This is a genomic window from Echinicola arenosa (genome assembly GCF_014841125.1).
In the GTDB taxonomy this organism is placed as follows: Bacteria; Bacteroidota; Bacteroidia; order Cytophagales; family Cyclobacteriaceae; genus Echinicola; species Echinicola arenosa.
Genome location: NZ_JACYTQ010000002.1, coordinates 749,598 through 864,940 on the forward strand (window position 1 = coordinate 749,598; position 115,343 = coordinate 864,940).

The 115,343-nt window shown below is 38.9% G+C and carries 94 protein-coding genes (2 of these 94 cut by a window edge); 41 read left to right on the top strand and 53 right to left on the bottom strand.

What is annotated here, in order from left to right; all coding sequences use genetic code 11:
- From IFO69_RS07885 to IFO69_RS07935, 11 genes are all read right to left on the bottom strand, one after another.
- A protein-coding gene (locus tag IFO69_RS07885; RefSeq protein WP_192009515.1) for an acyltransferase crosses the window boundary here: on the bottom strand, positions 1–41 show its 5' portion. The gene continues 652 nt to the left of window position 1, outside the view; 41 of the gene's 693 nt are visible here — the first part of the coding sequence; its start codon is at positions 39–41; its stop codon lies off the left edge, out of view.
- The gene (locus tag IFO69_RS07890) at positions 41–1,150 is read right to left on the bottom strand and encodes a glycosyltransferase family 4 protein (protein ID WP_192009516.1); all 1,110 of its coding nucleotides are present in this window, start codon (positions 1,148–1,150) and stop codon (positions 41–43) included. Before IFO69_RS07890 ends, IFO69_RS07885 begins: the two co-directional genes overlap by 1 nt.
- Positions 1,143–2,546, bottom strand: coding sequence for an O-antigen ligase family protein (locus tag IFO69_RS07895; protein ID WP_192009517.1), 1,404 nt, complete (start codon positions 2,544–2,546; stop codon positions 1,143–1,145). The genes IFO69_RS07890 and IFO69_RS07895 overlap by 8 nt, the downstream gene beginning before the upstream one ends.
- Positions 2,547–2,561: 15 nt before the next feature.
- Positions 2,562–3,464, bottom strand: a complete 903-nt coding sequence (locus IFO69_RS07900; RefSeq protein WP_192009518.1) for a glycosyltransferase family 2 protein — start codon at positions 3,462–3,464, stop codon at positions 2,562–2,564.
- On the bottom strand, positions 3,430–4,746 hold the full coding sequence (locus IFO69_RS07905) for an oligosaccharide flippase family protein (RefSeq protein ID WP_192009519.1): 1,317 nt from the start codon (positions 4,744–4,746) through the stop codon (positions 3,430–3,432). The genes IFO69_RS07900 and IFO69_RS07905 overlap by 35 nt, the downstream gene beginning before the upstream one ends.
- 10 nt (positions 4,747–4,756) lie before the next feature.
- Complete coding sequence (locus IFO69_RS07910; protein WP_192009520.1) at positions 4,757–5,833, bottom strand: GumC domain-containing protein; 1,077 nt, start codon at positions 5,831–5,833, stop codon at positions 4,757–4,759.
- The gene (locus tag IFO69_RS07915) at positions 5,833–8,442 is read right to left on the bottom strand and encodes an SLBB domain-containing protein (protein WP_192009521.1); all 2,610 of its coding nucleotides are present in this window, start codon (positions 8,440–8,442) and stop codon (positions 5,833–5,835) included. The genes IFO69_RS07910 and IFO69_RS07915 overlap by 1 nt, the downstream gene beginning before the upstream one ends.
- Positions 8,443–9,438: 996 nt before the next feature.
- Positions 9,439–10,941: a RagB/SusD family nutrient uptake outer membrane protein gene (locus IFO69_RS07920; protein WP_192009522.1), complete on the bottom strand. Its 1,503-nt coding sequence runs from the start codon at positions 10,939–10,941 to the stop codon at positions 9,439–9,441.
- Between the two features lie 13 nt (positions 10,942–10,954).
- Positions 10,955–14,122 (bottom strand): SusC/RagA family TonB-linked outer membrane protein, encoded by a 3,168-nt coding sequence (locus tag IFO69_RS07925; RefSeq protein WP_192009523.1) that lies wholly within the window; start codon positions 14,120–14,122, stop codon positions 10,955–10,957.
- A gap of 361 nt (positions 14,123–14,483) precedes the next feature.
- Positions 14,484–15,488 (bottom strand): radical SAM/SPASM domain-containing protein, encoded by a 1,005-nt coding sequence (locus IFO69_RS07930; protein WP_225444046.1) that lies wholly within the window; start codon positions 15,486–15,488, stop codon positions 14,484–14,486.
- Positions 15,489–15,548: 60 nt separating this feature from the next.
- Complete coding sequence (locus IFO69_RS07935) at positions 15,549–16,892, bottom strand: fasciclin domain-containing protein (RefSeq protein ID WP_192009524.1); 1,344 nt, start codon at positions 16,890–16,892, stop codon at positions 15,549–15,551.
- 89 nt (positions 16,893–16,981) lie between these two features.
- Here IFO69_RS07935 and gldB point away from each other — a divergent pair, with 89 nt between their 5' ends.
- A complete protein-coding gene (gldB, locus tag IFO69_RS07940; protein WP_192009525.1) occupies positions 16,982–18,019 on the top strand; it encodes a gliding motility lipoprotein GldB in 1,038 nt (345 codons plus the stop codon).
- Here gldB and IFO69_RS07945 read toward each other — a convergent pair.
- The 5 genes from IFO69_RS07945 to IFO69_RS07965 form a co-directional block, all read right to left on the bottom strand.
- A complete protein-coding gene (locus tag IFO69_RS07945; protein WP_192009526.1) occupies positions 17,988–19,217 on the bottom strand; it encodes a glycosyltransferase family 4 protein in 1,230 nt (409 codons plus the stop codon). The two genes, gldB and IFO69_RS07945, sit on opposite strands and share 32 nt — an antisense overlap.
- Positions 19,208–21,007, bottom strand: a complete 1,800-nt coding sequence (asnB, locus tag IFO69_RS07950) for an asparagine synthase (glutamine-hydrolyzing) (protein WP_192009527.1) — start codon at positions 21,005–21,007, stop codon at positions 19,208–19,210. The genes IFO69_RS07945 and asnB overlap by 10 nt, the downstream gene beginning before the upstream one ends.
- Positions 21,008–21,010: 3 nt before the next feature.
- Positions 21,011–21,697, bottom strand: coding sequence for an endonuclease III (gene nth, locus IFO69_RS07955; protein ID WP_192009528.1), 687 nt, complete (start codon positions 21,695–21,697; stop codon positions 21,011–21,013).
- Positions 21,698–21,819: 122 nt separating this feature from the next.
- Positions 21,820–22,056 carry a hypothetical protein gene (locus IFO69_RS07960; RefSeq protein ID WP_192009529.1) on the bottom strand — a complete coding sequence of 79 codons (237 nt, stop codon included), beginning with the start codon at positions 22,054–22,056 and terminating at the stop codon, positions 21,820–21,822.
- Entirely contained in the window at positions 22,031–22,633 is a 603-nt protein-coding gene (locus tag IFO69_RS07965) for an RNA polymerase sigma factor (RefSeq protein WP_192009530.1), read from the bottom strand. Before IFO69_RS07965 ends, IFO69_RS07960 begins: the two co-directional genes overlap by 26 nt.
- A 398-nt stretch (positions 22,634–23,031) precedes the next feature.
- Here IFO69_RS07965 and IFO69_RS07970 point away from each other — a divergent pair, with 398 nt between their 5' ends.
- The 4 genes from IFO69_RS07970 to IFO69_RS07985 all read left to right on the top strand — a co-directional run bounded on the left by IFO69_RS07970 (position 23,032) and on the right by IFO69_RS07985 (position 28,655).
- A complete protein-coding gene (locus IFO69_RS07970; RefSeq protein ID WP_192009531.1) occupies positions 23,032–23,667 on the top strand; it encodes a hypothetical protein in 636 nt (211 codons plus the stop codon).
- A 90-nt stretch (positions 23,668–23,757) separates the two neighbouring features.
- Complete coding sequence (gene uvrA / locus IFO69_RS07975) at positions 23,758–26,574, top strand: excinuclease ABC subunit UvrA (protein ID WP_192009532.1); 2,817 nt, start codon at positions 23,758–23,760, stop codon at positions 26,572–26,574.
- A 136-nt stretch (positions 26,575–26,710) separates the two neighbouring features.
- Complete coding sequence (locus tag IFO69_RS07980) at positions 26,711–27,757, top strand: WD40/YVTN/BNR-like repeat-containing protein (protein ID WP_192009533.1); 1,047 nt, start codon at positions 26,711–26,713, stop codon at positions 27,755–27,757.
- 163 nt (positions 27,758–27,920) lie between these two features.
- The gene (locus IFO69_RS07985; protein WP_192009534.1) at positions 27,921–28,655 is read left to right on the top strand and encodes a 1-(5-phosphoribosyl)-5-[(5-phosphoribosylamino)methylideneamino]imidazole-4-carboxamide isomerase; all 735 of its coding nucleotides are present in this window, start codon (positions 27,921–27,923) and stop codon (positions 28,653–28,655) included.
- A gap of 64 nt (positions 28,656–28,719) precedes the next feature.
- On the opposite strand, the gene IFO69_RS07990 is transcribed toward IFO69_RS07985, so the two are convergent.
- On the bottom strand, positions 28,720–29,070 hold the full coding sequence (locus tag IFO69_RS07990; RefSeq protein ID WP_192009535.1) for a hypothetical protein: 351 nt from the start codon (positions 29,068–29,070) through the stop codon (positions 28,720–28,722).
- Positions 29,071–29,147: 77 nt separating this feature from the next.
- Between IFO69_RS07990 and IFO69_RS07995 the strand changes: the two genes are divergently transcribed.
- Together IFO69_RS07995 and IFO69_RS08000 are read left to right on the top strand one after the other, a co-directional pair.
- Positions 29,148–29,483 (top strand): tRNA-binding protein, encoded by a 336-nt coding sequence (locus IFO69_RS07995; RefSeq protein WP_192009536.1) that lies wholly within the window; start codon positions 29,148–29,150, stop codon positions 29,481–29,483.
- A gap of 48 nt (positions 29,484–29,531) precedes the next feature.
- On the top strand, positions 29,532–31,994 hold the full coding sequence (locus IFO69_RS08000; protein ID WP_192009537.1) for a bifunctional UDP-N-acetylmuramoyl-tripeptide:D-alanyl-D-alanine ligase/alanine racemase: 2,463 nt from the start codon (positions 29,532–29,534) through the stop codon (positions 31,992–31,994).
- Here the strand turns inward: IFO69_RS08000 and wecB are convergent, their stop codons facing one another.
- The 10 genes from wecB to IFO69_RS08050 form a co-directional block, all read right to left on the bottom strand.
- Complete coding sequence (gene wecB / locus IFO69_RS08005) at positions 31,995–33,092, bottom strand: non-hydrolyzing UDP-N-acetylglucosamine 2-epimerase (RefSeq protein WP_192009538.1); 1,098 nt, start codon at positions 33,090–33,092, stop codon at positions 31,995–31,997.
- Between the two features lie 195 nt (positions 33,093–33,287).
- Positions 33,288–34,460, bottom strand: coding sequence for a BamA/TamA family outer membrane protein (locus IFO69_RS08010; protein ID WP_192009539.1), 1,173 nt, complete (start codon positions 34,458–34,460; stop codon positions 33,288–33,290).
- An 88-nt stretch (positions 34,461–34,548) separates the two neighbouring features.
- Entirely contained in the window at positions 34,549–35,244 is a 696-nt protein-coding gene (locus IFO69_RS08015; protein ID WP_192009540.1) for a fatty acid desaturase, read from the bottom strand.
- Between the two features lie 36 nt (positions 35,245–35,280).
- Positions 35,281–36,126: a 4-hydroxy-3-methylbut-2-enyl diphosphate reductase gene (locus IFO69_RS08020; RefSeq protein ID WP_192009541.1), complete on the bottom strand. Its 846-nt coding sequence runs from the start codon at positions 36,124–36,126 to the stop codon at positions 35,281–35,283.
- Between the two features lie 3 nt (positions 36,127–36,129).
- Positions 36,130–36,840 carry a lycopene cyclase domain-containing protein gene (locus IFO69_RS08025; RefSeq protein ID WP_192009542.1) on the bottom strand — a complete coding sequence of 237 codons (711 nt, stop codon included), beginning with the start codon at positions 36,838–36,840 and terminating at the stop codon, positions 36,130–36,132.
- Between the two features lie 3 nt (positions 36,841–36,843).
- Entirely contained in the window at positions 36,844–37,689 is an 846-nt protein-coding gene (locus IFO69_RS08030; RefSeq protein WP_192009543.1) for a phytoene/squalene synthase family protein, read from the bottom strand.
- A gap of 6 nt (positions 37,690–37,695) precedes the next feature.
- The gene (locus IFO69_RS08035; RefSeq protein WP_192009544.1) at positions 37,696–39,192 is read right to left on the bottom strand and encodes a phytoene desaturase family protein; all 1,497 of its coding nucleotides are present in this window, start codon (positions 39,190–39,192) and stop codon (positions 37,696–37,698) included.
- A 1-nt stretch (position 39,193) separates the two neighbouring features.
- A complete protein-coding gene (locus tag IFO69_RS08040; protein WP_192009545.1) occupies positions 39,194–39,703 on the bottom strand; it encodes an RNA polymerase sigma factor in 510 nt (169 codons plus the stop codon).
- A 186-nt stretch (positions 39,704–39,889) separates the two neighbouring features.
- Positions 39,890–40,786 carry a MerR family transcriptional regulator gene (locus IFO69_RS08045; protein WP_192009546.1) on the bottom strand — a complete coding sequence of 299 codons (897 nt, stop codon included), beginning with the start codon at positions 40,784–40,786 and terminating at the stop codon, positions 39,890–39,892.
- Complete coding sequence (locus IFO69_RS08050) at positions 40,783–41,232, bottom strand: sterol desaturase family protein (RefSeq protein WP_192009547.1); 450 nt, start codon at positions 41,230–41,232, stop codon at positions 40,783–40,785. Before IFO69_RS08050 ends, IFO69_RS08045 begins: the two co-directional genes overlap by 4 nt.
- A gap of 187 nt (positions 41,233–41,419) precedes the next feature.
- Between IFO69_RS08050 and IFO69_RS08055 the strand changes: the two genes are divergently transcribed.
- The gene (locus IFO69_RS08055) at positions 41,420–41,722 is read left to right on the top strand and encodes a DUF4286 family protein (protein WP_192009548.1); all 303 of its coding nucleotides are present in this window, start codon (positions 41,420–41,422) and stop codon (positions 41,720–41,722) included.
- A gap of 61 nt (positions 41,723–41,783) precedes the next feature.
- On the opposite strand, the gene IFO69_RS08060 is transcribed toward IFO69_RS08055, so the two are convergent.
- Positions 41,784–42,260, bottom strand: coding sequence for a GNAT family N-acetyltransferase (locus IFO69_RS08060; protein ID WP_192009549.1), 477 nt, complete (start codon positions 42,258–42,260; stop codon positions 41,784–41,786).
- Positions 42,261–42,371: 111 nt separating this feature from the next.
- Here IFO69_RS08060 and IFO69_RS08065 point away from each other — a divergent pair, with 111 nt between their 5' ends.
- Positions 42,372–43,139, top strand: a complete 768-nt coding sequence (locus tag IFO69_RS08065; protein ID WP_192009550.1) for a type III pantothenate kinase — start codon at positions 42,372–42,374, stop codon at positions 43,137–43,139.
- Between the two features lie 203 nt (positions 43,140–43,342).
- On the opposite strand, the gene IFO69_RS08070 is transcribed toward IFO69_RS08065, so the two are convergent.
- The 3 genes from IFO69_RS08070 to IFO69_RS08080 form a co-directional block, all read right to left on the bottom strand.
- Entirely contained in the window at positions 43,343–44,914 is a 1,572-nt protein-coding gene (locus IFO69_RS08070; RefSeq protein ID WP_192009551.1) for an Rne/Rng family ribonuclease, read from the bottom strand.
- A 185-nt stretch (positions 44,915–45,099) separates the two neighbouring features.
- Positions 45,100–45,918, bottom strand: a complete 819-nt coding sequence (locus tag IFO69_RS08075) for a tetratricopeptide repeat protein (protein ID WP_192009552.1) — start codon at positions 45,916–45,918, stop codon at positions 45,100–45,102.
- Between the two features lie 19 nt (positions 45,919–45,937).
- The gene (locus IFO69_RS08080; RefSeq protein WP_192009553.1) at positions 45,938–46,246 is read right to left on the bottom strand and encodes an HU family DNA-binding protein; all 309 of its coding nucleotides are present in this window, start codon (positions 46,244–46,246) and stop codon (positions 45,938–45,940) included.
- 158 nt (positions 46,247–46,404) lie between these two features.
- Here IFO69_RS08080 and mutY point away from each other — a divergent pair, with 158 nt between their 5' ends.
- The 5 genes from mutY to IFO69_RS08105 all read left to right on the top strand — a co-directional run bounded on the left by mutY (position 46,405) and on the right by IFO69_RS08105 (position 55,831).
- On the top strand, positions 46,405–47,478 hold the full coding sequence (gene mutY, locus IFO69_RS08085) for an A/G-specific adenine glycosylase (RefSeq protein ID WP_192009554.1): 1,074 nt from the start codon (positions 46,405–46,407) through the stop codon (positions 47,476–47,478).
- Positions 47,479–47,532: 54 nt separating this feature from the next.
- Positions 47,533–47,997, top strand: a complete 465-nt coding sequence (locus tag IFO69_RS08090) for a single-stranded DNA-binding protein (RefSeq protein ID WP_192009555.1) — start codon at positions 47,533–47,535, stop codon at positions 47,995–47,997.
- Between the two features lie 66 nt (positions 47,998–48,063).
- Positions 48,064–49,413 (top strand): gliding motility-associated protein GldE, encoded by a 1,350-nt coding sequence (gene gldE / locus IFO69_RS08095; RefSeq protein WP_192009556.1) that lies wholly within the window; start codon positions 48,064–48,066, stop codon positions 49,411–49,413.
- Positions 49,414–49,845: 432 nt separating this feature from the next.
- On the top strand, positions 49,846–54,348 hold the full coding sequence (gene gltB, locus IFO69_RS08100) for a glutamate synthase large subunit (RefSeq protein ID WP_192009557.1): 4,503 nt from the start codon (positions 49,846–49,848) through the stop codon (positions 54,346–54,348).
- Between the two features lies 1 nt (position 54,349).
- Entirely contained in the window at positions 54,350–55,831 is a 1,482-nt protein-coding gene (locus tag IFO69_RS08105) for a glutamate synthase subunit beta (RefSeq protein WP_192009558.1), read from the top strand.
- A gap of 77 nt (positions 55,832–55,908) precedes the next feature.
- Here the strand turns inward: IFO69_RS08105 and IFO69_RS08110 are convergent, their stop codons facing one another.
- Entirely contained in the window at positions 55,909–56,511 is a 603-nt protein-coding gene (locus IFO69_RS08110; RefSeq protein WP_192009559.1) for a TIGR04282 family arsenosugar biosynthesis glycosyltransferase, read from the bottom strand.
- A gap of 154 nt (positions 56,512–56,665) precedes the next feature.
- On the bottom strand, positions 56,666–57,064 hold the full coding sequence (locus IFO69_RS08115) for a DUF4890 domain-containing protein (protein WP_192009560.1): 399 nt from the start codon (positions 57,062–57,064) through the stop codon (positions 56,666–56,668).
- A gap of 89 nt (positions 57,065–57,153) precedes the next feature.
- Between IFO69_RS08115 and IFO69_RS08120 the strand changes: the two genes are divergently transcribed.
- The gene (locus tag IFO69_RS08120; protein ID WP_192009561.1) at positions 57,154–57,603 is read left to right on the top strand and encodes a gamma-glutamylcyclotransferase family protein; all 450 of its coding nucleotides are present in this window, start codon (positions 57,154–57,156) and stop codon (positions 57,601–57,603) included.
- Between the two features lie 50 nt (positions 57,604–57,653).
- Here IFO69_RS08120 and IFO69_RS08125 read toward each other — a convergent pair whose 3' ends face one another.
- Positions 57,654–58,991, bottom strand: a complete 1,338-nt coding sequence (locus tag IFO69_RS08125) for an NAD(P)/FAD-dependent oxidoreductase (protein ID WP_192009562.1) — start codon at positions 58,989–58,991, stop codon at positions 57,654–57,656.
- 156 nt (positions 58,992–59,147) lie between these two features.
- Between IFO69_RS08125 and IFO69_RS08130 the strand changes: the two genes are divergently transcribed.
- The 4 genes from IFO69_RS08130 (at position 59,148) to IFO69_RS08145 (ending at position 61,141) form a co-directional block, all read left to right on the top strand.
- Positions 59,148–59,855, top strand: a complete 708-nt coding sequence (locus IFO69_RS08130) for a YebC/PmpR family DNA-binding transcriptional regulator (RefSeq protein ID WP_192009563.1) — start codon at positions 59,148–59,150, stop codon at positions 59,853–59,855.
- Positions 59,856–59,920: 65 nt separating this feature from the next.
- Positions 59,921–60,493 (top strand): inosine/xanthosine triphosphatase, encoded by a 573-nt coding sequence (gene yjjX / locus IFO69_RS08135; protein ID WP_192009564.1) that lies wholly within the window; start codon positions 59,921–59,923, stop codon positions 60,491–60,493.
- A 95-nt stretch (positions 60,494–60,588) separates the two neighbouring features.
- Positions 60,589–60,903: a thioredoxin family protein gene (locus IFO69_RS08140; RefSeq protein ID WP_192009565.1), complete on the top strand. Its 315-nt coding sequence runs from the start codon at positions 60,589–60,591 to the stop codon at positions 60,901–60,903.
- The gene (locus tag IFO69_RS08145; RefSeq protein ID WP_192009566.1) at positions 60,884–61,141 is read left to right on the top strand and encodes a DUF6952 family protein; all 258 of its coding nucleotides are present in this window, start codon (positions 60,884–60,886) and stop codon (positions 61,139–61,141) included. The genes IFO69_RS08140 and IFO69_RS08145 overlap by 20 nt, the downstream gene beginning before the upstream one ends.
- A gap of 28 nt (positions 61,142–61,169) precedes the next feature.
- On the opposite strand, the gene IFO69_RS08150 is transcribed toward IFO69_RS08145, so the two are convergent.
- The gene (locus tag IFO69_RS08150; protein WP_192009567.1) at positions 61,170–61,772 is read right to left on the bottom strand and encodes a nitroreductase family protein; all 603 of its coding nucleotides are present in this window, start codon (positions 61,770–61,772) and stop codon (positions 61,170–61,172) included.
- 243 nt (positions 61,773–62,015) lie between these two features.
- On the opposite strand from IFO69_RS08150, the gene IFO69_RS08155 reads away from it, so the two are divergent.
- The 7 genes from IFO69_RS08155 (at position 62,016) to IFO69_RS08185 (ending at position 69,525) form a co-directional block, all read left to right on the top strand.
- Positions 62,016–62,450 carry a VOC family protein gene (locus IFO69_RS08155; protein WP_192009568.1) on the top strand — a complete coding sequence of 145 codons (435 nt, stop codon included), beginning with the start codon at positions 62,016–62,018 and terminating at the stop codon, positions 62,448–62,450.
- Between the two features lie 67 nt (positions 62,451–62,517).
- Complete coding sequence (locus IFO69_RS08160) at positions 62,518–63,747, top strand: MliC family protein (RefSeq protein ID WP_192009569.1); 1,230 nt, start codon at positions 62,518–62,520, stop codon at positions 63,745–63,747.
- Between the two features lie 99 nt (positions 63,748–63,846).
- On the top strand, positions 63,847–65,184 hold the full coding sequence (locus tag IFO69_RS08165) for a sulfatase family protein (protein WP_225444047.1): 1,338 nt from the start codon (positions 63,847–63,849) through the stop codon (positions 65,182–65,184).
- A gap of 317 nt (positions 65,185–65,501) precedes the next feature.
- Positions 65,502–65,846, top strand: coding sequence for a TfoX/Sxy family protein (locus IFO69_RS08170; protein ID WP_192009571.1), 345 nt, complete (start codon positions 65,502–65,504; stop codon positions 65,844–65,846).
- A gap of 39 nt (positions 65,847–65,885) precedes the next feature.
- Complete coding sequence (locus IFO69_RS08175) at positions 65,886–67,052, top strand: MFS transporter (RefSeq protein WP_192009572.1); 1,167 nt, start codon at positions 65,886–65,888, stop codon at positions 67,050–67,052.
- 114 nt (positions 67,053–67,166) lie between these two features.
- Positions 67,167–68,474 (top strand): sulfatase-like hydrolase/transferase, encoded by a 1,308-nt coding sequence (locus IFO69_RS08180; RefSeq protein ID WP_192009573.1) that lies wholly within the window; start codon positions 67,167–67,169, stop codon positions 68,472–68,474.
- 391 nt (positions 68,475–68,865) lie between these two features.
- On the top strand, positions 68,866–69,525 hold the full coding sequence (locus IFO69_RS08185) for a TetR/AcrR family transcriptional regulator (protein ID WP_192009574.1): 660 nt from the start codon (positions 68,866–68,868) through the stop codon (positions 69,523–69,525).
- Positions 69,526–69,604: 79 nt separating this feature from the next.
- Here IFO69_RS08185 and IFO69_RS08190 read toward each other — a convergent pair whose 3' ends face one another.
- From IFO69_RS08190 to IFO69_RS08260, 15 genes are all read right to left on the bottom strand, one after another.
- Positions 69,605–70,087, bottom strand: coding sequence for a peptide-methionine (S)-S-oxide reductase (locus IFO69_RS08190; protein ID WP_225444048.1), 483 nt, complete (start codon positions 70,085–70,087; stop codon positions 69,605–69,607).
- Positions 70,088–70,106: 19 nt separating this feature from the next.
- The gene (locus IFO69_RS08195; protein WP_192009575.1) at positions 70,107–70,454 is read right to left on the bottom strand and encodes a glycoside hydrolase family protein; all 348 of its coding nucleotides are present in this window, start codon (positions 70,452–70,454) and stop codon (positions 70,107–70,109) included.
- Positions 70,455–70,704: 250 nt separating this feature from the next.
- A complete protein-coding gene (gene msrB / locus IFO69_RS21630; RefSeq protein WP_225444074.1) occupies positions 70,705–71,148 on the bottom strand; it encodes a peptide-methionine (R)-S-oxide reductase MsrB in 444 nt (147 codons plus the stop codon).
- Between the two features lie 650 nt (positions 71,149–71,798).
- Positions 71,799–72,515 carry a hypothetical protein gene (locus IFO69_RS08205; protein WP_192009577.1) on the bottom strand — a complete coding sequence of 239 codons (717 nt, stop codon included), beginning with the start codon at positions 72,513–72,515 and terminating at the stop codon, positions 71,799–71,801.
- Between the two features lie 123 nt (positions 72,516–72,638).
- Positions 72,639–73,505, bottom strand: a complete 867-nt coding sequence (locus IFO69_RS08210) for a hypothetical protein (RefSeq protein WP_192009578.1) — start codon at positions 73,503–73,505, stop codon at positions 72,639–72,641.
- 146 nt (positions 73,506–73,651) lie between these two features.
- On the bottom strand, positions 73,652–75,355 hold the full coding sequence (locus tag IFO69_RS08215; protein WP_192009579.1) for a SusD/RagB family nutrient-binding outer membrane lipoprotein: 1,704 nt from the start codon (positions 75,353–75,355) through the stop codon (positions 73,652–73,654).
- 20 nt (positions 75,356–75,375) lie between these two features.
- Positions 75,376–78,552 carry a SusC/RagA family TonB-linked outer membrane protein gene (locus IFO69_RS08220; protein WP_192009580.1) on the bottom strand — a complete coding sequence of 1,059 codons (3,177 nt, stop codon included), beginning with the start codon at positions 78,550–78,552 and terminating at the stop codon, positions 75,376–75,378.
- 513 nt (positions 78,553–79,065) lie between these two features.
- On the bottom strand, positions 79,066–79,389 hold the full coding sequence (locus IFO69_RS08225) for a Maf family protein (protein WP_192009581.1): 324 nt from the start codon (positions 79,387–79,389) through the stop codon (positions 79,066–79,068).
- Between the two features lie 254 nt (positions 79,390–79,643).
- On the bottom strand, positions 79,644–81,362 hold the full coding sequence (locus IFO69_RS08230) for a tetratricopeptide repeat protein (protein ID WP_192009582.1): 1,719 nt from the start codon (positions 81,360–81,362) through the stop codon (positions 79,644–79,646).
- 343 nt (positions 81,363–81,705) lie between these two features.
- Complete coding sequence (locus IFO69_RS08235) at positions 81,706–83,352, bottom strand: RagB/SusD family nutrient uptake outer membrane protein (protein WP_192009583.1); 1,647 nt, start codon at positions 83,350–83,352, stop codon at positions 81,706–81,708.
- A 21-nt stretch (positions 83,353–83,373) separates the two neighbouring features.
- Positions 83,374–86,880, bottom strand: coding sequence for a TonB-dependent receptor (locus IFO69_RS08240; protein ID WP_225444049.1), 3,507 nt, complete (start codon positions 86,878–86,880; stop codon positions 83,374–83,376).
- Between the two features lie 127 nt (positions 86,881–87,007).
- Positions 87,008–88,057, bottom strand: coding sequence for a FecR family protein (locus IFO69_RS08245; RefSeq protein ID WP_192009584.1), 1,050 nt, complete (start codon positions 88,055–88,057; stop codon positions 87,008–87,010).
- An 814-nt stretch (positions 88,058–88,871) separates the two neighbouring features.
- Positions 88,872–89,468, bottom strand: coding sequence for an RNA polymerase sigma factor (locus IFO69_RS08250; RefSeq protein WP_192009585.1), 597 nt, complete (start codon positions 89,466–89,468; stop codon positions 88,872–88,874).
- Between the two features lie 226 nt (positions 89,469–89,694).
- A complete protein-coding gene (locus IFO69_RS08255) occupies positions 89,695–91,170 on the bottom strand; it encodes a sulfatase family protein (RefSeq protein ID WP_192009586.1) in 1,476 nt (491 codons plus the stop codon).
- Between the two features lie 105 nt (positions 91,171–91,275).
- The gene (locus IFO69_RS08260) at positions 91,276–92,694 is read right to left on the bottom strand and encodes a sulfatase-like hydrolase/transferase (protein ID WP_225444050.1); all 1,419 of its coding nucleotides are present in this window, start codon (positions 92,692–92,694) and stop codon (positions 91,276–91,278) included.
- A 416-nt stretch (positions 92,695–93,110) separates the two neighbouring features.
- Here IFO69_RS08260 and IFO69_RS08265 point away from each other — a divergent pair, with 416 nt between their 5' ends.
- From IFO69_RS08265 to IFO69_RS08285, 5 genes are all read left to right on the top strand, one after another.
- On the top strand, positions 93,111–94,541 hold the full coding sequence (locus IFO69_RS08265) for an MBOAT family O-acyltransferase (RefSeq protein WP_192009587.1): 1,431 nt from the start codon (positions 93,111–93,113) through the stop codon (positions 94,539–94,541).
- Positions 94,542–94,547: 6 nt separating this feature from the next.
- Entirely contained in the window at positions 94,548–95,519 is a 972-nt protein-coding gene (locus IFO69_RS08270) for a hypothetical protein (RefSeq protein ID WP_192009588.1), read from the top strand.
- Between the two features lie 117 nt (positions 95,520–95,636).
- Positions 95,637–98,096: a TonB-dependent receptor gene (locus IFO69_RS08275; RefSeq protein ID WP_192009589.1), complete on the top strand. Its 2,460-nt coding sequence runs from the start codon at positions 95,637–95,639 to the stop codon at positions 98,094–98,096.
- Between the two features lie 68 nt (positions 98,097–98,164).
- Complete coding sequence (locus tag IFO69_RS08280; RefSeq protein WP_192009590.1) at positions 98,165–99,490, top strand: PepSY-associated TM helix domain-containing protein; 1,326 nt, start codon at positions 98,165–98,167, stop codon at positions 99,488–99,490.
- Positions 99,487–99,756: a hypothetical protein gene (locus IFO69_RS08285; RefSeq protein WP_192009591.1), complete on the top strand. Its 270-nt coding sequence runs from the start codon at positions 99,487–99,489 to the stop codon at positions 99,754–99,756. Before IFO69_RS08280 ends, IFO69_RS08285 begins: the two co-directional genes overlap by 4 nt.
- A gap of 60 nt (positions 99,757–99,816) precedes the next feature.
- On the opposite strand, the gene IFO69_RS08290 is transcribed toward IFO69_RS08285, so the two are convergent.
- The gene (locus IFO69_RS08290) at positions 99,817–101,055 is read right to left on the bottom strand and encodes an enolase C-terminal domain-like protein (protein WP_192009592.1); all 1,239 of its coding nucleotides are present in this window, start codon (positions 101,053–101,055) and stop codon (positions 99,817–99,819) included.
- A gap of 49 nt (positions 101,056–101,104) precedes the next feature.
- Positions 101,105–102,703, bottom strand: a complete 1,599-nt coding sequence (locus IFO69_RS08295; protein WP_192009593.1) for a sodium:solute symporter family transporter — start codon at positions 102,701–102,703, stop codon at positions 101,105–101,107.
- A gap of 415 nt (positions 102,704–103,118) precedes the next feature.
- Here IFO69_RS08295 and IFO69_RS08300 point away from each other — a divergent pair, with 415 nt between their 5' ends.
- From IFO69_RS08300 to IFO69_RS08345, 10 genes are all read left to right on the top strand, one after another.
- Positions 103,119–104,732, top strand: coding sequence for a discoidin domain-containing protein (locus IFO69_RS08300; RefSeq protein ID WP_192009594.1), 1,614 nt, complete (start codon positions 103,119–103,121; stop codon positions 104,730–104,732).
- Positions 104,733–105,008: 276 nt separating this feature from the next.
- Positions 105,009–107,951 carry a S9 family peptidase gene (locus IFO69_RS08305; RefSeq protein ID WP_192009595.1) on the top strand — a complete coding sequence of 981 codons (2,943 nt, stop codon included), beginning with the start codon at positions 105,009–105,011 and terminating at the stop codon, positions 107,949–107,951.
- 238 nt (positions 107,952–108,189) lie between these two features.
- Positions 108,190–108,879, top strand: a complete 690-nt coding sequence (locus IFO69_RS08310) for a DUF4919 domain-containing protein (RefSeq protein WP_192009596.1) — start codon at positions 108,190–108,192, stop codon at positions 108,877–108,879.
- A 145-nt stretch (positions 108,880–109,024) separates the two neighbouring features.
- Positions 109,025–110,614, top strand: a complete 1,590-nt coding sequence (locus IFO69_RS08315; RefSeq protein ID WP_192009597.1) for an arylsulfatase — start codon at positions 109,025–109,027, stop codon at positions 110,612–110,614.
- Between the two features lie 117 nt (positions 110,615–110,731).
- On the top strand, positions 110,732–111,253 hold the full coding sequence (locus IFO69_RS08320) for a hypothetical protein (RefSeq protein ID WP_192009598.1): 522 nt from the start codon (positions 110,732–110,734) through the stop codon (positions 111,251–111,253).
- A gap of 1 nt (position 111,254) precedes the next feature.
- Positions 111,255–111,803 carry a YfiT family bacillithiol transferase gene (locus tag IFO69_RS08325; protein ID WP_192009599.1) on the top strand — a complete coding sequence of 183 codons (549 nt, stop codon included), beginning with the start codon at positions 111,255–111,257 and terminating at the stop codon, positions 111,801–111,803.
- Between the two features lie 220 nt (positions 111,804–112,023).
- Positions 112,024–113,001, top strand: coding sequence for a glycosyltransferase (locus IFO69_RS08330; protein WP_192009600.1), 978 nt, complete (start codon positions 112,024–112,026; stop codon positions 112,999–113,001).
- The gene (locus tag IFO69_RS08335; protein ID WP_192009601.1) at positions 112,998–113,738 is read left to right on the top strand and encodes a sulfotransferase family 2 domain-containing protein; all 741 of its coding nucleotides are present in this window, start codon (positions 112,998–113,000) and stop codon (positions 113,736–113,738) included. Before IFO69_RS08330 ends, IFO69_RS08335 begins: the two co-directional genes overlap by 4 nt.
- A gap of 77 nt (positions 113,739–113,815) precedes the next feature.
- Positions 113,816–114,316: an SRPBCC family protein gene (locus tag IFO69_RS08340; protein ID WP_192009602.1), complete on the top strand. Its 501-nt coding sequence runs from the start codon at positions 113,816–113,818 to the stop codon at positions 114,314–114,316.
- A gap of 21 nt (positions 114,317–114,337) precedes the next feature.
- Positions 114,338–115,012 (top strand): DNA alkylation repair protein, encoded by a 675-nt coding sequence (locus IFO69_RS08345; RefSeq protein WP_192009603.1) that lies wholly within the window; start codon positions 114,338–114,340, stop codon positions 115,010–115,012.
- A gap of 13 nt (positions 115,013–115,025) precedes the next feature.
- On the opposite strand, the gene IFO69_RS08350 is transcribed toward IFO69_RS08345, so the two are convergent.
- A protein-coding gene (locus IFO69_RS08350; protein WP_192009604.1) for a CehA/McbA family metallohydrolase domain-containing protein crosses the window boundary here: on the bottom strand, positions 115,026–115,343 show its 3' end. The gene runs 891 nt beyond the window's last position; 318 of the gene's 1,209 nt are visible here — the last part of the coding sequence; its start codon lies beyond the right edge, outside the window; the stop codon is at positions 115,026–115,028.

The following is a 115,343-nucleotide window of genomic DNA, read 5'->3' on the forward strand; positions in this document are numbered from 1 at the left end:
TCTGGATTTACATTAAATATTTTAAACAGTAATGAAAGCATTAGTCAACTAAAATGATTTTTTTAATTTCCTCAATAGTTTTTTCCCAACGATATTTATCCACCATACTTTTTTGTCTTTCCCTAAATTCCTCTGTTTGCTCAGGAGTAGAATTCAAAATATCTTGAATTTTTTGAGCAATGTCTGATACATTTTCTGGGTCAAACAAGGTACCTCCATCCCCTACCACCTCTGGTAATGCACCTTGATTTGACGCTGCCATAAGCAATTCATAATGAAATGCTTCGATTACAGGAATCCCAAAGCCTTCATAAAGAGATGGAAAAACATACATTTTGGCCTTTGAATAAAAAGTATGTAATTCTTCATCTGAAACATGTCCAGTAAGAATTACGCTATCGGTTAAATTCTTTTTTTTGATTTCGTTGATTACATTGTCAAAATCATCAAGAAAAAGCTTAGGCCCTCTTTGCCCAATCAAAACTAATTTCAAATCCTCATTTTGGATTTTAGAAAAGGCTTCTATTAACCTAACCAGGTTCTTCCTTTTCTCAATAACTCCAACATGAAGTAAATATTCATCTCCCTCGTTGATACCAAACCGATCCAATTCAACTAGTTTTTGAGGTGTTAATAAAGAACGCTTCGGACCAAGAGGGATAACTTTGACTTTATCTACTTCAAACTTAAACAATCCACACAACCTACCTTTAGAAAACTGAGATACCGTGATAATTGACTTAGCTTTTTTTCCAGCCGGTATAGCCATCCAGGTAAACATCCATCGCCAATATTTATTATAATGCTGGGGTATCTCCCAAATATTACACCCATGAAAAATAGGATAGGCATTAGTTCCCTGAGGCATAAAATAGGGAATTACATAATCGTTACAGATCAGCACGTCACAATCAAGTCTTTTTACCTTCAAAGGCAATTGAACTTCTTTCCACCAAAAGAACTTTATATGCTCAATTGCTTTTTGGATTTTGGTTTTCGGAGGAGAAAATGGCTTAGGGCTTATCTCTATTACCTCAATCACAGGATCTTCTTTGAGACCTCTCAATATTTCCTCCAATACAGTTCTTATACCTGTTTTTGCCAAGAAAAGATCCCTAGTATCTATTGCTATTTTGATTTTACTATGCAACAGGTAAAGACGTCTTAGGATTCAACTTAATTTGATTGTATGTTTTGACACTATAGCCAACCATCCACCAAGAAATAAGGGAAACATAAAGGAAATTTTCAGCATTAGAAGTAAAAAGGGGGAGCAATAGACCGAATTTGACAGTACATGCTACAAATGCCACCCTAGCGACCATTACATTATCAACTTCTCTAAAGGTTTTTAAACAGATTCTAATACTATTGAACAGGAGTAATATGTACAATATCATTCCTAAAAAACCCATTTGAACTCCAAAAATCAAATATTGATTTTCGCCGCCCACTCTTAGCTCATCTGTAACACTTGATGTATTTCCGCTCATTGCCAAACCAATTCCTTCAGGATGCTGAAGCATGGAGTCAAGTGCAATCAACCATTCAACAACGTGTCCAATACTTGAGGCATTCTGAAAAGTAATTGTATCATATATGAAATAGTAAAAATCTTTATTAGCAAAAGCCAACACATAAATCACAAAGCACAGAACTATAATAGCTGATATTTTAAACAGCGTATTTAATTTAAAGATAAAAGCTATAAAAAATAACATAAAGAAAAAGGCGGCAAAAGAAGCCCTTGAACTACTGAAAAAAATCCCGCCTGCAGCCACTATCATTACCAAAATATACAAATTAGCTTTCTCTCTTTTTTTAGTCAGATACCAAACAAGTCCAGTTGAGAATGCCAATAAGCTAGATGCTGCTAATTCCAATGGATCAGAAAAAAATGATGCAAATCTTTTAGCTCCTGCTTGAGTTTCAAATGTCCATGACAAATTAAAATGGCCTGAAGGTTCTATATTATAAATTGCTGAATTAAATTCTGAATACCCTGAAAAAGATTGAAAATGGGTATCCAAAACCCTTTCAAAAACATTTACACCAAAAGAAAATAGGGTCACCATCATAATTCCTTTAAATAATAAAGAAATTTCATGTTCTGACATTCTACTGTTCCTCCCAAAAAAGTAAAAGGCAGCTAATAACAAAATATTTTTAAGATAAAGGGCTTTATCTACAAAAGATGCTCCTCCAAGTGGCAGAAACAAATACAAAATACCAATACATAAAAAGATTATTAATACTTTGTCTGTCAGATTAATTCTTAAAGTATAATTAAAAATATTTCTTTCATAAACCAAAAATGAAATAATAGCGATAATAACAACAAATTCCTTAAGAAACTTAAAGAGAGTTACAAGCCAAATCAAATGCGACGCTTGCCACGTTATACTTAAAATAGTTGTATAAAAAGGGAAATAAAAGCATGCAAAGTAAACTACCCATTCCCACTTACCTTCGAAAACAATCTTATTGACTGTTATGGAAAGCAGTAAAACAACTCCTATGATAACAAGTATAAATATAAAAGGCATTAATCTAGAATTCGGTCATTTACAGTCCTGAAAAACACCATCCTTGATACCGTTAAGCAGTGCCAAAAACTTATTTTTCCTTCTTCGTAATAGAAAGTAAATTCCATACATTCCGAATTTCATAAATTGGAAGGGCCATGCATATAAAAAAAAAGGAAATCCCAAATGGTTCCTAAGTTGAAAAATTTGATTTCGAGTATTGAGATAATGAACTTTGGGATTCAACACCCCCTCCTTCCTCATATTTTTTGCCTTCAAAGAAGCTCCTGCCTCATGGTAAATTACAGATTGTGGAACCACTGAAAGACTATGTCCTTTGGATTTCATTCTAAGTGACCAATCAACATCTTCGAAATAAGCAAAATAGTGGTCATTCAAAAGCCCTATTTCTTCGATCACCCTGGATCTGATCAAGATACAGCATCCTGTAATCCAATCGGTAGCATATTGGTCATTGACTTTTTTGATCTGCTTGATGGACTTGGAACTTCCTGTCCATGGATTGTATTTTCCTCCTGCATTCCAAATAGTAGTCTTTTCATGCAGGTAATACATCAAAGGCTGCACAGCACCCAAACCATCATTTATGTTCAAGGCATTTATCAATGGTTCCATAAAATCTTCTTTGACCTCTGTATCATTATTCAGTAACATGATATATTCAAATCCCCTATCCAAGGCATACTGAATTCCAACATTATTTCCCCCTGTGAAACCAAGATTTTCCTCATTTTGGAGATAAATCACCTCCTCAAACTCTTCTTTCAATTGGTTCAAGGATCCATCTGAGGAAGCATTGTCCACTAAAATAATTTTGAAATCTTTGGACGTAGTCCGACTGAGTGAATGGAGACAATTTCGGGTATACGAATATCCATTCCAATTAAGAATGATGATGGCTACCAAACAATCTTCCATAGAATTCACTGAATAGAACAGGCGTATGTTTTTTAATGAGCAAAGAACAAGTAATAAAAATGACAATCTCTGTGGAGACCAGTGCATATGCGAGTCCTTTTCCTCCTAACCAAGCGGTCATTATGATCGCTATCAACAGCATATACAAACAAAATATCCAAGAACTATTGAACAATAACTTTTTTTGGTCGGTAACTAAAATCATAATCATATTGGCGATGTTCAAGGTAGCCATCAAAGGTACAAATGCCAATATCCTTAAAAAAACAACAGAATCTAAGATCAGCTCCTTCGCCAAAAGCTGAATAATGAATGGCGCTAAAACCAATATTATTGCCGTTATAATAACCGCCCCAAGGATCACCATTCTATAAACTTTTAGTAAGAATCGGTAAAATACTACTTTATCCTGCTCATATAATTTACTTGCATTGGGATAGATTGCTGCAATGGTCAAAGAAGGAAACATCCTAAGTACCATAGATACTCTTTCCGCCAAACTATACATCCCCAAAATATTGGCACTGGCAAAAAAACTTAAGATTACCATGCCTCCACTCACTGAAATATGGCTGGCTATATTGGATAAAAAAAGATAGATATTTCTCCGGCAGGACTGTAAGGCTTTACCAAAGCCAGCAAAATATATTCGAATCTGGAAGATAAAATGAACATATACCAGTACCAGTAAGTTTACGGTCAAAGCAGCCCCTCCAAAACAAAAGTTCACCCATTTGGCATCTGCTGGCCCTTGGATAAAAAAAACGATTCCCGTAAGGTAAAGCAGCTTGCTAAAGACGTTTGCCACAGACACCAAACGCATCTTTTCCATCCCCTGAAAAAACCATACCGGTAAGGTCGCTTCTGAAAAGAGCATCAGCAGACTATAGATCAAAATGATCTTATATTCTGGAAAAAAGTCAAAGCCAAAAATGGCCACTAACAAGCATCCAGTGGCCATAACAGCTAATAAGATCTTACTTGATAATATTCTTGAAATAATGGCCGAAAGCTCCCTCTTATTATCTTGGTTGAGGGCCACATCTTTTGGACCACTGAGATTATACCCAAATCCAACAAAAACATTGGCAATCAAAATCACCGATAGGGCCAAGCTCACCAAACCAAACTGATCCACTCCAATGGATTGAATCAATAGTGGCATCACCATTAAAGAAATAAGGATGTTGGAAGATTGAATGAAGAGTAAAAAAATAAAGTTTTGGACAGACTTGTGCCTGATCAGTTGTAAAAATGATAGGGAAGTAAGCTTTTCAAACATAATAAAATCCCTACTCCTGAGCCTCTTTCACATTGGCTTGATAAAGCCGAGAGATATACAAATAAATAATGGCCAATAGAAACGCTACTACTCCACCCAGAAAAACCCCTACATACCATTTTAGCTTTGACTCTGCCAAAGGAAATCTGGGTTTGTCAATTATTTGAATCAAAGGGGTACTGTTTCTATGGTTTATTTTTGCAATTTCCAAGTTCTTAACAATTTCAGCATATGCGCTACTGGAAACCTGAATGTCCACCTGCTTGCTTTTTGACTCTACTGAGGCCCGCTGCATCAATGGATTAGGATTAGGTCGGTCATCCTGCATCCCTGCCAACTCTGCTAAGTCTCGATCTAAAACCCTTCTTACACTATCTGCCTGATTTTGTAGAATGCTTAAATTCTCCGCCGTCTTTTTGGTTTTAGTCTCGAAATAAAACTGATTGACATTCTCAACCAATTTCTCATTATAAGCTTTAGCAAATTGTTCATCTTTGGAAGTTACCGCTACCTTAATGATGCTCAACTTACGGTCCGGCTTGGTAACTCCAAGATCCTTTTCCCTGATCATCTTGGCCAGAACTTTCATCACACTATCTTGCTGCACTGGAAATTCTTCTCGGTTTAAAGTAAAATCCAAAGCATTCAAATCAACTTTATCAACCCATTTTTTATCCAATTGATGATAATGGATATATCTGTCCACCAATAAGCCCTCACCTTCCGAGTTTTCGCTCAATAAAGTTTTGATCAGCATATGATCGGAACGATATAATTCCATGATGTTATCTCCTTTGAAAAGACCACTACTACCACCTAGTGAGCCCAAGTTGATCCCTGCCAAACTGGCCAGACCCGATAAATTACCCATCCCACTGCCGTCTGATTCTTCCAAAACAAAAGTGGTTTCGGCTGTATATTTGGGCTTTTTAATCAAGGAAGCCATCAGTCCAAGAGATACTCCCACAATTATGGCTAGGAGTATAAACTGCCACTTACTTTTAAAAAACTTGATCCAGTCTTCTCCTCTCTGGATCAACTCTTTGAAAGTGATTTTGTCGTCGATGATATGTTGATGATCTGCCATTAGTTTCCGCTATTGTTATTGATTTGAGTAATCACCAATACCAAGGTAGCTAAACCCGAAGTCAGTCCTATGATTTCCCCTACTCTCAATGGTGTTCTTGGCCCCTTGGAAGGAACGATTACTTCAGAACCGGGTTCTACATTTGGAAAAGATTTAAAGAACAAAAACCCCTTTGTACGGGCTACTTCCCCATTGGCGTAAACCACATAAGTCCTCTTCTTCTTTGCCCTATTGTCGAAACCACCTGCCCGGTCAATATAATACTTCATGGATCGGTTATTTTCAAACCTTACCGTGGTCGGATAGATCACATCTCCCCTCATTCTTACGGTCTGCAGTTGCTTGGGAACGCTGATGATATCCCCTTCTTCTAAAATCAAATCATACTTGGAATAGGGATTATCCATGATCGCTTGCAGGTCAATTGCGATGGCCTCTGTTTCTTTGATTTTAATAGAAGTTTGACCTTCTCCTTGGGTAATTTCCTGAAGCGTTTCTTGGCGTGCCTTGGTGATCAAATCACTTTTTTGCTGTTCCAAATTTGCTCTTCCTGATTCTTGCTCCAGCCTTGATTTCTGTCTGGATTGAGCTTCTGAAGGATCTGTAGCCTCTGTTTCCAATCTTTCCAGAAGCTGATCCATATTTTTCTGTCTTCGGATTCTCTCTGATTCTGTGTTGAAATACTCAGTTCTCCGGATCAAGGTAGCCCCCTTAGGATAGGCATATTTGGTCAATCCCCCTGCCCGACTGATAACATCGGAAATCCTTTCTTCCGCCGCCCTCAGGGCAAATTCACCAGGAGCATTCACTTGCCCTTCTATCATCACTACTTTTTCCAGAGCAAAATTCGGCTTTCTTCTGATGATGACATTGTCAAATGGCTTTAAAATCACAGAGCTTTCATTAATGCTCAGGTCCCCCTCCACATTTACCGGAATCAGCTCTGCAATCTCTCCATTTTCTTCATTAGATAATCTTCTTGCCACCTCAATATCAGATGTTGAGGCAGATTCTTTAAACCCTCCCGCATTGACAATCAAGTCTTCAACTGTCATTCCATCCGAAAAGGGATAAATCCCTGGGTCACGAACTTCCCCAGAAATCTTCAAATAGTATTCGTCCTTTAGGTCATATATAGAGGAGATCCTAATAATATCATCCGGTTTAAGCATTACATTGCTTCCACCCGCCATTACCTGATTGAGGTCAACTTGAATCACCGATGTTGTCAAATCTTCATGGGTCCTGATGATACTGGCCCGCTTCAAATAAGCATCTCCTTTAAGTCCTTCCGCTCTTTCAATTAATGTAGATAAAGTCAATCCATCGGTCAAGGCGTAATTACCTTCTCGAAAAACAGCCCCTTTGATTTGTACCCTGTTCTTATATCGATCCAAAATGGTTCCTACGGTATATCGGTCTCCTCCCTTTACCGTAAAGATCCCAAATTGACCTGCATACACGTCAGAAACTGCTTTTTCCTTATCGGTCAATCGAGTAACATTTACCCGTTCTGTGTATGCTTGATCAGCAAAACCTCCAGCATAACTCAAAACATCTTGAAAAGTCTCTCCTTCTTTGACCTCAAAAATAAGTGGTCGCTTCACCGCACCTTCCAATTGCACCCTAGACTCATAAGGTTCGACTAAAATAACATCCTGGTCCATTAGCTGAAAACCCATATTGGCCTTGCCATTGACTAGAAAATCATAAGCATCGACCACTGCCACTTGACGGTTATTTCTCACCACCTTGATGTTTCGCATTGTCCCATTTTGGTTGGGACCTCCCGCAGCGTACAGGGCATTAAATACCGTACTGAAAGCGCTTAAAGTAAAAGTGCCAGGCAGTCTTAATTCTCCCACCATATGTACTTTTATACTTCTTACATTTCCCAATGAAACTTGCAAAAAAGTACTTGGATTAGCACCTTGCATCTCCGCATAGAATTGGGCCAACCTATTCTTAATGACTTTGGTCGCTTCACTAATGGATAAGCCAGAAATAGAAATAGGGCCAATATTATCCAAAATCAATTTCCCTTCAGGGGTAATGGTGGACTCATAGTAATGTTCTGAAGCTCCATATACATCCACATAGACCAGGTCTCCAGGACCTAAAACATAGTTTTGGGGAGTGGCTAGATTGAGGCTAGGCTCAAAAGTAAGCTTACGCTCTTTTTGATAAAAAAGGTCCAAGCCAAAATAAGGTTGCAAGACCTCTTCTTCGTCCATTTCTTCTTGATTGGTGAAAATACCTTGAATTATTTCGTTAAGATTTGCTTGCTCTCTAGGTTCTCTTTTGGAAGCAGTGGTGCTGCTTTTCATGGTGGTGGGCACACTATCCAAGTTTTCCAACCTATCCTGCAGCTTCTCCAATTCTATAGTAGACATTCCACGCATCCTTGCCATTTCCAAAAGCTCCGTTTTACTAAGTCCAGAACTTGTTGCGCGGCTAACCAATTGTCTTAATTGTGCATCCGATAACTCATCCACTTTGATGGAGGAAATATCAGGAATGCTCTGTGCAGATGACTCAGGCGCACTGACAAAAACCAATATCAAACCGAGTAAAAACCCCGGAATTGCCCACTTCAAAAATCTTATCATTATTATTTGATCTTTTTAATCAATTATTCCAAGACACAGCTTCGCCTCCTCACTCCCACAAAAAGGAGATCAATGGTCCAATAAACTGCATATATCCGCATACACGGAAAACCAGTGTAAAGATAATTATTCCGAGGGATTGAGAGACATGTAATGCAAGTATTTCCCCTTTACCACTGCCAAGAACCTGCCTCTCTTACAAAAAGTAGACCAGTAAATACTGTGCTATAAGAAATAGGGTGTCTTATCCATACAATGAAATACGTGGTGATGACGTCATGCTGATTTAACGGAATTATTTAAACAGATCTGTCCTACAGCTAATGATCTTGAATAAAATCTCCCTTTTCAAGATCATTATTTGATAGTACTTATGATCACCATTCGCACTCCATTTGGAATCGTTCTTTGGGCTGCCTGAAGGACGGAATGAGGCCAGGTATTAATGCTCCTAACCTACCACTTCCCTTAAACATCTCAGCAATTCCCCTAAGATAGATCGGTTACTCCGTTTACTTATCTTTGGATCAAACCGGTTACTCGCCCAAATTATCTTCGGATTTCACTCGGTAATATCCGAGCTTGATCCGAAGGAGATCCGAAGGTGATGCCTGAGTGATCCGAAGATTATTCTGTTTTACCCCAAAACAAGTTGAAGTCAGGGTAAGGACACCGTATACCGAAATAGGCAATAAAGCCTGAACTCCACCAAAGGAGCACCACTATCAAATCTGAAAATTTGCAGGCTCTAAACTAAAATTTTACAAGATGAAATTAGTTGCTGTATAAAGTGCATGCAGCAGTGGAGTTTTCTAACACTTTTTGTCCTAAGCAGAAAAAGTTATAAAGGTTATGATTTGTAAACTAAGCGGAATTTGTCCCTCTTTGATAAATTTAGTTACCGAAAGTAAATCAAATAGAACCGTCAAAAATATTGAGGCAAAAAAAATCCCAAGAATTGCTTCTTGGGATTTTTAATATCAATTAATGGAATAATCAATCAGTAGTCGGATTTTGCTCCATAAGTTCGTTGGCGTTCAACTCATCTCTAGGAATCTGCCACTGCCATTCCCATGCACCTGCATCCTCTGTATATTTACCATTAATTACAGACTCAACATGGTTGGCTCCTGATCTATCCAATGGAAGATTCAAACGTTTCAGATCATAAAACCTGAATCCTTCACCCCAAAGTTCAATTCTTCTTTGGATCATGATCTCCTCGACCAAAGCACTTCCAGTATTAGAGCTTCTAGTGTACTCTGGATCTCTGGCTTGCATAAACTCGAACAATAAGTCAGCTGCAGCAGCATCACTTCCAGACCTTGCCAACGCCTCAGCCTCTAATAGATACATTTCTGAAGCCCTCATATAAGGTACATCTCCCACAGAAGAGGCATTACCTTGAGCAATAAACTTACGGTTCATATAATCAATCTTGGCAAAAGATGACAAAGTCATCTCGTCGATATAAGGGTCTCTTAATGCAGGATCAGATGCATTTGGATCCCATAAGCCTTTTCTGTAATCTGAATCAGAAATCATATCGTAAAGTGTACTATTGATTGCTTTCGGATTACCTCGAATGTTTGTAGAACTAAAGTTCAATGACATATAAGCAAAATAGGACGCAAAATAGGTTTGCTGATCATCTACCTGATGACTACCCCAGATCCACTCTCCGTTTTCCACATTGTTAAAGCCTGCATAAAGATCCGCCTCTGACATTAAATCATACCCCTCACGAGCAGTATTCGCAAAAGTTGCAGCTTCAGCATATTTTCCTTGAGTTGCTAACACTCTAGCTTTGATCCCACTGACCACATTAACATCTAAATGTGATTTAGCGTTTCTACCACTAATATCATCCAATAAAGCAATAGCTGCATCCAAATCAGTGTGAACTTGTGCATAGACCTCCTCCACAGTATTTCTAGCAGCTCCTTCTGTAATTGGTTCTAGTACAATAGGAACACCCAATTGAGTGTTACCACCAGCATAATCATATCTTTCTGCAAACATTTGAACCAAGTTAAAGTGAGCCCAAGCCCTATAAGCCAAAGCTTGCCCCTTAATTTCGTCCTTTTCCTCTTGGGATCCCTCAGCAGCATCTATATTGTCAATGATCAGGTTAGCATTACCAATAATTTTGTAGTAAAATCTCCAAACGAATCGCACGTCACCACTATTTTCAGAAATGTGGTTTAACCACCTACAGATGGAAACATACCATCCATTACCAGTAGTAGTCATTACCACATCATCCGCCATCACGTCTCTCATGATCATCACAGCTCCCTCACCTGCTTGGCCCTGACTATCATAGCGAAGCAATAGGGATCTGTGAATACCATTCAAAGCAATCATGGCATTATTGGTCGTCGTAAATACAGACTCAGATGAAACCGCATCTGTTGGCACAGTATCAAGATAGTCCTCTGCACAACTGAAAGTAAACAGAAGTGCAATTGCTAATAAAGGTTTATATATTCTATTCATAATATGTCAGAATTTAGAGGTTGACATTTAAGCCTAAAGTGAACGTTCTAGCAGGAGTATAGGCATTTGATGTAGTTCCGTTGAAACTACCGGAAACATACATACCCTTTCTAGCAGACATCCAGCCTAAGTTCTCACCAGCCAAATAAATTGTGGCGTTTGATACACTGATTCTATTCAGTAATGATTTCGGAAGAGAATAGGACAAGTTAACCGAACGAAGGTTCAAATAAGAACCATCGACTAACCATCGATCCGAGGTACCATTGGTTTGAGCCGAACCTGTCACATCCATTTTTGGTACATCAGTTACCTGACCAGGGCTAGTCCATCTATTCATTGCGTCTACATGAAGGGCATTTCCATCAGGATCTGCATTCATCAAGCTTGCATAAACCCCATCATATACTTTTCCACCTACCGAATAAGAAACCAACACGTTTAAGGTAAAACCTCTGTATGAAAAAGTGTTGGTGATACCACCGAAGAAATCAGGGATAGCTGTTCCTGCAAAATGCTCTCTAGCGTTATTAGCCGTTACAGTTACCGTATCAGCACCCATGATCCTTACGTCATCTCTTACTTCGCCGTCTCCATCAAAGTACTCTTCCGCTCTGTAAAGCCCTTCTCCTGTCTCCGAATCAACACCAATCCAGTCTCTCAACCAGTAATCATAGATAGAGTGTCCTACCTGAAGTTTCTTGGTACCATTGATTTGTTCATCAAATGGAAGTTTCTTAAACTCATTTTTGAAAGTAGATACGTTTAAGTTTGCATTCCAAGTGAAGTCTTGGTTACGGATAACGTCACCACCAATATTAAATTCAACACCAGTGTTGGACATGGTACCTATATTTTGGTATTTGGACTCAAGACCTGTAGTCAAAGAAAGAGGCACTTCAAACAATAAGTTTTCAGATTCTCTTGCATAAAACTCCAAGCTACCTGAAAATCTTCTTGCAAAAGCAAAATCAAGCCCTACATCAATGGTGTTATTAGATTCCCAAGTCAACTGAGGAGCTGCAAGACTGGCTTGAAGGATACCTGGTTCAGACGCGTTATTATAACCTAAGTCATATAAAGCTTGCCATGGGTAATATAAAGTACCTCCATCAGCATTTTGCAAGTTGTCATTACCCACTTCACCATAAGAAGCTCTCAACTTCAACATATCGAAGAAATCAACATTGAAGAATTCTTCCTTATCTATGCTCCATGCACCACCTACAGAGAAAAAAGTTCCCCATCTTACATCACCAGCAAATTTGGAAGAACCGTCTCTTCTAAATGAACCCGAAATAGAGTATTTATCGTCCAACACATAGTTCAATCTAGAGAAGTAAGATTCAATCGTATGACGATCTATTCTGCTATTGGCTGAACTGATAGTTACAAAGTTTCCAAACTCAATGTTTCCATCAAGTATCTGGTCTTGTTTGGCTGTATACTGATAGTTGTATTTAAAATCATAATTCTCGTGACCTGCCAAAACTTCAACAAAGTGTCTGTCATTGATTGTTTTGGTATAAGTCAACAATTGGTTAAAAGTATAAGAATTATACCTTCTATTAGTCCTATTACTTCTACCAGCAGGAGCACCATCACCTACTATTGGGTTATCATATCCCACATTAAGCTGAGAGGTCATATCAGAAGCGATATTGGTTCTCAAAGTAAAGTTTTCTAGAAAACTTACTTCAGCATAAGCCCTGGCAGAAAGTACATCTCTATCAAATGTATCCACATTCAGCAAAGCCTCTTGATAAGCATGACGACCAGGAGAGCCACCTGGACCTCTTCTTGGGAGCCCCAAATTTGTAAGGTCCCCTGTATCATAGATTTTATTTCCTAGATCATCTAACACATATCCTCCTGTCATAGGATTTTGCGCATATAATGGATAAATAGGGCCCATATTTCGGGCAAAGTACATTGGGTTCACATAACTGGTATTACCGTCGGTTCTGGCATTATTGCCCTCACTCATGGTAGTGGAAAGGTTGATACCTGTTTTAAACCATTCTACTGGGTTGGTGTTGATATTTAATCTTCCGGTCCATCTTTTGAAATCAGAATTGACCACAAAGCCTTTTTCGTCCAGGTAGCCCACAGAAGCCAAATAATCTGTTTTATCGTTACCTCCAGAGTAGCTCATATTGTATTCAGAACGGCCACCTCTTTCAGCAATTTTGTCAAACCAGTCCAGGTCCGTAAAATTATTGACAGCATTGGGATTCAAAGTTCCATCAGCTCCAACCACCTCACTGTTAGGTACATTGTAAACATTATACCCTAATACATCATCAATTAGGTTTTCAGAAGCATAAGCAGCTGCAGTGGCTTCATCCGCTCCATTTCCCAATTGGGCATTTCTCAAAGATTCCCATACCAATGGATAATATTGATCAGCATTTACTCTTTCGTACTCTGGCAAAGCCCTAGAAGCGGTACCTTGCTGAACCCTAAATGAAAAATTTGACTTATTTTTCTTTCCTCTTTTGGTAGTGATCATGATCACACCATTGGCAGCTCTAGAACCATACAACGCTGCAGAAGCGGCATCCTTCAGGATGGTCATGTCTTCAATATCATCTGGGTTCAAGTTGGAAATGGCTCCATCATAAGGAACACCATCTACCACATAAAGCGGAGAGCTTGATGAGTTAACAGAACCGATACCTCTAATCCTGATAGCTGGAGTGGAACCTGGCTGACCAGAAGCCGAAGTGGTAATTACACCAGGGGCCTGACCTTCAATAGCATTAGCTACGTTATTGATAGGTCTATTAGCAATTTGATCTGATTTCAAAGCAATTGCAGAACCTACAAAGTTTCCTTTTTCAGCGGTACCATAGGCTACGACAATAACTTCCTCCAGATTTTGGGTATCTGGCATTAAAGTGATATTCACAGTGGTCTGGTTACCGATCTGTATCTCGTCTGTTCTGTAACCTATAAAACTAAATACCAATGTATTCTTTCCGTCAGGAACTTGAATAGAATACATACCATCTAAGTCAGTAATCGCCCCGACTGTAGATCCTTTGACCAGCACATTTACACCAGGCAAACCCATTGGTTCCTCTTCAGAAACCACTTTACCTGTTACGGTTCTGCTTTGCGCCCAAACCGTTGAGAGTGTAAAGACTGCTAAGATGAAACTTAGTAAACTTTTTCTCATAGAGTTAATTTTTTAAAATGGATAATTAGGATTATGAAAATCTTAAAGCCCTTGCCGTGGCTAGAAAATTTACAGTTCGAAAGTAATTCGATTTCGAACATATTTTTCATAATTAAAGATTTTTTTTCCTGATTCTAATCAAATTTTAATACCAACGGTAAAAATCTGAAACAGAACTAAACTATTAGAAGAATGAAAAATTAAAACTATACAGAATAAAATCCCTATACAATCAAAATATAAAGAATATTAAACTAATTTATATTAAAAAACCAAAATATTAAGAAATAAATTTATGAATGAAAATATTACACGGCCGATTTTGAACAAAAACCCTAATCGTACACATTTTTTGAAGAAATCACTCAGAACAGTTCCTACAAATCTCTATTTCACTTCTATTTTGTAATAATTGAGCTCTAAATCGACCATATTTTGGATTATTCCATATTTTGTCAAGGCTTGAGTTTTGGAGATTTCCCATCTTATGATTAGCATCTTTATCAAAACAACAGGGCACTATATCCCCGTCCCAAGTCACTACAGCACCTTGCCACATTCGCCAGCATTTGTTTCGTATTTCCTTTCTTATCTTCCACTTTCCATTACCAACCGGAAGGTACCTAGAGTATTTTAAGTTACTGGGAATTAATTCTGAACCATCTTCATAATTATATATCTGGGCAGTTTTGAACTGGAGTTCATCTACTCCTAGATTTCTTGAAAGAGCTTTAATAGCAGTGATCTCATGCTCATTCTTTCCTGTTACTAAAAATTGAAAAATGACTTGTGGGAATTTTTTCCCAGCTTTATTTCTTGATTCTATCAATAGTTGAACACCAGATTTTACCCGCTCCAAATTTCCACCAATTCTGTAATTTTCATACACCCCCTGAGAAGCCCCATCTACTGAAACAATTAGTTGCTTCAGTCCTGAATCCAATATTCTCGGCACCGTCTTCTCGTTTAAAAAATGGGCATTGGTGGATGTTGCCGTGAAGATTTTATGCTGATCGGCCATCTTGACCAACTCTAAAAACTCAGGATGTAAAAAGGGCTCCCCTTGAAAATACAAATGCAGATAGGAAAGGTGCCCCGCACTTTCTTTGATAATTTTCTTGTACAATTCTTGGTCCAGCATCCCCGTAGGCCTGGTAAAGCTCCTCAGGCCTGATGGACACTCGGGACACCTCAGGTTACATCCAGTAGTTGGCTCTATAGACATGGCCACGGGCAAACCCATTATCCTGGCCTGCTTGGTCCATCTTGAAAAATAAAATGAACCAAAGAGCATCAAAAAATTAGTCACCTTTCTCCATGAAAGGTATTGAATGAAAGCGGCAGCTAAAATAAATTTACTCTTCAACTATATCCCTATTTAATTCCTCCAAAGGTAGAAAAATCTTTAAGACCTGTTCAATCTATGCTATTCTGGAATCAATACTTCTCCAACGCCATGAATCAAGCCATTTGTTCCTAATTGGTTCAAGTAGTTTTCATCTAAAGAAATGCCATTGACCGTGGGCCCTTCTCCATCTAAAAGCAAAGTTTTACCCACCAATTTGGTTTCAAGGACTTTCCCTGTTTGAAAAGATTGGCTGAAAACCCTTCCAATAGCAATATGGTACATCAAAGTTTCAATAAGGACAGTTTCTTCTATTTCATAGTAGCCAGACACACCTAAGGATTCATACCATGCATAAAAAGCCAAATTGTTAGGAACAAAAACGGTGAGCGGTCCTTCCTGCTGTTCTAATTCGCTCAAAAGTCCAGCGTAAATAAGCGCAGCTTTGAATTCTTCATAACCTTGGTTTTGAGAACCTTCTGACACAATAGTTGCCAAGGATCGTTCAGGCACTGTGATCACCTTGTTCTGTTCATGAATAATTCCATTACCTCCTTGAATATCCTTCCTGGTAATCAACGCATTGCCATTCAACCATATTTCATCCTCCTTTTTGCTCACAAACAAACTATCACCTCCATAGGTGATGAGGGCATCTGAGACCAATTCATCACTTTCCAAGCTTCCTTCCACGATACAATACTCCATAAAAGCTTCCAGCTTAGAAGCGGACAACCACTCTTCTTCAATAATTCCATTTGCTTCGAAATAAGCAGCAAAGGCCGCATCTGTAGGGACAAAAAGTGTAAATGGACCTGTCTCGGTAAGAAGTTTATCCATGCCTGTCTGTAGAAGTCCTTTGACAAACAAAGTATAGCCTTGACTTTGGGCCATCGAAACCACATTTAGTTTACTGGCCTCCAACACACTTCCTATACCATGTACCATGCCATTAGAGACATCAATGTCTTTAACCAACAAAGGAACATTACCGTTGATGATGATCTCGTTTTCTTCTTTATTAATCAACCAGTAATAACCTTGCAAAAAAGTTTCTTTTACTTCTCCTATCAAATCTTCACTGTTCAATTTTCCTGACGCCAAGTGATAGTTCATCAAACTGTCCAAATCATCAGAGGATAAGTCAGAAGCCGATGTAATTCCTGCTTCTACAAAAGCCTTATCGGTCGGAGCGAAGACAGTAAATAGGCCCGCCCCATCCAAAGTATCCCCTATTCCTGTTTGGCTCAAAATTTCGGCAAGAATGCTAAAATTGGGATCTTGCTGTATAAAGCCTTGGACTGTCAGCTCCTGAAAGTGGGGAGCGGGTTCATCAGTTCCACAAGAGCTGATCAAAGCAATTCCTAAGAGTAAAAAAAATAGCGATTTAAAAGAATCCCAATAATTTTGTCGCCCTTTGCCCATAAATTCTATATTTAACAATCGGTTCTTTTGGAGAACCGCAAAAGCCGTGCTTAAGTTTACATTGACAAATATACTGCTATAATAAAAACATGGCCAAAAACCTTAGAATTGGAAAAAGCTATTCATGTGGAAGACCAGGGACTCTTCTTGTCTTTTTTCTTTTAATCCTTCTCGGAGCTTGTGGCAAAAGTGACCAAAGCTGTCAGGTCTCCAGTGAAGTCGCTGCAATTCCTGTTGATCTGAAAATCGAGAGGTTGGAAGATTTGTTGTTTGAGGCCAAGAACAATGATGCCATCAACTATTTCTTAGACAGCCATCCAGATTTCACCAACAAGTACCTTCAGGAGGAGCTTTATCCAAGTAGAGAAGCTTTAGTAACAACCCTTAGTGAAATTCCGAGAGACAGTTTAATGGCGGCCTTATACCAAGAAGTGAAATCAAATTTCAAAAACATCCGCCAACTGGAAAAGGATCTTGAAAATGGTTTCAAGCACATTAAATATTATTTTCCGGACTTTAAAATTCCCAAAGTCTACACTTTTGTCAGCGGTTTTACTTCTGACCTCTACATTGATAATGACATGATTGTAATTGGCTTGGATTATTTTTTGCCCCATGACCATAAGTTTCAGCCTCCTGAGATTCCAGAATACCTGGCTGTCAGGTATGATGAGGCCCATCTGGTCCCTATGATAATTACCGCTATTTCCTCTAGATACAACGAAACCAACCTGAAGGATAACACTCTTTTGGCAGAAATGATTTTCTACGGAAAAGCCTATCACTTCACCAAAGCCATGATGCCTTGCACCCCTGAGGAATTGATCATTGGATATACTTCAGATGAACTGGCTGCCTGCTATTCCAATGAGCAATTCATTTGGACGCATTTGATAGAAAAGGAGGCAATTTACGAAACCAATCCTTTTGAAATCAGAAAATACACTGGAGAAGCTCCCTTTACAGATGTGATCAGCACCGATGCCCCTGGCAGAGTGGGAAGATGGGTTGGTTGGAACATCGTAGATGCCTACGCCGAAAGGAATAATGTCGAATTGAAAACATTGATGGAAGAAGAGGACGCCAGAAAAATATTTATGCAGTCAGCATATAAACCTCGTCAATGACAGGTCTTGGAAAGCGTTTTGGATCTAGGGTAAATAATAATTTGCTTATGGCCATTTCTTTGGAAAAGTGAAGCATAGCCAGATTTCTGGAGCGCTGTTTCATGGCTTTTAATACGGTCTCATCCTCCGCCAAAATTTCCAAACGGCAAATGGTTTCTTTAACCTGCTTGACATCATAAAGTATGCCTAGATGGTTGCTCTTGGTCAAATCCCAAACCCAACCTTCATGGTTGATCAAAATACCATTGCCCATGGCCAAAGCATCAAAAAACTTATTGGGACTATTAGTCTGTAAGACAGGCAAGTGGTCAAAAGAAATAAAAGCCAGATCAGTAACCGACAATAAATCCCTTACTGAGCTTTTGTCTCCGAATGGAAGAAACTGCAGGTTCTTCAACTGCAGCTTAGACGCAAGCCCTTTCAGCTCTTGTAACTTCTTCCCTTTACCTTTGATAGCAAATTGCCATTCTTTGCCTTGATTTTGAGCTTCTTTTGCCAAGAATAACAATTCTTGGACTGCGTTTACCTCACCGATGGCCCCAGTATAAGAAATACTAAGATTTTTAGCTTTCCAATTTAGCCCATCCAAGATTTTGCTGCTTTTTGCCTTAGAAGGCTGAAAGAAATTCACATCGGAGAAATTAGGGATCAGGCTCGTCGAAACATTAGGCGAGCAATTCTCCACATAAGTCCTGATTCCCGGGGAAAGTGTTACCACTTTCAAGGCTTGGTCATAGATTCTTTTCTCCAAACCATAAAGCATTCTCTTAAGTAAAGGATTTTTTACCGCCCCAACTTGAATCGGTGCTTCAGGCCAAAGATCCCTTACTTCAAAGACATAAGGTAAAGCCAGTTTTTCCTTTGCCCATAAACCTATCAATCCAGTAGTAAGTGGCGTCGAAGAAATGTAGAGTAAATCTGGCCTTTTGAGCTTCATCAGTAGCTTCTTGGCCATCCTAACAAACTTCAAAAAGGCATAAGTCCGCTTAATAAAACCAAATTTATTATCATAGCTTACCGGTAGATAATGCACCTTGATTCCATCAATCACTTTGTAGTCATATGTATTTTCTGAGTGTGCGGTAACCATTTCTACCTCCATGCCGGCATCCACCATTCCTTTGGCCAAGTGATAAGACCTCACCGCCCCGCCCTCTTCGGGCTTTAAAAAATATTGATGGATATAAATTAATCGCATGATTTATTTTTTTGATACCAGGATGCCAGGACAAATAAATTCCAAATTTGGAGGAAATTGTCTTTTATGAACTTCTCTGACGCTAGGCTCAATTTATGAATTTCTTGTGGTAAATAGTCTCGCTGTTCCTCTACAAAGGGCTTGATGTGTTCCATAAAATAATCTCTAAATTTCTGATCTTTCAGTAACCACTCTTTTAGTGGTAATCCAAATCCAATTTTTTTCCTGTTGGCTATTTTTCCTAAACCGACATCTTCCAAGGACTCTCTAATCCACTGCTTTGACTTAAGTTGGAGATGTTGCTCTTCCGATAGGCTAAGACTTAATTCCACTATCGCTTTGTCCAAATAAGGAGCCCTACCTTCAATACCATGGGCCATTAACGCATTGTCATGAATTTTCAAGACGTCATTTACCAAATAATAATTCCTATCCCATTCCAAAGCAGCTTTGAAAGGTGTTTTTATGGTAGGATAATAATCCAAAAAGTGAGACCTATTTTGTTTGGGCACATTTCTTAGTGAACTAAAATTCAAAAAGGTTGCCTCTTCACTACCCTCTACGGCTAAGAGCATTTTCTTTAACCGCCTTGTCAAAAAAGGAATGCTACCTCCAACTGTTGATGATTTGGTCAATAATTCCTTGAACTTCAAATAAAACTTGAATGCTTCATGGCGGCCATAACCTCCAAAGAGCTCATCCGCACCCGCGCCACTAACCAGTATTTTGACATACTTTTTGGCCTCCTTGGCAATCATCCAGCTGATAAAACCAGCACTATCACCAATGGGTTGATCCAAAGAATCAATATATGCCCCCCAATTTTCAAGGACAAGCTCCTGTGTGATCAAAATTTCATGATGCTCACAATTGTACTTTTGGGAAACCCATTTGGCATATTTAGGATCTTGATATTTCTTTAAATATGCATCCTCAAATGTCACCGTAAAAGTATGCAGAGGTATTCCGGTTTCTTCAAACCAAGTACTCAACAACAAACTGCTGTCTGCTCCCCCACTGAGCAATATTCCAACAGGAACATCGGCTTGAAAGTGATTGAGAACAGCATCTGTCAGTAACATTTTGAAATGCTGTTTATCTGGAAGTCGAACACTTATCCCTTGAAATGAAAGTTTTTTATGCTCCAACAAATTACCTTCAAAATCAATGGACATGATCTCTCCAGGTAAAAGTTGCTTTACATCTCTGTAAAAGCTATCTACTGGCAAGGAATGCCTTGAGTAGAAATAGGGCAGATATTGAGCTGAATCAATTTCAGAAGGCACTATTCCAGACTGGGCAATCGCTTTAGCCTCAGAGGAAAAAATCCACTTATTACTTTGGTGAAAATAGTAAAGTGGCTTTTTCCCAAATTGATCTCTGGCCGCCACTAATATCTTGGATACCTTATCGATGAAAAGAATCGAATACATTCCTTGAAAATCAACTATTCCATCAGCCCCATATTTACTCAACCACTTAATAATTATTTCGCTATCAGACCTACTTTGAAATGCTTCCCCTAATTGCAAAAGTCTATTCCTTAAGTCTTCTGCATTATACAGAGCACCATTCCAACATAGGAAATAGCTGTCTTTTACATTCACCGGTTGATTTGCCCAATCTCCCAAATCAATTGTCTTCAACCTGTTTGCTGCCAGGTATAATTCTTCATTGACTGCAAGCCATTCTGAATGGTCAGGTCCCCTGTGACGGATAGCTTCCATCATTTTGATAATGGCCTTTTCACCCTCCGCTGAAAAGTTGAGAATCAAATTGATCCCGCACATATGCTATTTTTTGGAACTAGAAAACAGGTCATTTTCCATTTCTATCTTGGCTTGGTTCTTTTCAAAATACCTGCAGAAATGAGTGATTTCACATGCTTCACATTTGGGTTTTCTGGCCAAGCAAACATAGCGACCATGCAATATCAACCAGTGGTGCGCAATATGGATATGTTCTTTAGGAATGTGTTTGACCAGTTGTAACTCTACTTCGAGCGGTGTCTTTGCATTTTGTTGAACCAGTCCAAGCCGCTTAGAGACACGAAAGACATGTGTATCCACCGCCATATTGGGCTGATTCCACACAACAGAGGTAATCACATTGGCTGTTTTTCGTCCCACACCTGGGAGTTTGATTAGCTCCTTTACTGAAGAAGGGATTTCACTGTTGAAATCTTCTACTAGCATTTTTCCCAAACCTAGAAGATGTTTGGTTTTATTATTCGGATAGGATACAGTTTTGATATAAGGAAACAGTTCATCAAAATTGGAAGCCGCCAAATGCTCTGGAGTAGGAAAATCCTTAAATAAGGCTGGGGTGACCATGTTGATTCTTTTATCTGTACACTGCGCACTCAATACCACTGCGATCAGAAGCTGAAACGGGTTTTCATAGTTTAACTCTGTTTCTGCAACAGGCATATGAGTCGAAAAATGATCAATAAACGCTTTGTACCGCTCTTTTTTTAGCATATCCTAAGTCCTTAATCCGATCAAATATAAGGCATTTATAACCCAAAAAATAAATGTGGGCAACAAAAAAGCCCACTCTAAATCTTCATCTAGAATGGGCTTTTACCGAATTATCAATTTTTTTAGACCTTTTCGAGTCCGGAAGATTTGGCTTTTCTCTTAATGGCTTTCACCACCACATCAGATGGCTCAAGCATGACTCCGTTGAGCTTATCAACGGTACCTAAAATATCCAAATAATCCTGCATCAAAGCTTCGTTTTCTCGCAGTTTCTGCTCAAAATCAATGTTTTCTGCTTCACTCATTTCCTGATAAACATATCTTATCAGTTGGTCACTTAGGGTAAAATATTTTGTCATAGGCAACATTTATTTGTTTCAATTTTTTACGCATGTTAATCAGCGCGTACCTCATCCTTCCCAGTGCAGTATTGATACTTACGCCGGTCTGGTCAGCAATCTCCTGAAAGCTCAAATCCATATAGTGCCTCATAATCAACACTTGCTTTTGAGCTTCTGGCAACTCATCAATTAAATCCCTCACCAAAGCATGTGTCTCATCCCTAACCTTTTGGTCTTCGACATTGGCTTCGGCAAACTTTAATGTATTGAATAAATTTGATCCATCTTCCATAACAATGGATGGATACCGCTTCATTTTTCTGAAATAATCAATGGCCAAATTATGCGCAATGCGCATTAACCATGGTTGAAATTTACCTTCTTCGTTATATCGGTCAGAGTTGAGGGTTTGGATTACTTTCACAAAAACATCCTGTAACAAATCCTCCGCTACTCCTTGATCTTTTACTATCATATAAATCGTCGTGAAAACACGTGACTTATATTTATCTACCAACACTTCGAAAGCAGCTTCGCTTCCGTTTCTATATTGAGCGATCAACTCACTGTCTTTCGGTCTTAGCCTTTTACTCATAAATTCTGACGTTTAAATAACGTAGAGGTCTATCTCATATTGCGGATTTTAGGGTTGAAACAAATACAGCTAGTCTCAAATGTATATATTTGAAATACACCATGCAATGAAATAACTGATTTTTTTATATCATAAAAGTGTATCAAAGGCGCACACTCCAAATTTATATTCAAAAACCAACAAAATAACCAAATAATATACTTAATCGGTCTTATGAAAAATAATCGTAAAAAAAATCAAATTCTGTACCATTATTTTCACCTAACCTATTAATAATTGTTAAAAGTTTAAAGCACCAAATTTCATACAAAAACCACTTGTCATCATTATATAAATGGCTTACTTATTGCTGTTTAAGATAAAAAGTTGTGGAATTATTCAACAGTAATTATAAGCCCATGAGAAGTTTCATCATCAAATTTATCTTGTTTGCACTTTTATGCACTGCCATTTTCTCTTGCAATGCAACACACAACAGTGAAAATCGCACCATAGAAATGATCGGTTTCAATGAACTCACAATTGATGGGCTAAAACCATGCATCAATGTGAATTTTAACGGAGATAAAGCAACCAGAGATAAATTGATCCAGCTCATGGAAAGTGACGCCTTGAAACCTTACAGAGTAAAAAAGAACTCAGAGAATTTTTACAAAGATGGAGCCGAAACAAGCGCCCAAAGAAGACCTGGTTTCACCTATGGCATTAATTATTTGATTGTATTGACCAATGAATCTGAAAAAGAAAAAATAAGCCAATTGCTGCTCGATAGTAATATTCCTGTATCCATCAATAGCAATGGTTATTACCTTGACCCGCAGCAAAACACTACCCTCCAAGATCAAGCCTTTCAGAACGCGCTCCATAATGCTAAACTAAGGCTTCAGCATTATTCAGATAGCATAAATGCAAACATTGAAATCATATCCATTTCTGAAATAGATGATTATCAACTGTACCCAATGGACGGAATCATTTACAATGACAAGCTGATCAAGAAGGTAAAAGTCAAAGCAAAACTTTCATCGGATTAATTGGTGAGTGAAGCTATGGGGAACTTTTCCTGCCAATTCAGTTTTAAACAAATTACCATTTAAGCTGTTCACTTGGTATCTTTGCAATCTATGAATGAATCGACTCCCTTGAATCCCACTTCCATAGAGGATTTAAATCCCAAAGAATATATTATCATTAAAAACGCACGGGTAAATAACCTGAAAAACCTAAGCGTGGCCATTCCAAGAAACAAATTGGTGGTGGTGACCGGCTTATCAGGATCAGGGAAATCTTCCTTGGCTTTTGATACTTTATTTGCAGAGGGGCAAAGGATGTACGTAGAGAGCCTAAGTTCTTATGCTCGTCAGTTTTTGGGAAGAATGGAAAAACCCGATGTAGAATATATCAAAGGTGTTTCTCCTGCGATTGCCATTCAACAAAAAGTAACTTCAAAAAACCCACGCTCTACCGTGGGCACCACAACAGAAATTTACGATTATCTAAAACTACTTTTTAGTAGAATTGGGCGGACAATTTCACCTATCAGCGGAGAAGAGGTAAAACATCACACGGTAACTGATGTCGTGGATTACATTCATAGTTTTGAGGAAGACGAAAAAGTAATGATCAGCTGCCCTCTTCAGGTGCACGCGGACAGAAGTGTAAAAAAAGAATTGGAAATTCTTCTTCAAAAGGGCTTTACCAGAATTATTATTGAAGGCGAGGTGTATTATGTGGAAGATTTACTTTCCGAAAATAACATCCCTTCTGGAGAAATAGAGATTCTAATTGATAGGGCAGTCATCCAAAAAGAAGATGAGGACAATCAGTTCAGGATTGCAGATAGTGTCCAAACAGCTTTTTTTGAAGGCCATGGAGAGTGCTTTGTGGTCATCCCAAGAAAAGAAAGTAAACAGTTCAGTGATAAGTTTGAATTGGATGGGATGTCTTTCGAACTTCCCTCTGTCAATTTTTTTAGTTTCAACAATCCATACGGAGCCTGTAAAACATGTGAAGGGTTTGGTTCTGTATTAGGAATTGACCCTGACTTGGTAATCCCTGATAAGTCCCTTTCCATATATGAAGGAGCCATTGCTCCATGGAGGGGAGAAACTACTAAAAAGTGGGTTGCCCCTTTGATCAAAAACGGTATTCACTTCGATTTTCCGATTCACAGACCTTACGAAGAACTTGACGAGAAACACAAGGAGTTAATTTGGACAGGCAACAGCTCCTTCAAGGGACTTAACGAATTTTTCCAACACCTTCAAAGCAAGACTCACAAAATCCAATACCGTGTCATGCTGTCTCGATTTCGAGGAAGGACCACTTGTCCTGACTGTAAAGGAACGCGCTTGAGAAAAGACGCTTCTTATGTTAAGGTCAATGGACATTCCATCACAGACATCGTATTGATGCCGATTGAAAAATCGTTGGACTTTTTCCAAAATATCAACCTTACTGCTGCAGAAGAAAAAACAGCTAATAGGCTCTTGAAGGAAATATTAAACCGACTTGAATATATAGATAAAGTCGGTTTGGGCTACCTTACGCTTAACAGACTCACCTCATCATTATCAGGTGGAGAATACCAAAGAATCAAACTGGCAACCTCCTTGGGTAGCGCTTTGGTGGGATCCATGTACATCCTTGATGAACCGAGCATTGGCCTACATCCACGGGATACGGATCGATTGATTTCGGTTCTTGAGACCCTTCGGGATTTGGGAAATACGGTCATCGTGGTAGAGCATGAGGAAAAAATCATGAAAGCGGCTGATGAGATCATAGACATTGGGCCCGATGCCGGGGTAAATGGAGGGGAGTTGGTCTTCCAAGGAGGTTTGGAAGACTTGTTGAGCCAAGGACAAACCTATACCGCCAAATACCTTAAAGGCGAAGAAAAAATCAATATCAAAAAGGGCAACCGAAAGTGGAAAGATAAAATCATCATCAACGGTGCCAGAGAAAACAACCTCAAAAACCTCAATGTGGAGATTCCACTGAATACCCTTACCGTCATTACAGGAGTAAGTGGCTCCGGCAAATCCACCTTAATCAAAAAAGTCCTCTACCCTGCCCTGGGCAAAACCCTGGGGACGGTAATTGATGAGACTGGTAAATTTGATAAACTTAGTGGTGATTACAAGTCAATTTCACAGGTAGAATTTGTAGACCAAAACCCAATCGGCAAATCAAGCCGATCCAATCCAGTTACTTATGTAAAAGCTTATGACGCCATCAGAAGCTTGTTTGCTGAGCAAAGCCTATCCAAGCAAAGAGGCTACAAACCTGCCTTTTTCAGCTTCAATGTAGATGGTGGTCGTTGTGAAGCTTGTCAAGGAGAAGGCACCCAAAAGATAGAAATGCAATTTATGGCGGATATCTTTTTGACTTGTGAATCCTGTAAAGGAAAACGGTTCAAAAACGAAATTCTGGATGTAACCTATAAGGATAAAAATATTGCGGACATTCTGGACATGACCATTGATGAGGCCATGGAATTCTTCAAAGGCAAAAACGCCATTATCCATAGACTTCAGCCACTTCAGGAAGTAGGACTCGGCTATATAGGACTCGGCCAATCATCCAATACCCTCAGTGGTGGAGAAGCCCAACGGGTCAAACTGGCCTCTTTCTTAGGAAAAAGTAGTGGTAAGAACAAAGATCATGTACTTTTCATTTTCGATGAACCCACCACAGGCTTACACTTCCATGACATCAAAAAACTTCTTCATTCTATTAATGCTTTGATCGAGGAAGGCCATTCTGTGATCATCATTGAACACAATACCGAAGTAATCAAGTCTGCTGATTGGGTCATTGACCTTGGTCCTGAAGGTGGTGAAAGAGGAGGAAGTATAACTTTTGAAGGTACACCTGAAGCCTTGCGAGAAGTAGAGGACAATTACACTGCCAAATATTTAAGAGAGTCATTTATGTAAGCCTTAAACAGCCATTCTTATAAGTATGCAGTGAAAAATTAAATATTCATTAAGTCATTATCATGCGGAAACTTTTCCTCATCTAATCAAGTTTTAAAATCTAATAATTATAAAAATTAAGTTTTTACAAATAAGTATGAGAAAGGCATACCATCTCCTATTTTTACTTGTATTATCTGCAATTGCATGGGCAAGTTGCAGTTCCCCACAAGCTGTTGAGGTCAGAACTCCTTTAGGCTGGAAAATTCTGAATACTCCTACCAAGAGTTCTTTGCGTGGTTTATGTCCGTTGACCGAAGAGATTGCTTGGGCCACTGGAAGCAATGGGCTATGGATGCTTACCATTGATGGAGGGCTGTCTTGGGATCATGGGGTCATCGACGGTCTGGACACTGTAGACTTTAGGGATATTGAAGCTTTTAATGCCAGTACAGCCATCGCAGTCTCTGCAGGACAACCTGCTGTAATCTATAAAACTACTGACTCCGGTAAAACGTGGAAAAGAAAATACGAAGGTCCTGAAGAAGCATTTTTGGATGGTTTAGTATTTGAAGATGATAGAAGAGGTTACGCTTATGGTGACCCTGTGAATGGTAAATGGATGATTTTGTTGACCTTGAACGGAGGCGAATCTTGGGAACCACTTACTACGGCCCCTAAAGCCCAAAAGGGAGAAGCTGGCTTTGCTGCCAGTGGTTCAGGAATTTTAGCCAAAGGGCACCGGATATGGATGGCCAGCGGAGGCTTGAAAAGCAACATCTATTATTCTGAGGACGGAGGTGTGGACTGGGATACCATTCCTGCTCCTATCATTCAGGGTGAACCCTCCCAAGGTATTTTTTCTTTATCATTTATCAATGGCAAAAACTTGGTGGCTGTCGGAGGTGATTATCTTAAACCTGACTTCAATCAAAACAATATCAGCCTCTCATTTGATGAAGGAATTACATGGAAAAAGCCAGAAGGAACCCCTCCATCTGGTTACCGATCGGGTGTCACGTATTTTCCAGCATATAGCTGGTTGATCTCTGTAGGAACAAATGGTTCTGATTATTCCATAGATGGAGGGAATAACTGGACCAAGTTTTCAGACATTGGGCTACATGCAGTAAAAAGATCAAAAAATGGAGGGGCAATTTGGGCGTCCGGTGGTGAAGGAAAAGTAGCACTTTTGAATTTCTAGCTTCTTAGCAAACTTCCAAAATATTTACAATACATAATTATTAATTGATTATGTGAAGTGTTATATTAGGAAGTAATACAAAAAGAAACAGTACTTTTCCATCCATGGTTTTGGAAGGCAAAAGCTCAAAACACCAAGCTCACAGATATAATTTAAGCCCAAAATGTTCGAGATTATACCATCCGTATGGCTGATCAACGGTAAATGTGTACGCCTAAAGAGAGGTGATTTTACCACTCAGGAAGTGATTTCTGAAAATCCACTTGAAATTGCGCAGCAATTTGAGGATTGTGGTATTGAGCGCTTACACTTGGTTGACTTAGATGGGGCCCGTCGCGGAGAACCCAAAAACTATCATATACTTAATATTATTGCTGGCTATACTTCCTTGAAAGTCGATTTTACAGGAGGAATCTCCACAGACGGGGCGATCATTAAAGTTTTTGAACATGGAGCCAAAACCATTACCGCCTCCACTGTCGCTGCGAACTCTCCTGATAAATTTGCCCAATGGCTCATTTCCTATGGCAGGGAAAAAATCAATCTTGCTGTTGATACCAGTCCTGAAAACTACAATATCAAAATTAGAGGTTGGTTAAAAAGCACGGATATTAATCTTTTTGACCAAATCCAATATTTTTATGATCGAGGCTTGAAATATCTAAAATGTTCTGACATAACCAGAGATGGAGTAATGGAGGGACCTAATTTTTCCCTATATAAAGAAATCTTAGATAAATTTCCAGACTTACACCTAGTGGCCAGTGGTGGTGTAAGAGATACAGATGATTTCAAGAAATTACGGGATATGGGGCTCCGAGGGGTTGTATTTGGTAAGGCATATTATGAAGGAAAAATTAAGATCGAAGACCTAAAACAATTTGTATTAACCGTATAAAAAACAAGGAGGCCATCAAGCCTCCTCACTTTGGGTTATTGTTAATTGTAAAATGGGTTCTTGTTTAATCTTCTTTGAAACGGTCCACTATATATAAAAACAGATTAAATGATAGAGTAGACATTTCATCTTTCTTGACATCTTTTTCTCCTGAAGCCTTATAGATAGGATTTTCCTTTCTTTCTTTCACAGTGGGTTTACTTACAGGATTTGTCTTTTCTGGTTTATATTCCTCAAAAGAGTTTACATTTCCATTATCCTCCAATACTTCCAAACGGCTTCTTTCTTGTTGCGATGAACGATCACAATCCCTAACTTCTTGTGCATCCGCTTCGGTTGACAAAAATGCTCCGACAATTGCTCCAAACATAATAGCAAGGAAAGATTTAGAAAGAATTTGGTTAGCTTTGAACATCGTAAAATATAATTTTAACAATCTTTTGTTGGCCTTATTACATTCGAAGTTTCCAAATATACAAATAATTGAATAAGATGCAAACGATTCAGTTTTCTGATTTTCAAAAGGTTGAAATCAGAATAGGCACCATTATCCAAGCAGAAATTTTTAGTGAAGCTAAAAAACCCGCCTATAAGCTTCTTGTAGACTTGGGAGAGCTAGGTATTAAAAAGTCTTCTGCACAAATAACAGAAAATTATGTTCCGGAAAATTTAGTTGGAAAGCATGTTATTTGCATTTGCAATTTTCCTCCCAAGCAAATTGCCAACATCATGTCAGAAGTATTGGTAACCGGTTTCCATGATCAAAACGGACATGTTGTTCTGGCTACTTCAGATTTGCCAGTACCCAATGGAACAAAGCTGTATTAATTCTGATGAATTCTTGATTTTAGCTCTTCCAAAACCATTATAGATCTCATGATGAAACCTATCTCCATTGAAGAACTTGCTCCATTGATCCAAGGCAAGATTATTCAGAAGAATTCCCATCATCTTATTGAATTTGTTTCTACAGATTCCCGCAAAATCATCAAAAGCGAAACTACCTTGTTTGTGGCATTGAGGGGATTCAAAGTTGATGGCCATTTTTTCTTAAAAGAAGCCTATCAATTAGGGGTTAAGAATTTCATCATTGAAAGAGAGGTTTCTCATTTCACATTTTCAAATGCCAACATTATCAAAGTAGGCAATGCATTGGATGCAATGCAATCTTTGGCAGCCTGGAACCGGTCAAATTTCTCTGGCCCTGTCATTGGTATCACGGGAAGTAATGGAAAGACAATAGTCAAAGAATGGATTGGTCAACTACTTTCTGTGAAGTTTGACATCGCCAAAAGTCCTAAGAGCTACAACAGTCAAACTGGCGTTCCACTCTCCATATTTGGTATTGAAAGTCACCATCGGGCCGCTATCTTAGAGGCTGGGATATCCAAGCCAGGTGAAATGGAACGGCTTGAGCAAATGATCAAACCGAATGTGGGAATCTTCACCAATATTGGTACTGCTCATGCTGAAGGTTTTGAAAGTCAAGAGCAGAAACTCCATGAAAAGGCTTTACTATTTAAAGATAGCCAATTCATTATCTATCGACAAGACCATCAAGCGATTCATGAATTTTTAATCAAAAACTTCTCATCTGACAGATTAATCTCATGGTCCCAACAGCCTGGGGCTGATTATACCCTCTCCATAAAAAAAGAAGATTCAGAAAGCAAAATCACCTTGATCAAACCGGACTTGGGGCTTTTCACCTTCTCTACCCGATTTACAGATGAAGCGTCTTTGGAAAACCTTCGCCATGCGATAGTCGCAGGACTTACCTTAGGACTCTCTGAGCAGGATATTCGAAAAACCATACCTCAGCTCACTACAATAGAAATGAGGCTAACCCTGAAAGCTGGGGTCAACCAGTCTCTGATTATAGATGACACTTATAATAATGACTTAGCAGGTCTTGATATTGCCTTAGAGTTTTTACAGAACCAAAGACAAAAAAATAGAAAAGTAGTCATTTTATCGGATCTCCTTCAAGCTGGGGATTCTGATTTTGTCTATAATCGTGTCAATGCCCTTATAAAGCATTATCAAATAGATTTATTGATTGGTGTAGGAAATGAAATCAAACAATTAGGGCTAAATCCTCCATGTTCCACGCTCTTTTTTGAAAGTACCGAGCACCTTCTATCCACCATTAATGAAATTCCATTTCAAAATGACCTGATATTAATCAAGGGCGCCAGGGCTTTTGCTTTCGAACAGGTAGTGAATGCCCTTCAAGAAAGAATTCACGGCACAGTGCTAGAAATCAATTTGAACGCGCTAAGAAGGAATTTTACTTTTTATAAACAGCTGTTAGAACCAAAAACAAAAGTCATGGTCATGGTCAAGGCATTTGCTTATGGAGGAGGAGCCACTGAAATAGCACACCATTTAGAACAGTTAAAAGCTGATTACCTAGCTGTGGCCTATACCGATGAGGGAGTGGCACTGCGTATGGATAAAATCAAACTCCCTATTATGGTCCTAAACCCAGCACCTGAATCTTTCCCAAATCTCATCAGGCATAAGCTTGAGCCCGTTGTTTATAGCCCCTCATTTTTCAAGCAACTGGGTGAATATTGTCAGAGTAACCAATCTCATTTGAGCATCCATTTGGACTTGGATACGGGCATGCACCGTTTGGGATTTGGTGAAGAAAATCTTAAAGATTTAGTGGATTTGATTCAAGATTACCCAGAATTACACATCGCCAGCTGCTATACACATTTGGCAGGGGCCGATGAGGCCATACATGAAGAATTCACAAAGAAACAAATAGAATTGTTTTCATCTATGTGTGATGCTATCCAAAACTCACTTGACTATTCCCCCATCAGACATGCACTCAATTCTGCTGGCATAGTAAGGTACCCCCAACATCAATTTGATATGGTTAGATTAGGCATTGGACTATATGGTGTGGAAGTCAATGGGATGCATGGAAGTGCACTACAGCCGGTAAGCACTTTAAAAACAACGGTGTCTCAGATCAAAGCGTTAAAAAAAGGTCAAACAGTAGGCTATAGTAGAAAAGGTTCCATGAAACGTGATGGGAAAATTGCCACCATCGCCATAGGGTATGCAGACGGCTATGACAGGCGCTTCAGCAATGGTAACGGACAAGTCTTAATCAATGGTAAAAAAGCTCCAGTCATTGGAAATGTCTGTATGGATATGACCATGGTGGACATTACAGACATGGAAGTTAGAGAAGGCGATGAAGTTATTATCTACGGAGAAGGGCTTTCCATTATCGAACAGGCAAAGTCCATAGGAACCATTGCTTATGAATTACTAACCAATATCAGTGGACGTGTGAAAAGAGTTTATTATTTGGATTGATCAATTGGCATAAATCTCCAACAAGATCTTAACAATTCTATCAGAAGTATTTCCATCCCAAAGCGGAATTTGTTGATATTGTTTCCATTGGCCTGAAAGCATTCTTTCCAAATAAGGCTTGAGTTTGGAAGGGTCAGTACCAACCAGCTCATTTGTACCCAGCTCTATGGTCTCAGGTCTTTCCGTATTATCCCTAAGGGTCAAACAGGGAACATTCATAACAGAAGCTTCTTCCGTAATTCCGCCGGAGTCGGTAATCACACCTTTCGAATGTTTCACCAAATAATTAAACTCCAAGTAAGAAAGCGGTTCGACATAATGTAGTCTATCGTTTTCAATCCCTAAGTTCTTCAACACCTTCGCGGTCCTTGGGTGAACTGGAAAAACAACGGACAAACTTCCCGTTCCTTCTAAAATAGCTTCCATCATGGCTTTTAGCTTCACTTCCTCGTCCACATTTGCTGGACGATGCAAAGTCAACATAAAGTAGCTCTGGGAATAGAGTTTATCGTAAATATCACCTTCCGGCTTTCGGAACCTAGGCATCTGGCTAAACAAAGTGTCAATCATCGTATTTCCTACAAAATGGATACGATGGCTTTCTACGCCTGAGGTTTTGAGGTTTTCATTCGCTAATTCAGACGTAGTAAAAAAATGATCTGTGATGCTATCAGTTACTATCCGATTGATTTCTTCTGGCATACTCAAATCTCCAGAACGGATTCCTCCCTCCACGTGAACGACTGGAACCATTAATTTTTTAGCAGTAATAGAACAAGCCAAGGTCGAAGTCACATCACCTACCACCAAAACCACATCAGGCTTATTGCTTAGAAGTTCCTTTTCAAAACCAATCATGATGGCAGCAGTTTGCTCTGCTTGAGAGCCTCCACCAGCTTCTAAGTTGGCATTTGGGTTTGGGATATTCAGTTGTTCGAAAAAGTCCCCTGACATCTTGTGATCATAATGCTGACCCGTATGCACCAACCTAAAGTCAATATCAATTCCTAAACCTTTTTGCCTATCAATGGCATGAATAATAGGAGCGATTTTCATAAAGTTTGGGCGGGCACCAGCAACTAAGGTGATATTGAGCATAAGACGATCGAGCTAACAAATTACTATTAAAATGGCCATGTTGACCATGCTGCGAATATACTGATTCTTTTATTGGAACTAAAAATAGGACAATTTTAATCTATGTGGTTACTTTATAAAAAAGTGAGGTACACCTACTTTCCTAGCAATTTCGTTGCCCATATCAGCTTGATGTATGTTTTCGATTAGAGTTAATCAGATGACCTCATTAAGGCCAAAGTAAAAGGCAGTTTGGTCTCCAAAGCCAAAGTCAATGCGAATATTGATGCCTTCATCCATCAATTTATAGCGAACTCCAAATCCTCCGCCATAGTGGAAACGGTCAAATCCATAGGTAGAGATTTTGTCCGCTACTTGCCCTGCATTACTGAAAAGTACCATTCCCAAGTTTCCATAAACAGGCAACCTTAATTCAGCCTGGTAAACCATCGCCATCTTGTCCCGGTAACGCCCTTCAAAATATCCACGCATTCTCCGGCTGCCACCAATCGTTGCCATTTGCTGGAAAGGGGGCTCTCCCTCTATAAAACTCCACCATGCTTGGACAGCCAGTAATTTATTTCTTAAAACAGGCACATATTTTCTCAGGTCTAACTCATAACGATTATATGTGTATATGCTTCCTAAAAATGGCTGAAAAGACATCCATGTAAATTGATGATAAGAACCAGACTGAGGCTGGAATACATCATCTCTGGAGTCATAATTCAACTTTAAGCCCAAGCCTGATACCCGAGGCTTGTCACTGCCTGGAATGGATCCGCTGTCCAAAAGCCCTCCTTCTTGTTTCTCATAAACATTGTCGGCGCGAAACTCTATCCGTGGACCTATATAAACATCAGGCAAAATCCTTCTCATATAATTAAGGTGGAAATAGACACATCTACTGGCATAGTCTTCTTGATTTTCTGAGGGAAGATCATTTCCAACACCATAGAATTTAAAGGGGTATTTGGTCAGCTCTAGCCTTGCATTGACATAGTCTTTATTGTAATTCTTCCATAAATCCAGGTCAAGTTCCAAAATTGCCTGCTTCTTTAGGGTATAAATAAATGTAATTGGCATGGATGAGGGCCGAAGATTCTGCTCAACCATTTTATCTGATTTAAAAACCTTGATAGCTCCTGCCCCTACTCCTAAACTGGTTTCAGGAGAATAGGTAACTGCTGGAATAAAAGACCAAGTGTCCGTGCTCAATACATCCAGCACCTTTTCCACCGTACCAAAAAGACCTCCTTCTGGCCCTTCATATATTGAAGTATCCCTGGAAACCTTGAGAGCGTCATCTTGTGCAAATACCACGGGGACCTTAGTGATAGAAAAAGCAAAGACCAATGAGGTCAGAATTATTAGGCTGTTATTCGACATTGATAGAAAGCTGAACATTGAAATGAAGTTCCGCAAAATTACTGAAATCTATCTACTCAACACGAAAACCTACTAAAAGGATAAGGTTTTAAGCTTTGTATCTCCACAATCTCCACCAAGGAGTTCCAGGAGAATCATGATGTTCATAATGATACCCAAAAAAATAACACGTTAGAAACGCCCAAAAATGATTTTTTTTCATGCTCCCAGACTGATGCTTATTATCATGCTCTCCCTTGTGAGGCAAATAAGTCCCAAAATAAAATAGCTGAAAGGTGGACAAAATAGCAGGTAGCATCCAATAGAACACCAAATTTTCAACAGGATAAACCAGCCTGAGCAATTGAAACGCAACTCCCATCAATACCAATTGACCTAATGAAAGATAGGTTTTTATAAAGCTCCAATACCAAGGCCAAAAATCACCTGATTCATGATAATCCGGGTCACCTGCGGAAGCTACAAAGCGATGGTGATCATGATGTTTTGGAAATAACTTATGGTAAAAATTAAAAGAAAAAAGGATGGCACAAAACCAGCCAATGGCTTTATTTAGCCTTTTATTGGAGGATACGGTTCCATGCATAGCATCATGGGCCGTGATAAAAAGCCCGGTATAAAGATGCATTTGAAGCAGGACTCCCATGTAAGTCAGGGGATTGGAATAATCCATTTCCCAGTTAAGAAAAAATAGAAGAGATAGAAACCATATCAAAATAATTCCCAAAGCAATGATAGTTCCCATTGGATCGACTGGCCGATATTTTTCTTTGACAAAAGACATATTTTCCTCCAAGATACTGTAAGATAAAAATATCTTTTAAAAGTTCAGCAAGCGGTCCCTGACCTCCTCCATCAACCACCTAGGTGTAGAAGTCGCTCCACAGATACCTATCGTTTCATTGGAATTGAACCATGACGGTTTTACTTGATCTGCATTGGAGACAAAATAGGTTTCAGTATTCTGACTTTTACAAACTTCATAAAGGGCCTTACCGTTACTTGATTTGCTTCCACTCACAAAAACGACTTTATCGAATTTTGTCGAAAACTTTCTCAATTCTTTATCTCGGTTGGAGACCTGTCGACAGATGGTATCATTGGTCTGAACCGTAATGCCCTTTTCTTCCAATATCCGGTTGATTTCATAAAACCTATCTGTACTTTTGGTAGTCTGACTGAAAAGGGTAATCCTTTCAGGCATATTGTCCAAGTCCAATTCTTCAATATTTTGAAATACTACCGCCTCATGCTTTGTCTGACCTAATAGGCCTTCTACCTCAGCATGCCCATGTTTACCAAAAATATAGATCCTATCCTTTCGGTCAAAGGCATTCTTAATCCTATTTTGAAGCTTTAGCACAACTGGACAACTTGCATCGACCAAAGTAAGGTCATTTTTCAGTGCTAACTCATAGGTAGTTGGGGGTTCTCCATGGGCCCTGATCAAGACCTTTTCATTTTTTAAATCTTTTAAAAATTCTCGATCTATAATTTTAAGACCCTTGCTTACCAAACGGCTGACTTCCTCATCATTATGTACTATATCCCCCAGGCAATATAGGTGCCCCTCTTCATCAAGGATTTCCTCTGCCATCTCTATGGCATATACTACACCAAAACAAAAACCAGAATTAGGATCGATATGTACTTTGAGATCTAACATATCTTATAAACCCAAAGGGCTTTGGATTGTTTTTCTTTGCTTGATTTTTTCATAAATAGAAATATTCATCAGCATCAGTCCCATAGAATAGATAAAGTCTTCTATAGGGATAGTAAATACGCGTAGCCCCAAATTTTCTGCGTCATCATAAAACACCACAGGTTCAGATGTAAATGCTCCTGTCAAGGTGCCGTTGAACAGTAAAAACGGTATCAAATGCACCAAGTAAAACACATAAAATCTTCCTAAAATTTTATCCCTAAAGAAATAATAATGAATGGCCAGCAGGAGGGCTACCAAAGTAAAGTTCACCCCGGTATACCATTTGTCAAGGTTTAGGATTCCTATAACAACCAAGACTCCTATGAGCAAAAGTGTAATGCCTTTGGTAATCGATACCGTTGGTCTTTGAGGAAAATAAAATTGGAGTACTTCATAAATAAAAATAGTTGAGAAGGGGACAATGATGAAAAAAAGACATTCCTCTAAAGGCAAACTACCCAAGTATATACCTGTTAAATATTTTTCATTGAAGCCCCACACCCCCATCACTGTAAACCACTGATCCCAAGCCAAATATAAAGCAGCAGTAAAAAAAATGGCTGGAAATAACGCAAACCACTTTTTAGCATATCTTACCTTAGACTCAAATGACCAAAGCAAAGGGAACAATAATGTCGCAATGTTTAATATCAAATAGAGATATTTCTCCATGTGCTACTCCTCTAACCCTAATTTTGATCCAAAGTAAATACTTAAAAGCAATGACAGCTTTTTGATATTAGGGATTCGCACCCTTCTTAAAGTAATCGTTTCTGGTTCTAACTTCTTAATCTTACGAAACAGATTCAAATAATATAAATAGGCTATTTTGACCCCAATTTTTGCACCAACAGGCAATCGCTTTATCCCCTCATAGGCATCATCAAAGTCTTTTTGAATATCCTCTTCAATTTCTTTTTTCTTTGTACGATTAAAATTTTTATAATCCACTTCCGGAAAATAAACCCTTCCTCTTTCTTCATAATCACTTTTGATATCCCTCAAGAAATTGACCTTTTGAAATGCCGAGCCTAATTTGCAAGCTGGTAATTTCAGTTGTTCATATTCTTCCTGATTTCCTTCGCAAAACACCTTCAAACACATCAAGCCAACTACCTCTGCAGATCCGTAGATGTATTGTTTGTATTTACTATCATTGTAAAGGCTAAAATCAAGATCCATAGCCATACTATCCAGAAATGCATCAATAAGCTCCTTCTCAATCCCATACTGATGTACCACTATTTGAAAAGCATGTAAGACAGGATTCATACTTATTTTTTGATCTATAGCTTCATAAGTATCTTCCCGGAATTTATCCAAAAGATACTTTTTATCCTTATGGTGAAAAGTATCTACAATCTCATCTGCAAAACGCACAAAACCATAAATACCATATATTGGGCTGTGAAGCTTCTGATCCATCACCCGAATGCCTAAACTAAAAGAAGTACTGTACTTTTGAGTAATCAGTTTGCTACACGCTAGCGTCGTCTGATGGTATAAATTAAGAGCATCCATGGTTTGTTAGTTTTGAGGGGCTATTGAAAATTTCTGTTTGATAATCTCGTGCGCCACTACCTGGCCTGAGATTAAAGAGGGGGGCACTCCTGGACCCGGTACAGTAAGTTGCCCAGTATAATATAAATTTTTGAGTTTTTTGTTCCTCAATTTTGGCTTCAACAGTGCTGTTTGACCTAAAGTATTCGCCAATCCATATGCATTACCTTTAAAAGCATTATAATCCGAAATAAAATCTCGGTGTGCATAAGACCTGCGATAGATCACATGTTCTATGATACTTTGCCCTGTAAGCTTCTCTAATCTATCCATCACCAATTGAAAATACTCTTCTCTCTTGGCATCAGAATCCTCTAAATCTGGGGCAAGGGGAATGAGGATAAAAAGGTTTTCTTTGCCTTCTGGTGCCACGGTAGGATCTGTCTTCGAAGGGCAACACACGTAAAACAATGGCTTCTCTGGCCAGTCCGGGTTTTCATAAATTGCCGCTGCATGAGGTTCCAGAGGTTCATCAAAAAAGAGGTTGTGATGGTCTAGGTTTTTCAGTTTCTTATCAATGCCCAAATAAAAAATAAGGCTGGAAGGAGCTAGGGTTCTTTTGTCCCAATAAGTATCAGAATAATTTCTGCAGTCAGGTGGCAGTAGAACACTATCCACATGGTGATAGTCCGCTCCCGCAATCACAATATCTGCAAGGAAAGACCTATCATCTGTCAAATGAACTGCCTTGGCCTCTCCATTTTGTACTTTAATATGGCTTACATCAGCATTGTAGACAAACTCAACTCCCCTTTCTTCCGCTAATGCGACCATTCCTTTGATGATCTCGTGCATACCTCCCATAGGATACCAAGTACCCAAAACCATATCCGCATAGTTCATCAAGCTGTAAAGCGCTGGTATTTTCTCCGCTGTCTGACCCAGGAAAAGTACAGGGAACTCCATCAGCATTACCAGTTTTTCATTTTTGAAAAACTTGCTCACATGCTTTTTCATGGAATTAAAAATATCCAGCTTGATCAAGTCATTAATTATTCCAGGCTGCGCAAATTCCCATATGGACTGACCTGGCTTGTATACCCAATCCTGAATACCTACTTTATATTTGTGGGCGGCTTGCCCCAGAAATTTCTCCAGCTGTTCTGCAGCTCCTACTTCAATTGATTCAAACAATTCCTTTAATCGACCTAAATCAGCAGGCATATCAATCTGATCACCCTTACCAAAAAAAACCTTATAGGAAGGATCCAGTCTTACAAGCTTATAATAATCGGAAGTTTTTTTTCCGAATTGCGCAAAATAACTATCAAACACATCTGGCATCCAATACCAACTTGGCCCCATATCAAAAGTAAATCCCTCAGCGGTAAATTTTCGAGCGCGACCTCCGGGACTATCGTTTTTCTCCAATAACGTTACCCGATAGCCTTGATTGGCTAACCTAGTGGCTGCTGCAATACCCGCAAAGCCTGCACCTATTACCACTACTTGTTCGTTGGTCATTTTAGTCAAGCTTGTAAACCTTTAGATCATCTTTCAAGATTTTCCTCGCAATATGGATTCTGTTTTTGACCGTTCCGATTGGCAAATCTAAATTCTCAGCTATTTCCTGATATTTCCATCCTTTAAAGTACATCATGAATGGAACCTGATACACATCATCTAATCTATCAATGCATTTATTGATATCTTTTAAGGCAAACTCACCGGGAGCTCCATTTTCCACTGCTGTATCTCCTGAGTTAATATAATGTAAATTATCCGTTGTATCTACAAATGTTGCTCTTCTTACCATTCTTTGGTAATTGGTTATGAAGGTATTTTTCATAATGGTATATAACCAAGCTTTCAGGTTGGTACCATCCGAAAACTTATCTCTATTCGTAAATGCTTTGAGAACTGTGTCCTGCAGCAAATCATTTGCTTCGTCCAGGTCCTTGGTCAGCCTGAGAGCAAAAGGCTTAAGTGACTTAGAATGCTGATTTAGGGTATAACTGAATTCAAGAGTTGTCATAGCTTGATTTTTTTGTTTAATCAAATATAGTTTTTATTAAACAAAATAAAAATATTTGTTTAATTTTTTTTTCATATCATTAAACAAAAATTTATTTAGCATAAAAAAAGGGCTATTGCCCTCGTGATTCTATAAAACATGATTAATATCTTTCTTCCTTATTTAGATCGTAGAACCTTGAAGAAATCAGTTCTTATTAATTACCTTTCTATCCTCTTGTAAATAAAATTTAACCTCTTCTATTTTATTCATTATCATGACATTCTCAGGCACCTCAACTTCGCCTCTAATAACCTGATACCCCGATACGATAATGGTACTCTTCGGAAAAGTTCGGCTAAGCTCACAAAGGTATTTCTCCACAAACTCTACTTCAGGGGAAGTTGTAAGTACCGTGATCAAATAATCTGGTTGATGAAACTTATAAACTTCTAACAAGTCTTCTTGCGGAGTGCTCTGTCCAAGATAAATCACCTTATGCCCTTCCCTTTTGATCAAATAAGCAGCAAAAAGAAGTGAAATTTCATGCAGCTCTCCCTCAGGCAAAAAGAGCATAAACTTCTTCCCCCCGCCTTGATAAACATACCGATCGATCGCCACAATCAGTTTTTGCCTGATCAAATTACTGATAAAATGCTCTTGAGCTGGAGAGATTGCACCTATTTGCCATAAAACACCGATTTTAGACAAAAAGGGATAAATAACACTTAACATAGTTTCATCAAAACCAATACTTCTCGTATTGATTGATAGAATACGATCAAAGCCCTCTTCATCAATTTCTATCATACAAACAGTAAGGGCATAGATCTGATCCTCATAAGCCATTGCACCTTCTGTCAATGCAATGATCTTATCCCGCATCTCCTCAGCACTCATCTTTGCAATCTTGGAGATTTTAAAGCCATTGTTGTTCAGCAAAGAAACATTGAGGATCAATTTCAAATCCGCATCATCATAATACCTTATATTGGTATCTGTTCTTTTTGGTTCTACCAAATTGTAACGTTGCTCCCAAATCCGGATGGTATGTGCCTTGATCCCTGAAAGGTGCTCCAAATCCTTTATCGAATAACTACTCATTTCTTCCCTTCTTTAAAGTATTTTAGTGGAACTAGTAAGAGACCGAAAGCCTCTGTTCCCTTTTTTTTATTATTGGCATGATGGGCTTGATGAGCCTTAAATATACCCCTAAAGAAGCTATTTCTATTTGGCCTTTTCATCCACTTTCCCCTTCTGTGGATCAGAACATCATGCAACACAAAATAACCAGCTCCATAAATGGTAATCCCCAATCCCATCCAGAATCTGTAATCCAGCTGCTCAAAACCAAGAACCATTAAAATGATCGAAACACTCCCAAATAGCAGTGAAAATATGTCATTAAGCTCAAATGCCCCCTTAGAGCGCTGATGGTGCGTCCTGTGAATTCTCCATAGCAATCCATGCATGATATACTTATGGATAAACCAACCAGAAATCTCCATCAGGAAAAAACCTAAAATCACAAATAGTAGTGCAAATAACATGAATTGATAACCTTTTGTAGATTAAAATGTTTGCAGTGTCACAAATAAAACTCCCAATTCTGCTTTAATTTGTTTCAATACAGCTCAAACCATCCAAAATATCTATTTTTGTAACCAGATACATTTAAGCAAAAATAAATATTTTGTTTAACTATAACTATTTGAACAATAAACAAAATCTGATAAAATGATTTTATACAATATTACAGTAAATATTGACCAAGATGTGGAGAAGGAATGGGTACAATGGATGAAGGCTACCCATATTCCCAAAGTAATGGAAACCGGCCTATTCAATGAATTTAAGTTCTACAAGCTTTTGCATGAAATGGAAGGCGGAGGAGTTAATTATTCCGTCCAATATTTTGCGGAAAGCATGGATCATGTCTTGGATTACCAAAACAACCATGATATGAAGATTCATGAAGTCTTCAATAAAAAATACAATAACAAATACGCTCTATTCAGATCTGTTTTAGAACAGGTTTAAAAATAAGGCTGTATCAAATATTTGGTATAGCCTTATTATTGTATCTCATGAAATAAGGCAACTAGTTCAGCATTTCCCTTATCTCTTCAGCTTGCAAGTGGCAGTTGTACCAACCTTCTTCAATATCTGCATTATACTTATTGTAAAAATTGATGGCCGGTTCATTCCAATCCAAGACTTGCCACATCATTCCCGTACAATTATCCTCCAAGGACTTTTTCATCACCCTTTCAAATAGCAATTTACCTGCTCCTTTGCCCCTTTCCTTTTCTGTCACAATGTAATCCTCTAAGTACAACCTTCTTCCCTTCCAAGTACTGTAACGATAATAATAAATGGCCGTCCCAATGATTTCCTGTGTTGCCTCTTTGATCAATACAAAAAAGCCATAGACTGGATTAGGGCCGAACCCATCTTCTTCCATCATCGCCACAGTATTGGTTACTTGCTCAGGCGCTTTCTCATAAATTGCCAATTCTTCTATCAATTCGAATATTCTGGGCAAATCCTCTTTTTTTCCTTCTCTGATCTTATACATAATCCGAAATTATAAAAATTTGAAAAAAGAACGTTGCTCTTGCTTCATTTTACTCCATCAAGATGCTAGATTTATACAGGTTCTGTGATTTTGAATATAAAACTCCACACTATGTTTCTCTCTATCGATGCCGGTAATTCAAATATTGTTTTTGGCTTCTATGACAATGGTAGCCAAACTTGGAAATATGAGCACAGAGTAGAAACAAAAAGAGAGGTCAGTGTAAACAAATTGGCCAAAGACCTACAGCTTTTCTTTCTAGAGATGGGACTCAAACCTATTCAGGTCAAACAAATCGGCATTAGCTCTGTAGTTCCTGAAATCAACCGTACCTTGATCAGCCTTTCAGAATCCTTTTTTAACATTACTCCCCACTTCATTAATGAACACAGCTATTCATCTGTAAATATCCTCACAACAAGGCCTGCAGAAATGGGCACGGACCTTATGGCCAATGCTGTGGCTGCATTTGAAGCCCATCGTTCCGCATGTATTATTGTAGATTTTGGAACTGCGCTGACTTTTACCGTAATCAGTGATAAAGGAGAAATTATAGGAGTAAACATAGTTCCTGGCCTTAAAACGGCATTAAAATCTCTATTTAGAAATACTTCTAAACTTCCTGAGGTCAAGCTGGAACTACCTACATCTGCCATTGGGAAAAATACCATCCATTCCATTCAAGCAGGTATACTTTATGGCTACTCTGGATTGGTGAAAGGGATGCTACAAACCATCCAACAAGAGCTCTCCATGGATTTTACCATTATTGCTACTGGTGGCCTTTCTGAAATTTTAACCAATCTAAAAGATACATTTGACTATATTGATCGTAACCTAACACTTAAAGGAATCAAAATAATTGCAGAAAGGAATTGAGCAAAATTGTAAAAACATCTATTTGCGTGAATTTTTAACAGATCATTTTACTTGACATTGATCTTTTGTAGAAACACTTACTAAACAAGCGCTTACCTATTTCAGAAAAACGAAAACAATGAGTGGAAATTAATATTTTATAAACAATTTCAACTTACTATCTGGGACTAAAAAAGATAGGTCAGACATAAAAAAAACGGAGCTTATTCGGCTCCGTCTTTTACTATAAGTTCTATTTCTTCTCCTGTTTCATCCAGGAATTTATACTCCGTCACTGGTAATGAAGAATCTTTGATCAGTTTTACCCATTTGAAATATTTAAAAAACCATTTAACCCTTTTTGAAATCATGCCATGGGTAAAGTATGCATGAAGGTAAGGGTGCAACCCAATTTTAATCTTGGGTAAGTTCTGGTGAACCGCAGTATACTCAAGGTCTCTTTCCAGCTTATCAGCCACCAAAATTGAGGCTTGGATCTTTCCTGTCCCATTACATGAAGGACAAGTTTCTTTGGTCACAATATTCACTTCAGGTCTTACTCTTTGCCTGGTGATCTGCATCAACCCAAACTTGGTCAATGGCAGGACGGTGTTTTTGGACCTATCCTCCTTCATTTCAGCTTTCATAGCATCATAGACTGCCCTTTTATTTTCGGCCTTTTTCATGTCTATGAAGTCAATGACGATGATTCCGCCCATATCTCGGAGGCGAAGCTGTCTGGCAATTTCTTTAACGGCAACCAGGTTAGTTTTTAATGCTGTTGTTTCCTGGTCACTTTCTTGGTTGGACTTGTTTCCACTGTTTACGTCTATAACGTGCAGTGCCTCGGTATGCTCAATAATGAGATATCCGCCATGAGGCAGGCTTACCGATTGTCCAAACAGACTCTTGATTTGCTTTTCAATTCCAAAACTTTCAAAGAGCTTAGCTTTTCCGTTGTAAAGCTTAACAATTTTTTCCTTTTCAGGGGCAATCGACCTTATATAAGATCTGATCTGATCATAGATTAATTCATCCTCTACCGTGATTGCATCGAATGATTCGTTGAGTAGGTCTCTGATAATAGAGCTGGCCATACTCATTTCTCCTATCACCTTGTCTTTGCTCTTGGCTTTCATCAGCTTCTTCATGCCATCCTCCCAGGTAGTTACCAAGTTTCTAAGGTCTTTGTCCAGTTCCGTTACGGACTGGCCCTCAGCTACTGTTCTGATAATTACACCAAAATTGGCTGGCTTGATCGAAGTGATGAGCCTGGCAAGCCTCCTTCTTTCTTCAGCCTTCCTGATCTTTTTGGATACATTGACTGAATTGGAAAAAGGAACCAGCACCAAATAGCGACCGGCTAGGGAGAGCTCACAGGATAGTCGCGGGCCTTTCGTTGAGATCGGCTCCTTTACAACCTGAACTAAAATTTGATTGGTTTTAGAAAGGACTTGGGAAATTTTCCCCAGCTTTTCTATCTCAGGTTCTAGTTCAAACCCTTTAAGAGTGGGATGGTCCGAATGATTGTTTCTAATATGCTTAGTGTATTTCACCAAGCTTTTCACTTTCGGTCCAAGATCTTGGTAATGCAAAAAAGCATCTTTTTCGTAACCTACATCAATAAAGGCCGCATTCAGCCCATTGACAATTTTACGAACCGTACCAAGGTACATATCCCCTACTTTAAACTGGTTGTTGTCTTCATCTGAATGAAGTTCTACCAGTCCCTTGTTTTTTAAAAGGGCTATTCGACTACTGTTTTGAGCAGAATCAATTACTAATTCCGTACTCAAATCGTGTCTCCTTTTTTATGTTAATGAACGTTGTTTTGTGTAAAAACTCAAAAAGAAGAAGTGTATTACTTCTTCTTATGTCTGTTTTTTCTAAGTCTTTTCTTACGCTTGTGCGTAGCAATCTTATGTCTTTTTCTTTTTTTACCGCAAGGCATAATCTTATGGATTTAAGTTTAACAATACTTTTATAGTTGCCCCAGATAATTGTCCACACTCGAGATAATCATGGGATCATCTGTCATGTCTTTTACCAGCTGGAGCTGTTTTTTAGCTTTATTTTTCTGCTTCGCTTCAAAGTAGCTCACCCCGAGGTAAAACTGACCTTGAATGTTCTCTGGGTGATAGCCGATAAGCTCTTCAAAACGTTCAACCGCTCGTTTGTACTGGCCTGACTGCATGGACAGGATTCCCATATTAAACAAAGCCTGCTCGTTTTGAGGATCTTCTTCGAGTACCTCCCTAAGCATCATAATACCCTGCATAGGGTTGGTAGATGACACATGCGTCATCGCTACCTTAGTTTTGAGATCAAGTCGATCCGGTTGCTTTTCAAGCACCCTGTTCAAATAATCCCTGGTTTGTCCGGCAAGATGAGCAACCTTATCCTCGTCCATCGCAAAACCAAATGCTTCATAAAAAGCATTACCTGCTTTCTCAAGGGATTCCATGTCTGGATACCTGTCAGCACTTTGACCCAAATAGTAGGCTGCACTGTCATACATCCCGGAACTCACATAGAAAGAGGCAATTGAATCTGCAAAGATAGTAATTTTTTCTTTACTTTCAGCTTTTTCTAAATTGGTTATCAAGGTACTTACCGTGCCCCGCTCTGAATCCGGAATACTGGTACTGTGTGCTTGAGCCACTGAGTCAGCAGACGCCATATCTTCCTGCTCGAGGGCTTCACCATCGTCTGCATTGTCCACTACTACTCTTGGTAGCGAATAAAGAGCTGCCGCAGCGACGAAGACTACAACGACCAGGATGATTTGCGACTTTTTCATAGACAGTAGATCTCTCCGATTAGTCCTGAAGAGTTACTTCCTTTACTTTTTTGCTGTTTTTAATCTTGTCGATGAAGACTTTAGATGGCTTAAAAGCCGGAACATAATGCTCATCGATAACGATAGCAGTATTTTTAGAAATGTTTCTGGCGATTTTCTTAGCGCGCTTCTTGTTAATGAAGCTACCGAATCCCCTCACATAAATATTCTCTCCCTCTGACATGGAATCTTTTACTACTTTGAAGAATGCCTCAATAGTCTGAGTTACATCATCCTTCTGAATTCCTGTCTTGTCCGAAATCTTGGTAATTACCTCTGCTTTAGTCACTGTATTTAAATTTTAATTTGATTAAATTGCTTAACAATCTATTAACCAACTAATTTTGGGACTGCAAATTTAAATGATGCTTTTCAATATAAAAACAAAATAAAGAAAATTAGCGTCTTTTGTTCAACGAAAAGTTTACAGATAAAATTTCAAAAGTTTTGAATTTCAACGTTTTTGCCTCCCAGCTTCTCCTTTGGTACCCACAAAATAAAAGGGATCTGCCGTGGAGAAACACCCAAAACCCATACATCATTTGGTTGTCAGAAATTATTCTTCAGCAAACCAGAGTCGCCCAAGGACTACCCTATTTTGAGAAATTTGTCTCTTATTATCCCTCTGTTCAGGACCTCGCGAAAGCACCAACTGAAGAAATCATGCGCCTTTGGCAAGGATTAGGCTACTATAGCAGGGCCAGAAACCTTCATGAATGTGCCAAACAAGTGGTCAATGAATATAGAGGACAATTCCCCTCCGATTACAAAAGTCTTCTAAAACTCAAAGGTGTGGGACAGTATACCGCCGCAGCCATTGCTTCCTTTGCCTTCAAAGAAAAAGTCGCCGTAGTGGATGGCAATGTATTCCGTGTCCTAAGTCGGTACTTCGGTATCGAAACAGATATTAGCAGCTCACAAGGCAAAAAGGAATTCCAAGAACTCGCCAATAAGCTAATCCCAAAAGAACACCCAGATGAATATAACCAGGCTATCATGGAATTTGGTGCTTTGCAATGCACCCCAAAAAAACCTGACTGTGACAATTGCCCCTTATTGGATGGATGCTTTGCGGCCAAACATCAAATGGTAAGCTCCCTACCAGTTAAAGAAAAGAAAATAAAAGTCAAAACACGCGCATTTCTTTACCATGACATTACCTGCGGCGAACTAACAATAGCCAAAACTCGAGGCCCCAAAGACATTTGGCAAGGCCTAACAGATTTTCCTTTAGTGGAATTTTCCTCTCCTGAAAAGATGGACCCTGAGGCATCAAATTTGTTTCATGAACTTCAAGCATTTAAGCCGAGCATAAACTTCGAAAAGGAAAAGACTTATAAACATATACTGACCCATCAAAAAATTTTTTCAAACTTTGTCTCGTTCAACATAGATAAAGATCATCAATCAGCCTTGGAAAAATGGGCCAAAGACAATGATTTTCTCTGCTGTACTGAAGCAGAATTGGAAGCTTTGGGTAAGCCAAAACTGATTGTTCGTTATTTGAACGATAAAAAATAATCCTTAAATTTAAAAGTACGCTTTTTAACAAAATTCTATAAATCAACTTAAACTATGGCCGGTGTAAATAAAGTAATATTAGTTGGCAATCTAGGTAAAGACCCTGAAGTGAGGCATTTGGAAAGTGGTAGCGTAGTAGCCAACCTGACACTAGCAACTACAGAAGCATACAAAGACCGCAACGGAAACCGTGTAGAAAATACTGAATGGCATGACCTGGAATTGTGGGACGGGCAAGCAAAAGTAGCGGAACAATATTTGCGAAAAGGCAGCCAAATCTTCGTAGAAGGAAAGATCAAATCCGACACTTGGCAAGATGAGCAGGGAAACAACAGGAAAAGAACAAAAATCCGTGTACTGAGCTTCACCATGCTTGGCTCCAAAAACAGTGAAATGGGCGCTGGAGGAAGCAGCAATCCCAATACCATGAGCCAACCTAACGCTGGCAACCCTCAACCCGCATCCATGCCTTCATCAGGAGGAAATATCGAAGAGGGTGATGATGACTTACCATTCTAATTGGGTCATTTTAAGAATTGTAATGGATAAATCATTAATTTTGCAGAACAATATTTGAATCACTTAATGGACGATCCATACCCGAGTATTTTGTTGCTGGCTGAAATCAACCAGGTTTCGGCCGGCTATATCATTCTTAATAGTCTTATTTTTCTAGCACTGCTTTTGGCCTCTGCTCTTATTTCCGGCTCAGAAGTGGCTTACTTTTCGCTATCTCATGATGATTTAAGCCTGCTTAGCACTGAAACAGATGAAACTTCCAGCTTGGTGATCAAACTGATCGAAGCACCTCAAAAACTACTCAGTACGATTTTGATCCTGAACAACATGATCAACATCGGCATAGTGACTTTGACCACGTTCTTTACCTTGACACTCTTTGGAGCCAACGCTACCGGCCTTATGGTTATCCTGATTCAAACCGTTGGGATCACCTTTGCCATTGTCTTTTTTGGCGAAATTGTTCCAAAAGTATATGCCAACAATGCCAGAATCAGCTTTTCCAAGCTTATGGCCAAAAGTCTTAATTTCTTCTCCATCGCTTTAGCACCACTTTCTTCCTTCCTGATGGCCATCAGTAATATCATTGAAAGAAGAATAGAAAGAAAAGGCTATACGCTCTCGGTTAATGAACTTCATCAAGCCTTAGAAATCACAGCTGAACACACCACAGAAGGAGAAAAAGACATCTTTAAAGGCATTGTAAATTTTGGAACTTTGTCCGTGAAACAGGTCATGTGCTCCAGGATGGATATCACGGCAGTCGATGCGGAAATGGACTTCCATGAACTAATGGATAAAATCAACAAAAGCGGCTATTCCAGAATCCCAGTTTATAGAGAAACCATTGATAATATTGAAGGGATACTGTACATCAAAGACCTGCTTTCTCATATTGAAAAAGATGAAGATTTCCAATGGCAAACCTTGACTAGAAAAGGATTTTTTGTTCCAGAAAACAAAAAAATTGATGCCTTGCTCAAGGACTTCCAAAACAAAAGGGTACATATGGCCGTCGTCGTGGATGAGTATGGAGGAACATCCGGATTGGTGACTTTAGAAGATTTGATCGAAGAAATCATTGGGGAAATCAATGATGAATTTGACGACAGTGAAGAATCGCTTTTTAAGCAAATCGATGACAGTACCTATGTCTTTGAAGGAAAAGTTTCCTTAAATGACTTTTGTAAAAGGTTGGAATTGGATCCCCAGTCTTTTGATGAGGTAAAGGGAGACAGTGAATCTTTGGGAGGATTGCTTCTGGAGATCAATGCCAAATTACCTAAAAACGGGTCTAAAATCCAGTTTGATAAATTCACCTTTACCATCCTGGCCGTGGATGCTCGTAGGATCAAAAAAGTAAAGGTAAAACTCCACTCTCAAGAAGCTGGGGATGTGGCACATAACGAAGATTAAAGCCAACTAAAAATCAAGGCTTTTGCCAACCAAAAAACTGCCATTCGGATTATATTCAAGATAATTCAGTTTCCTTTATATTTTCAGCGATAATTTCTTTGCAACCATCAATCGAGCATGATTCATTGAAAAAATTTCAATTTCATGGAAAAATAATGGAAATTTCATTTTTTGAACCTGTTTTAAGTTATTTTACATCCTTTTCAAAAAAACAGGCTAAAATATTAATCACTTTCAATGATTTGAACATAAAATTGCAATATGGCAACTTTTAGGAACCCTCCATTTCTATTTTAATAATTGTAAAAATCATAGGGCAATTTGGTTATTAATGTATTTTTTTCGTTCTTTTGTTGCCGAGATTTTAAAAAAAGAAAAATTCTTTGTAATTTATTCAATCGAATTTACAAACCTATTTAAATAACACTAACTATGAATGAAGGATTATACCATTCACAGTTTGAGCATGACGCCTGTGGGATTGGCGGAGTGGTCAATGTGAAGGGCAACAAAAGCCATGAGACGATAAGCGATGCGCTCTTTATGCTGAGCAATATGGAGCATAGAGGAGGGAGAGGCAGTGATCCTAAAACCGGTGATGGAGCGGGTATTTTGATTCAGGTACCACATGATTTTCTGAAGGAGGTGACTCACCGTGCTGGCTTTGAACTACCGGAAGAAGGCAGTTATGGGGTTGGCATGACATTTTTTCCGAAAAACAAGCAACTACATAAAAAATCAAAAACACTGCTCAACAAAATCCTTGAAGAAATGGATTTTGAGCTTATTGGTTATAGAGAAGTACCTGTGGACGAGACCGTACCCGGGTCAGGTGCTTTGGAGGTAATGCCTAATATCGAGCAACTCTTCGTTAAGCATAAAGACGGATTAGTGGGCAAGGAACTTGAAAGAAAGCTCTATGTTCTAAGAAACTATGCAACCAAAGTGATCAACTCCACAATCCCAGGGGTCAATATGTCATTTTACTTTGCCAGTTTCAGCTCGAACACCCTTATATACAAGGGGCAGTTGAGAACCGATCAGGTGCTAGCTTTCTATAAAGACCTACAAAACAATAAAATAACTTCTGCCTTGGCAGTAGTACACTCTCGATTCTCAACAAACACCTTCCCGAACTGGAGATTAGCTCAGCCTTTCAGATACCTATCCCACAATGGTGAGATCAACACCATCAGAGGTAACCTGAACAAGATGAGATCCAAGGAATCCCTGATGAAATCAGAACTCTTCACCGAGGAAGAGCTTGATAAACTAATGCCTGTGACCAATTCTACCTATTCAGATTCAGCGAACCTGGATGCCATGGTGGAATTGCTTACTCTAAGCGGAAGATCTTTGCCACATGTGATGATGATGTTGGTGCCAGAAGCTTGGCAAGACAATAAGTCCATGAACAAGTCCAAAAAGGCTTTCTATAAGTTCCATGCAGCTTTGATGGAGCCGTGGGATGGTCCAGCAGCTTTGCTATTTACAGATGGTAAATCACTTGGTGCCACCTTGGATCGAAATGGTCTGAGACCTTTGAGGTACTTTACTACCAATGACGACAGACTAATCCTTTCATCTGAAGCTGGAGCTTTGCCAATTAGGGAAGCCACCGTCACAGAAAAAGGAAGAATCAGCCCAGGCAGAATGATCATGGCTGACCTTGAAAAGGGCAAAGTATTGTTCGACGAAGAAGTGAAAGCTGAAGTTTGTGAAAATAAACCATATGACACCTGGGTAAGAAAAGAAAGGTTGAAGCTAAGACTAATGCCTGCTCCTAAGGTGCTTTCCCAGCCTTACAATACCCAAAACATTAAACAAAGACAAACTGTCTTCGGGTTTACAACCGAAGATGTACATACTATTTTGGCTCCTATGGGAGACACTGCTTACGAACCACTTGGTTCTATGGGTGCGGATACACCACCTGCAGTACTATCCAAACAAAGTCAGCATATTTCCAATTATTTCAAGCAACTATTTGCTCAAGTAAGTAATCCTCCGATTGATCCGATTAGAGAGAGATTGGTAATGTCTCTTTTCACTAGAATCGGTGAAGGTTACAATATCTTGGAAGAAAGCCCTCAGCACACAAGACAAATTCACATTTCGCAACCTGTCTTGCTGAACGAAGATCTCGAAAAGATCAGGAATCTTGAAAATAAAGGATATAGATCAAAAACCCTTTATGCACACTTCAAGGCTGATCATCAGCCTGGTAGAATGCTAGAAGCTTTGGATAAGCTATGTCAAGAAGCAGTTGATGCAATCAATGACGGCTATAACGTTTTGGTCATCTCTGATAGAAACACCTATGAAGGTGTCGCTCCTATCCCTTCTCTGTTGGCCATTGGCGGTGTACACCATCACTTGGTGAACATGAAAATGAGAACCAAAGCTGGTTTGATTGCAGAAGCAGGAGACATCAAAGAAACGCATCATTTCGCGACAGCTGTCGGATATGGAGCTAGTGCCATCAATCCTTATTTGGCCCTAGAAACGCTCGTTCACTTAAATGAAACTGAGCAACTTTCAAAGGTTTTTGAGCAGAAGGAGTTGTTCGAAAACTACCAAGCTGCTATAGGAAAAGGCTTGCTGAAAGTCCTTTCAAAAATGGGAATCAGTACTCTTCAATCTTACCAGAGTGCTCAGATATTCGAAGCGGTTGGTTTAGGGCCTGAAGTAATAGAAAGATGCTTCAAAGGCACCATCAGTAGAATCAGCGGTGTTTCCTTTGATGAATTAGCAGAGGAAGTATTAGTAAGACATAACGCTGCTTATGGTTTTGAAGGCCCAAGATTGGAAACTGGAGGGGTTTATCAATGGAAAAGAAGAGGCGAAAAACACCTTTTCAACCCAGAAACCATCCATTTGCTTCAAAAATCCACTGCGAACAATGACTATGCTTTATACAAAAGGTTTGCTGAAAAAATAAACAACCAAACCAAAGATGCCTTGACCATAAGAGGCTTATTTGAGTTTAAAAAGAGGATCTCAGTTCCTTTGGAAGAAGTAGAATCAGCCGAAAGCATCATGAAGCGCTTTGCAACAGGTGCCATGTCATTTGGATCTATTTCGCATGAAGCACACTCTACATTGGCCATCGCCATGAACCGCATAGGAGCAAAGTCCAATAGTGGTGAGGGTGGAGAAGATGAAATCCGTTTTGAAAGAAAAGAAAATGGCGATTGGGAAAGATCGGCTATCAAGCAGGTAGCCTCTGGTAGATTTGGTGTGACCAGTAACTACCTTACCAACGCCGAAGAACTACAAATAAAAATGGCCCAGGGAGCCAAGCCAGGTGAAGGCGGGCAACTTCCCGGTCACAAAGTGGATGATTGGATCGGTAGAGTAAGACACTCCACGCCAGGAGTAGGCCTGATTTCTCCCCCACCTCACCATGATATTTATTCCATTGAGGATTTGGCGCAGTTGATCTATGACCTTAAAAATGCCAATAGAAAAGCGCGCATTAATGTAAAATTGGTATCACAGGCTGGTGTAGGTACGGTAGCAGCTGGTGTGGCCAAGGCCCAATCCGATGTGATCTTGATCTCAGGTGCTGATGGTGGAACAGGGGCATCTCCATTGAGTTCCATCAGACACGCAGGTTTACCTTGGGAACTTGGCTTGGCTGAGGCTCACCAAACTTTGGTTAAAAACAACCTTAGAAGCCGAGTTACCCTCCAAACAGACGGTCAAGTAAGAACTGGTCGAGACTTGGCCATCGCTGCCATGCTCGGTGCAGAGGAGTGGGGAATCTCTACAGCAGCCCTAGTTGTGGAAGGCTGTATCATGATGAGAAAATGTCACTTGAACACTTGTCCAGTGGGTATTGCCACGCAGAATCCAGACTTGAGAAAACTCTTTACTGGAAACCCTGACCATGTCGTTAATTTCTTCAAGTTCTTGGCGGAAGACCTTAGAGAGATCATGGCTTCCCTAGGTTTTAGAACTGTAAACGAGATGGTTGGTCAGTCAAATGTATTGAAGTCCACTGGACACCTTAACCACTGGAAGTGGGACAAGCTAGACCTTAGTCCGATCTTCCATATGGTAGAAGTTCCTGAGCATGTAGGTATTTACAAGCAAATTGATCAGGACTTTAAATTGAAAAAAGTACTGGATAGGAAATTGATCAAATCTGCCTTGCCTGCCCTTGAGCAAGCGAATGCGGTAAAAGACAACTTCCAAATTAAAAATATTGATCGTTCGGTAGGTGCCATGCTTTCCAATGAAATCTCCAAGATTTATGGAAGTCCTGGATTACCAGATGACACCATCCACTATAAGTTTACAGGTTCGGCCGGACAAAGTTTCGGTTTGTTCTTGACCCAGGGTGTTACTTTCGAATTGGAAGGTGAAGCCAATGATTACTTTGGTAAAGGCCTTTCAGGTGGCCAACTGGTGGTCTACCCAAGTAGAAATGCAAATTTCAAAGCCCAGGACAACATCATCATTGGTAATGTGGCCTTCTATGGCGCAACATCAGGTCATGCTTACATTAATGGTAAGGGTGGCGAACGTTTCTGCGTAAGAAACTCAGGTGTAAAAGCAGTAGTTGAGGGCATTGGAGATCACGGTTGTGAATATATGACCGGTGGACAAGTGATCATCCTAGGTGAAATTGGAAGAAACTTCGCTGCAGGTATGAGTGGTGGTATCGCTTATATCTTCAAAGAAAATGTGAAACATATCAACCAGGAAATGGTGGATTTGGACCCATTGGAAGAAGAAGATTTCAATATCATCAAGAAAGACTTGGAACTTCACCAAAAGTACACCAACAGTAGTCTGGCAACCCAATTCCTAGAGAACTGGGATACTGAGAAGGAGAAATTCATCAAAGTAATGCCAAGAGATTACAAAGCAGTTCTTAAACAAAGAGCTTTAAAACAAGAAGAAGAACAATCTAAAACTTTAGTGTAAGATGGGAGTGAAAGACGGATTCCTTAAATATAAAAGAGAGCTAGAAGAAAACAGAGATCCTAAAGAAAGGATTGGTGACTATAAAGACATCCATCATCCAATAAAACCAGAGACACTTAACAATCAAGCTGCTAGGTGTATGGACTGTGGTATTCCATTTTGTCATAATGGATGTCCGCTTGGGAATGTAATTCCTGAATTTAACGATGCCGTTTATCGTAAAGAATGGGGAGAAGCTTTCGATATTCTACGAGGCACCAACAACTTCCCTGAGTTTACAGGTAGAATTTGTCCAGCACCATGTGAAGCAAGTTGCGTGTTAGGCATCAATAAAGACCCTGTTGCAATCGAGCTGATTGAGAAAAACATTGCCGAAAAAGCCTATGAGCTGGGATTGGCAAAGCCAAATGTACCAGAAAGCAGAACTGACAAAAAGGTAGCAGTGATCGGTGCTGGGCCAGCGGGTCTAGCAGCAGCAGATCAGCTTAACCAAGCTGGCCATGAAGTGACCCTATTCGAAAAAGACCAAAAAGTAGGAGGTCTCTTGAGATATGGTATTCCTGATTTTAAAATGGAAAAGTGGGTCATCGACCGAAGAGTAAAGCTTATGGAAGAAGAAGGAGTTATCTTCTCTACTGGCACTGAAATCGGTTTTAACATTAAAGCAGACCATATACTTCAAAATTTTGACGCAGTGGTACTATCCACTGGAGCCCAAGAGCCAAGAGATCTTAAAATTAAAGGTCGCGAAGCCAATGGGGTTCACTTTGCCATGGAATTCCTTGGTGAACAAAACAAAGTAGTAAGTGGTGAAAGAGACTCAGAAAATCCTATTTCTGCAAAAGGAAAGCATGTGATTGTGATTGGTGGGGGTGATACAGGAAGTGACTGTATCGGTACTTCCAATAGACACGGAGCTGCCTCTGTTATGCAGTTGGAGCTATTGCCAAAGCCACCTCAAAAGCGTGCACAGCTGAACCCTTGGCCAGAATGGCCAATGACACTCAAAGTGTCCAGCTCTCACGAAGAAGGTGTGGAAAGAGTTTTCTCCGTATTAACCAAGGAGTTCACCAAAGATGAAAGCGGAAATGTTACCGGCCTTACTTTGGTGGATATTGAATGGAATGAAGAAAATGGTAGAATGAAATTCTCCGAAATAGAAGGTACAGAAAGAACAGTACCGTGTGACTTGGCTCTATTGGCTATCGGTTATACTGGTCCGAAACAAAATGGCCTGCTAGATGCATTCGGGGTAGACACCATGGAAAATACATTACCTAAATCGAAAGAGTATCAAAGTACAAATGGCAAAGTTTTCTTAGCTGGTGACATGCGAAGAGGGCAATCGCTAGTGGTTTGGGCTATTTCGGAAGGTAGAGAATGCGCCGTAAAAGTTGATGAATATTTAATGGGTAAATCCCACTTACCTAGAAAAGATCGCTCCTTTTTCGAGAACGTAGAAGATGCTGAATTCTGTGAATAACAGTAGTTTAGTTTATTTAACAAGTTTGTTAATTCGATGAAAAGCTCCCCGATAATCGGGGAGCTTTTTTATTTTCCTTAATGAATATTCAACAAACCTCTTAGACTTTTTAGATCTTCATATTGCTCCACATCAAATAACATTTTCATTTTGTGGACATTTAACTTTAAGGATTTGGCATCACTTAAAATTTCACTGACAACAGATTGATCTACCCAATCTTTATCTCTGAATAACTCGCTGTAAAGCTCTTTCATCCCGAGCAAATAGAAAGTTCCATCCTGTGCTGGGCCTACTACTAAATCCTGATAACTTAACGCTTCAAATGCTTCATCCAAAATATCAGCATTCAACTCTAAGCAATCAGATCCTATAATTACCACTTTCTGGTACCCTTTTCCAAGCACCTCAGCAAAGGCCTGTTCCATTTTTTCTCCTAATATGCCTTGTCCTTGTAGACTAAGATGATATTGATCATTTAACAGAAACCTATTATCAACCTCATCTTGGAAATAAACAAAGACATCCGCTGGATACTTTTCAACCACTTCGTGAGTGTTTTTCAAGAGGTATTCATAAACCTCTGCAGCCTTTTCACTACCAATTACCTCGCCTAGTTTAGTCTTTACTTTACCCGGCTCAGGATTTTTTTGAAAAATTATTATCGCATGTTCATTCATGGTGCTTTGTTACATTTGGGTACTCAATTATAATCAGTTTTTCTGAAAGTTAGTATGCAAAACAATAGCCAAAGCATAAAAAAAGAAGATCAAAATTGACCTTATTTGCTTTTTTCACTAAAAATATTCACTAAACACCATCATTAATGGTGTTTTATCCATCCCCTCTTCTCTGGCCTCTTGCCCCCCTTTCTCTCATTTTTTCCCTACTTTCCTTTTGAAACTCCTTCCATTTCTCAGTTTGCTCAGGTGTCAGGATCGCCTCTAACTTCTCTTCGTGCTCTTTCCTGTCAGCTTCCATTTTCTCTCTCATCTCATCACGGTCTTCCTTAGCCTGTTCTCTAGCTTCCATTCGCTGCTTTACACTCTCTAGGTTTAATTCATAAACCGCCTTTTTTTGATTTTCATCCAAATCCAACTCTTCAGCCATACGATTGGTCATTCTTTCGGCCATATTTTCCGGTGTAACATCTGGACGTTGTTTCCTTTGCTGCGCTTCAGCGACAATAACTGTTACAGCCATTAGGGCAATTACAAACAATAGTTTTTTCATGGTCATTAATTTTTTGATTATATTCCTTTGACCAAAATCTCTATTCGAGGTTTAACCCAAAGCTAAAAATAATTTCTGCCTCAATAATTATGGCTTCAATTTACTATTTCGGATATGCCAGCAATCTGGACCAATCCACATTGGTGGGACGGTTGGTTAATCCTCCAAAATTTACAGGAATAGGAATATTAACGGGATATGGTTTTAGGTTTAACCACCCTAATCCAGACGGTTCGGCAAGGGCAAATATTGTTGAAAGTGCTAATGAAAATGTCTATGGTGCGCTCTATCAAATCAATGAAAAAGACAAAAAGCACTTTTTAACCTCAGAAAAAAACTATGACTTCATACCGGTAAATATCATCACCAAAGAAGGTACAATCAGGGCTTTCACATTTAGATCTTCCCAAAATGTGGATAAAATATTCCCTCATAAGGATTATATCAACACCATTATTAAAGGAGGTAAGGCAATAGGAATCCCCAACACCTACCTTAGCAGCATTTTAAACAGAAAACCAGTTCAAGTGTTGTTTTGATGAAATAAAACGTCAATATAATCACATGAACCGCACAACACTTTTTTCAATTATTCATGTTTTTCTTCCACCAACTCATCTTGTTCTTTAGGCTTCACGTATCTTGGTCTAATTAGTAACCTAAGAGCTGGGTCAAATGACAAATAATTCCAAGCCCAATCCAGAAATATAAAAATCCTATTCTTGACACCCACGATTGCCATCAAATGGACAAAAAGCCAAGTGATCCAGGCAGTAAAACCCTGGAATTTTATAAATGGCAAATCTACCACTGCAAGCTTTCTCCCAACAGTTGCCATCGATCCAAGATCTTTGTATTTAAACGCTTTGGGCTCCCTATTATCTGCCCAAGCTATAAAATTATTGGCCAGGTTATCGGCTTGCTGGATGGCCACTTGCGCCACTTGAGGATGACCTCTCGGATAATCTTCATCTGTTTGAACACAGAGATCTCCGACCACATAAATGCTCTCAGCACCAGACAACTGATTGTATTGATTTACTTTAAGTCTACCATTTGGAATCATTTGTTCCTCTTTCAAACCTTTGATATGGTTTGGCTTTACTCCTGCCGCCCAGAGCAAAGTTCTGGTTTCTAGGCTTTCATGATCCTTGATCTTAATCGTCAAACCATCATAATCCTCCACAGCAGCACTGACCATGATTTCCACACCTAAATTATCCAAGTAGACCACAGCTTTTTCACTAGCTTCTTGGGACATTCCTGCCAAGAGCTTTGGACCAGCCTCTGCCAAGACTACCCGCATATTTTTGAAGTTCAACTCTGGGTAATCTTTTGGGAATACATTATTCCGCAGCTCGGCAATCGCTCCTGCCAGCTCCACCCCAGTCGGCCCACCTCCTACTATAACCACATTCATCAAAGCCTTTCTAGCTGCTACATCAGCTATGTTAATCGCTTTTTCATAATTGGAAATAATGCGGTTACGGATGTAGAGTGCCTCAGAAACCGTCTTCATAGGAGTACTGTACTCCATAATGTTTTTCATCCCAAAATAATTGGTATCTGCTCCCATCGCCAACACCAAATGATCGTAGTCAATATACCCTTGGTTGGTAAAAAGTCGCTTTTGTTCTTGATCAACTGCTTGAGCTTCTGCCATTCTAAAAGTAACATTCGGAGTATTGTGAAAAATCCTTCTCAATGGGAAAGAGATAGCACTTGGCTCCAAAGCCGCTGTAGCCACTTGGTAAAATAGAGGCTGAAATTGATGATAATTATTCTTATCCAACAAAATCACCTGATACTCTGACTTGATCATCTTACGGGCCAACTTAAGTCCAGCAAAGCCGCCTCCTAAAATGACCATTTTTGGTCTGTTTGATACAGGAAGATTCGGAATGGGTTGGTATGTGGCAAAGTCCATAATTAGTATGGTTTTAGTTAAAATAGTTAGGGAAAGTTATTTTTGAGTGGCTTTACAAATATAAAAAGCCTAGCAATCAAAAGCACTTGTTTGCCAAGGAATGATGAGCCAATTCAAAAGATTTATTATTTTTACGATCCTGAAATGTAAAAGAATATGGGAAGAGCATTCGAATTTAGAAAAGAGAGAAAATTCAAGCGTTGGAGCAAAATGTCCAAAGTCTTTACCCGTCTGGGAAAAGAAATCGTCATAGCTGTAAAAGCGGGTGGTCCAGATCCGGAAAACAACCCTAAGCTTAGGACGGTAATGCAAAACGCAAAAGGTGCCGCTATGCCCAAAGACCGTATCGAAGCGGCCATTAAAAGAGCAAGCAATAAAGATCAAAGCAACTACGAAGAAGTAGTATACGAAGGCTATGCACCTCACGGAGTAGCCATACTTTTGGAAGCTTCTACGGATAATATCAATAGGACTGTAGCAAACGTACGTCACTATTTTACCAAAGGCGGTGGATCTTTGGGGACCTCAGGATCCGTGAGTTTTATGTTTGATCATAAGGCTGTTTTCAGGTTTCCTCAAGATGATCACGACATGGAAGAACTAGAACTCGATCTAATTGACTATGGTTTGGATGATATTGATGAAAACGAAGGGGAAATCTTTATCTATACGGCATTTGAAGACTTTGGTAATATGCAAAAAGCGCTGGAAGAAAGAAACATTGAGGTGACAAGTGCCGAGTTCCAACGTTTTCCGACCACAACAGTTGACCTTACTGAAGAACAGGAAGAGGAAGTCAATAAAATGATTGAAAGAATGGAAGAGGATGATGATGTAAACCACGTCTTTCATAATATTTCATAAGGAAGCTTATTCCTATAGCCTTTGGACTAGACCAAAGGCTTTTTTTATTTTTAAACACCAAGTAAATGGCATTTCCTAAAAGAAAAAATATCCAACAGCGTGAAAGACAGCTATTGGTTGTGGTGGGTAGTCAAAACCCCGTAAAAATCAATTGTACTGACAGTAGTTTTCACAAAGTATTTGAAGAGCACCATTTTGTGGTCCAAGGACTCAATGTAAACTCAGAAGTCAGTGAGCAGCCTTTTGGTGATGCAGAAACTTACAGAGGAGCTTACAATAGGGCAAAAAATGCTAAAAACACCTTTCCAGAGGCCGATTACTGGGTGGGTATAGAAGGAGGAGTTGATGAAATGGGTGAAGACCTGATCGCTTATGCGTGGGTTGTCATCATAGACCAACAAGGGAATACAGGAAAATCCAAAACTTCCACTTTCTTTTTGCCCAAAGCCATTAGCAATTTGATCAAAGGAGGCATGGAACTTGGTGATGCAGATGACCAGGTTTTCAATCGTGAAAACTCCAAACAAGGAAATGGAGCCGTAGGTATCTTGACCAAGAGCCTGGTCAACAGGCAGGAATATTACGAACAAGCTGTTATACTTGCCTTGATTCCCTTCGTGAATGAAAGCATCTATTAATTCATTCTATCATCGATAGAATTTATCAATTGGATTTAGAAATTAATTGACACTACTTTTGTTTCAATAATCAGAATTCATTAAAACAAAAAGATATGTTACAAGAATTAGATCAGGACAATTTGCAGGAAATCATCACCCAGCATGACAAGGTAATTGTACAATATGGTGCTACTTGGTGCGGGAATTGTCGCATTATGAAGCCTAAAATGAAACGTCTATCTGGCAATTATGAAGATGTTAAATTTTTGTATGTAGATGCAGAAAAGCTTCCAGAATCCCGCAAGCTGGCACAAGTAAACAATTTACCTACATTTGCTTCATTTAAAAATGGCCAACTGGTCAACCAAACTCAAACCAACAAAGAAGACAACTTAAAAGCATTGATCGATGAGATTGCCAATAATTAAGCACGTACTTACTTTTATAGAAGAAAATGATGAAGATTGGGTAAATGAAACCATTGAGCTTCTTGAAAACATGACAGAAATCGCTTCATTAAAAGATGAAGAACTTGAAGTAATGGGTGAGCTGCTTTCCAATCTTTATGGAACATTAGAAGTAAACACCATGATCAAAGAAGGCATGGATAAAAAAGAAGCCATGAACACCTTTATGAAAAGGGTCATGGGCTCAATAGACAAATAAAAAAATCCGGGTTGAAGCCCGGATTTTTTTATTTCACCCATTTCACTTTATCTGCAATAGGCTTTCTCCTGCCTGCCGGCCAAATATCCAAGTTAGGCTTGGCCACAAAGAAAAATCCCATCAGCTTATCCTCCTCTTCCAAACCAAAATATTCCTTTGCTTCAGGATAAAAAGTTACTCCTCCTGTTCCCCAATATGCCGCCAAACCATGTGCACTTGCAGTCAGGTACATATTTTGAACTGCCATGGAAACTGATGCAACTTCTTCCACTTCTGGCAGACCTGAACTGAGGTCCCTTTTCATCGCTATTGCGATCACATGAGAACATTTCAATGGGTTTTGCTGCAATTTTTCATACACAGGAGCTTTAAAATTGCCGTTTCTCTCAGCCCTTTTTTTATACAACTCTGACTGAAACCTAGCCAATTCTTTAAGTCCCTCACCGGAAAAAACAGTAAATCTCCATGGTTCTGTCAGTTTGTGTGTCGGTGCCCAATTGGCATTCTCCAGCATTTCCTCTATGATGGAGTCCTCTATTGGGTCATTTTCTTTAAACTGTGCCACAAACATGGATCTTCGGTTTCGGATAATTTTATTTACTTCTTCAATATTAAAAACAGGCTTTTCCATAAAAGAAATTCAAAGTTTTGTTTAGTTACAAGTTATCTCTCCGCAAAGGTAGATAAAGACACTTCATTCCTTTTCCATCCATTTGCTTTTTTTCCAACTTAGTTTGACCTCCGAAGGTTCAATATCACAAAGCTTATAAGGTTAATTCCGTTAGATTAAACAAAATTATTTAGTGATTAACATGGTGAAAAGTTAAATTAGTAGCATGTTTCATAATATTTTCAACCCATAACCAAATCAAAGATGGCAGCAGTCAATCCTTACCTCACTTTCTTGGGTAATTGTGAAGAAGCCTTCAACTTTTACAAATCAGTTTTTGGTGGAGAATTTAGCTTTATGGGCAAATTCTCAGATATGCCTCCACAAGAAGGGGTCACGCTTTCGGAAGAAGATAAAAACAAAGTAATGCATGTTAGCTTACCCATAGGACAGACCATTCTGATGGGCAGTGACACAGGAGGAGAATGGGCTCCGAAAACAATAATCGGTAATAACATAACAATTTCCATCACGGCAGACAGTAAAGAAGATGCTGATCGTTATTTTAGCCAATTGTCAAAAGGAGGAAAAGTGAACATGCCTATGGCGGATACGTTTTGGGGAGATTATTTTGGTATGTTTACTGACAAGTTTGACATTAATTGGATGGTTAGTTTTAACGAAAACAACCAGACTTAATCATATAATTCATGTTAGGTGAGAGTAGCAGGCTCTCACCTATGTTTTTTATTTATTTTTCTTTATCATGATGAACCACACACTGTTATTAAAACTATTGTTAATCTTTGGCTTTATTGTTTCTTGCCAATCAAAATCTACCGATGACCAAAAAAATACAGATTCGCTACAAGAAGTAGAAGAGGGAGAAACCTATCGATATTTAGCTGATGATCAAGAACATTATTACTCTGTAATTTTTTTAAAAAACGACACTTCCCAACACTTAGTTCTGCTGGATGAGACAAACGGCCAACAATATGAACTTCAATCCGCCCAAGCTGCCAGCGGATCCAAATACCAAAATCAGGAAGGCTATTTCTTTTGGATAAAAGGCGAGGAATTCATGTGGGGAAAGGATGATAGCATTTCTCAAAAAGGACACCTGATAGTAGATGAAAAAAGATCCACAAATGAAGCCTCTTTGTTTGACCTATCCCTCCAAGGCAACTATGTGGACGATAGCTATGCCAAGCGTGAGGAAGGCTTTGATTGGGTGGCCATTAGCATCGGGAAAATAAACGCTCATACCATGCGCGTGTCTATCAGATCCAGAGCTGATAAGAAAAAACCGACCTGTACTCTTGATGTAAATGCAACCGTCATCAGTGAAAACCAATTAAAAGCCTTTGAGGATGATAAGGCCATTCTCTTTAATTTTGAAAATAACCAGCTAACCATCAAAACAGAAAACGAAGCTGATGATGGAATACTCTACTTTTTTTGTTCTGGAGGAGCAAGTATTGGAGGCACTTATTCCAAAATAGAAGGTGAGCTAGACCATAAACAAATTGACCCAACACAATATGCGAAAACGCTCTATATGGGCGATCAAATATTTTTCCTTAGTGTTAAGGAAAATCAACTAACAATAGAATCCCCTACCCTAGAGATTGATAAAGGCCCCTACAAACAGGCTCTGAAAGGAGAAGTGATCAATGCGGAACTTGGAGATTTGGACATTGATAACCAAGCCGAAATCTTTATTTACACCAAAGATGATAAAGGCTTTGGACATCTGGTGGGATATTCAGTGAACACTGGAAAATCATTGAGTATGATCAATATGCCAGACATCCAAACTAACCCTGAAGCGAGTGACAGTTATGAAGGTCAGGATGAATTTGCCGTGGTAGAAAGTACTTTAGTACGCCGTTACCCTATAGCTGGAACAGACCAGATGAGGCAAATACAGTATAAATTGAAAGATGGTGAGGCAGCCAAACAATTGATTATCGATAAGATCATTGAATATTAAAGTCTTAATACAAACATGTGCTGGGCAAAAAGTAATCTTCTGACAGTCATCCCGTTGTTTATTTCTTTATTCTGTTATTCCCAAACGCCCAACATCGTTATGATCATGACAGATGATCAGGGCTGGATGGATGTAGGATTTAATGGAAATGAAGTGATCAAAACCCCAAACATGGATAAATTAGCTTCCATGGGTATGATTTTTAATCGCTTTTACAGCGCTGGCCCCGTATGCTCTCCGACCCGTGCGAGTTACATTACCGGAAGAAATCCAGTTCGAATTGGCATTGCTGACGCCAATCAAGGACATATGAAACCTGAAGAAATCACTCTTCCTGAGTTGCTCAAAGATAATGGATATGCAACAGGGCATTTTGGGAAATGGCATTTGGGAACCCTGACAAAAGAAACCAAAGATGGCAATAGAGGTGGAAGGCCAGAACAAGAAACTCACTATAGTTTGCCCAGTATGCATGGGTACGACACCTATTTCTGTTCTGAATCCAAAGTAGCCACTTATGATCCGCTTAAAGTTCCTGAGAAGTTTGAGGATGGAGAGAGTCTACGCTACGGTTGGAAGGCTATTGATAAAGATAAGCCATCCAAAGCCTATGGCACCTTTTATTGGATAGAAGAAGAACAGATGGCTAAGGATAATCTAGAAGGAGATGATGCCAGAGTGATCATGGATAGGGTTTTGCCTTTTATAGATCAATCCATAAAAGATGATGATCCATTCTTTACCAGCATATGGTTTCACACTCCCCACCTACCTGTTGTATCTGACGTTCAACATAGGGAACTTTATGCTAATCTAAGTTTTGAGAAACAGTTGTACTATGGAACCATAACAGCTTTGGATGAGCAGATCGGAAGACTTTGGGATTATTTAGAAGAACATGGACTAGCAGAAAATACCCTGATTTTCTTTTGCAGTGACAATGGACCTGAAGTACAAACTCCAGGAAGTGCAGGAACCTTTAGAGGAAAAAAAAGAAGTCTTTACGAAGGAGGTGTTCGGGTACCTGCCTTTGTACTTTGGAAAGGTCATATCAAGGGAAGAAACAGAACAGACTTTCCGGCTGTAACCAGTGATTATCTACCAACTATATTGGACCTTTTGGATATACCCTATCCGAATAAAAGACCCATTGATGGAGAAAGCTTCTACCCTATTCTTTTGGGAAGTGAACAAAATAGGGCAAAGCCTATTGGCTTTATTTATCGAAACAATCAACGAATATCATGGGTAAATGAACAGTATAAATTGATTAGAGATGACCATCAAAAACCAATGGAACTTTATGACTTGATAAACGACCCAAAAGAATCCGAAAATATCATTCAGCAGCTTCCCTTTATCGCGGCACAAATGGAAACAGAAATTAACAAGTGGCTGATTTCAGTAGAAAACAGTAAAAAAGGCTTAGATTATTAGAAATGAAGCATCTGATTTGATAAATAAGAGCTTTATATTTCAACCTGCTCAAATTACAAAGTGAAGAAAATCCTTTCTTCCCAAATTTCTGCTTGATCTAGAAAAGCTAAAAACTTATTCTTTGTCAAACCAGAGGACAATTACCTGGAAGCCCACTACCTATCCCACCATGATGTCAAGTATCAACTGCTAAGAAACACACTTAAAACATTCTAGAATTCTATAATTTCCACAATAGGGTCTATTGATAATCCCTGAGATTAGTTGACTAAAGCCTATTAAAAGCTTAAATTACAATCTACTTAAAATGTAATCAAATGGCTTATAATACCTTTTTAGCAGATAGAATTGAACATGTGCTCAGTCATGCCGGCCAACCATTTGAAGCGAAGAAGATGATGGGTGGACTTTGCTTTATGGTCAATGGAAAAATGTGCATTGGCGTTCATGAAGACAGGATCATGGCGAGAGTTGGGCCCGAACAATATGAGGATGCTCTCCATCAAGCAGGCTGTATGGAAATGAACTTTACTGGCAAAAGCATGAAAGGTTTTGTCTTTATTGATGGTACTGTGGTGGATACTGAGCCACAACTGGAATATTGGGTGGACAAGTGCCTAAAGTTTAATCCACAGGCCAAGTCAAGTAAGAAGAAAAACTAAGTGAAATGCTTAGCTTTACTTTTCATAGGCAAGTAAAAAATGTCAACAAGAAAAGGTATTCTTCCTCTCATTGTAATCGCCCAGTTTTGCTGCACCTCTCTTTGGTTTGCAGGAAATGCCATAATGAAGGATTTACTGCTCAATTTCAACCTTGGAACTGAAACGCTCGCACACCTCACCTCAGCTGTACAGTTTGATTTTATTCTGGGAACATTACTTTTTGCTTTCTTCAATATCTCCGATAGGTTTTCACCATCGAAAGTCTTCTTAAGTTGTGCACTTTTGGGAGGAGTTTTCAACCTTGGAATTCTATGGTCAAACAATACACTGTTCAGTTTAATCGCAGTTAGGTTTTTAACTGGGTTTTGCTTGGCAGGGATTTACCCAGTAGGAATGAAAATCGCTTCGGATTATTTTGATAAAGGACTAGGAAAATCACTGGGGTTTTTGGTAGGGGCATTGGTTTTGGGAACAGCCTTTCCTCATCTTCTCAAAGCCTTTTCATTTGGATTTCCATGGGTATATGTAATCCTATTTACCACAGGCCTCGCTATTGTTGGCGGTTTGATGATAGGGATTTTCGTCCCCGATGGACCTAACAGACAAGCCTCCGCTAAAGTAGACTTTAGTATTATATTCAATATTTTCAAAAAGACTGATTTTAAAGCAGCAGCAATGGGTTACTTTGGACATATGTGGGAGCTTTATGCCTTTTGGGCATTTATTCCTGTGACCCTATCCGCTTATAAAACCACCCACCTTTCCGCCTCTTTTGGAATTTCTTTATGGTCATTTATTATCATTGGCATTGGGGCTTTAGGTTGTGTGACTGCCGGCTACCTTTCTGTAAACCATGGAGCAAAAAAAATCGCCTCTATAGCATTAGGTTCATCTGGACTTTGCTGTATATTTTCTCCGTTAGCATTTTTTCAGCCATCTCCGGTTCTATTCCTACTGTTTTTAATCTTTTGGGGATTCACTGTCGTAGCAGATTCACCACTTTTCTCGAGCCTCGTTGCCCAAAATGCACCTTCTACAAACAAAGGCACTGCCCTTACTATTGTCAATTGTCTAGGCTTCGCCATTACCATTTTCAGTATTCAGCTCCTCAATTTCCTTCACAATGCATTCTATCCATCCTATATTTTCATTTTCTTAGCAATTGGCCCAGCCTTGGGTCTATTGGCAATATGGAAAAGAAAATGAATCAATTATAACGGTAGAACCTGTAAATCCAAAATAAACACATAATACCTAGAGCAAAAGAAAGAAGCTCAACCATTATATCTTAAAATTATAAAACCATCAATTATCCTTCCAATGAAAAAATTACTGCTGTTACTATTTCTTTGCTTTACTCTAAAGAGCCAAGCGTTTCAAGCTTCTAATAATAGAAGACCAAATATCATCCTGATTATGGCTGATGACTTAGGCTTTGAAACCCTTGGAATTAATGGTAGCGACAGTTATGAGACTCCTCACCTAGACATGATGGCAAAACAGGGAATGAACTTTACCCAATGCTACTCCATGCCCCTTTGTACGCCCAGTCGGGTGCAACTCATGACAGGAAAGTATAATATCCGAAACTACATTGGTTTTGGCTTATTGGACCCCAATGAACAGACTTTTGGTCATTACCTTAAAGAAGCAGGCTATGATAATTTTACTGCCGGCAAATGGCAACTATATGGGAATAACCACCAAAGACAACTGGCAGGAAACAGAGAAGGCTCACTGCCAGAAGAAGCAGGTTTTGAGGATTATTGCCTCTGGCAAGTCAAACAGCTTGGAAGCAGATATAAAGATCCTCTACTGAGTAGTCCTGAAGGAGACAAAGTATATGAAGGAGAATTTGGCCCGGACATATTTGTAGATCAAATTATTGAATTCATTGGTGAAGAACGCCAAAATCCGTTTTTTGTCTACTTTCCTATGGCACTAACACATGACCCTTTTGTTCCCACACCAGACAATCCCAGCTTTTCTACTTTTGATGCCAAAAGTAAAACCAATGACCCACAATATTTTAAGGAGATGGTTCACTACATGGACAAACTCGTTGGAAAAATTATCAACGCAGTAAATCAAAATGCAGAAAACACCTTGGTCATTTTTATTGGTGATAATGGAACAGATCATGATGTGACTTCTGTACAAAACGGTTTAGAAGTCGCAGGCGACAAAGGACACACTACACTGGCAGGTACCCATGTGCCCATGATTGCCTATTGGAAGGATAAAATCAAAGCAGGTCAGGTTAACCAGAACCTTATTGACTTTACTGACTTCGTCCCCACACTACTGGATGTGTCAGGTTATAAAAAGAGTGAAAGACCATTTACAGATGGTATAAGTTTTTACCCGCAACTTCTCAATCAAAAGGCTCAGGAAAGACAATGGGTATATTGTTATTATGACCCGAATTGGGGAAACTTTGAAAAAAGCGTATTTGTCCATGATCAAAAGTGGAAACTTTATGAAAATGGAAGCATTTATAATCTCGATAGGGATCCGCTCGAAAAAGCACCATTGGATAAATCAAGCTTAAATAAAAAAACGCTTAGAAAAATAGCGACATTCCAACAAGTACTTAATCAATTTACCACCGTGGAAGGCCAAGAATGAATACCATTCATTGTGCTATTTTTTATTATCCAGAAAGAAAACCACACAAATTACCAACTAAGTAGATAGGGTTTACTGGAATAAAAACAAAAAAACCCTGTAGGTCTTTAGACCTAAATTTTATATATTTAGCAGATAATATTAAATTAATAAAATTAGGCCATTTGCTTATTTTGTGAAATTTTTGTTAATTTTCACTTAAAAATATAAGTTTATATTGGTTTATAACAAGATTATAGCTGTTAGTTTAGCTGAGATAAAACTCAAAAAATCGATAGTTATAAAATTTAGAAATTGGCAATCCTCTGTTTTTTTGCTTGATTTGTGTTCTTGTCAGTTTTTCACTACCAAATATTTAAGAATAAAACTGGCGTTTATTGTCCTTTAGATTATGGAAAAGAAGAAGAAAATATCCACAAAACAAAGAATTTTAAATGAGGCCATAAGGCTCTATAATGAAAATGGTGCTCACAATATTACCAGTAGACACATTGCTGCCGAACTTGGTATCAGTCATGGCAATTTAGATTATCATTACAATAACCGTGAGGCTATCCTTCTGGCTATTTATAAGCAGATGAGAGAGGAAATGACAAACTCTTATCAGGAAAAAAGTAATAATGGCAATTCTTCTTTTGATCATTTCCACCTTTTGCTGATGCACTTAGAAAGGTTCCAGATGAAATACCGCTTTTTTAACCTGGATGTTTTGGAAATGTCCAGATCGTATCCCGAAGTCAGCAAATTATTGAAAGAGACAATAGAACTTCGGAAAGAGCAAATGTCAAAGGTGTTTAAAAGCTTTGTGAGTGATGGACTTTTGGAGGACAAAAGTAATATTGCTTTAATCAGACTACAACATACCATCCGCATCATCATCACTTTTTGGCTCTCTCAGCGCGAAGTACTTCCAGGCTACAGGTTCAATGAAAAGGGAGAAATGACCAAACACATTTGGGACTTATTGATTCCATATATGACAGAAAAAGGCCTAGAGGAGTACAAGCATACCATTGAAAAATATAGCGAAGAGCTTGAAGAAATAGAGTAATTTTCCATAACCATAGAAACAAAAGGGGCAAATGTATTTTGCTCCTTTTGTTTTTCATTATAATTACCGAATTATTAATTTAGCCTTTATCTGCTTTTTGGTTCTTTTTAAGGAGTTTTAGTTTGGGCTGAATATACTTTTGACAAAAAGGAGCATCAGGCCGACTCTGGTAATAATTTAACAAATCAGCCGAATTTCGTCTAAATGATACAAAGGGTAAAATTTGGGTAATGATATTCCCAGACCAAAGTTGCTGCAAATCCTCCAAATTCTTTTGAACTATTTCATGCTGTTCATGGCTGAACACGTAAATCGCTGATCGGTATTTTTCTCTCATACTATGTTCAGAAGTACAGCTATGCGTCAGTAAATGGGATTTTATTAATTGATGGAGAGAAATGATCTGGGGATCGAAATCCACCAAGACAGCTTCCGAAAAGCTACTGTACTTGCCCGACGATGCAATCCACCCTTGGTCAACATTTCCCACTCCCTCAATGGACTGAAACACCGCTTCTGTGCACCAATGGCATCCTCCACCAAATCCCATTTTCTCCATCATCGACTTGAAAACATTATTCTTATTGATTGTTTCTTAACGGCCTTACCATGTTAAAGATCTGTCCCTCTGGATTCCTACAGACAAAATAAACATGGCTTGGCTGTCCATTTTGAATGAGGACTTGCGGCCTCTCCAACTTGGGCAAATTCACGTTTTCTCCATTTGAAAACTTAATATTTCGATTATAAGCAATCGGGTTTTCCGAGGTCTTCCACACCAAGCCATCTTCTGAACTGGCTAAAAACTCAGCACCAGACTCACCTGTAATCGCCTCATTCATGCATTTGGCGAGCATATGATAAAATGGCCCCTCGGGCTTATCTGCTACAGCTAACACTATTTCGCTATTGGTTACCCAAGCGCTCATGCCAAGATGTTTGGGCCAGCTGCTGGCGAACATATAGTAAATACCATCTTCTCCTTTGATCACCGAACCGCCCCAAACGATTTAGCCTTCTATTTGAAACGCCCCTTCCTTGGGAGAAGGCTCCATTGATTATAGAATAGGTTGTTTTGAGCGAAAAGGGTAGTCTGACAGATCAAAAAGAAATAAACTATAAAACGAATACTTCTCATGAATGACTGGATAATAATGGCTTCATTAGAGTGGTTTTGAATTACCCTACTTTTTTCAAAGATACCGCGTTCACACAATACCGCAAGCCACTGGGAGCTGGACCATCTGGAAATACGTGCCCCAAATGTGCATCACAGGTATTGCAGGTGATCTCTACCCTGACCATGCCAAAGCTGGCATCCTTATGGTAGGCCACTGCATTTTCCTCCACTGGTTGTGTAAAAGATGGCCACCCAGTACCGCTTTCAAATTTCTCCTCCGCGTCAAAAAGCAGGGTATCACAACAAGTGCAGGCATACTTCCCCGGCTCGAATAAGCTACACATCTCTGAACTGTGGGCTCGCTCTGTTCCCTTTAGCCTTGTAATTTGAAACTGTTCAGGGCTAAGAGTTGCTTTCCATTCTGCCTCACTCTTATCTACTCGCTTTGAGGGGATTGGATTACCATGATTGGCAAATTGAATAATATTGTTCCAGTTAAGCATACTATTAATGTTTTTAAATCTCTGTGTTTTATCACCAAGGTTTTCATTCTCTCTGCTAACTAACCTTAAATCGCACCCTTCAGGTTCCGTTAATTCGCTTTGAGATGTAGGTTCATCGATTATCAGGACATTTCCACTTAGTATTTCATCAAGTTTGTAATCAAGTCGCATCAAGGCATTATTTGGATCGGAACCAAACATGCTATAGGCAACAAGACCATTGGCATCCACCAAAATCCAATGAGGGGTTCCACCAGCTTTAAAATCCAAAAAGGTGGTGTTTAAATTTTGATCTTTAAAATAGGGAAATCGAACAAAAAATTTCTCCCTCGCCTCCTCCAATTTACACATTGGTATTTCATTGCCATCAAAAATAGAATGAACTCCAAGTACATTGATCTTTTCTCCTAACTCATATACTAATCTATTTGCAAAAGGAATGGCTCTTCCTTTACAACCAGGACAGTTTAAGCTAAAGAAAAGCACTACTAAAGGTTGACCAATATAATCCTTTGGACTAGGAACGGCATCTCCAAAAATACTTTCTAGATGCCATTCCGGAAGCTTTTCTCCCAATGTCAAACTATACAAATGATCCATTTCCTATTAAGCCCTATTATACAAATATTTTATTGAACAATATGCTCTTATTATTTAGGCTGGTTATTCATAGATAAATAATTAGGCTCTTCCTTTTCATCAGAGAGCAACATTCTGTAATAAATATCAATGACTATAGGAAGTTTTTGGAACCAGGTGAACTCCTTTCCTGCTAAATTTTCAAGGTGTCTTTGGGCAATCATGACCGCATGAATATCCTCTAATTTGTATTTGACCTCAACATAGCGCATGAAGTCTTGATCCTTTTGTTTTGATTTAGCCATTGCATACATAAACAACCCCTCCTTATTGTACCTCAAAGTGGAGTCTGAAGGAACTTCCTCTGCATTGGAAGATGTGAGTAAAAATTGGAATCTCTTATCATTCAAACTAAGTTCCATGGATTCTTCGGGATATTCAACAGGCATTAGCTGGTCTACAGGATAATTGGGGTAAGTAGCCTTTTCGGATTCATAGATATAAATATCCTTTCTCAGGCCACTGTCCTCCAGTTTTGCAACAAGTAAATCCCTGCCCCTTACTTGGCTTAGGTTAAGTGATCTTCGGTGTGAAACATCATTGAGAAATTGATAAGACTTTTCGGATGGACTGGTATTGACAGGATATCGTTGCAATAAAAATTGGTCAAATGAGGCGACTAGAGCATTTAAAGCTTCCATCTTTTCAGCTCCAAGCGCATTTGCAAAGTCCTCCATTTCCTGATGCTCTGAAGTGCAAGAAGCACCTAACCCTATTATGCAAAACATTATTATGTAAAACTTTTTCATACGCCCCAGACTAAGATGAAAATGTATATTTCAATTACCCAATGACGGGTTTTCTTTAATATACGTAAAATAGTCATTTTCAGGCGTTAGTACCCCAGGAAATTACTCCATTACTCTTGGAATCAATCCTCTCAATCCCATGTCCACCACAGCCTCTGCTTGTCCATTTCCTACATCCCATAGCCCATTGCTGTTCTCGTCCACCCACTCAAAACTTTTGTTGATCGAAAGAGACATGCTGATAATTATATCTGTTGTCTCATTACCAGTAATTTCCAAGGGCATATCAAACTCGCCAGTGACCACACAAGAGCCTTGTGGAATAGGTGAAGTCTCAAACAAAGGATTGGGCACTGTAGTAGCTCCTTCAGGGCTTTGTCCTGTAACCACTCCTGCCAGTGTTTCCAATCCCCAATAACCTTGCTTTCTGTTAGCCTTTACTTCAACTTCCTCTGTTTTCAACAAATATTTATCGATGTACGTATTGAATCCCACAAAACTGGCAATGGTACCTGTAAACGGTTGGTCATTATAATAAAAGGTAACATCAAAATTCTGGTAAGACAAAGACATCCTCACCCATTCATAGGTACCAGACTGAATGGAATTTAATGGAATTTCCAAAAAAGTTTCTCCAGGAGCAACCAACTTGCTTTGGCTAAAATCAATGGCCTTTTCCCCTCCTGCTTCAGTCTCTGCTGCATGGTAGAGAATTTCTCCCTCTCCCAAAAAAGTGTTGGCAGATGGAGCCAGTTCAAGATAATGAGCAGCAATTTGATGAAAAACTGGATTTTGCCCAGCATGCCCTGAGGTGACATCCACAGCTGTCCCAGCATTTCCCAATCTCACTTGTTCTGGATCTACTTCTATTTTTACAATCAACTTGGGATCATTTTTGGGATTCTCATCAGAAGATGTACAACCATTTACCAGATACAATAGCAAAATAAGGGAAAAGAGATTTTTCATGTTTGCGGTCAAATGTGGTGTTAAAGTTCAGTTTTCGGGTATGAAGAATAAAATAGTGAAAATTAATGATAAATAGGTGCTTTGAATCAAAACAAAAAAGGAGACCAATTTGGTCTCCTTTTCATTTATCACTACAATTTCCAGTATTACTTAGCCCACCATAGTTTGGTACCTTGCATATCAGGTCCCTGGTTAGAAATGGCGTCATTGTAATTGTTAGGATTGGAAGCTTGCAAACTGCTACCGTATCTCAACCGCTGTGGATAGCCACCTGCTGTGATGGTACCCGGACCATAAAGCTCATAGTCACTCACTCCGGCAGCCAAAGTAGCTGGGTATCCAGAATCCCTGACAATAGCCCATGCTTCATAACCATCAGTATAATGCGCTATCCAACGCTGGATATATACTTTTTCTAAGTTTTCATCGGTAGTACCGTCCAATTGTGCAATGGCCTCGTTGGCTAAGAAAGCATCAATGCTGGCATCATCTACACCCCAAACACGCATCGCTTCTTTGATACCCATTTGATACAATTCCTGTGCATCGCCTGAACCAAGACCTTTTAGAACAGCTTCGGCTTGTAGTAAATAGGATTCACCAGACAAAAGCACTGTTTCTGGCGTAGAAGTACCACCTTGGTTTTTCTGTTGGATCACCAAATCACTTGGAGAACAGAAAAAGCCAAATTGAAGCAATGAAGACATCTCTCCGCTCAACCTTACAGGTTGACCTATATAATTGGTGTTCTCAGGCATCGAAACTACAATTTGACTTCCCTGATCATCCCAAGTATATTCAGCTCCTGATTCATCAAATAGAGTTTTTAGGAAGTTGGTTCTCTTAGGGAAAAGATCATAACCTTCTTGGTCTTCCGAAGCAGTAGGCCTGATAAGTGTAAACTCTCCCCCTGCTGCTGGCTTCACATATTGATCAAGACGAGGATCATTATTATCTCTTAGGTAATCCACTAATTCGCGACCAACGGCCCAGTCTGAACCGGCCCCGAAGTTATGCCAAACATCTGCATAAGTCGAATAATCCCACTGAGATATCTCCAGATCCTTTTCAATCAGCGCACTTTCTCCCTCACTCAAAAGTGGCGCTGCCAATGCTTCATTGATAGCGGATTGACTAAAATCATCACCTGTTGCACCTTGCGCTCTCATGGCCATTTTTAACTTCAAAGTATTTGCAAAACGCTTCCACTTCTGAAGATCTCCTCCATAAATAACGTCATTGTCCCCTAAGTCTTCCAATGCATCACCTGTGCTTGTATTATCTCCAATGGCAGCCATAGCAGCATCCAAGTCAGCAATGATGCCTTTATAGATATCTTTTTGTGAATCAAATTTCGGTAAAGAGATATCCTCATCGCTGAAAACTTCACTGTAAGGAATCATTCCAAATGTATCCGTGTACAATTGGAAATAATGGCTTTTCAAAATCAAGACTACCGCATGGGTCAACTCATTTTCAAATGCACCACCCGGCTCAGTAAATTCAAGCAATTGTTTTACGGTGCCCAAAAGTCCATTATAATGGTCCCACGCAGCATCAGTATAAGCTACATCATAAGAGTAACCCAACTCATCACTCCACCAGTTACCATTTTGGCCAAAGGTAAAGTGGCCTGCATAACGATCTGTATGGATTAGGTGAGCCCTCCAGTAATTATATCTTGCAGGGATATAAGGACGGATCATCAGCTCAGTTAAGAAATACTTTGCACTGGCATCATTCTCACCAATTAGGTTGGGATTGGTATTCATCTCTTCAAACCCTGCTGTGCAACTTCCCAAAGTGGCAATTGATGCCAATCCAATTAAAGTTTTATGGAATATTTTCATAATCTTCGATTTTAAACTAATTAAAACTTCACGTTCAAGTTAAACCCAAGGGATCTAGCTGTAGGCATCGCGTAGTAAAGGTAACCTTGACCGGCGTTGCTGGTACCGAGAGTAGCCTCTGGATCAAACCCACCATCAAATGACTTGTAGATAAAGAACAAGTTTCTTCCAATGAAGCTAATGGATGCAGACCTCACCACGCTGTTTCCTAAGAAGGAAGTAGGAATCTGATATGTCAAAGACAATTCTCTAAGACGAACATTGGTCTGATCCATGATGTAATTAGAACCAATGCCACTCATTGCTCCCCAATACTGCTGGGCAGTAATGGATTGGGTGTTCTGAGAATAACTACCATCTTCATTTTCAATCAGTCCATCCACTACAATCCCTTCCTCTCTATACTGAAGGGTCTTTTGTGAAATACCGGCACCGTCCATGGCAGCTTGTGTACCTGCATACATTTCACCACCGAAACGTCCATCAATCAAGAATCTCAAGTTGAAGTTTTTATAGCTAAAGGAGTTGTTAAAGCCTAGTAAATAATCAGGTTGGAAATCTCCCACTTTCACCCTTTGGGCAGTAGCCTGAGGCATGCCACTGGCAGTAAGGATCATTTTTCCTGTCTCAGGATCAGTCATGATATCTGTAGCCCAGATTTCACCATATCCACCACCTACAGTTGCACGTGTTTCTGCAGATCCAGAGTTATTCACATTCCACTGACGATTAAAAGCATCCGGTAAAAACTCTTTTAACTCATTGCGGTTGTGGGAGAAGTTTACATTGGTATTCCAAGTGAATTCTTCGGTTTCAACCGGCGTACCCCCCAGCATTACCTCAATCCCTTTATTGGTAATTTCTCCAACATTGGTATGTACTTCAGCTCTTCCTAGTGGGTTTACCGCCAAGTTGTCTGTGGAAACAATATCAATCAAGTCCGTAGAGCTGATATCATAGTAAGCTACATCAAAGTATAGTCTGTTCTTGTAAAGACTACCTTCAATACCCACTTCATATGTTTTGGTAAACTCTGGACTCAAATTCTGATCATACCATACAGATGGAATGGTCAAGGTAGTAATGCCTAAATAACTGTTGTTCTTGTTCTTTAGGTTATAGCTGTTTTGCAAGCTCCAAGCCGAAGCATCTTTACCTACACTTGCCCAGCTACCACGTACTTTAAGGTAATCCATTACACGCTGGTTAGGGTCGATGAATTCACTCACCATCAAAGCAAGGTTTACAGATGGGTAGAAATAAGACCAGTTGTCAGAAGGCAAAGTAGAAGTCCAATCGTTTCTTCCAGTTATGTCCAAAAACAGGATTCCTGCATAATCGAATGATGCAGAAGCGTAAAGGGAATTAGTAACACGCTCAGTAGGAACACCGGCGCTATAGTTTACCTGGTCTGCACTACCAATGGTTGTTTTAGTAGGAATACGTAAGTTCTGGCCATTAAGGCTCATGCCTTGGGAAAGCTGCTGCAAGTGGTTTCCACCCACATTGGCCGTTACTCTTAGCTTTTCAGTGATATTCTTGTCAATCATGAACAAGAAGTCCGCATTGGTTTCTTGATAACGGTTGTTAGAAAAGCCTACACGGCCATCAGGGTAAAACCAGTGACCTGGCTGCGTAGCACTTTCAAAACGAATATCAGTCCAGTCAGTACCTACACGGGCATGAGCTGACAACCAGTCGGTAAATTGGTATTGCAACTTGGCAAAACCAAGGAACCTGCTTCTGGTGTCTTCTGCTTTATCATAGTTAAGTGTCCAATAAGGGTTGATTGCACTTTCAGCATAGTTTCTTACCAAGCCAGTTTCCTCATCCAAGTAATCCCTGAAATCATCCATAATGGCATTTCTAGGCACACTGAACACCCCGGCCAAAAGACCTTCAGAACCTTGATTTACCCTGTTACGCGTAAATTGATTTGTATAGGTAGCTTTTGTGTCCAGAGAAAGCTTGCTGGAAAGCTTAGCTGTAGCTCTTAAATTAAAGTTATTTCTCTTCAGGAAAGAATTCTCAACCATGGCCTCATTGTAGGTATTGGTATAAGAGAAACGTGCAGTAACTTTTTCGTTTCCGCCGGTCAAAGCCAAAGTATTGACAAAGTTACCTCCCGTATTGAAGAAGTCTTTTACATTATCTGGCTGAGCGGTATAAGGCTTGTTCGTTCCATCCCAATAAAGTTGGTCACTTCCATCCATTTTACCACCCCAAGAACCTCCAGTAGTACGGAGTTCATCGATTGAAGATGGCGTTCTTCCCGCTGTACCTTGTCCATATTCGTTTTGGAACTCAGGAAGGAGCATAGGATTGGAAAAGACAGAACTACTTGAGAAGTCCACTCCTATGCCTTTTCTATTGTTTCCTTTTTTGGTGGTGATCATAATCACACCGTTTGCAGCTCTAGACCCGTAAAGTGCTGCAGCATTTGGGCCTTTAAGCACAGTCATGGACTCAATATCATCCGGGTTCAAGTCAGAAATACCAGAACCTGTATTGGTACTGGTGTACATGTCACCACCTTCACTTGTACTGGAATTGTCCATTGGAATACCATCCACAACATACAATGGTTGGTTACTTTGTGTCAATGAGTTGTTACCACGAATGATCACTCGGACACCAGCGCCTGGACCAGAACCTGCCTCTGTGATGTTTACACCGGCCACTCTACCTTTTAGGTTTGAAACAGCACTTGGTGAGGCTTTGACCGCTGTCAGCTCCTCACCATCCACTTTTTGTACGGCATAACCGAGTGATTTTTTATCTTTCTCAATGCCAAAGGCAGTTACCACCACCTCACTTAGCTGCTCCACATCCTGTGCAAGCACAATGTCAATAACTGTTTGGTTGCTGACCGCTACTGTCTGTTCAACATAGCCTAAATAAGAAAATTTTAAAGATTGACCCGGTTCTACATTGATGGTATAATTACCGTCCAAATCTGTAATGGTACCTCTACTGGTACCTACAATTGAAACACTTACTCCTGGAATGGGAGCACCATCTTCCTCACTGGTTACAGTACCTGTTATCGCAACAGGAGCCACAGCAGATGCAGAGAAACTCAAGGGCTGAATTCCTTCACTGGCATAAAGCAAGTTGCCCGCAATCGGTTGCAGCATCGTGCCGAAAACAGTCAATAACGTTACTGGTTTTAGTAATCGTAAAATTTTAGTTTTCATAAAACTGGTTTAAGGGTATAAGGTTGAATAATAAATTTTTTAAATCACCAAGTACATTGATGAACCGTTACGCAAAAGCTTCAAAAAGCCAATAAATTGTCGGCGAAAATCACTGGCTTGGAACTGTTATATTGGGTTTTCCTAATTTACAAGGAAAAAATTTCTTTAACTTTTCGTTAAAGGATTGTCAATGTATAGATTTTTTAAAATAAATCGAAATACATTTAAGATATTTTTTTAAAACAATCAGGAAATACGCGATAAACTGTTTATAAAAATAGATGATCGTAAAACTATGATCAACAGCTATTATATAGTTCCAAGTGGAGTAAAGTCCACTTATCTAAAAAATAAGATAGGTTTTGCAGGATTTATTGAAAGAAATTAAAGCAAAGATGAAAGCTAAAAATGGACAAAACTTTATTACTTAAATAAGAAGTTTTAAAAAACTTGCTTCACAGGGACTCAAATACTTAATTTATTTAAAAATTACTTTTTTATTTTAGCCAAAGATTAGGTTTTCAAAATTCCATCTTTGTTACACTTCCAAACCAACCAGTCCTGAACCGCTCTCAAGCCGTTTTCATTCATCCACTGGTAAGTGTCGCGATAAAATTCCTCTGATTTTTGACAAATTTCTTGCTGGGTTAACTGCCTAGTTGGTTGGGTCACTTCCCATAAATAATTATAGCCACAAATTTGTATCAACTCCAATTCAGACAGTAACCGTTCGGGATTGGAAATATTACTGGCACTAGCAAATGCCATAAATTTTTCTTGATAATTTTCTTTCTCCACAGTGAGCAACTGAAGTAAGTCGTTCTTATTCGTTTCCATAATTAAGGTTATCGGATTTGATTTGGGAAATCCACGATTAATGCAAAAGTATTTAAAATCATGAACTAAGATAGAAAAACAAAGTAAAATTCAATTACCCCTAAAAAGCCGCTTACAAGCATTTAGAGGGATATTTTATACTTTTCTTAAGTTAAAATTTTATAGACGAAAATTATATGTATTCGAAAAGCAAAAAAGAAAACAAAAACGTAAAAAGCTTATTTTAAAGACGTGTCATCCATTGACACACATTATCACCTTATTTTTGGATTTTCCAGTTTAATGTCCGCTGTACTCCAAACTTCTACCAAATCACTCTCCGTTTTCTTAGCCAATTCAAGATCTCCATTAAGTCGGTAGGCAGCTATTAGACCATGCAAAGCCCATCCATTTTTTGGGAAACTGAACAGGTCCTCTTTATAGGTAAAAATCGCCTCTGTATATTTCCCATCAAGCAAGAGTATCGCCCCCAAATGATGTCGAACCGAAAAAAACCAATCTGGAGGCTCATTATAATTCAAACTATCCTCCAATAAAACAGCCTCTTCAAGCAATTGGATGCTAGTATCGTATTGATACTCTGCAGCCAAAATTTCAGCCTCCAATACCTTTTCAGCAATTTGAAGTAGGTCATAGGTAGAATTAATATCCCAAACCGTAAGCGTTTTGAAACTTTCATCAGTCGCTTTTTCTTTTAGTAACCCTAACTCTTTCTTTGCTTCCTTGATATTACCTTTTCCCAAAAATGCCATCCCACGAGCGTAGTTCCTGATGGCCTCAGGGTAGCGAAGCTCACTATCCTCTGCTGGCATGGAAAGGATTTTATCCCATTCACCAAATTTCACATATACATAATAGGGAATGGTATAATAATGCTGTAAGGTACCCCAACCAGGCTCCTTCATCACCAGTTTATTGGTATGCTCCGACAATTTCTCTGCTGCCAGAATAGCCCATTTCTTATTACCTTCAAGGGTGGCTGTTGCAGCCATAAAATGATAATTATGAGGAAAATAAGCCAATGGATAAGCACCCTGCGCATGACATGCGCTAACATAAATACTATCCGCTTCGATTGCACGAATATTAGCCACTGTACCTTTGTGGTATTCTCCAGTACGGATATAAATATGTGAAGGCATATGAAGCAAATGCCCAGCGTTAGGCACTAAGCCATCATCAAAAGCTGCTGCGCTTGTGTTCGCTTGTTCAGGCTCCAAAGAGGCTTCTACCGCATGGATATACAGGTGATGTCCTCCTGGATGATCAGGATCCATCTCAAGAACATGATTTAAAGAGCTTAAAATTTCAGGAGTCCAAGCCTTGATTTTACCCTCCTTGTCATAGAGGTCCCAAGGATGCTGATCCATCAAAGATTCGGCATAAAGCGTGGCAATATGGGCATCTTCTGGAAATGCCAGACTCACCTCTTTCATAGCCTTTGAATAAGCTTGATCCAAATGGCTACGGTCCTCTGGTACTTCCAATGAATACCTTTGGGCCATAGCTCCAATCAATGCTTTTTCTTTTTCACTAACTCTATTGGATTTTGAAACTGCTGTTTGAATAGCATGATAGGCTCTTTCATAATTGTCCGCTTCCATTCCTGCGTTGTAGTTTGGCCCCAGAACATAGGCATATCCCCAATAAGCCATGGCAAAGTCCGGATCAAGTTGACTGGCGTAATAAAAAGACCTCGCTGCCTCAGCATGATTGAATCCATAGGCCAAGACCAAACCTTGATCAAAATACCTTTGTGCCAACTCATTACTTGTACTCATCGGCCAATGGATTACTTCCAAACCTTCGAACAAAGGTGCCTTGCTTCCAGACTCATACCAAGTTTTATCTGTAACTAAGGAATTAACCGAACATAAAGTGATGTCACTAGCTGTAACAAGTTTTTCTTCTGCTGGCTTTTGCTGACAAGCTATAATTACAAAAACAGGTAAAAAGATGATAATTGGCTTCATGTCAAAAGATGGTCAATAATAAGATGTTTCTTTCTAAGTATAATAGAATCAATCACGGCATACTAATAAACCTAAATAGGTTAAAAGACCTAAAACATAGCTTTCGCTATACCCAATTACTCAAAATAGTACAAGCAAAAAAGTCCTCAAATCGACATATGAGCCTAAAAACAACTAAAAGTACGATTATTTTAGTAATAAATAAAACTAAAAACACTGACTATCATTACATTAACCGTCACTCTATTGTATTTTTAATAACAAAAAAAACCGGTGAAACCCAAACCAACTTTTGTTCGAGTAACACCGGCTTTAAGTACAAAGCAAATAAAAAATTATTTTTTTATTCCCATCCGCTCGTTTGCTCCAAGTTTGGATTCAGTGAAAGTTCATTTACCGGTACTGGGAAATAATAGTTCTTATTCTCATCAAACAGATAAGCCTGATCTGAAATGATATAACCTTCATTATTTAACTTAACATCTGAACCAACTTCATAAGCATCATAATTGGCAATATCCACAGAATTGAACCTAATGCCTAAAACAGGCTCAGTAAGTTTCAGACCTTCTTTCCAACGCATCAAATCATCATAGCGGAAGCCCTCGAAGGCTAGCTCTACCCTTCTTTCCCTTCTCACATCATCAATGATACTTCCCTGATTCAATACTAAATCAGCCACTCCTGCTTTGGCTCTCAGTAGATTGATCGTCATATCAACATCAGCTTGGGTAATACTTCCCAGTTCCGCCTTAGCCTCCGCATAGATCAACAATATCTCAGCATAGCGGATAAGTGGCGCATCCATATAAGCTCTATCCCAAGGAGCTGTTCTATCCTGCTCCTCATTATAGAATTTGGCAACTTGGTAACCCGAAGGAGAAGATTCATTGGAGCTCAAACCAATGGGATCAGAATTTAGGTATAATTGACCATCCACGAAATAGGTCTCCGGCTGAGCAAAAGTACCTGCCAAACGCTTATCTCTATTGGCAAATTCATCTTCAATAGTAGCATCACCCTGATATAAAGGACTCTCTTCAATTGATAGACCATCCACACACAGGTAATCATTGATCAAGCTCTTTGTACCTCCAAATTCAGTTCCCTCAGTATGGGTCAGTACATTTGAGGCGTTGTGATAGATCTGCAAAGCATCATCATAATCCCTGTAAAAGACGATTTCGTCATTTCCTACCAAATTCATATTGGCAAACAAAGCATTATAATCACCATTTACATCAATGCTGTAATTACCCGAATTCATCAATGCTTCAGCAGACTCAGCTGCAGCTTGCAAATAGACTTGCTCATTTCCAAGTCCATGATACTTTCTGAAAGTCCCTTCATGAAGCATGATGCGAGCCCTGTAGGCATTGGCAATGTCTTTGGTAAAGCGGTTGCTTTCTGCTGTGTTTGCCATCCATTGTACTGCAAAGTCCAAATCCGATTTGATGAAAGCCATCACTTCGTCACGGCTGGACTGTGCCTCATATAACAACGGGTCAGTATCCGTAAGTACATGGTCCACTATTGGAAGTTTTCCATATAACTTTAACTTGTCATAATACTCTAATGCTCTCAGTAACCTAGCCTCTGCGATATAAGGGTTTTTAGCAGCTTCCTCAATATCTGACGCAGCGCTATTTTCCAACATCTGATTGATATCCCTTATCAAATCCCAGTCCCAGTCTTCACGACCGGGCGTGTTGGCTGTATTAATCCCCAAACGAACATCCTCTGGAGACTGAACAAAGGAATTGTCACTTAAATTATCATCAGTAAGTATCCCAGCATTAAATCCTCCTCTAAAGCCTTTAGTAGCAAAATAGGATGCATAAAGCTGGTTATTATAGACCTGAAGGTCTGAAGCACTTTTCCAGAAAGTATCATCATTGATCTGTGTTTCAGGAAAAGTATCTAAAAATTCATCATTACACCCTGTCGCAAATGCAAGACAGGCCAATAGAAATATTGCTGTTTTTTTCATGTCTTTGTGTTTTAGGGTTGATTAGAAACTAAGACTTAGCCCAAAGGAAATTCTTCTGGACAATGGATAGAGCTTACCAGACTGGTCTCCCCCATTGCTAAAGCTTGCACTCCCAAGGTTATCTTGGCTAGGATCCAGCACTTCAGGATCAAAGTTCTCATTGAGCTTCGTAAAGGTCAAGAGGTTTTCTCCAGAAACATACACTCTCAAACCACCAATTTTAACTCGCTCCAGCATAGCAGAAGGTAAGGTATAACCTATAGTTAGATTTTTAAGTCTCAAGTAGCTGGCATCTTGCAGGTACCTAGTTTGTACTTGTGTGTTTCTGTTGGTTACTTGCCCTTGACTTGGACGGAAGTAATAGGCATCCCTATTTTCTGGAAGGCCATCTGATCCGTCACTCCAAGTCTCATTATAGACATTATCCAAAACGATCACATTGCCATAGCCTCCTGTACTTCCAAACATCAAAGGACCATCCAACCAGAAATCTCTCTTACCAATTCCTTGGAAGAACATGCTTAAATCGAAATTCTTGTAATTCAAACCACCTCTGATACCATATAAATACCTTGGAGAAGCATTACCAATGATCCTTCTATCTCCAGAATCATCCACTGTGCCAGCACCACCATTGATAAATCCATCATTGTTGAGATCTGCATAATGTACATCTCCTGGCGCAATCAGGTTACCACCACCAAGTTGGGCATGATCAGCCGCATTATCGATTTCCTCTTGGTTTTGGAAAATTCCCACCGTTTCATATCCCCATATTTCTCCTAATGTTTGACCTACATAATAGCCGCCTGAGAAAGAATTTGTTGGATTTTCATAACGTGTAATTTCACCTTTGGAGTCTGAAACTACTACATTCAAGTTATAGCTTAGCTCACTATTGATCTCATCATTCCATCCTACTGATGCTTCCCAACCTTTGACTCTTAGGTCAGCGGCATTTTTCTCAGGAGCATCGGCACCAAAAATCCCTGGTAAAGCCGCTCCTGCAACCAACATACCTTTTGTATCTCTTTGGAAGGCATCAAGGGTCACATTCAATCTTCCTTGAAGGAAAATCATATCCAAACCAATATTGGTAGAACTTACTTTTTCCCATGTTCTATCCGAAGAAAGAGGATTTTGAGGACTTAAGCTTACCGGACGGCTTCCTCCCATAATCCAGTTGGTCTGAGGAACAGTAGTATATCCCACAAATGGATAATACGCTCCAGATACCTGATTACCCAATTGACCATAAGAAGCACGTAGCTTTAAGAGGTTCAACCAAGTAAGGTCTTTCATAAATTCTTCATCGGTTATTCTCCACCCAGCCGAAACTGAAGGGAAGAATCCAAAGCGATCATTTTTATTGAATCTAGAGGATCCGTCGTAACGACCATTGATTTCAAGTAAATATTTTCCTTGATAAGTATAGTTCATTCTTACGAAACCACTTCTCAATGCCCAGTTATAAAAATCATCTGTAATGATTGGGTCTCCCAAAGTTGTAGATGAAGAAAGCACATCATCAGAAATCAGGTTGGTATTATAACTCTGGTTAGAAGTGTATGTGGCCTTTTCTTGGTTAAAACCTACAGTAGCTTCTATGCTATGTCCACTACTCCAGTCTTTGGCATATTTTCCATAAATATCAAAGGCGTAATAGTTATCCACAAAATTAGTACGCTCGATGTAGGAAGGTTCTGCTTCTGGAGAAACCGTAAGGTTGTTCCAAGGTTGGATAGAGTAAAACTGTCTGTTATTTCTAACTCTTTGTCTAAACTTAGGATTAAAGGTGAAGTTAGAAAACACTTGGAAGTCTCCAAATTTCATTTCCACACCGGCCTTTGTATTCAAATTGTAATTAACCAAATTGTTACGCCCACCATCTTCTATCGTCGCTACAGGATTCAATCTATGGAAAGTGGCATAATCTACTCCATCCAAATTATAATAAGGAGTCCAAGTTGGTCTTGCTCTCCAAACTACGTGGAAAATAGAAGGTCCGAAACCTCCACCGGGAAGATTATGTACATCTTGCTCAGCTCTGGAAAAGTTGACCTGGAACTTAGTAGTCAACCATTTATTAAGATCTGAGCTAAGATTAGAATTGAAATTAAACCTTTCGTAAAAATCATTCCCTATTTTCACTATTCCATCCTGACGCGCATAAGCTACAGAAGCACGGTAAGCAGAATTCTCAGATCCACCTGTTATGCTGAGGTTATGGTTGTGCCCAGGAGCGGCATTCGCAAAAACCAAATCCGCCCAGTCTGTATTGGCATGCTCATAGTAAGCTGTACCTGACGGCTTAAGGGTATAATCATCCGTAATAACCCCATCCACTCGGTCTTTAATTAAACCCAAATGCTCATCGTTAAAAACCCTAGCTCCATTAGTGCTGGATGTCATACTGTTCACAAACAATGCATAGCGATAAGAATCCGTCTTATCCGGAAGAATGGTTGGTCTTGCGGCAAAGACATTTCCAGAATACTGGATCTGTGGCTTTGTGCTTTTGGATCCTTTCTTCGTAGTGATCAAAACTACCCCAAAAGCGGCTCTTGCCCCATAAATTGCTGCTGAAGCGGCATCTTTAAGTACAGTGACACTTTCGATGTCCTGCGGGTTGATATTATTAATATCCATCTGCGCACCATCAACCAAAACCAATGGTTCTCCTCCATTGATACTGGTAGCACCACGAATATTGAAGCTTGGGTTACTTCCTGGTGAACCACTGTTTGAAGCAATGTTCAATCCAGGCACTACTCCTTGAAGACCATCAGTCAAATTAGTAATTGGACGATTTTCAAGCACTTTGCTGTCTGTCATTCCAACTGCTCCAGTTAGGTTTCCTTTCTTCTGGGTACCATAACCCACCACAACTACTTCTTCCAAGTCACTTACGTCCTCTTCCAAAACCACATCAATTACAGATTGGTTGTTGACGGTAACAGTTTTAGAAAGAAACCCAACGAAGGAATATACCAAACTTGATCCTTCTTCTACACTTAGGGTGTACTTCCCATCAAGGTCAGTCGCAGTACCGTTTACGGTTCCTTGCTCCACCACAGTTACTCCTGGAATAGGCTCACCATTCTTATCGGTAACTGTTCCGCTGACTTGAACTTCTACCACAATGGCAGGTGTGAAGCTTTTTCTTTTGTGCTCCTTCACACTAATGGTATTATCAACCTGTCTAAAGGACAATTCATGAGATGTCGCCAAATTGATCAAGACGCTTTCCAATGACTCATTTTCCAATTTGAGATTTACAGGAGGTAGGTTTTTTACCAATTCATCCTTATAAATAAATTTAAAATCAGTTTTGGCATTGATTTCCTTGAAAGCTTCAACTAATGAAGCTTCTTTAAGATCAAGGCTCAAGGACACCTTAGTGATATCCAAGGATTCCTGTGCCTTAGTTGGAGCTGCATAGATCAGGTTCAGAAAAAGTAACTGAAACACAAACCCATACAGATAGTATTTTCCTATCATACATATCGCATGTAATGTTTTTTTCATAGTTTTGAGTGTTTTATTGTTTTACATAAGGCATTAAAACATCGATAATTGGCCTAAAGCCTGAGAAACTTGGCCATCTATCGAATCGAGCCAATGGGTGTACCCGTTGGCTTCTTTTAATTACAGTTTATTCATTGGCATTAAATTTTAAGGCTATTTTTTTACGGTCTATTTTATAACTGAAGCCCATGGTATAACCAAGGCTTTCCAACACATTTTCAAGTGAGGCATCTTTAAATTCTCCGGACACCTTTTCATCCTTTTTTGGCGAATTTTGAACAGTAATCTCTACCGCATACCATCGTTCCAAAAGCCTTTTCACTTCTGAAAACTTCATTTGATTAAAACTTAATACGCCATTTTTCCACCCATATGCCTCTTGGGGATTGAAAACACCTTTAGATAAAACATCCTTATCTAATTTCACTTCTTCTCCCGGAACCAAGTACAAATCTTCCTTTTCCCTATTTTCATTATAAACCCTTACTTTTCCTGTAGCAAGTTGCACACTTGTGGAAAACTCCTGATAGGCTTTAACATTAAAAGAAGTCCCTACCGCAACAGTGACCATATCTCCAGACTTAACAGTAAAAGGCAAAGCTGTATCATGTTTCACTTCAAAAAATGCCTCTCCCTTAAGTTGAAGTTCTCTATTATCCTTTCCGAAATTATCCTGATAGGTGATTTCACTTTCTGAATTCAAATAAACTATACTTCCATCTGGCAGATAAAGTTTGGACTTTTGCCCTTTTGGATTTGCTTTAACAATTACCGCAGCAGCTACCTCTATTTTTTCTTCACTATCCTTGTGGTTAATGGCCAAAAAAGTGATAGAAGCGAGTAACACAACCATCAATATTGCAGCAGTCCTGATCCAAAACTGATTCCAAATGGTTTGTTTCTTTTCTTTGGTAAAAAATCCTTTAGAGCTATCAGCCTCAATAGTATGCTCTATTTTTTTAAACAGGGAATACTGTTGAGCATCTTTCATTACCTTACCCTGATCGTTAATAGACAATAAAATGACCCGGGCTTGTGCATAAAGCTGCCCATTGGTTTCATTTTCGTTAACCCAATTGATCCATTTCAAATTTTCTGCCGGCTCTCCATCAAGTACCCAGCTTTTAAAAGAATGGTCAAATAATAGGTCTTCTATTTTAGAATAAGATTTCATCATTTTGTCTATCTGACCTACAGAGAGCAAAAGGCCTAAAATCTCATCGCCTTATTTTAAAAAAAATAACTTTTCTTTAATCGGATGTTAATCAACATTGAAAAAGGAATCTGCATATCCGCTATTTCACCAGTATACTTAACCCTTCAAAACATTCTCCCAAAAACAGCTCAGATCTCATAGAAATGATTGTCTAAACCTTTCTACTGCCCCTGCTAGGTCCGTGGAATCTCCGTTGCGGGACGGACAGGTAGTGGGAGTCAGGTTACTGGTGTCAAAATGGTCCATATTAATGAATGTAACATTTTTAACATTGACTCTTTAACTCATATTTAACCCCTAGTTAAGCCGTGTTTATCCCGTGTTTATCCCGTATTTCTCTTATCAGTGATTCAAGCTTGTCTAAACCTTAAGTCCTGGAAAAACTTGGGTACATACCTTTCAATGTTTTGGTTATAAGTACCTTGGGAATCCTTCTATCCCTCATCGCGATAAGCCAATATTTTTCCAACTATTAAGGAGCTGAATGGCTGATTTGATTTTTCGAATTGTTGGGGGGATCAGATAGCTCAGATAAGATTTTCTTTCTTGCAACATATTTCGAGGAACACAAAGGTTGCTATCCTACTTTGGTCAAATTGTAGCACCGGGCTTTAATAAATGCCTACTGAAGAACAGCTACATTCTAAATGCTTCAGTTCTATCTGGCAGTTAAACAGGCTTCCAACCACTTAAGCAAAGGATGTATGGTTACTGGCATTATTGCGGATAATCAGAAAAAGGAATCCTGGTTGAAGCTAACTGGCTTATGGCAGGCTTAAAAATTAAGCAATGCAAAGCAAAAAATACTAATGGCAATCTTTCTGAAATCCAAACTATTCTTTAATGTTTTGATTCCTTTAAAAATTAAGTTATAAATCGACGGAACTTGCACGCCCATCAATTCTGAGATCTCCTCATAATCCAACTCCTCAAGTACCCTTAAATAGATTGCTTCTTTTTGTCTCAATGGTAAGTTTTCAAGTGCTTCATTGATCATTACAGCAGATTCAGAAACAATATGATGTTTTTGAAGCAATTCCTCGAAAGACTCTTCCCAAAGAAATTTAGCATGGTACTCGTCAATCGATTCTCGTTTATATTGATGATTGACCATTTTTATAATTTCCCTTCTGAAGGAGGAGAAAAGATAAAATTTAATGGACCTATGGATGCTTATTTTTTCCCTGACATTCCATATGTGCACAAACACATCATGAATCGCATCTTGGATCAAATCCTCATCATGGGTAAACCCAAAACCATATTTAAACAGGTCTTTAGAATAAGCCTTATAAATCACCGCAAAGGCCTCCCTGTCCCCAGCAGAGATTCTATTCCAAGTCTGTATATCGTTTAGGCTATCTTTATTCATGTATTCAATTAACAAAGTCCGTAGTAAAAACAAACTTCTATTGATAAACAACTTTTAAATATAGGTTTTCTGGCCTAAATAAAAAATTCACCAAAGAATTTATTCGATCTTTCTTCTATTGTACTGTTTTCATTTTGAAACTTTTCAATACAATTTTTTAAAAATATCATAAAAAAACCATCTTCATTTTTTAGAGACGGTTATAAAAACTCACATATTTAACATTTTAATCTTCTTCCTTTATACCTTGTAATATCTTGGACAACTCGTCCACAATTTCTGGATGGGCAGCATATAAATTGTTACTTTCAGCCGGGTCATCTTTCATATTATACAATTGACCTGGCGTTTCAATACCATATCCTTCTTTGTTTAGCCCATCACTGAATCCTCCGGATTTTTGGGACTGAATTAATTTCCAATCTCCTTTTCTTATTGCAAAAACTCCTTGATGAGAATGATGTACCAAAAAGTTTCTTGCTGGCTCATTGGCATCCTTCAAGGTTGGCAACATGCTTTGTCCATCAGGAGAGCTATTTTCCTTCTTTTCTATACCCACAATATCCCTCACTGTTGCCATAATATCCAATGATGAAACCAGACCTTTGGCAGAAGTGCCAGCCTCAATATGTGTAGGCCACTTTACAATAAAAGGCACCCTATGGCCTCCTTCCCAAGCATCTCCTTTATAACCTCGCCATGAGCCATTTGCATAGTGTCCATAATCCTTTATCACAGAAGAAACTGGTCCGGAATAGTTTTCTCCATTACGAGCAGGAGAACCATTATCACTAGTAAATATAACAATTGTGTTTTCATCCAGGCCATTTCGCTTCAGCGCATCCATCACCTGTCCCACAGTCCAGTCCACTTCCTGCACAAAATCACCATATGCACCCGCTTGACTCGACCCCTTGAATTTAGCAGTAGGAGCAATTGGAGTATGGGGTGCTGTCAAAGCAAAATACAAGAAAAATGGTTTATCAGTTTTTGCAGCACTTTCTATATATTCTACAGATTTTTGGGTGATGGTCGGCATAACATTTTCCAGTGTCCAACCTGGCGCCATGACACCTTTATGGCCAAACATATCATCAGGCTTTGATACACTTGGCATTTCTACTACTTTCTCATTTTCAATAAAGGTATAAGGTGGAAAATTGGGAACATCATCCCCAAAATAATAATCGAAACCAGCGGCCAAAGGACCTCCTTTGATAGGCTCGTTGTAGTTTACTTCAGCTCCATTATTATCTTCTGCAGGCACAGTATCATGGGTAGACCAATTCCAACCCAAGTGCCATTTACCTATGGCGGCGGTCTGATACCCTACAGACTTCAACATATCCGGAAGGGTCTCCCTATGTTCTTCGATAAGTGGAGCTTCCCAAGGCCATAGGACACTTTTTTTCAATCTGGTTCGCCAACTATACCTCCCTGTCAAAATACCATACCGAGTAGGCGTACATACTGAAGATGGTGTATGGGCATCTGTAAACCACATTCCATCTTTCGCCAGTTGATCTATGTAAGGAGTATTGACTTTTGCTTGATCATTGTAAGTTCCTACATCACCATAGCCTAGGTCATCCGCCAAGATCAAAACAATATTAGGAGGCTTATTATCTTCCTTTCGATTACAAGAAGTCATCAATGTCATAGTAAGCAAAAACAAGGCGAAGATCAATTGTTTGTAATTCATGGCTATTTTTTAGGTCTATAGACCTATAAATATAATAAAGTTTTTTGCGTTCCTAACTGGTCAAATCAAAAAAATAGGGCTAACAAAATTGTCAGCCCCAAAATCCTAATACTTCTCCAAGTCAAATCGATCCGGATGCTTCTTTGTGTATTCCTTGTCCTGGTTAAGTCCCATAAATATCGGGTCCATCAAATTACTGATCCATTTCTTTACACTTTTCAACATGCTTTCGGATTGATGGGCATCATCCAATGGAGCAGACTCCCCTATGTCATTTGTAATATTGAATAGCATGTCTTCTTTTCCGTCCACATTTACAAATTTGTAATCACCCTTTCTCACAGCATATGCTCTACGGTCATGCATTCTCCAATACAGTTCCTTATGGGGTACTTTCTTTTTCTTTCCAGTCAAATAAGGAACCAAATTTACTCCATCCAAATCATTTCTTGGTTTCACTTCTGCTAAAGCCGTAGCAGTGGCGAAAATGTCCAAACTGATGACTGGCTCTTCATAAACCTGTCCAGAAGGTATTGTCCCTGGCCACTGTACTGCAAAAGGCACCCTGATACCACCTTCCCAAAGCCAACCTTTCGTTCCTCTAAGTGGACCATTATCTGATGCATTATGGGGCTCAGGACCGCCATTGTCTGATAAGAAGAAAACCATGGTATTTTCATTAATATCCAGTTCTTCAAGTTTATCCAATACCAGACCCACACCATCATCCACAGCGCTAACCATGGCAGCATAAGTTTTTCTCTTTTTATCCTTAATATGATCAAACCGACTTAGGTATTTTTCTGTCGCCTCAAGCGGTGTATGGGGAGCGTTGTAAGCCAAGTAGATAAAAAATGGCTCCTCTTGGTTACGCTCGATAAAATCTACCGCCTCTCTGCTGAGCGCATCAGTTACATATTCCTTTTCATCTACTCTACTATTATTCTTCAACAATTTCGTCCGATAGGCATCATACTGAGATGTAATTTCTGATAAATCATTTAAATCAAGCTTTTCTGGAAGATAATGGTGCCCCCCGGTGAGAAACCCATAAAATTCAGTAAATCCTCTTTCCAAAGGTCTCTGGCTTTCGTGGGCACCCAAATGCCATTTTCCAAGCGCCATGCTTTTATATCCTCCACGACCCAATGCAGACGCCATGGTTTCCTCTGTCAAAGGAAGACCCTGGTTAGGATCATTTGGGGCAAAAAGAGGATTTCTGCTAAATCCGAACCTTCCTTGGTATCTCCCAGTAATCAAACCTGCCCTACTTGGACCACAAACTGCATAGCTCACATAGCCATTGGTAAATTTTACTCCATTGTTCGCTATTCGATCTATGTTTGGAGTGGGAATATCCTTGGAACCGTTAAAACTTACATCATTATATCCCAAATCATCGGCAAGCACAATGATTACGTTGGGCTTTTCATCCCTATCTCGCTTTTGACCCAAAGCTAAATTACTCAAAAGCATACTGCAAAGCAGCGTACCTAGTGTACAAGCAGTAATTCCTAATCTCATTTTCAGATAAACATTTTATTACTTAATCAGCAAATATATAACTATTAAGCATTTTGTCCATGTGCCCTATAGTAAAACCTGATGAATATGCTAAGTACTTGTTTTTTTCACAGCTTGCTAGGAACCATTTTTAGCCAAGCTTATAAAATTATTGTTTCATCAATACTTCAAAATATTTCGATATAAACAATTTAAACTGAACTTTTAAAATATTTTAAATGTATTTCATATATATTTTTTTGTATTTAAAAAATCATCAATTATATTTAGGACATAATTTTAAATGACGTTCACTTACATAAATACTTATTAACATTGGTATCAGATCAAGTTCAAGTACAAACCTACTAATCTGTGCCTAAAATATTACCTGACATTTCCAGTACTAACTTGTTACACATGTAAAATTTTTATAAATGCTCACTACATCACTTGAATTTGCCGTTTTTCTACCATGCGTATTTTTATTGTATTGGTTTGTTCTTAACAAGAACTTAAAACTACAAAACGCATTAATTTTAGTAGCTAGCTATGTCTTTTATGGGTGGTGGGACTGGAGATTCCTGCTTTTAATTGCTTTTAGTAGTGCGGTTGATTTTACAGTCGGCATTCTTCTCAATAAAACAGATCAACCAAGCAGTCGGAAATGGCTTCTGGCAACAAGTATTTTTGTCAATCTTGGACTTTTAGGTTTTTTTAAATATTTCAACTTTTTCTTAGACAGCTTCGTTGACACATTTACTCTTTTTGGTGCAAATTTTTCCATAGATCGGCTCAATATTATTTTACCTGTGGGAATAAGCTTCTATACATTACAGACTCTTAGCTACACGATAGATGTTTATGACAGGAAACTTAAGGGCTCTAAGGACTTCTTAGCATTTTTTGCCTATGTTAGTTTTTTCCCTCAACTCGTAGCTGGTCCAATAGAAAGGGCCACCCAGCTATTACCTCAATTCCAAAAGAAAAGGACTTTCGAGTACGATAAAGCTGCAGATGGCTTAAGGCAAATCTTATGGGGACTTTTTAAAAAAATAGTGGTAGCTGATAACCTTGCCGGATACACTAGTTCTGTAATCGCCAATTATGAAAGTCATAATGGCAGTACACTATTTTTAGCACTATGCGTGTTTGCTATTCAGTTTTACTGTGACTTTTCTGGCTATTCTGATATTGCTATTGGTACAGGAAGGCTTTTTGGCTTCTCTTTGATGAAAAATTTCGACTATCCCTTTTTCTCAAGAAATATGGCAGAATTATGGCAAAGGTGGCACATATCCCTTATCACTTGGTTTCGAGATTACTTGGTAAGAAGATTCAAGGGATTTCATAAATGGGACATGGCAAGAAACATTTTTATCATCTTTCTCATCACAGGTATATGGCATGGTGCTGATTGGACCTATATCATATGGGGTGTACTCCACGGCCTTCTATTTATGACTTTGATTTTTGCCAAAAAGAGAAAAAAATACAAGGTGATTGTCGCCAAAGGGAAATTACTTCCTAGTTTGACAGAAGCTGGATTAATGATCAAGACTTTTGTGCTATTCACCATCACCGGCATATTTTTCCTCATAAGACCATTAGACAAATGCTTCAAATATGCTGCTAAAATGTTCGACTTATCTTTCTTCTCTCTTCCAGAATTACCATTCAATAGAGCTATTGCAGCTGTCGTGTTACTATTTGTAATAGAATGGTTCCAAAGAGAAAAAGAGCATGGCTTGGACATCTCTAACCTTTCGATTCCTAAAACATTCAAATGGGGGATTTATTATGCTTTAATCTTTACCATTTTTTATTACGGAGGAGATCAACAAGATTTTCTATACTTCCAATTTTAGTTCGCCATGAAAAAATTCTTAATTCAGTTAATCATATTTATTATTCCTGTTGGAATGATTTTAGTCTCAATGGAAGTTTACCTGCGTCAGAACAATATCTATAGAGCTAAGAAAACTTTTTTGGACAATAACAAGCAAGATATTGAGGCTTTAATATTGGGACCTTCATATTCCTGGAGAAGTATTAACCCAGAATTTTTGGATACCAAAACAGCATCACTAGCTCATGAGGCGAGTGCCATCAATACTAATATGATGCTTTTTGATAAATATGCTCCACAACTTCCAAAGCTTAAATATGTAATATTTGACCTATCAATTGGATTTCTTGATACCCATAATGAGGAAAACTGGGAATCAAAACACCTGTTTAATATCTACTATGATATCAAAAGCTCCAACAACAACCTGGAAGATTACTTTCTACTTTCATCGAATTTCAAATACTACACTAAACTTTGTCTATCCTACATCACTGACCCAGACAATATTCCCGCTTTTAATGACAGCGGATTTATATATAAACTGTCCAAACAAGAAGATATTTTCAGAATCCATGAATACAATTCAGAGAGGCTAAAACAAGCTGATGTTCTCTATAGACGTCTAGACTACCAAAACACTATAAATGAAGAAAATTACCACTCAAACATAGATTTACTTAAAGGATTAATCACTTATTGTAGAGAGAATAAAATTAATTTAATATTTATCTCACCTCCAAAGTCCTATCTTAATAATGAAAAAATAAGCACTGAAGCGATCACAAGAAGACAAAAATTTATTGATGATATTACTCCAGATCCCTACATTTCTTTTTGGAACTATGAAAATTTTCACGAGCAAGACATCAACTTATTTTACGATGACACCCATCTTAATCCAAAGGGGGCGGAATTATTTACAAAAACATTGAACAGAAAATTAGATAATTACCTGATAAACAGAAATAGGGCCGAAATGCAATCTGAGTTTTGACATTTTATTTATTTATTAAGAATTAATCCAAATTAATCGGTCTTTTCTTGGTTCATTTTTGAAAAAGCTAGTACTTTTGTGACTGTTAAGAATTAGTCTAAATAGAATTAGCCCACCATGAAGAACAGTTTACTGTTTATTTGCTTGCTATGTATCAGTAACATCAGCATGGCCCAAACTGGCCAACTAAAAGGAACCATCAAAGATCAAAACGGCAAAAGTATTGAGTTTATAAATGTTTTGATAGAAGACACTCAATTTGGCACTCTGACAGATAAGGAAGGTAAGTTCAATTTTGAAAATGTACCAACGGGTCATTATAGTATAACCTTCTCCTCCTTTGCCTACTCCAGCCTAAGGAAAGAAGTTGACATCCTTGCCCATCAAACTTCCAACATGGATATCGTGCTTTCTGAAAGTCAAATGGAACTTCAGACTGTAGAAATTCTAGGCCGTGCCGAAACCAGTTATAAAAACACCAATTCCTTCATTGGTACCAAATCGTCTACTCCCCTTCGGGAAGTTCCTCAGTCCATAGGCTATGTCACCAAGGAGCTTGCACTTGATCAAGGAGCTTATACTGTAAACGACATTGTAAAAAACATTAGTGGGGTAAACCAATACACTTTTTACAATGATATCACCATCCGTGGCCACCGAATTCAAGGCCAGGATATTTCTGGAAATCTAGTTAACGGAATGCGTGCTTTTACCAGCTTTTGGAAACAACAACTCATTCCTCACATTGAAAGAGTAGAGGTTATCAAAGGCCCTGCCTCTGCCCTTTTTGGAAACGCATCAGCAGGAGGAACCATTAACAGGGTCACTAAAAAGCCTTTGACACAAACCAGGCAATCCATCAGCTCCACCGTCGGAAGCTTTAATACTTTCAGGATTTTAGGCGACTTTACCGGTCCTATGACTGAAGACAAAACCTTACTTTACAGGCTTAACTTAGGCTATGAAAACTCAGGTAGTTTTCGTGACCTACAATATGCCAAAAACCTAGTAGTTGCTCCATCATTCTCTTTCCTTCCATCAGAAAAGACAAGACTTAATTTTGACATAGTGTATCAAAAATCTGATGGAAGATTAGATCGAGGACAAGCTGTCTTTGGAGATGGAGATTTGTACTCCGTCCCTATTACCAAATCATTAAATGCTGCGAATGATTATTTGAAAGAAGAATCCATCAATGCCACGATTTCCCTTAGACATGAGTTTACTGACCAATTAAGTTTCAACTCCGTTTACATGAGATCCAATTATGCTGAGGACCTTTTGGAGCACAGAGGAAATAACAAATTCGCCAATTTTGGTGACGGCTCACTGGATTACGAAAAAGTAGAAATGAGAGTTGGGATCCGAAAAAGAGACTGGAGCAACAATAATTTCAGCAATTATTTCAACTATGATGTAAGTACTGGAAGCATTGATCACAAAGTATTACTTGGGTACGATTATTTCCAGCAAGTGCTTCATCCTGGAGGATCACAGTTGCAAGCAAGAGGCTACCTGACAGCAGATAAAACTGGCTCGATCAATAGCTATAACCCAGCTAATAAGGACCTTTATGCCTTGGATGCTAATGGAAACCCAATTCCAGTAGTAGAGCATTTTGACCTAACTGATCCATTTGCAAATAAACTAAGGGACCTAAGCAAATACATTTACAGTTCGAATGTATATGCACAATCCATGCTTCATTCTCATGGAGTTTATATCCAAGAGCAAGCTTCAATTGGTAAGTTTAAAGTACTACTTGGATTGAGACAGGAATTTTATACAGACGTCTTGAATTATAAAGGTGATAGTGAAGAAGATGTTACCCAAAATGCATTGATTCCAAGGGTAGGCCTAGTGTATTCCGTTACTCCAAATATTAACCTTTATGGAACTTATGTCCAAGGTTACCAACCACAATCCGCAACAGTAATCAATGACCCTAATGCGGGAGGACCATTTGATCCGCTAACTAGCGAATTAAAAGAAATTGGTGCCAAAAGCGATTGGTTTGAAGGGCGTTTAAGTGCTACCATTGCCATGTATTATTTGACTGAAAAAGGGGCACTTTACAATGCTAATGAACCAGGAAATCCAGACCTTTTGATCCAAACTGGAAAAGACCTATCCAAAGGTTTCGAATTGGACTTGGCAGGAAAGATTACTGATAATTGGAGTTTGATAGCTAATTACGCTTATAACGAAGCAACCATTGAAGAAAGCGACGATGAAAATTTGGTTGGAAGACAAAAGCCCAATGCCCCAAAACACGCAGGAAATCTTTGGACAAAATATATCTTTAGCGAAGGCTCTTTCAAAGGCTTGGGCTTCGGAATTGGTGCCAACTTCGTGACAGAAAGATTCGGTTCATTAGGTTCTACTGCTGAACCTCCAGTCTTTCCAGCTTATGAGATTTTTGATGCTGCAGTCTATTACAAAATGAACAAGTTCCAAATTCAAATGAATATTAACAATGTCTTTAACAAAACACATTGGGTGGGAGGCTATGATTACATTAGGGCATTCCCGGGTGCTCCAAGAAATGTCATGACAACTGTTTCTTACACTTTCTGATTAAAAGACATTATGAAGACATCAAACTTCTGGGGTCAGCTCCGGAAGTTTTTTGAGTTTAACCAGCAATGAAAAATAAGCTACTTTGGAAAATACATAACTGGATCGGCCTCTATTCGGGAGTCGTCATCGTATTTCTCAGTATCACAGGCGCTGCTGCACTATTTAGACCAGAAATAGATCGCGTCTTAAATCCAGAATTGACCAAGGTAGTTCCTCAGGAAAAAAAAGCCTCCCTAACCAAGGTGGTAGAAGCTATTCTTTCAGAACACCCTGACAAATACCTATTCGAAATTGAGCTTCCTAAACCCTATTTGGATACATGGAATATCCGACTTATGCCGAAGGAGAAAAAAGAGCTTTTTCCCATGATTTGGGAAGTCTTTGTCAATCCTTATACCGGAGAAATACTAGGAGAAAGAAACTATTTTGAATCATTCAGTTATTTCCTAAGAAACATCCATGTGAGACTATACGAAGCAGCTTACGGAAGACAGATCGTTGGATTGGCAGGACTTGCGCTTTTGATTTCCACCATTACTGGCTTTCTCATTTATGGCCAGTTTATGAAAAAAAGATCCTTTGGGGAAGTGAGAAAAAAGAACTTGAGGATCCAACAAGCCGACTTGCACAAATATATCGGTATCGCTGCACTTTTCTTTAACTTGATGATCAGCATCACAGGAGCTTGGCTGGGACTTCAAGTTTATCTGATGGACGCTTTTGACATGAATATCCCCAGCCAATATGTAAGAGAGAATAAACCTTTGAGCAAAGAGCAAGACACTGCTTTCGCTTTGGATTTTGATAAAGCCTATTCCATTAGTAAATCTGCTTTTCCTGAAATGACCCCTTGGATCATCAGGCCCACCACAAATGGGGAAGGCTTAATTCATATATACGGTGATATTTCAGGACAAACCTACGAAAGACGATCCAATAAACTGGTGTTGGATAAATTCAGTTATGCCACCCAACAAAAATACAATATCAGCGATCAAGGCTTTGGTGCAAAGCTATACTATGTGCAAGAAGCCTTTCACTTTGGAGACTTTGCAGGCCTTCCACTTAAAGTACTTTATTGCATTCTTGCCTTTTCATCTGGGTTTCTCTCATTAAGTGGGTTCATCATCTATCTTGAGCGCATCAAAAAGAAAAGAGAAAAAAAAGAAAACCAAACACCTTTAAAGCCCCTCTTGGTAAAATGGACTGTGGGTATGTTAGCTTTTATTGTAATTATTGCTGTCTTAAGCACAAATTTCGGGATTGGTGTACCATCCTTGTTGGTTACTATTAGTATCTATGGATTTCTACTGTTCATGATTCTAAAAGGCCTATACAAATTAGTGAGGAAAAAGAACATGTCATCTCAGGCACAAAAAACTCCTGTATGAAAAAACAGGTCGATTCTGTAAACGAAAATTACTTGATCCCAGCACTATTGGCCTTTGGTCTGTTTGCTTTGGTAACTGCTGTTTATTTCTTTTCACAATGGTCAAACACTCCATTAGAAATGAAAGAGCTCCCACATCTTCAAATGAACATGATCTGCTTTTCTATCCTTGCGCTACTCTGCTTTTACCTAACATTTCTTAAAAAGCGCTGGTTGAGCATTATAGGCTTAACCTTGGGCTTAGCTTACTGCTTTTTTTATCTCTAAATAATAAATGCGAAGTCAATGACTGCGCATTTATTATATCTATTTATCATTTCTCTTCAATCAATAGTATTTCAAATCACTGCTCATACCTGGTTCTTGAGGAGTCTTATACCTTCCATCTACAATTTCGACTGGGTTGACAAAATAATCCTTTAGGTGAGGTATGTGTTCCAATAACAGCGCTGGATGATCCATACTGATGTGATTGAACAAAACCAAATGTTGGTGAATCTGTCCCATATCCCCCACATGAGGAACTACAGGCACATTGAACTTTTTAGATAATAAGCTGATCAAAATAAACTCTGATACACCACCCACCCTAACTGCATCAACCTGATTGAAACTCATACAACCGGATTGGAGATAGTTTTTAAAGATGATTTTATTCGGGACATGTTCTCCCAACGCAATATCTACCGGTACCTCTTTAGCCAAGGTGACATGGGCCTGTACATCATCGGGATGTGTGGGCTCTTCTACCCAATATGGGTTTAGTGGGATTAACTCTTTACATATTTCAATAGCCTGAGGTAGATCCCACTGTTGGTTGGCATCAAACATAATGGTTGCTTTGTCTCCAGCAATTTCCCGTACCATCTTTGCCCTGCGAATATCTCTAGAGGCCTCTTTGCTGCCTACTTTCAGTTTCATGGCAGTAAAGCCCATATCCATGGCCTTTTTGATATTGGTAGCCACCTGATCATCCGTATAGTTAAACCAGCCGATTGAAGTATCATATCCAGGATATCCTAATTCCAGGATCTTCATGCGTTCAACGGTTCCTAACTTTTTCGCATTAAGCAGTCTTATGGCCTCTTCTTTATTGAGTAAGTCCTCCACATAAGAAAAATCAAGGGTTCCCACCAACTCCTCTGGAGACAACTCAATCAAAAGCTGCCACAAAGGAACCCCCTTGGACTTAGCCCAAAGGTCATAACAAGCATTTACTACAGCAGCCAAAGCAAGATGAACAACTCCTTTATGAGGGCCTAGCCAACGGAAATTGGGATCATCCATCATTTCTTTGTAGACCTTCCCAAATCCATGCATCATTTCATTAATTTCCTTGCCAATCAAATGCTTGGAAAGATACGAAATGGCCTCTTTGACCAAATGGTTACCCTCTCCTAAAGTAAAGGCCAAACCCACCCCTTCCAGGTCACCGTCCGTTTTCAATCGACAAACGGCATAGGCATAGGTTGGGTTAGTATGAACAGCATCTGAACCTGCTCCTCCTTTGAGAGGAAAGCGCACATCCTCAGCTATACCTTGCTTAATTACAACTGACTTATTCATCTAGAATTTATTTTACTTTGGTTACTTTTGACTAAATATGTACCATGTCCTAATAGAAAATGATATAGATAACAATCATCACCACTACCAGCAAAACACTGAGGTAATTGACCATTTTTGAAGAATGCTTGACATGGATATAAAATTGCTCCGGAATCTCCTGAGGCGACTTATCTAAATAGGATATAACGCTATACATGATGGAAGAAAACACAAAGAATAAATAGGTTTGTCTTAACCAGTTCAAACCAAATCCATCAGTACTGGAAATATAATTTTCGATCCCGCGGATTGGGATATATTTTTCTACTATAAACACTACAGCAGCAAAAAGACTCCCTCCCAACAGGGTCCAAAACGCTGCATTTGCCGTCCCTTTTCTTGACACTACTCCCCAAAGAAATACAGTGACTATAGATGGAGCAAAAATGCTAAACATCTGATTGATGAGTTCGAAAATGGCGCCCAAATTGCCCAAAAAGGGAGACCAAATAACCGCCATGACCAATACCAAAACTCCCGTGATTCTCCCGATTCTTAGCTTTGCTTGATCTGACAACTGAGGCTTCAGCTTTTCGAACACATCAAAGACAATTAATGTGGAGCAACTATTTAGAGCCGCCGCCACACTACTCATCACTGCTGCCAAAAGCGCTGCAATCATTAATCCTTTTAAACCAACCGGCAAAAGGTTAACAATCATGATAGGAAGTACATTCTTGGTTTCACTGCCTATTTCATCTTTGAACAAAGCAAAAGCCAAAATCCCGGGAACAACCATGATGAAAACAGGTAGTATTTTCAGAAATCCCGCAAACAATGCCCCTAACTTTGCTTGTTTCTCAGATTTTGCACCCAAAACACGCTGGACAATAGTTTGGTCTGTACACCAATACCAAATCCCCAATATCAAATGGCCTAACAGCATGTCCATAAACGTAAAGCCTGTTTTGGCACTGTTAAAACTTACTGCTTTTAAGCGATCAGGATCAACAGCCTCCTTCAAAGCCTCATAAGAATGGATTCCCACCTCTGGAAGCTGACATATTGCCAATACTGTGATGGATAATGAACCTAAGATTAAAATGACGGTTTGGACGGTCTCTGTAATCACAACAGAAGTAAGCCCTCCTATAATGGTATAAATCCCCGTCGCTATAGCAATGATGACAATGGAAACCATTATATCCAGTCCGAAAATCTTTTCAAAAACCACCGCACCAGCATAGAAACTTACTCCAATGTGCATAAACAAAGCAGCTAGTATGCTGAAAATAGCCAACACTACACGCGATCGGCTATCGTATCGCTGCTCCAAAAATTCAGGCAGTGTGGATATTTTGGTCCTTAGAAAAAACGGGACAAATACAAAAGCTAAAATGATCAACTCAAATGAAGAAAACCATTCAAAATTCCCCCACAAAATCCCATCCTTATAACCTGACTCCGCAAACCCAACCAAATGGACAGTGGAAATATTAGAAGCAAACAAGCTTGCCCCTATCACCCCCCAAGTCAATGACTTTCCAGCCAAAAAATAACCCGAGCTGCTATTCTTACTCTTCCTACCAAACCATAAACCGACCAGTACAACTAAAGCAATGTAGGCTATTGTGATGATGAGATCGATATAGGACAGTGTTTCCATCGGGTGTTATTTCAGGCTTGTTGGCTTAATCTTGTTAATCAATTTCCTTCAGACCATGCCTGGCACTAATAGACTATCTTAAGGTTGACCAATATACATATACTAGGCCTAAAGACCTAATTTATATTTGATTTTCTCCAATTTCCTTTCCTGATCCAAAGAACATGAGATGGGAAATAAAGAAACGAAACAAAAAAATTATTAAAATCGAAAATCTTTTTCAATTGACATATTCACAATAATTATATCATTTTTTACTGTTCGTAAACAAACTAAATCGTTTAATCTGAGAATATGTTTAAAAAAAGCAAAAATTACATAACCCTATCCATATTGATTATGTAGATACAAAATTTTCATTTTATTGGTTTCTTCCCTATTATTACTCCTGACTAACCTTTAAAACAAAATTATTATGATCAAGAAAAAGTTACATTTTTCTAGACTGGCAGGCCTATGCCTTTCAGCAATTACCCTCCTCGGATCATGTGGGGATGCGGACATGGCCGGATCAGAGAGTCCAGACATTTATCAAAAAAAACTATCTCTACCTCATCAGAAACAACTTAATGTAATTTACTTCCTTCCAAATGACATGGAACCGCATTTGGACTATGAAAGAAGATTATCAGGTGCGTTGAAGCACATGAAAGACTATTATGCTCAACAATTACTTTCACATGGTTTTGGCAATAGGTCATTTGGATTGGCAGAACACCCTGAAATTTCAGGCTATGTGAACATCAAAGTCATCCATGCTGAAAACGATCACAATTATTACCCTTATTCTAACGGAGGCAATAGAGCAAAAAAAGAAATTGAAGCTTATTTTGCTGAGCACCCTGAAGAGAAAACCAGTGAACATTTCTTGGTTTTTATTCCAGTAAACGAAGATGGTACCGGCGTTCCTTTTTATGGACTTGGAAAATTTGCCTTTACACGTGACTATGCAGGTGGTTACGATATGGACAAATGGGTAGATGGCGTAGGCTTCCCAACAGTTGATGATAAATGGATTGGCGGAACCATCCATGAATTAGGCCATGGCCTTAACCTACCTCATAACCGTCAAAAAGTATCCGATAACTTCACCGCCATGATGGGAAATGGCAATAGTTCTTACTGGAGCCAACCAGACAACATTAAGTTCACCAAAGCTTCTGCATTGATCTTGCGATATAACGAACTGTTTACTAACAATGCTCCATTTGAATTCTATCAAGAATCTCCTGAAGTAGAGATTAAGCATCAAAGAATTTATGCAGATAGTGAGTACTTGTATGTACAGACAAAATTCACAAGCACTGTCCCAGTGAAAGGTGCTATTGTTTACAATGATCCGAAAACAGGTCCAAATGATGCAGATTATAATGCCATTACTTGGGCCACTAGAGATATCATCGAAACCACTAATGCTGATAGTATTTCATTCAAAATGGCACTTAGTGATATTGATGAACATTTTAAAGAACATCCTTTCACATTGAAACTGTCATTGGTTCATGAAAACGGTAGGATCGTAAACACCTCTTACCCTTATAACTTTGTCAATGGTCAACCTGATATCGATGTAAACGATGTTGTTTTTGACGACTACGACAGAACTGATTGGTCAGTGGCAGGCTTTTCCTCTCAAGAAGAATATGCCGCTGAAGGAGCCCTTCCTGGACTAGCAGAATACCTTTTAGATGGAGATTATAGCACTTTCTGGCATTCTGGCTGGAAAACCAACCCTCCAAAACACCCACACTGGATTGCTATTGATATGAATGAAACAAAAACCATTCACGGTATTTCTGTAGTTCAAAATCAAAAAAGCAGCAATGGTATGTTAAAGGACTTTACTTTGTACGTTTCTAATGACAATGTAAACTGGACTACTGTAGGTGACTTCACTGCTACCAACTCCATGAGCCGTCAGCAAATTGTCTTGGACACGCCGATAGCTGCTCAATACTTTAAGATCCAAACTTATAATTCATATGGTGGCACCAATGCCAACAGAATTGCAGAAATAGCAGCATTCTAAATTAAAAAGTACTTTATTCATATAACACAGCCCAATGAAAATTTGGGCTGTGTTTGTTTTTTAACATTCCTTCCAAAACTTATTCGGAATCATTTCTGAATACACTAATCTCTTAGCCTAATTTCAATTTATTGAACCGCTCTTATAATTTTATTGATGCTGCCATCATTTAAAGTCCTAAATTTATTGGTTTAGGTCAGCCATTGATAAACTTGCCTTTCAAGGATTTTGACTTTAAAAGCAGAACAGAATATGAACCCCATAAATTACGATTTCATGAACAAACGTTTTTCACTGTTTCTTCTTAGTGTTGTGATGTGCATTCACGCTTTTGCACAAGAAGAAAAAGAATCACCTTCTAAAGAACGAAAACCCATTTCTTGGGAAGAAATTTCCAATTGGGAAGCTTTGGTCACCGGCAGCGGACAAGTTTCACCAGATGGAAAATGGTTTTCATACACCCTCAAAGAAGTCGAAGGTGATGGCAAACTGGTCCTTGAAGCCACTGATGATACCAATAACAAAAAAACATATCCAATTGGCGATACTAGCAGGCCTAGAATGGACTTTTCTGAAAACAGCAGATGGCTTGCATTTATAGAATATCCCAATTTCAAGGACAAGAAAGATAAATCCAAAGCAAAAAAGCTATTCAATAAACTAATTTTACTTGACCTTAAGGAGGACAAGAAAGTGGTCTTTGAAAAAGTGCAAAGCTTTACCTTTAACAATGATGCAAGTTCAATTTTGGCCATTAACCTCAATAAAGACGGAGGCAGTGGCAAAGGTTCTGACTTGCTGATTTACCATTTAGAAAATGGCACCAAACAAAATATTGGCAACGTCCTAGAGTTTTCCTTCAATAAATCTGGAAAATACCTGAGCTACACAGTAGATGCAGCCAACCAGTCTGGTAATGGCATTTACTTGTTTGATGTTGACAACAACCGAACTCATGTACTTGAAAGTGATGAAGCAAGCTTCAAATCTATCCATTGGACAGAAGAGGGGGATGGTTTTGCTGCACTCAAAATGACAAAGGACAAAAAGTACAAGCAAGAGTTAGGTGCTGTAATAGGTGTCAAGAATCTTACATCTCCAGAAGTCATTGTTTACAACCCCAAAGAAGACAGCGTTAGCTTTCCCGACAAATACACCATTAGTCCCAACCAAAGGCCAAGCTGGTCTGATGACCTTAGTCAATTATTTTATGGTATCCACGATTTAGAGTTGGCCAAAAAGCCTGAAGAGAAGAAGCCTGAGGTAAACGAGGATTCCTTAAAAGCTCTGGAAACTGAAAAAATTGCTTCATTAAGAGCTGACACTACCATTAAATCAATGGCCGATCTGAAAAAAGCATTATCTAAAATCGAAAGAGCAAACGCCTCTCCGAACACACAGCCTAAGAATGCCGACAAACCTAGTATGACCATTTGGCATTGGAAGGATGATCAGTTGCAATCACGGCAGGAAAAGTTGGAAAGTAGCGAAAAGCGAAAGAGCCTTTACGCAGTTTACAATATTGAAAACAAAAAACATACAACACTTCAAGACAGTACCCTTTCCGATTTTATGATACTGCCAAAGCAGCATTTTGCCATTGCGTCTGATGCCAAACCTTATGAGCTTCAAAGTAACCTGACCGGAAAAAGTTATAGGGATTTTTACATCATAGATATTGAAAGTGGAGAAAAAACTCTTTGGAAAGAAAAATTCTACATCCCTTCTGGAGCCAGCACTCCTAAAACCTCTCCTGATGGCACCAAAATATTGTTTGCGGTGGATGGACATTTCTTTGTTTATGACCTGATCACTAAGGAAGAAACTAACCTTACGGCCGACCTGGAAACTACCTTTGTGAATACTGATGATGACCACAATGTCATCAAACCCATGAACTATCCTCTTGGTTGGGACAGTGAAAGCAAATATGTCTTGTTAAAAAGCGAATGGGACATTTGGCAGGTACCCGTTAATAAAAAGAAAAAGGCCTTGAACTTAACCGTTAATGGTGAAAATACCCAAACACGTTATCAAGGAAGATTTGGAATTTACCCAGATGAAAAAGGAATAGACCTTAGCAAAAAGCAATATTTCAGAGCATATGGTGAATGGACAAAGAAAAGTGGTGTCATTAGCTTGGAAGGCAGTAAGTCAGGACTAAAGCCTGGGCCAAAAGTATTAATTTGGGAAGATGTCATGATTGGTCAGTTCACCAAAGCAAAAGCTGCTGATACATTTATATACTCAAAAGAAACATATAATACTCCACCGGCTTATTTCTTGACCAATGCTTCCTTTGAAAACCCAAAAAAGATAACTGATGATCCCAAAAAATTAGACGAGTATACTTGGTCTTCTGGCGTCAAACTGGTGGATTATGTTTCTGACAAAGGGGTTAAACTCCAAGGAGCCTTGTTCCTTCCAGCCGATTATGAAGAAGGCAAAAAATACCCGACCATGGTATACTATTATGAAAAGCTTTCCTATAGCCTCCATAACTGGACATCTCCAGATTTTGGCAGAACAGGATGGAATCCTAATGTGTACACCAGTAATGGTTATGCGGTATTTATGCCGGACATCACTTATACGCTGGACGACCCAGGCATGTCTGCAGTTTGGTGTGTGATACCTGCTGTCAAAGCCGCCATTGAAACAGGTATAATCGATGAGGAAAACATAGGTATTCATGGACACTCTTGGGGCGGTTACCAAACTGCTTTCTTGGTTACCCAAACAGACATGTTCAAGGCAGCAGCAGCTGGCGCAGCCCTTACCAATATGATTTCCATGTATGACCTAATTTATTGGAACTCCGGCAATGGCAATATGGCCATCTTCGAATCATCACAAGGAAGATTTACTGGTGGACCTTGGGAAAATTGGGAATCTTATGAGCGAAACAGCCCCATTTACCATGTCAAGGACGTGAATACTCCATTATTGATGTTACACAACGATAAAGACGGAGCCGTTGACTTCACCCAAGGATTGGAATACTATAATGCATTAAGAAGGTTACAAAAGCCCGTAGTGATGGTGCAGTACAAAGGTGAAAACCACGGTATTGCTAAATTGGAAAACAGAAAGGACTACAGTGTCCGTATGATGGAATTCTTTGACCATCACCTGAAAGGCAAACCAGCACCAGAATGGCTTGAGTCAGGAGTCAAAGCCATTGATTTGGATGATCACTTGAAAGAAAGAGCTTTTTAAAACTTATTTATTTGCTTAGCCAATGGGATAAAATTCTTAGGAACTTTATCCCATTGGCTTTTTTTAATGTCAACTTTTTTAGAACTTACTGTTCATGAGCCCTTATCGATTAAACATTTACAAAAAAATGGAATTGATTTACCAAGTTTGATGTTATTTTTCAACTATTCCATTATTCAAATTACTTGAGGTAGCTTTGACAAAACAGGTTTGACACATTATTAATTTTTAAGTTTTGATGAAAAAGATTGGCCTATTCTGTATGCTAAGCCTTATGGCTCATTTTGCCTATCCCCAATATTGGGAATTTGAGAAACCAAACTATGAGCAAATCAGAACGCACATCATTGATGATCAATCTGACTTCCATTTTCCAAATTTAATGACAAGGTTTTTGAAGGCTGACAGCACCATGAGCCTTGAAGAAAAAAGACATTTGTACTACGGGTTTGTATTCCACCAAGACTATTCACCCTATAGCATTCCCAAATACAAAGACAGCTTGGAAACTGTACTTCAGAAGGTTGAACACAATCATACAGATCTGAAGAAAATTATCCAACATGGAGATTCCATATTGGCAGAAAACCCATTTGATCTGACAGTAATGAATTACCAACTCTATGCGCACGAAAATTTAGAGGACACTTCGAGTTTTCAAGCCAAAATAATACAGATGGAAATAGTATTCGATGCACTGCTAAGCTCTGGAGATGGAGCTTCGAAAAAGACCGCTTTTTATGTGATCGATACATCCCATGAATATGATTTAATAGATGTCCTTGGATTTAAATTTGACGGATCTCAGAGTTTAACAGAGCATTTTGATTACCTAAAAGTAGCCAATAATGACCTTGGATTGGAAGGTATGTATTTTGACATCAGCCCCTGTCTAAATTCACTTTCAAAAAGTTATAGCAAAAAATGATGCTTTAATTTAGATGGTAAAGAGTAAATAAAACTTGTGCATACATCTTTGGAATTCGCATTGGTTAAAAGTCTAAAAGCTTCAAATTCATAAGAATTAACTTTAGAAATATTTGATTATTGGGGCTTATGGTCTAAATTTGATCATGGCTAAAAAATCTCTTATTCTAATTTTTGCAGTTAAAATCATAGTATTATTCCTTGTTGGATTCAATAATTTACCGGAAAAGGCAAAACAACCTAACATCATTCTCATTTACGCCGATGATTTTGGAAAAGGCTTATTGAGCCATGAAGGTCAAAAATATATCAGAACACCCCATATTGATCAATTAGCCAAACAGGGAATAAAATTTACCAATGCCACCGGAAGTATGTTATGTGCTCCGGCTAGGGCAGCCTTGATATCAGGACTGCATGACTGTCACGAAGTGGGTTTTGAAGTGAGCAGAGGACAGCTTTACAAAAACATCAGCACGGGAAAATACGCACACGAAGAAATTGAAAACATGATCAATCAGGGATTGAGCCCTATTCCATCAGATCAAATTTTCCTTGGCCAAATTGCACAAAAAGCAGGTTATAAAACTGCTCAGTTCGGAAAACTGGAATGGGGTTTCTCGGCCTCTCATCATCAAATGGAAAGACATGGTTGGGATCATTACTTAGGATACCTTGACCATAACAGGGCCCATGGATTCTATCCTCCTTTTCTTTTTGAAAATGGCCAAATGATACAAATTCCTGGCAATACAAGAATGGACTGTGGCAAAAGTATAGAAATGGAAACACCTGCTGCCTATCAAGAAAGATGGGACATGACCGGAAAAGAAACGTATTCACAAAATCTTTTCATGGAAAATGTTTTAGCGTTTATCAGATCAAATAAGGAGAACCCTTTCTTCTTATACTTTCCAACACAATTGCCACATGGTCCAGTGGCAATTCCCAAAGTACATCCAGAGATTGCCAAAATAGATGAGCTCACCCAAATCGAAAAAGAGTATGCCTCAATGGTCAAACTTTTGGATGACAATGTCGGTCAGATCATGGCTGAACTGGAGAATCAGGGGATTGCGGAAAACACCATGGTTATTTTTACATCGGATAATGGCCACGAAATCTATTACACCCAACAAAATAGAGTCCTCAAACCCTACACGAACATGGAAACGGGAAAGCGCTTTGACAACCTTGATCATAAATATTACAGTGAGCTGGCAGGTGACATATTTAACGGAAATGATGGTAGGGCAGGAATGAAAAGAAGTAACTTGCAAGGAGGATTAGAAGTACCTCTGATAGTAAAATGGCCCGGAAAAATAAAGCCTGGGAGCAGTTCAGATCTTTTAGTCACCAACTACGATTTTCTTCCTACTTTAGCCGAAATAGTCGGTTTTGAAGAAAAATTCACTACAGATGGAGTTTCCTTTTTACCCGCTCTTTTGGGAAAAGATCAGCAGAAAAAACATGAGTATATAGTTCATTCTTCCTTTGAAGGGCCTACCCTTATCACACAGGAGGGATGGAAAATAAGGTATTTTATACAAAAAGATACCTTTGAACTGTTTTACCTTCCTGATGATTACAAAGAAACTCATGACTTGTCTGAACAGTATCCAGAGAAACTTGTTCATTTGAAATCCAAATTACTTTCGGCTTGTGATGGAGACTTTAAAAATGGTTGGTTTAGATCAAGTAATGAGATTAATGTAGAAAAGAGTTCCAACTTATAATTATCCCGACATATACTTAGCAAATCCATTTAGATAATTTGAGGAAGTAAAGTAATTCCAATTTTCTCCTGAGTCATATTTTGGTTAAATTGATGATTAGATCCAAATCATCAATTTATGATAAAGCATCTTTTTATATTATTGCTTTCAGTGATGATCTGCCAGCTATCTAGGGCCCAATACCAAGATTGCCCTTGTTGCTCTGGGGAGCATAAACAGTTTGATTTTTGGCTTGGAAGTTGGGATGTTTTTGATCCTTCAGGGAAGAAAGTTGGAGAAAATACCATTGTTAAGCTGGAAAATGGCTGCCTCATCCAAGAACAGTGGACAGGAAATAGTGGTGTAACTGGAAGGAGTTACAATTTTTATGATCCCTCAGATGATTCTTGGAATCAAATTTGGATAGACAATCAAGGCAATAACCTCCAGCTTAAGGGAAAAGCAAAACCTAACAAAATGATACTTAAAAGCAGCCCTAAACAGAATGGCCAAGGTCAAACTATCATTAACAGAATTACCTGGATGCTAAATTCAGATAAAACCGTAAACCAGGTTTGGGAAGTTCTTGATAAAAACCAGAACGTCCTGCAAACAGCATTCAATGGTATATACAAAAAACAAACTAATAAAGCCCACTAAGATGACCACAGAAGAATTAGAAAAACTCAAGTATCCAATTGGACGATTTTACGAGCCCAAAAACATCGATGATCAACTGATCCAAACATGGATCGAAGATATTAGTAGCTTTCCAATTAGAATAAAAGACCTCACCGAAAAATTAGGTATGAAAGAGCTTAATTGGAAATACAGACCAGAAGGCTGGTCCATCAAGCAAGTGGTCCATCATTGCGGCGACAGCCATCTCAATAGTATTATTCGATTCAAACTAGCCCTCACTGAGGACACTCCATCCATCAAACCTTACCACGAGACAAAGTGGGCCGAGCTTGCAGATTCACTAGAAGATGATATTACTTATTCTTTGAAATTGTTGGAGGGACTTCATCATAGGTGGGTGAAGCTGCTCAAAAGTTTGACCAAAGAACAGCTGGAAAGGACTTTTTATCATCCTCAGCAGCGTCGGGAAATTAATCTTGCAGAGACGATTGGTATCTATGCATGGCATTGCAATCACCACTTGGCTCATGTACGTCAAGCATTGGATGCTAAGGGGGGTTTTAATTGACCCCCTTAAGCTTTTGTTCAGTTCAAAATTATTTTACATACGTTTTTTTGATTTTTGTAGGAACTTTTTTGCATTTTTTGTATCATTATACTTTCAAATTAAAATTGACCTTAGTCAATTAATAGACCCTAAAATAACGCTTTATTGTCTCAATGTTCCTGTTGTAAGCTGTTATAAGTCTTGAAATGCAATATGCATTTCAGACCTTTTTAATAAGATTATGAAAGTATTATTTGTATCCAGTGGAAATAAAAGAGGAGGAGGTATTGTTCCATTCATCTCTGCCCAAAAAGATTCATTGAAAAAACTTGGTGTTTCAGTGGATCATTACCCCATTATGGGTAAAGGGATAAAAGGCTATCTTAGAAATATTGGAAAAATAAAAACACTAGTCAAATCTGGTAAGTACGACATCATTCATTCTCATTTCGTGATTTCCGGATGGATTGCTGTTTTGGCTGCTCCACAAAAAAAACACGTCTTATCCCTGATGGGTACTGATGCTTACGGACGATTTGATAAAAATGGCAAAATTAAGTGGACAAGCAAGTATTTAACCTTACTTACCTACCTTATCCAGCCTTTTTTGAGCCATATCATAAGTAAGTCAGAAAACATTGCCAAGTATGTTTATCGTAAAAATCGATCATCCATAATCCCCAATGGAGTCAATATTCAAAAATTCTACAATGAAGATGTAGGCTTTAGGGAAGAATTGGGGCTAAATCCAGAAAAAAAATATGTCCTTTTTCTAGGCAATCCTAAAGATTCTAGAAAAAACTTTGACTTGCTTTACAAAGCATTTGAAAAAATAAAATCTAGGAATCAAACAATGAAGTCCGTTGAGTTATTGTCTCCATTTCCACTCAAACAGGAAACGGTGATCAAATATATGAACTCTGTAGACATTCTTGTTTTGACATCCTATGCCGAAGGGTCACCTAATCTTATCAAAGAGGCCATGGCATGCAACTGTTGTATTGCTTCCACCCCTGTTGGAGATGTGGAATTTCTCTTGAAAGATTGTGAAGGAACAATAGTTTCGTCATTTGATCCGGAGAAACTCGCTCAGGATATTGAGTACATAATCAGTAAGTATAAAAAATCTGCTGGTAGAGAGCGGATTAAGCAGCTTAAGATTACTGATTCTGATATAGCAGAAAAAATTAAAACTATCTATCAAAAAATTTCAGCATGATAATCAGCCACAAACACAAATTTGTCTTTTTGTGCCTTCCAAGAACAGGTACAACGGCTATTCGCGAAGAACTGTGCGAACTTTATGGAGGTGAAAAAATTCTTTATAAACATGCTCCATATGATGTTTTTTTAAGACAAGCCTCTGAAGAAGAAAAAAAATACAAAGTCATTGTCTCAGTTAGAAATCCATTGGACAGAACTGTTAGCTTGTACTTTAAATACATGAGCAACCATGATGGCATCCAAAAAGACCAGATTAAGTCTGTTGGCAATAAAAACATCATACAAAAAGGAGGTATCGCTCTTGCCAATAAAATCCTTAAAAAGAGGGCAAGCTCTGTAGCAGGAGGTAAAATGACCTTCCCTGAATTTATTAAGGAGTTTTACAGCATGCCTTATAGTGATTGGCACAGCATGTATTATGACCGATACGATTACATCATCAGGTTTGAACACCTATCTGACGACTTCACCAAAGCCTTAAAAACAGTGGGGATTACGCCCATCCGGGAATTACCTGTCATCAATGTCACTAAAAAGGATAAAAAGTCGTTTGTTGACCAATATACTAAAGAAATTATTCCTATAGCACAAAGAGCCTTCTACACCTCCATGAAGCTTTATGGCTATCCATTTCCAGAAAGTTGGCCTAAGTATCTCCCTTCCGCGATGGACAAAATAAAGTATCATGGAATACATTCACTAAGAAAAATTTACTGGAAATACATTCGCTAGAACTCCTTGGGTGAAATTTATTGGCTGAAATTAATTAAATTAAGTTGATTTTTTTATTTGTATCAACCTGAATTGCTATGGCCAATCAAAAATTCGACTGGAGCAGATTTACCATAAAAACCCCGATCAAATCGGATGTAAAGACCATCTATGGGGCTTGGACCATTCCGTCAAAAATTGAAAGTTGGTTTTTAAGATCTGCTGTATTTCATAATCCACTTGGACAACAAAGAAAACCAGATGAGGTCATAAAAGTGGGTGATCATTACCAATGGCTTTGGCATGGCTATCCTGATGAAGTTATGGAGAAAGGAGAGATATTGGAAATAAATGGAACAGATTTTCTGAAATTCAGATTTGGTAAGGTAGGTATCGTGAGTGTAAAAATCAAAGCAGATGAAGGCAAGTCTATTGTTGAGCTCACCCAAGAAGATATCCCACACTTTGATACCACTGAAGAGAACTTCCATGTTGGTTGTAAAACGGGTTGGACCTTCTATCTGGCCAATCTCAATTCTATCTTGCAGGGTGGAGTAGATCTGAGAAATAAAGGAGATAACGAAGCCTATATGGATTGATATTTTATTTATCTTTCCTTGATGCAAGCTTATATCAGAACTTTAGAAGATGAATTTAAGCGCCATGCCAATGGGGTAGTTGCCCTTGGACAAAAAGCTTATATGAAAGACCATTTTGAATTTTTGGGACTAAAGACCCCATTAAGACGAGATATTCAAAAGCCATTTCTGGAGAAATCAACCCTCCCCAAAAAAGAAGACATTCCAGAACTGGTTGAAATCCTTTGGAACAAACCGGAAAGAGAGTTTCAACTTTTTGCGCAAGAGCTTGCCGAAAAATACATCAAAAAGGTAGAAAAGGCAGATATTGACCTCTTTGAGTACATGGTTATCCACAAATCATGGTGGGACACAGTGGATTTTATCGCAGTGAAATTAATGGGCAAATACTTTTCTGTCTTCCCTGAACAGACCCAATTTTATGTGGATAAGTGGTTGGCCTCAGGAAATATATGGCTTCAAAGGTGCGCATTGATTTTCCAGCTCAATTATAAAAACAATCTGGATACCAAACTGCTTTCTCACACCATCCATTCCCTTCTTGGGTCGAAGGAGTTCTTTATCAACAAGGCCATTGGCTGGATTTTAAGGCAATATAGTAAAACTGATCCCACGTGGGTCCAACAATTTGTAGATAATACGGCTTTGGCAAATTTGAGCGAAAAGGAAGCTCTCCGATTGATTAAAGCCAATTAGTCGAATATAATCCTTATTCCATAACAGGTTGTGTCCAAGCTGTTTCCACATCTCCAACTTGATAGGGATTTTCTTTAGGTTTAGAAGAAACTATTTTAGCCCTTACATACATATCATCAACTTGTAAAGTATAGCTGGCTTGCAAGCCATTTTCCTCTTTCAATAATATACCAGACATCTCTGGGGCTGACTTTTTTGTGCCAAAAAACTGAATAGTATAGGATACCCCTTCTTCTCTCTGAATGAAAACCTCCAATTTTCCATTTTTAAAAACTATATCCTCCAATACCACTCCGGTACTGGCATAAAAATCACCCCTCTCCATGGCCTC

Bases quoted from the DNA above. Each gene is read 5' to 3' on its own strand.
- gldB (WP_192009525.1), top strand. From the start codon at position 16,982: ATGGCCAAAAACCTTAGAATTGGAAAAAGCTATTCATGTGGAAGACCA.
- IFO69_RS08300 (WP_192009594.1), top strand. From the start codon at position 103,119: ATGATCAAGAAAAAGTTACATTTTTCTAGACTGGCAGGCCTATGCCTT.
- IFO69_RS08050 (WP_192009547.1), bottom strand. From the start codon at position 41,232: ATGTTATTTGCACTACTATTTGTGATTTTAGGTTTTTTCCTGATGGAG.
- IFO69_RS08340 (WP_192009602.1), top strand. From the start codon at position 113,816: ATGGCCAATCAAAAATTCGACTGGAGCAGATTTACCATAAAAACCCCG.
- IFO69_RS08175 (WP_192009572.1), top strand. From the start codon at position 65,886: ATGTCAACAAGAAAAGGTATTCTTCCTCTCATTGTAATCGCCCAGTTT.
- IFO69_RS08190 (WP_225444048.1), bottom strand. From the start codon at position 70,087: ATGATGGAGAAAATGGGATTTGGTGGAGGATGCCATTGGTGCACAGAA.
- IFO69_RS08015 (WP_192009540.1), bottom strand. From the start codon at position 35,244: ATGTCTTTTGTCAAAGAAAAATATCGGCCAGTCGATCCAATGGGAACT.
- IFO69_RS08260 (WP_225444050.1), bottom strand. From the start codon at position 92,694: ATGAGATTAGGAATTACTGCTTGTACACTAGGTACGCTGCTTTGCAGT.
- IFO69_RS08105 (WP_192009558.1), top strand. From the start codon at position 54,350: ATGGGAGTGAAAGACGGATTCCTTAAATATAAAAGAGAGCTAGAAGAA.
- wecB (WP_192009538.1), bottom strand. From the start codon at position 33,092: ATGCTCAATATCACCTTAGTTGCTGGTGCCCGCCCAAACTTTATGAAA.
- IFO69_RS08280 (WP_192009590.1), top strand. From the start codon at position 98,165: ATGAAAAATAAGCTACTTTGGAAAATACATAACTGGATCGGCCTCTAT.
- IFO69_RS07905 (WP_192009519.1), bottom strand. From the start codon at position 4,746: ATGTTTGAAAAGCTTACTTCCCTATCATTTTTACAACTGATCAGGCAC.
- IFO69_RS08130 (WP_192009563.1), top strand. From the start codon at position 59,148: ATGGGAAGAGCATTCGAATTTAGAAAAGAGAGAAAATTCAAGCGTTGG.
- IFO69_RS08020 (WP_192009541.1), bottom strand. From the start codon at position 36,126: ATGTTAGATCTCAAAGTACATATCGATCCTAATTCTGGTTTTTGTTTT.
- asnB (WP_192009527.1), bottom strand. From the start codon at position 21,007: ATGTGCGGGATCAATTTGATTCTCAACTTTTCAGCGGAGGGTGAAAAG.
- IFO69_RS08250 (WP_192009585.1), bottom strand. From the start codon at position 89,468: ATGAATAAAGATAGCCTAAACGATATACAGACTTGGAATAGAATCTCT.
- IFO69_RS08230 (WP_192009582.1), bottom strand. From the start codon at position 81,362: ATGAAGCCAATTATCATCTTTTTACCTGTTTTTGTAATTATAGCTTGT.
- gldE (WP_192009556.1), top strand. From the start codon at position 48,064: ATGGACGATCCATACCCGAGTATTTTGTTGCTGGCTGAAATCAACCAG.
- IFO69_RS08345 (WP_192009603.1), top strand. From the start codon at position 114,338: ATGCAAGCTTATATCAGAACTTTAGAAGATGAATTTAAGCGCCATGCC.
- IFO69_RS08330 (WP_192009600.1), top strand. From the start codon at position 112,024: ATGAAAGTATTATTTGTATCCAGTGGAAATAAAAGAGGAGGAGGTATT.
- IFO69_RS08150 (WP_192009567.1), bottom strand. From the start codon at position 61,772: ATGGAAAAGCCTGTTTTTAATATTGAAGAAGTAAATAAAATTATCCGA.
- IFO69_RS07915 (WP_192009521.1), bottom strand. From the start codon at position 8,442: ATGATAAGATTTTTGAAGTGGGCAATTCCGGGGTTTTTACTCGGTTTG.
- IFO69_RS08010 (WP_192009539.1), bottom strand. From the start codon at position 34,460: ATGTCGAATAACAGCCTAATAATTCTGACCTCATTGGTCTTTGCTTTT.
- IFO69_RS08295 (WP_192009593.1), bottom strand. From the start codon at position 102,703: ATGGAAACACTGTCCTATATCGATCTCATCATCACAATAGCCTACATT.
- IFO69_RS08335 (WP_192009601.1), top strand. From the start codon at position 112,998: ATGATAATCAGCCACAAACACAAATTTGTCTTTTTGTGCCTTCCAAGA.
- gltB (WP_192009557.1), top strand. From the start codon at position 49,846: ATGAATGAAGGATTATACCATTCACAGTTTGAGCATGACGCCTGTGGG.
- IFO69_RS08185 (WP_192009574.1), top strand. From the start codon at position 68,866: ATGGAAAAGAAGAAGAAAATATCCACAAAACAAAGAATTTTAAATGAG.
- IFO69_RS07895 (WP_192009517.1), bottom strand. From the start codon at position 2,546: ATGCCTTTTATATTTATACTTGTTATCATAGGAGTTGTTTTACTGCTT.
- IFO69_RS07970 (WP_192009531.1), top strand. From the start codon at position 23,032: ATGAGAAGTTTCATCATCAAATTTATCTTGTTTGCACTTTTATGCACT.
- yjjX (WP_192009564.1), top strand. From the start codon at position 59,921: ATGGCATTTCCTAAAAGAAAAAATATCCAACAGCGTGAAAGACAGCTA.
- IFO69_RS08325 (WP_192009599.1), top strand. From the start codon at position 111,255: ATGACCACAGAAGAATTAGAAAAACTCAAGTATCCAATTGGACGATTT.
- IFO69_RS08285 (WP_192009591.1), top strand. From the start codon at position 99,487: ATGAAAAAACAGGTCGATTCTGTAAACGAAAATTACTTGATCCCAGCA.
- IFO69_RS08310 (WP_192009596.1), top strand. From the start codon at position 108,190: ATGAAAAAGATTGGCCTATTCTGTATGCTAAGCCTTATGGCTCATTTT.
- IFO69_RS08225 (WP_192009581.1), bottom strand. From the start codon at position 79,389: ATGGAAACGAATAAGAACGACTTACTTCAGTTGCTCACTGTGGAGAAA.
- IFO69_RS08275 (WP_192009589.1), top strand. From the start codon at position 95,637: ATGAAGAACAGTTTACTGTTTATTTGCTTGCTATGTATCAGTAACATC.
- IFO69_RS08075 (WP_192009552.1), bottom strand. From the start codon at position 45,918: ATGAAAAAGTCGCAAATCATCCTGGTCGTTGTAGTCTTCGTCGCTGCG.
- IFO69_RS08270 (WP_192009588.1), top strand. From the start codon at position 94,548: ATGAAAAAATTCTTAATTCAGTTAATCATATTTATTATTCCTGTTGGA.
- IFO69_RS08060 (WP_192009549.1), bottom strand. From the start codon at position 42,260: ATGTATAAGATCAGAGAAGGAAAAAAAGAGGATTTGCCCAGAATATTC.
- IFO69_RS08180 (WP_192009573.1), top strand. From the start codon at position 67,167: ATGAAAAAATTACTGCTGTTACTATTTCTTTGCTTTACTCTAAAGAGC.
- IFO69_RS08315 (WP_192009597.1), top strand. From the start codon at position 109,025: ATGGCTAAAAAATCTCTTATTCTAATTTTTGCAGTTAAAATCATAGTA.
- IFO69_RS08045 (WP_192009546.1), bottom strand. From the start codon at position 40,786: ATGAGTAGTTATTCGATAAAGGATTTGGAGCACCTTTCAGGGATCAAG.
- IFO69_RS08195 (WP_192009575.1), bottom strand. From the start codon at position 70,454: ATGAGCGCTTGGGTAACCAATAGCGAAATAGTGTTAGCTGTAGCAGAT.
- nth (WP_192009528.1), bottom strand. From the start codon at position 21,697: ATGCTAAAAAAAGAGCGGTACAAAGCGTTTATTGATCATTTTTCGACT.
- IFO69_RS07945 (WP_192009526.1), bottom strand. From the start codon at position 19,217: ATGCGATTAATTTATATCCATCAATATTTTTTAAAGCCCGAAGAGGGC.
- IFO69_RS08240 (WP_225444049.1), bottom strand. From the start codon at position 86,880: ATGAAAAAAACATTACATGCGATATGTATGATAGGAAAATACTATCTG.
- IFO69_RS08265 (WP_192009587.1), top strand. From the start codon at position 93,111: ATGCTCACTACATCACTTGAATTTGCCGTTTTTCTACCATGCGTATTT.
- IFO69_RS08220 (WP_192009580.1), bottom strand. From the start codon at position 78,552: ATGAAAACTAAAATTTTACGATTACTAAAACCAGTAACGTTATTGACT.
- IFO69_RS07935 (WP_192009524.1), bottom strand. From the start codon at position 16,892: ATGGGCAAAGGGCGACAAAATTATTGGGATTCTTTTAAATCGCTATTT.
- IFO69_RS08170 (WP_192009571.1), top strand. From the start codon at position 65,502: ATGGCTTATAATACCTTTTTAGCAGATAGAATTGAACATGTGCTCAGT.
- IFO69_RS08025 (WP_192009542.1), bottom strand. From the start codon at position 36,840: ATGGAGAAATATCTCTATTTGATATTAAACATTGCGACATTATTGTTC.
- IFO69_RS08305 (WP_192009595.1), top strand. From the start codon at position 105,009: ATGAACAAACGTTTTTCACTGTTTCTTCTTAGTGTTGTGATGTGCATT.
- IFO69_RS07965 (WP_192009530.1), bottom strand. From the start codon at position 22,633: ATGAGTAAAAGGCTAAGACCGAAAGACAGTGAGTTGATCGCTCAATAT.
- IFO69_RS08205 (WP_192009577.1), bottom strand. From the start codon at position 72,515: ATGTTTTGCATAATAGGGTTAGGTGCTTCTTGCACTTCAGAGCATCAG.
- IFO69_RS07960 (WP_192009529.1), bottom strand. From the start codon at position 22,056: ATGACAAAATATTTTACCCTAAGTGACCAACTGATAAGATATGTTTAT.
- IFO69_RS08065 (WP_192009550.1), top strand. From the start codon at position 42,372: ATGTTTCTCTCTATCGATGCCGGTAATTCAAATATTGTTTTTGGCTTC.
- uvrA (WP_192009532.1), top strand. From the start codon at position 23,758: ATGAATGAATCGACTCCCTTGAATCCCACTTCCATAGAGGATTTAAAT.
- IFO69_RS08115 (WP_192009560.1), bottom strand. From the start codon at position 57,064: ATGAAAAAACTATTGTTTGTAATTGCCCTAATGGCTGTAACAGTTATT.
- IFO69_RS07995 (WP_192009536.1), top strand. From the start codon at position 29,148: ATGCAAACGATTCAGTTTTCTGATTTTCAAAAGGTTGAAATCAGAATA.
- IFO69_RS07900 (WP_192009518.1), bottom strand. From the start codon at position 3,464: ATGGAAGATTGTTTGGTAGCCATCATCATTCTTAATTGGAATGGATAT.
- IFO69_RS08145 (WP_192009566.1), top strand. From the start codon at position 60,884: ATGAGATTGCCAATAATTAAGCACGTACTTACTTTTATAGAAGAAAAT.
- IFO69_RS08030 (WP_192009543.1), bottom strand. From the start codon at position 37,689: ATGGATGCTCTTAATTTATACCATCAGACGACGCTAGCGTGTAGCAAA.
- IFO69_RS08110 (WP_192009559.1), bottom strand. From the start codon at position 56,511: ATGAATGAACATGCGATAATAATTTTTCAAAAAAATCCTGAGCCGGGT.
- IFO69_RS07920 (WP_192009522.1), bottom strand. From the start codon at position 10,941: ATGAATAGAATATATAAACCTTTATTAGCAATTGCACTTCTGTTTACT.
- IFO69_RS08215 (WP_192009579.1), bottom strand. From the start codon at position 75,355: ATGAAAATATTCCATAAAACTTTAATTGGATTGGCATCAATTGCCACT.
- IFO69_RS08140 (WP_192009565.1), top strand. From the start codon at position 60,589: ATGTTACAAGAATTAGATCAGGACAATTTGCAGGAAATCATCACCCAG.
- IFO69_RS08055 (WP_192009548.1), top strand. From the start codon at position 41,420: ATGATTTTATACAATATTACAGTAAATATTGACCAAGATGTGGAGAAG.
- IFO69_RS08155 (WP_192009568.1), top strand. From the start codon at position 62,016: ATGGCAGCAGTCAATCCTTACCTCACTTTCTTGGGTAATTGTGAAGAA.
- IFO69_RS08125 (WP_192009562.1), bottom strand. From the start codon at position 58,991: ATGGACTTTGCCACATACCAACCCATTCCGAATCTTCCTGTATCAAAC.
- IFO69_RS08235 (WP_192009583.1), bottom strand. From the start codon at position 83,352: ATGAAAAAAACAGCAATATTTCTATTGGCCTGTCTTGCATTTGCGACA.
- IFO69_RS08090 (WP_192009555.1), top strand. From the start codon at position 47,533: ATGGCCGGTGTAAATAAAGTAATATTAGTTGGCAATCTAGGTAAAGAC.
- IFO69_RS07990 (WP_192009535.1), bottom strand. From the start codon at position 29,070: ATGTTCAAAGCTAACCAAATTCTTTCTAAATCTTTCCTTGCTATTATG.
- msrB (WP_225444074.1), bottom strand. From the start codon at position 71,148: ATGCTTAACTGGAACAATATTATTCAATTTGCCAATCATGGTAATCCA.
- IFO69_RS08160 (WP_192009569.1), top strand. From the start codon at position 62,518: ATGATGAACCACACACTGTTATTAAAACTATTGTTAATCTTTGGCTTT.
- IFO69_RS08255 (WP_192009586.1), bottom strand. From the start codon at position 91,170: ATGAATTACAAACAATTGATCTTCGCCTTGTTTTTGCTTACTATGACA.
- IFO69_RS08290 (WP_192009592.1), bottom strand. From the start codon at position 101,055: ATGAATAAGTCAGTTGTAATTAAGCAAGGTATAGCTGAGGATGTGCGC.
- IFO69_RS07910 (WP_192009520.1), bottom strand. From the start codon at position 5,833: ATGGCAGATCATCAACATATCATCGACGACAAAATCACTTTCAAAGAG.
- IFO69_RS07985 (WP_192009534.1), top strand. From the start codon at position 27,921: ATGTTCGAGATTATACCATCCGTATGGCTGATCAACGGTAAATGTGTA.
- IFO69_RS07925 (WP_192009523.1), bottom strand. From the start codon at position 14,122: ATGAGAAAAAGTTTACTAAGTTTCATCTTAGCAGTCTTTACACTCTCA.
- IFO69_RS08040 (WP_192009545.1), bottom strand. From the start codon at position 39,703: ATGACAACTCTTGAATTCAGTTATACCCTAAATCAGCATTCTAAGTCA.
- IFO69_RS08000 (WP_192009537.1), top strand. From the start codon at position 29,532: ATGATGAAACCTATCTCCATTGAAGAACTTGCTCCATTGATCCAAGGC.
- IFO69_RS08035 (WP_192009544.1), bottom strand. From the start codon at position 39,192: ATGACCAACGAACAAGTAGTGGTAATAGGTGCAGGCTTTGCGGGTATT.
- IFO69_RS08245 (WP_192009584.1), bottom strand. From the start codon at position 88,057: ATGATGAAATCTTATTCTAAAATAGAAGACCTATTATTTGACCATTCT.
- IFO69_RS08320 (WP_192009598.1), top strand. From the start codon at position 110,732: ATGATAAAGCATCTTTTTATATTATTGCTTTCAGTGATGATCTGCCAG.
- IFO69_RS08210 (WP_192009578.1), bottom strand. From the start codon at position 73,505: ATGAAAAATCTCTTTTCCCTTATTTTGCTATTGTATCTGGTAAATGGT.
- IFO69_RS08165 (WP_225444047.1), top strand. From the start codon at position 63,847: ATGATCATGACAGATGATCAGGGCTGGATGGATGTAGGATTTAATGGA.
- IFO69_RS07980 (WP_192009533.1), top strand. From the start codon at position 26,711: ATGAGAAAGGCATACCATCTCCTATTTTTACTTGTATTATCTGCAATT.
- IFO69_RS08120 (WP_192009561.1), top strand. From the start codon at position 57,154: ATGGCTTCAATTTACTATTTCGGATATGCCAGCAATCTGGACCAATCC.